General features: G+C 59.4%; 97 protein-coding genes, 2 tRNA genes, 2 rRNA genes and 2 pseudogenes (2 of these 103 only partly in view). 47 read left to right on the top strand and 56 right to left on the bottom strand.

All coding sequences use genetic code 11. The features are described 5' to 3' along the window. The 8 genes from ACJJVH_RS27510 to ACJJVH_RS27475 form a co-directional block, all read left to right on the top strand. On the top strand, positions 1 to 596 hold the 3' portion of the coding sequence (locus ACJJVH_RS27510; protein WP_112795041.1) for a substrate-binding domain-containing protein. It extends 514 nt beyond the left edge of the window; only the last 596 of its 1,110 coding nucleotides appear in the window; its start codon lies off the left edge, out of view; its stop codon occupies positions 594 to 596. Between the two features lie 114 nt (positions 597 to 710). Next, positions 711 to 1,625 (top strand): YncE family protein, encoded by a 915-nt coding sequence (locus tag ACJJVH_RS27505; RefSeq protein WP_412066685.1) that lies wholly within the window; start codon positions 711 to 713, stop codon positions 1,623 to 1,625. A 275-nt stretch (positions 1,626 to 1,900) separates the two neighbouring features. After that, a complete protein-coding gene (locus tag ACJJVH_RS27500) occupies positions 1,901 to 2,407 on the top strand; it encodes a sigma-70 family RNA polymerase sigma factor (protein ID WP_112795296.1) in 507 nt (168 codons plus the stop codon). A 98-nt stretch (positions 2,408 to 2,505) separates the two neighbouring features. After that, a complete protein-coding gene (locus ACJJVH_RS27495) occupies positions 2,506 to 3,441 on the top strand; it encodes a FecR family protein (RefSeq protein WP_412066684.1) in 936 nt (311 codons plus the stop codon). A 139-nt stretch (positions 3,442 to 3,580) separates the two neighbouring features. Then, positions 3,581 to 6,034, top strand: a complete 2,454-nt coding sequence (locus tag ACJJVH_RS27490) for a TonB-dependent siderophore receptor (protein ID WP_412066683.1) — start codon at positions 3,581 to 3,583, stop codon at positions 6,032 to 6,034. Continuing rightward, a complete protein-coding gene (locus ACJJVH_RS27485) occupies positions 6,028 to 6,960 on the top strand; it encodes an ABC transporter substrate-binding protein (protein WP_412066682.1) in 933 nt (310 codons plus the stop codon). The genes ACJJVH_RS27490 and ACJJVH_RS27485 overlap by 7 nt, the downstream gene beginning before the upstream one ends. Further along, on the top strand, positions 6,957 to 8,945 hold the full coding sequence (gene fhuB, locus ACJJVH_RS27480; RefSeq protein ID WP_412066681.1) for a Fe(3+)-hydroxamate ABC transporter permease FhuB: 1,989 nt from the start codon (positions 6,957 to 6,959) through the stop codon (positions 8,943 to 8,945). Before ACJJVH_RS27485 ends, fhuB begins: the two co-directional genes overlap by 4 nt. 165 nt (positions 8,946 to 9,110) lie before the next feature. Continuing rightward, positions 9,111 to 9,893, top strand: a complete 783-nt coding sequence (locus tag ACJJVH_RS27475; protein WP_112795295.1) for an ATP-binding cassette domain-containing protein — start codon at positions 9,111 to 9,113, stop codon at positions 9,891 to 9,893. Positions 9,894 to 10,083: 190 nt separating this feature from the next. Here ACJJVH_RS27475 and ACJJVH_RS27470 read toward each other — a convergent pair whose 3' ends face one another. Next, on the bottom strand, positions 10,084 to 10,788 hold the full coding sequence (locus ACJJVH_RS27470; protein ID WP_412066680.1) for a L,D-transpeptidase: 705 nt from the start codon (positions 10,786 to 10,788) through the stop codon (positions 10,084 to 10,086). Between the two features lie 250 nt (positions 10,789 to 11,038). On the opposite strand from ACJJVH_RS27470, the gene ACJJVH_RS27465 reads away from it, so the two are divergent. From ACJJVH_RS27465 to ACJJVH_RS27455, 3 genes are all read left to right on the top strand, one after another. Beyond that, the gene (locus ACJJVH_RS27465) at positions 11,039 to 11,938 is read left to right on the top strand and encodes a DMT family transporter (RefSeq protein WP_113358686.1); all 900 of its coding nucleotides are present in this window, start codon (positions 11,039 to 11,041) and stop codon (positions 11,936 to 11,938) included. 101 nt (positions 11,939 to 12,039) lie between these two features. Then, the gene (locus ACJJVH_RS27460) at positions 12,040 to 12,387 is read left to right on the top strand and encodes a DUF488 domain-containing protein (RefSeq protein WP_412066679.1); all 348 of its coding nucleotides are present in this window, start codon (positions 12,040 to 12,042) and stop codon (positions 12,385 to 12,387) included. A 185-nt stretch (positions 12,388 to 12,572) separates the two neighbouring features. Then, complete coding sequence (locus ACJJVH_RS27455; protein ID WP_112795034.1) at positions 12,573 to 12,875, top strand: hypothetical protein; 303 nt, start codon at positions 12,573 to 12,575, stop codon at positions 12,873 to 12,875. A gap of 66 nt (positions 12,876 to 12,941) precedes the next feature. Here ACJJVH_RS27455 and ACJJVH_RS27450 read toward each other — a convergent pair whose 3' ends face one another. Continuing rightward, complete coding sequence (locus ACJJVH_RS27450) at positions 12,942 to 13,799, bottom strand: LysR family transcriptional regulator (protein WP_113422323.1); 858 nt, start codon at positions 13,797 to 13,799, stop codon at positions 12,942 to 12,944. A 149-nt stretch (positions 13,800 to 13,948) separates the two neighbouring features. Between ACJJVH_RS27450 and ACJJVH_RS27445 the strand changes: the two genes are divergently transcribed. Genes ACJJVH_RS27445 through ACJJVH_RS27430 form a run of 4 tightly spaced genes read left to right on the top strand, consistent with a single transcriptional unit; the run spans position 13,949 to position 16,518 of the window. Then, entirely contained in the window at positions 13,949 to 14,077 is a 129-nt protein-coding gene (locus tag ACJJVH_RS27445; RefSeq protein WP_412066678.1) for a hypothetical protein, read from the top strand. A gap of 53 nt (positions 14,078 to 14,130) precedes the next feature. Beyond that, complete coding sequence (locus ACJJVH_RS27440; protein ID WP_412066677.1) at positions 14,131 to 14,802, top strand: ankyrin repeat domain-containing protein; 672 nt, start codon at positions 14,131 to 14,133, stop codon at positions 14,800 to 14,802. 15 nt (positions 14,803 to 14,817) lie between these two features. After that, positions 14,818 to 15,291 carry a nucleoside deaminase gene (locus tag ACJJVH_RS27435; protein WP_412066676.1) on the top strand — a complete coding sequence of 158 codons (474 nt, stop codon included), beginning with the start codon at positions 14,818 to 14,820 and terminating at the stop codon, positions 15,289 to 15,291. A 3-nt stretch (positions 15,292 to 15,294) separates the two neighbouring features. Continuing rightward, positions 15,295 to 16,518, top strand: a complete 1,224-nt coding sequence (locus ACJJVH_RS27430; protein WP_412066675.1) for a cyanate transporter — start codon at positions 15,295 to 15,297, stop codon at positions 16,516 to 16,518. A 109-nt stretch (positions 16,519 to 16,627) separates the two neighbouring features. On the opposite strand, the gene ACJJVH_RS27425 is transcribed toward ACJJVH_RS27430, so the two are convergent. The 3 genes from ACJJVH_RS27425 to ACJJVH_RS27415 all read right to left on the bottom strand — a co-directional run bounded on the left by ACJJVH_RS27425 (position 16,628) and on the right by ACJJVH_RS27415 (position 19,193). Further along, the gene (locus ACJJVH_RS27425; RefSeq protein ID WP_412066674.1) at positions 16,628 to 17,326 is read right to left on the bottom strand and encodes a GGDEF domain-containing protein; all 699 of its coding nucleotides are present in this window, start codon (positions 17,324 to 17,326) and stop codon (positions 16,628 to 16,630) included. A gap of 611 nt (positions 17,327 to 17,937) precedes the next feature. Next, positions 17,938 to 18,084, bottom strand: a complete 147-nt coding sequence (locus tag ACJJVH_RS27420; RefSeq protein WP_112795029.1) for a DUF1127 domain-containing protein — start codon at positions 18,082 to 18,084, stop codon at positions 17,938 to 17,940. A 164-nt stretch (positions 18,085 to 18,248) separates the two neighbouring features. Next, on the bottom strand, positions 18,249 to 19,193 hold the full coding sequence (locus ACJJVH_RS27415) for a LysR substrate-binding domain-containing protein (protein WP_113405427.1): 945 nt from the start codon (positions 19,191 to 19,193) through the stop codon (positions 18,249 to 18,251). Positions 19,194 to 19,299: 106 nt separating this feature from the next. Here ACJJVH_RS27415 and ACJJVH_RS27410 point away from each other — a divergent pair, with 106 nt between their 5' ends. The 5 genes from ACJJVH_RS27410 (at position 19,300) to ACJJVH_RS27390 (ending at position 23,916) form a co-directional block, all read left to right on the top strand. Then, positions 19,300 to 20,046: an SDR family oxidoreductase gene (locus tag ACJJVH_RS27410; RefSeq protein WP_412066673.1), complete on the top strand. Its 747-nt coding sequence runs from the start codon at positions 19,300 to 19,302 to the stop codon at positions 20,044 to 20,046. Between the two features lies 1 nt (position 20,047). Then, a complete protein-coding gene (locus ACJJVH_RS27405) occupies positions 20,048 to 20,743 on the top strand; it encodes a cupin domain-containing protein (RefSeq protein ID WP_113435725.1) in 696 nt (231 codons plus the stop codon). 2 nt (positions 20,744 to 20,745) lie between these two features. Continuing rightward, positions 20,746 to 21,849, top strand: coding sequence for a flavin monoamine oxidase family protein (locus ACJJVH_RS27400; protein ID WP_412066672.1), 1,104 nt, complete (start codon positions 20,746 to 20,748; stop codon positions 21,847 to 21,849). Further along, a complete protein-coding gene (locus ACJJVH_RS27395; RefSeq protein WP_412066671.1) occupies positions 21,846 to 23,057 on the top strand; it encodes an MFS transporter in 1,212 nt (403 codons plus the stop codon). The genes ACJJVH_RS27400 and ACJJVH_RS27395 overlap by 4 nt, the downstream gene beginning before the upstream one ends. 274 nt (positions 23,058 to 23,331) lie before the next feature. After that, entirely contained in the window at positions 23,332 to 23,916 is a 585-nt protein-coding gene (locus ACJJVH_RS27390) for an IMPACT family protein (RefSeq protein WP_412066670.1), read from the top strand. Positions 23,917 to 24,005: 89 nt separating this feature from the next. Here ACJJVH_RS27390 and cydX read toward each other — a convergent pair whose 3' ends face one another. The 3 genes from cydX to ACJJVH_RS27375 are packed head-to-tail and all read right to left on the bottom strand — an operon-like array spanning position 24,006 to position 26,919. Continuing rightward, the gene (gene cydX / locus ACJJVH_RS27385) at positions 24,006 to 24,137 is read right to left on the bottom strand and encodes a cytochrome bd-I oxidase subunit CydX (RefSeq protein WP_112795022.1); all 132 of its coding nucleotides are present in this window, start codon (positions 24,135 to 24,137) and stop codon (positions 24,006 to 24,008) included. A 20-nt stretch (positions 24,138 to 24,157) separates the two neighbouring features. Further along, positions 24,158 to 25,312, bottom strand: coding sequence for a cytochrome d ubiquinol oxidase subunit II (gene cydB / locus ACJJVH_RS27380; protein ID WP_112795021.1), 1,155 nt, complete (start codon positions 25,310 to 25,312; stop codon positions 24,158 to 24,160). 23 nt (positions 25,313 to 25,335) lie between these two features. After that, on the bottom strand, positions 25,336 to 26,919 hold the full coding sequence (locus ACJJVH_RS27375) for a cytochrome ubiquinol oxidase subunit I (protein ID WP_112795020.1): 1,584 nt from the start codon (positions 26,917 to 26,919) through the stop codon (positions 25,336 to 25,338). A 101-nt stretch (positions 26,920 to 27,020) separates the two neighbouring features. On the opposite strand from ACJJVH_RS27375, the gene ACJJVH_RS27370 reads away from it, so the two are divergent. The 3 genes from ACJJVH_RS27370 to hemN are packed head-to-tail and all read left to right on the top strand — an operon-like array spanning position 27,021 to position 31,560. Continuing rightward, on the top strand, positions 27,021 to 28,622 hold the full coding sequence (locus ACJJVH_RS27370; RefSeq protein WP_412066669.1) for an ABC transporter transmembrane domain-containing protein: 1,602 nt from the start codon (positions 27,021 to 27,023) through the stop codon (positions 28,620 to 28,622). Continuing rightward, the gene (locus tag ACJJVH_RS27365; protein ID WP_412066668.1) at positions 28,619 to 30,217 is read left to right on the top strand and encodes an ATP-binding cassette domain-containing protein; all 1,599 of its coding nucleotides are present in this window, start codon (positions 28,619 to 28,621) and stop codon (positions 30,215 to 30,217) included. The genes ACJJVH_RS27370 and ACJJVH_RS27365 overlap by 4 nt, the downstream gene beginning before the upstream one ends. Then, positions 30,214 to 31,560, top strand: a complete 1,347-nt coding sequence (gene hemN, locus ACJJVH_RS27360) for an oxygen-independent coproporphyrinogen III oxidase (RefSeq protein ID WP_412066667.1) — start codon at positions 30,214 to 30,216, stop codon at positions 31,558 to 31,560. Before ACJJVH_RS27365 ends, hemN begins: the two co-directional genes overlap by 4 nt. Positions 31,561 to 31,695: 135 nt before the next feature. Here the strand turns inward: hemN and ACJJVH_RS27355 are convergent, their stop codons facing one another. Further along, complete coding sequence (locus ACJJVH_RS27355; protein ID WP_113422282.1) at positions 31,696 to 33,618, bottom strand: PAS domain-containing sensor histidine kinase; 1,923 nt, start codon at positions 33,616 to 33,618, stop codon at positions 31,696 to 31,698. Between the two features lie 18 nt (positions 33,619 to 33,636). Continuing rightward, entirely contained in the window at positions 33,637 to 34,386 is a 750-nt protein-coding gene (locus ACJJVH_RS27350; RefSeq protein WP_412066666.1) for a Crp/Fnr family transcriptional regulator, read from the bottom strand. Between the two features lie 134 nt (positions 34,387 to 34,520). Here ACJJVH_RS27350 and ACJJVH_RS27345 point away from each other — a divergent pair, with 134 nt between their 5' ends. Both ACJJVH_RS27345 and ACJJVH_RS27340 read left to right on the top strand, forming a co-directional pair. Further along, on the top strand, positions 34,521 to 35,246 hold the full coding sequence (locus ACJJVH_RS27345; RefSeq protein WP_113358724.1) for a response regulator: 726 nt from the start codon (positions 34,521 to 34,523) through the stop codon (positions 35,244 to 35,246). 322 nt (positions 35,247 to 35,568) lie between these two features. Further along, positions 35,569 to 36,258, top strand: a complete 690-nt coding sequence (locus tag ACJJVH_RS27340) for a CBS domain-containing protein (RefSeq protein ID WP_113358728.1) — start codon at positions 35,569 to 35,571, stop codon at positions 36,256 to 36,258. A 192-nt stretch (positions 36,259 to 36,450) separates the two neighbouring features. Here ACJJVH_RS27340 and ACJJVH_RS27335 read toward each other — a convergent pair whose 3' ends face one another. After that, the gene (locus ACJJVH_RS27335) at positions 36,451 to 37,104 is read right to left on the bottom strand and encodes a CoA transferase subunit B (protein WP_112795011.1); all 654 of its coding nucleotides are present in this window, start codon (positions 37,102 to 37,104) and stop codon (positions 36,451 to 36,453) included. After that, on the bottom strand, positions 37,104 to 37,817 hold the full coding sequence (locus ACJJVH_RS27330; protein WP_112795010.1) for a CoA transferase subunit A: 714 nt from the start codon (positions 37,815 to 37,817) through the stop codon (positions 37,104 to 37,106). Before ACJJVH_RS27330 ends, ACJJVH_RS27335 begins: the two co-directional genes overlap by 1 nt. Before the next feature lie 76 nt (positions 37,818 to 37,893). Here ACJJVH_RS27330 and ACJJVH_RS27325 point away from each other — a divergent pair, with 76 nt between their 5' ends. Continuing rightward, entirely contained in the window at positions 37,894 to 38,487 is a 594-nt protein-coding gene (locus ACJJVH_RS27325; protein ID WP_412066665.1) for a LuxR C-terminal-related transcriptional regulator, read from the top strand. A gap of 282 nt (positions 38,488 to 38,769) precedes the next feature. Here ACJJVH_RS27325 and ACJJVH_RS27320 read toward each other — a convergent pair whose 3' ends face one another. The 5 genes from ACJJVH_RS27320 to ACJJVH_RS27300 form a co-directional block, all read right to left on the bottom strand. Continuing rightward, positions 38,770 to 39,798 (bottom strand): trans-3-hydroxy-L-proline dehydratase, encoded by a 1,029-nt coding sequence (locus tag ACJJVH_RS27320; RefSeq protein WP_412066664.1) that lies wholly within the window; start codon positions 39,796 to 39,798, stop codon positions 38,770 to 38,772. Positions 39,799 to 40,115: 317 nt separating this feature from the next. Beyond that, complete coding sequence (locus ACJJVH_RS27315; protein ID WP_113358732.1) at positions 40,116 to 40,835, bottom strand: ROK family protein; 720 nt, start codon at positions 40,833 to 40,835, stop codon at positions 40,116 to 40,118. Positions 40,836 to 40,866: 31 nt separating this feature from the next. Beyond that, on the bottom strand, positions 40,867 to 43,290 hold the full coding sequence (locus ACJJVH_RS27310) for a glucan 1,4-alpha-glucosidase (RefSeq protein ID WP_412066663.1): 2,424 nt from the start codon (positions 43,288 to 43,290) through the stop codon (positions 40,867 to 40,869). Positions 43,291 to 43,400: 110 nt separating this feature from the next. Continuing rightward, positions 43,401 to 44,126, bottom strand: a complete 726-nt coding sequence (locus tag ACJJVH_RS27305) for a GntR family transcriptional regulator (protein ID WP_112795005.1) — start codon at positions 44,124 to 44,126, stop codon at positions 43,401 to 43,403. Between the two features lie 61 nt (positions 44,127 to 44,187). Continuing rightward, positions 44,188 to 45,495 carry an MFS transporter gene (locus tag ACJJVH_RS27300; protein WP_112795004.1) on the bottom strand — a complete coding sequence of 436 codons (1,308 nt, stop codon included), beginning with the start codon at positions 45,493 to 45,495 and terminating at the stop codon, positions 44,188 to 44,190. 180 nt (positions 45,496 to 45,675) lie between these two features. Between ACJJVH_RS27300 and ACJJVH_RS27295 the strand changes: the two genes are divergently transcribed. The 3 genes from ACJJVH_RS27295 to ACJJVH_RS27285 are packed head-to-tail and all read left to right on the top strand — an operon-like array spanning position 45,676 to position 49,254. Beyond that, on the top strand, positions 45,676 to 46,443 hold the full coding sequence (locus tag ACJJVH_RS27295) for an SDR family NAD(P)-dependent oxidoreductase (protein ID WP_412066662.1): 768 nt from the start codon (positions 45,676 to 45,678) through the stop codon (positions 46,441 to 46,443). Between the two features lie 13 nt (positions 46,444 to 46,456). Further along, entirely contained in the window at positions 46,457 to 47,335 is an 879-nt protein-coding gene (locus tag ACJJVH_RS27290) for an isocitrate lyase/PEP mutase family protein (RefSeq protein ID WP_412066932.1), read from the top strand. A gap of 23 nt (positions 47,336 to 47,358) precedes the next feature. Then, entirely contained in the window at positions 47,359 to 49,254 is a 1,896-nt protein-coding gene (locus tag ACJJVH_RS27285; RefSeq protein ID WP_412066661.1) for a bifunctional sugar phosphate isomerase/epimerase/4-hydroxyphenylpyruvate dioxygenase family protein, read from the top strand. A gap of 103 nt (positions 49,255 to 49,357) precedes the next feature. Here the strand turns inward: ACJJVH_RS27285 and ACJJVH_RS27280 are convergent, their stop codons facing one another. Together ACJJVH_RS27280 and ACJJVH_RS27275 are read right to left on the bottom strand one after the other, a co-directional pair. Beyond that, the gene (locus ACJJVH_RS27280) at positions 49,358 to 49,609 is read right to left on the bottom strand and encodes a hypothetical protein (protein ID WP_412066660.1); all 252 of its coding nucleotides are present in this window, start codon (positions 49,607 to 49,609) and stop codon (positions 49,358 to 49,360) included. Next, positions 49,606 to 50,280: an HAD family hydrolase gene (locus ACJJVH_RS27275; RefSeq protein WP_112795288.1), complete on the bottom strand. Its 675-nt coding sequence runs from the start codon at positions 50,278 to 50,280 to the stop codon at positions 49,606 to 49,608. The genes ACJJVH_RS27280 and ACJJVH_RS27275 overlap by 4 nt, the downstream gene beginning before the upstream one ends. 281 nt (positions 50,281 to 50,561) lie before the next feature. Between ACJJVH_RS27275 and cls the strand changes: the two genes are divergently transcribed. Further along, complete coding sequence (gene cls, locus ACJJVH_RS27270) at positions 50,562 to 51,962, top strand: cardiolipin synthase (protein ID WP_412066659.1); 1,401 nt, start codon at positions 50,562 to 50,564, stop codon at positions 51,960 to 51,962. 166 nt (positions 51,963 to 52,128) lie between these two features. On the opposite strand, the gene ACJJVH_RS27265 is transcribed toward cls, so the two are convergent. The 4 genes and pseudogenes from ACJJVH_RS27265 to ACJJVH_RS27250 form a co-directional block, all read right to left on the bottom strand. After that, on the bottom strand, positions 52,129 to 52,332 hold the full coding sequence (locus ACJJVH_RS27265) for a hypothetical protein (RefSeq protein ID WP_412066658.1): 204 nt from the start codon (positions 52,330 to 52,332) through the stop codon (positions 52,129 to 52,131). A gap of 448 nt (positions 52,333 to 52,780) precedes the next feature. Next, positions 52,781 to 53,329 carry a mechanosensitive ion channel domain-containing protein gene (locus ACJJVH_RS27260; protein ID WP_113358743.1) on the bottom strand — a complete coding sequence of 183 codons (549 nt, stop codon included), beginning with the start codon at positions 53,327 to 53,329 and terminating at the stop codon, positions 52,781 to 52,783. 70 nt (positions 53,330 to 53,399) lie between these two features. Further along, positions 53,400 to 53,743, bottom strand: a pseudogene (locus ACJJVH_RS27255) (cytochrome ubiquinol oxidase subunit I); the annotation flags it as partial. A 12-nt stretch (positions 53,744 to 53,755) separates the two neighbouring features. Continuing rightward, positions 53,756 to 56,023, bottom strand: coding sequence for an FdhF/YdeP family oxidoreductase (locus tag ACJJVH_RS27250; protein ID WP_412066657.1), 2,268 nt, complete (start codon positions 56,021 to 56,023; stop codon positions 53,756 to 53,758). Between the two features lie 274 nt (positions 56,024 to 56,297). Here ACJJVH_RS27250 and ACJJVH_RS27245 point away from each other — a divergent pair, with 274 nt between their 5' ends. Next, positions 56,298 to 57,224 carry a bestrophin family protein gene (locus ACJJVH_RS27245; protein WP_412066656.1) on the top strand — a complete coding sequence of 309 codons (927 nt, stop codon included), beginning with the start codon at positions 56,298 to 56,300 and terminating at the stop codon, positions 57,222 to 57,224. A gap of 83 nt (positions 57,225 to 57,307) precedes the next feature. Here ACJJVH_RS27245 and ACJJVH_RS27240 read toward each other — a convergent pair whose 3' ends face one another. The 11 genes from ACJJVH_RS27240 to dnaK form a co-directional block, all read right to left on the bottom strand. Beyond that, positions 57,308 to 57,853, bottom strand: coding sequence for a DUF488 family protein (locus ACJJVH_RS27240; protein WP_412066655.1), 546 nt, complete (start codon positions 57,851 to 57,853; stop codon positions 57,308 to 57,310). Next, the gene (locus ACJJVH_RS27235; protein ID WP_113358826.1) at positions 57,850 to 58,068 is read right to left on the bottom strand and encodes a DUF2945 domain-containing protein; all 219 of its coding nucleotides are present in this window, start codon (positions 58,066 to 58,068) and stop codon (positions 57,850 to 57,852) included. Before ACJJVH_RS27235 ends, ACJJVH_RS27240 begins: the two co-directional genes overlap by 4 nt. Before the next feature lie 271 nt (positions 58,069 to 58,339). Beyond that, the gene (locus ACJJVH_RS27230; protein ID WP_113358828.1) at positions 58,340 to 58,582 is read right to left on the bottom strand and encodes a DUF2171 domain-containing protein; all 243 of its coding nucleotides are present in this window, start codon (positions 58,580 to 58,582) and stop codon (positions 58,340 to 58,342) included. A gap of 125 nt (positions 58,583 to 58,707) precedes the next feature. Further along, a complete protein-coding gene (gene clpB / locus ACJJVH_RS27225) occupies positions 58,708 to 61,311 on the bottom strand; it encodes an ATP-dependent chaperone ClpB (protein ID WP_412066654.1) in 2,604 nt (867 codons plus the stop codon). A 58-nt stretch (positions 61,312 to 61,369) separates the two neighbouring features. Continuing rightward, positions 61,370 to 61,900, bottom strand: a complete 531-nt coding sequence (locus tag ACJJVH_RS27220) for a DUF1269 domain-containing protein (RefSeq protein WP_113383398.1) — start codon at positions 61,898 to 61,900, stop codon at positions 61,370 to 61,372. A gap of 166 nt (positions 61,901 to 62,066) precedes the next feature. Continuing rightward, positions 62,067 to 62,465: a hypothetical protein gene (locus tag ACJJVH_RS27215; RefSeq protein WP_412066653.1), complete on the bottom strand. Its 399-nt coding sequence runs from the start codon at positions 62,463 to 62,465 to the stop codon at positions 62,067 to 62,069. Positions 62,466 to 62,676: 211 nt separating this feature from the next. After that, entirely contained in the window at positions 62,677 to 64,701 is a 2,025-nt protein-coding gene (locus tag ACJJVH_RS27210) for a cache domain-containing protein (protein WP_412066652.1), read from the bottom strand. Beyond that, complete coding sequence (locus tag ACJJVH_RS27205) at positions 64,694 to 66,085, bottom strand: sigma-54-dependent transcriptional regulator (RefSeq protein ID WP_112794992.1); 1,392 nt, start codon at positions 66,083 to 66,085, stop codon at positions 64,694 to 64,696. The genes ACJJVH_RS27210 and ACJJVH_RS27205 overlap by 8 nt, the downstream gene beginning before the upstream one ends. A 99-nt stretch (positions 66,086 to 66,184) precedes the next feature. Beyond that, positions 66,185 to 66,466, bottom strand: a complete 282-nt coding sequence (locus tag ACJJVH_RS27200) for a chaperone modulator CbpM (RefSeq protein ID WP_412066651.1) — start codon at positions 66,464 to 66,466, stop codon at positions 66,185 to 66,187. Further along, the gene (locus ACJJVH_RS27195; RefSeq protein WP_113405256.1) at positions 66,463 to 67,365 is read right to left on the bottom strand and encodes a J domain-containing protein; all 903 of its coding nucleotides are present in this window, start codon (positions 67,363 to 67,365) and stop codon (positions 66,463 to 66,465) included. Before ACJJVH_RS27195 ends, ACJJVH_RS27200 begins: the two co-directional genes overlap by 4 nt. Positions 67,366 to 67,588: 223 nt before the next feature. Continuing rightward, positions 67,589 to 69,487 (bottom strand): molecular chaperone DnaK, encoded by a 1,899-nt coding sequence (dnaK, locus tag ACJJVH_RS27190; RefSeq protein WP_412066650.1) that lies wholly within the window; start codon positions 69,485 to 69,487, stop codon positions 67,589 to 67,591. A 659-nt stretch (positions 69,488 to 70,146) separates the two neighbouring features. On the opposite strand from dnaK, the gene ACJJVH_RS27185 reads away from it, so the two are divergent. From ACJJVH_RS27185 to ACJJVH_RS27170, 4 genes are all read left to right on the top strand, one after another. Then, positions 70,147 to 70,380 carry a hypothetical protein gene (locus ACJJVH_RS27185; protein WP_112794988.1) on the top strand — a complete coding sequence of 78 codons (234 nt, stop codon included), beginning with the start codon at positions 70,147 to 70,149 and terminating at the stop codon, positions 70,378 to 70,380. 85 nt (positions 70,381 to 70,465) lie between these two features. Further along, positions 70,466 to 71,437: a cation diffusion facilitator family transporter gene (locus tag ACJJVH_RS27180; protein ID WP_412066931.1), complete on the top strand. Its 972-nt coding sequence runs from the start codon at positions 70,466 to 70,468 to the stop codon at positions 71,435 to 71,437. A gap of 102 nt (positions 71,438 to 71,539) precedes the next feature. Then, positions 71,540 to 71,815, top strand: a complete 276-nt coding sequence (locus tag ACJJVH_RS27175; RefSeq protein ID WP_412066649.1) for a hypothetical protein — start codon at positions 71,540 to 71,542, stop codon at positions 71,813 to 71,815. Positions 71,816 to 72,174: 359 nt separating this feature from the next. Further along, a complete protein-coding gene (locus ACJJVH_RS27170) occupies positions 72,175 to 74,244 on the top strand; it encodes a hypothetical protein (protein ID WP_412066648.1) in 2,070 nt (689 codons plus the stop codon). Between the two features lie 409 nt (positions 74,245 to 74,653). On the opposite strand, the gene ACJJVH_RS27165 is transcribed toward ACJJVH_RS27170, so the two are convergent. Genes ACJJVH_RS27165 through ACJJVH_RS27155 form a run of 3 tightly spaced genes read right to left on the bottom strand, consistent with a single transcriptional unit; the run spans position 74,654 to position 77,421 of the window. Continuing rightward, entirely contained in the window at positions 74,654 to 75,364 is a 711-nt protein-coding gene (locus tag ACJJVH_RS27165) for an aldolase/citrate lyase family protein (protein ID WP_112795282.1), read from the bottom strand. A gap of 13 nt (positions 75,365 to 75,377) precedes the next feature. Beyond that, positions 75,378 to 76,145 (bottom strand): fumarylacetoacetate hydrolase family protein, encoded by a 768-nt coding sequence (locus ACJJVH_RS27160; protein WP_112794985.1) that lies wholly within the window; start codon positions 76,143 to 76,145, stop codon positions 75,378 to 75,380. Between the two features lie 25 nt (positions 76,146 to 76,170). Continuing rightward, the gene (locus tag ACJJVH_RS27155; protein WP_113383404.1) at positions 76,171 to 77,421 is read right to left on the bottom strand and encodes an MFS transporter; all 1,251 of its coding nucleotides are present in this window, start codon (positions 77,419 to 77,421) and stop codon (positions 76,171 to 76,173) included. A 293-nt stretch (positions 77,422 to 77,714) separates the two neighbouring features. Between ACJJVH_RS27155 and ACJJVH_RS27150 the strand changes: the two genes are divergently transcribed. Beyond that, entirely contained in the window at positions 77,715 to 78,389 is a 675-nt protein-coding gene (locus tag ACJJVH_RS27150; RefSeq protein WP_113358773.1) for a GntR family transcriptional regulator, read from the top strand. A 298-nt stretch (positions 78,390 to 78,687) separates the two neighbouring features. On the opposite strand, the gene ACJJVH_RS27145 is transcribed toward ACJJVH_RS27150, so the two are convergent. From ACJJVH_RS27145 to ACJJVH_RS27125, 5 genes are all read right to left on the bottom strand, one after another. Then, positions 78,688 to 79,608, bottom strand: a complete 921-nt coding sequence (locus tag ACJJVH_RS27145; protein WP_412066647.1) for an SMP-30/gluconolactonase/LRE family protein — start codon at positions 79,606 to 79,608, stop codon at positions 78,688 to 78,690. Between the two features lie 34 nt (positions 79,609 to 79,642). Further along, positions 79,643 to 80,593 (bottom strand): ABC transporter permease, encoded by a 951-nt coding sequence (locus ACJJVH_RS27140; protein ID WP_412066646.1) that lies wholly within the window; start codon positions 80,591 to 80,593, stop codon positions 79,643 to 79,645. Then, positions 80,590 to 81,531 (bottom strand): ABC transporter permease, encoded by a 942-nt coding sequence (locus tag ACJJVH_RS27135; protein WP_112794980.1) that lies wholly within the window; start codon positions 81,529 to 81,531, stop codon positions 80,590 to 80,592. The genes ACJJVH_RS27140 and ACJJVH_RS27135 overlap by 4 nt, the downstream gene beginning before the upstream one ends. Beyond that, positions 81,531 to 83,018, bottom strand: coding sequence for an ATP-binding cassette domain-containing protein (locus ACJJVH_RS27130; protein ID WP_412066645.1), 1,488 nt, complete (start codon positions 83,016 to 83,018; stop codon positions 81,531 to 81,533). Before ACJJVH_RS27130 ends, ACJJVH_RS27135 begins: the two co-directional genes overlap by 1 nt. A 78-nt stretch (positions 83,019 to 83,096) precedes the next feature. Further along, entirely contained in the window at positions 83,097 to 84,113 is a 1,017-nt protein-coding gene (locus tag ACJJVH_RS27125) for an ABC transporter substrate-binding protein (protein ID WP_412066644.1), read from the bottom strand. A 298-nt stretch (positions 84,114 to 84,411) separates the two neighbouring features. Between ACJJVH_RS27125 and ACJJVH_RS27120 the strand changes: the two genes are divergently transcribed. Both ACJJVH_RS27120 and ACJJVH_RS27115 read left to right on the top strand, forming a co-directional pair. Continuing rightward, a complete protein-coding gene (locus ACJJVH_RS27120; protein ID WP_112794978.1) occupies positions 84,412 to 85,650 on the top strand; it encodes a sensor histidine kinase in 1,239 nt (412 codons plus the stop codon). Next, on the top strand, positions 85,647 to 86,390 hold the full coding sequence (locus tag ACJJVH_RS27115) for a response regulator transcription factor (RefSeq protein WP_112794977.1): 744 nt from the start codon (positions 85,647 to 85,649) through the stop codon (positions 86,388 to 86,390). Before ACJJVH_RS27120 ends, ACJJVH_RS27115 begins: the two co-directional genes overlap by 4 nt. Before the next feature lie 480 nt (positions 86,391 to 86,870). On the opposite strand, the gene ACJJVH_RS27110 is transcribed toward ACJJVH_RS27115, so the two are convergent. After that, on the bottom strand, positions 86,871 to 87,749 hold the full coding sequence (locus tag ACJJVH_RS27110; protein WP_412066643.1) for a MurR/RpiR family transcriptional regulator: 879 nt from the start codon (positions 87,747 to 87,749) through the stop codon (positions 86,871 to 86,873). A gap of 136 nt (positions 87,750 to 87,885) precedes the next feature. Here ACJJVH_RS27110 and ACJJVH_RS27105 point away from each other — a divergent pair, with 136 nt between their 5' ends. From ACJJVH_RS27105 to ACJJVH_RS27085, 5 genes are all read left to right on the top strand, one after another. Then, complete coding sequence (locus tag ACJJVH_RS27105; protein ID WP_113435759.1) at positions 87,886 to 88,824, top strand: substrate-binding domain-containing protein; 939 nt, start codon at positions 87,886 to 87,888, stop codon at positions 88,822 to 88,824. 110 nt (positions 88,825 to 88,934) lie between these two features. Further along, positions 88,935 to 89,822: a class II fructose-bisphosphate aldolase gene (locus ACJJVH_RS27100; RefSeq protein ID WP_162703917.1), complete on the top strand. Its 888-nt coding sequence runs from the start codon at positions 88,935 to 88,937 to the stop codon at positions 89,820 to 89,822. Beyond that, on the top strand, positions 89,822 to 91,327 hold the full coding sequence (locus tag ACJJVH_RS27095; RefSeq protein ID WP_412066642.1) for an FGGY-family carbohydrate kinase: 1,506 nt from the start codon (positions 89,822 to 89,824) through the stop codon (positions 91,325 to 91,327). Before ACJJVH_RS27100 ends, ACJJVH_RS27095 begins: the two co-directional genes overlap by 1 nt. After that, entirely contained in the window at positions 91,324 to 92,862 is a 1,539-nt protein-coding gene (locus ACJJVH_RS27090; protein WP_412066641.1) for a sugar ABC transporter ATP-binding protein, read from the top strand. The genes ACJJVH_RS27095 and ACJJVH_RS27090 overlap by 4 nt, the downstream gene beginning before the upstream one ends. 31 nt (positions 92,863 to 92,893) lie before the next feature. Continuing rightward, a complete protein-coding gene (locus ACJJVH_RS27085) occupies positions 92,894 to 93,892 on the top strand; it encodes an ABC transporter permease subunit (protein ID WP_412066640.1) in 999 nt (332 codons plus the stop codon). Between the two features lie 460 nt (positions 93,893 to 94,352). Here the strand turns inward: ACJJVH_RS27085 and ACJJVH_RS27080 are convergent, their stop codons facing one another. The 3 genes from ACJJVH_RS27080 to ACJJVH_RS27070 all read right to left on the bottom strand — a co-directional run bounded on the left by ACJJVH_RS27080 (position 94,353) and on the right by ACJJVH_RS27070 (position 97,587). Then, entirely contained in the window at positions 94,353 to 94,583 is a 231-nt protein-coding gene (locus tag ACJJVH_RS27080; RefSeq protein WP_412066639.1) for a hypothetical protein, read from the bottom strand. 209 nt (positions 94,584 to 94,792) lie between these two features. Continuing rightward, a complete protein-coding gene (locus ACJJVH_RS27075) occupies positions 94,793 to 95,923 on the bottom strand; it encodes a DUF6551 family protein (protein WP_412066638.1) in 1,131 nt (376 codons plus the stop codon). 113 nt (positions 95,924 to 96,036) lie between these two features. After that, positions 96,037 to 97,587: a recombinase family protein gene (locus ACJJVH_RS27070; RefSeq protein ID WP_412066637.1), complete on the bottom strand. Its 1,551-nt coding sequence runs from the start codon at positions 97,585 to 97,587 to the stop codon at positions 96,037 to 96,039. A 294-nt stretch (positions 97,588 to 97,881) separates the two neighbouring features. Between ACJJVH_RS27070 and ACJJVH_RS27065 the strand changes: the two genes are divergently transcribed. Further along, a complete protein-coding gene (locus tag ACJJVH_RS27065) occupies positions 97,882 to 98,469 on the top strand; it encodes a hypothetical protein (protein WP_412066636.1) in 588 nt (195 codons plus the stop codon). Between the two features lie 176 nt (positions 98,470 to 98,645). Here ACJJVH_RS27065 and ACJJVH_RS27060 read toward each other — a convergent pair whose 3' ends face one another. Then, a complete protein-coding gene (locus ACJJVH_RS27060) occupies positions 98,646 to 100,421 on the bottom strand; it encodes a UvrD-helicase domain-containing protein (protein WP_412066635.1) in 1,776 nt (591 codons plus the stop codon). After that, on the bottom strand, positions 100,406 to 102,211 hold the full coding sequence (locus ACJJVH_RS27055) for an ATP-dependent nuclease (RefSeq protein ID WP_412066930.1): 1,806 nt from the start codon (positions 102,209 to 102,211) through the stop codon (positions 100,406 to 100,408). Before ACJJVH_RS27055 ends, ACJJVH_RS27060 begins: the two co-directional genes overlap by 16 nt. Before the next feature lie 446 nt (positions 102,212 to 102,657). Here ACJJVH_RS27055 and ACJJVH_RS27050 point away from each other — a divergent pair, with 446 nt between their 5' ends. Further along, positions 102,658 to 104,034: a DNA-directed RNA polymerase subunit alpha C-terminal domain-containing protein gene (locus ACJJVH_RS27050; protein ID WP_412066634.1), complete on the top strand. Its 1,377-nt coding sequence runs from the start codon at positions 102,658 to 102,660 to the stop codon at positions 104,032 to 104,034. A 135-nt stretch (positions 104,035 to 104,169) separates the two neighbouring features. On the opposite strand, the gene ACJJVH_RS27045 is transcribed toward ACJJVH_RS27050, so the two are convergent. The 3 genes from ACJJVH_RS27045 to ACJJVH_RS27035 are packed head-to-tail and all read right to left on the bottom strand — an operon-like array spanning position 104,170 to position 107,007. Further along, entirely contained in the window at positions 104,170 to 104,706 is a 537-nt protein-coding gene (locus ACJJVH_RS27045; RefSeq protein ID WP_412066633.1) for an ATP-binding protein, read from the bottom strand. Beyond that, positions 104,703 to 106,241: a GNAT family N-acetyltransferase gene (locus ACJJVH_RS27040; protein WP_412066632.1), complete on the bottom strand. Its 1,539-nt coding sequence runs from the start codon at positions 106,239 to 106,241 to the stop codon at positions 104,703 to 104,705. Before ACJJVH_RS27040 ends, ACJJVH_RS27045 begins: the two co-directional genes overlap by 4 nt. After that, on the bottom strand, positions 106,216 to 107,007 hold the full coding sequence (locus ACJJVH_RS27035; RefSeq protein ID WP_412066631.1) for a helix-turn-helix domain-containing protein: 792 nt from the start codon (positions 107,005 to 107,007) through the stop codon (positions 106,216 to 106,218). Before ACJJVH_RS27035 ends, ACJJVH_RS27040 begins: the two co-directional genes overlap by 26 nt. Positions 107,008 to 107,363: 356 nt before the next feature. Between ACJJVH_RS27035 and ACJJVH_RS27030 the strand changes: the two genes are divergently transcribed. Further along, positions 107,364 to 108,419 (top strand): N-acetyltransferase, encoded by a 1,056-nt coding sequence (locus ACJJVH_RS27030; protein ID WP_412066630.1) that lies wholly within the window; start codon positions 107,364 to 107,366, stop codon positions 108,417 to 108,419. Positions 108,420 to 108,446: 27 nt separating this feature from the next. Beyond that, positions 108,447 to 109,601: a hypothetical protein gene (locus ACJJVH_RS27025; RefSeq protein WP_412066629.1), complete on the top strand. Its 1,155-nt coding sequence runs from the start codon at positions 108,447 to 108,449 to the stop codon at positions 109,599 to 109,601. Between the two features lie 79 nt (positions 109,602 to 109,680). Here ACJJVH_RS27025 and ACJJVH_RS27020 read toward each other — a convergent pair. From ACJJVH_RS27020 to ACJJVH_RS27000, 5 genes and pseudogenes are all read right to left on the bottom strand, one after another. Then, positions 109,681 to 110,716: pseudogene (locus ACJJVH_RS27020) on the bottom strand (DUF1612 domain-containing protein). A 530-nt stretch (positions 110,717 to 111,246) separates the two neighbouring features. Then, positions 111,247 to 111,323 (bottom strand) — tRNA-Met (locus tag ACJJVH_RS27015). Positions 111,324 to 111,623: 300 nt separating this feature from the next. Next, positions 111,624 to 111,738 (bottom strand): 5S ribosomal RNA (gene rrf, locus ACJJVH_RS27010). Positions 111,739 to 111,897: 159 nt separating this feature from the next. Beyond that, positions 111,898 to 114,786: ribosomal RNA gene (locus tag ACJJVH_RS27005) — 23S ribosomal RNA — on the bottom strand. A 531-nt stretch (positions 114,787 to 115,317) separates the two neighbouring features. Next, positions 115,318 to 115,343 (bottom strand) — tRNA-Ala (locus ACJJVH_RS27000); it runs 50 nt beyond the window's last position.

Genomic DNA, 115,343 nt, shown 5'->3' with positions numbered 1-115,343 from the left:
CCGAGGTCGCCGCCATGAAAGCCATCGCCGATTCCGACGGCAAGGCCGGCGTGGTGATCTTCGCGGACTCCGCCTATGCGATTGCGATCGCCAAAGGGCGCGCCATGGAAGCCGTCATCAAGAAATGCGGCGGCTGCAAGGTACTGGAATTCGAAGATACGCCTCTTGCCGACACGTCGACGCGCATGCCGCAATTGACGACCACCCTCTTGCAGAAGTTTGGGGCGAAGTGGACCTATTCGCTGGCAATCAACGACCTCTACTTCGATTTCATGGGCCCCTCGCTGACCTCGGCCGGCCTGAAAGGCGATGGTGCCCCCTTCAACATCTCCGGCGGCGACGGGTCGGAATCGGCCTACCAGCGTATTCGCAGCGGCCAGTTCCAGACGGCGACCGTCCCCGAACCGCTGAACATGCAGGGCTGGCAGGTCGTCGACGAGCTCAACCGCGCCTTTTCAAAGCAAGCCTGGTCCGGCTATATTCCCGGTATCCATCTCGTGACGAAGGACAATATTGCGTTTGACGGCGGAGACAAAAACGTCTTCGATCCTGGCAACGGATATCGTGACGAATATCGGAAGATCTGGGGCAAATAGCCCGCATCGTCCACGCCGCTTGAGCGAGGCGGGACCGTGCCGCCTCCTCTTCTGTCGTGAACCATGTATCGGAAGAATGTATTGCCGGAAGATCGTGCAGCAGATCGGCTTTTGATGCTGATCGAAAAAAGCAGCCATTGCCTCAGCTTTTACGACTGTGAAAGCGGCGCCCTGGTCGATTCCATCCCGCTGCCGGAATTTCCGCACGAGTTCGTCGTCGATTCGGCGCAACGATATGCCTACGTCGCCCATTACGGCGTGCGGACCTCATCGAGCACCGAGCCGGGAGGAGCTTCGATCCTGGTCATCGACCTTGTCGGTCGCAAGCTGCAAAGGCGGATCGACTGCAGGCCGTTTTACCGATTGCATGGCATCGGCATGGACCGGCTCGACCGCCTTTACGCCCTTAGCGAGACGGCGGGCGTATTGTTGCGATTCGACGATCCGCCGACGGCCGAGCTTCCATCGCGTGCCGTGGTCAGCGGTGGGCTCAAGAGCCACCTTTTCGCGCTCAGCCGCGATGGCCGGTGGGCCTATTGCATAAATCTCCTAAGCCATACCGTGACGAAAATCTCGCCTCAGGACGCGACCATAGCGCCGGTGGCGATCATACCCGGCGAAAAGCCGGAGGGCACCCTGCTCAGCGGAGACGAGAAGACGCTTTACGTCAGCAACCGGCTGTCAGGGACGATCGTTTCGATAGACACGGAGACGATGGAGATCACAAGGCGGGCATCATGTCGCACCGATCCGGCGCGAATCTATGCGCTGCCGGGCGACCGATTGCTCATCGCGAACTACGAAGGCAGAAGCGCTTCGCTGCTTGCATCCGACACGCTCGAAGAGATCGGCCTGGTGCAATTCCCGGGCCGCCCAGCCGCCGCCTGCGTCGACGATCTGTCCAATACGGCGTTTCTCTCGCTCGATACGAACCAGTCCGTCAGGCTTGAACTGGAAACGATGCGGATTGTCGGCTCATTCGATACGAAGGCAGAGCCCGATTGTTGTTTTCTTCTCGCAAAGCGATGATGCGATCCGTGACCGAGGTGTCGCGTCATGATGGCTCCGCGTTGCCGAACGGCAACAGGACCATAAAAACATGATTTTTATATTCAAGATAATATCCAGATGGAGAACGACGAAAGGCGAATGGAAACAGGCACTTGCCCTGTCCGTTCGGAGATGATCCGATATCGGTCGCCTCAACTTTAGAAGCGATCCAGAATATTGAGATTGCAAGGGATTTGTCGTTCACCTACTGCCGAAGGATGGGCCTTGCCCAGCGCGCAGTCCGGATAAGGTCGATGAACGCCAAGACGTTTGACATTGCTGGTTTGTATACGTCGGAGCAGGGGCGCCTGCGCCAGCTCGTCAGGCGCCTCGTCGGAAACAAGACGACCACGGAAGATCTTGTTCACCAGACCTTCGTGAAGTTGCTGGCAGCCGCGGACGGCGGCAATATCGACAATTGCCCGGCCTATCTGAGGACAACGGCCCGCAACCTCGCGCTCAACCATTTGCGTGATCTCAAACGGCACGCCGAGGTCGGCGTCACGGATGCCGAGCTTCACGCCATACCCGACCTGCAGCCCTCCCCCGAGATGACGGCGGTCTATCGATGCGAGCTGCGGCGCGTTCTCCAGGCAGTCGCCTCGCTTCCGCCGAAACGGCGCGAGGCCTTCGTCCTCAACAAATTCGAGGACATGAGCTACGACGAGATAGCCGCTCGCCTCGGTGTTTCGCGAAACACCGTAATTTCGCACATCGTGATCGCCCTTGCCGATCTCGATCGGAAAATCGGCGGCAAATAATCCGGCGCTCTCTTCATTGGATTGCCCTGCAGCGGTGTCATGAAGGTTAAGGGTATTGGTATGCCGGGACCTGGAAGACACCCGGATTTTGGAGCGACATGAGCGAAGACGCGACCGATCCGATCGTCATGGAAGCCTTGGAGTGGTTCGTGCGCATGCGCGACGACAAGGTGACGGCGGTCGAGCGGCAGGCTTTCGAGGCCTGGCTCGCCGCCGACGATGCCCATGCCGCCGCCTGGAAACATGCGCAGGCCCTTTGGGCTCGTTTCGATATCATGCAACCGGAATTCGACCGGCTGCGCCGTGGGCGATCATTGCTTTCACGGCGTAACTTCACGCTCGGCGCAATCGCGCTCGCCGGTGGAGCGGGCGGCCTTTACGCGGCTGGTCAGCCGGGCCTTTTCGCCGAGTATACGACCGATATCGGTGAACGCCGCACGATCGGCCTGCAGGACGGCAGCTCGGTCGAACTCGGCAGTTATTCGGCGTTTTCCACCCGCTTCACAGAGACCGAACGACACATCGAATTTTATCGCGGCGAAGGTTTCTTCGATATTTCGCCCGATCCCTCCCGCGCATTCCTCGTGCATGCCGGCGGCGGGACGACGCGAGCGCTGGGGACGAAGTTCGATCTGAAATTCGTCGACGATCTCGTCACCGTCGCCGTCAGCGAACATGCCGTGCAGGTGCAGACGGAGGGCCTTTCCAATCTGAGGCTCGAGGAAGGATGGCAGGTCAGCTACGCAGGCGGCAGGCTCGGCCAGCCGACCCAGGCGAGCCTCGACACGGTGGAAGCCTGGCGCAGCGATCGCATCGTCTTCCAGGACGTGCCGCTGCGGCGCGTGCTGGCGGAACTGGAACGCTACCGGCATGGGCGCATCATCCTCATGAGCAGCGGTATCGGCGACATTCCCGTCACGGCGATCTTTGAAACGAAGCACACCGGGAATGCCCTCCGGACGATCGCCGACACGCTCGGCATCCGCCTTATCGATGCCGCCAACTACGTCACGCTCGTCTATCGCGCCGGCTGACATCGGAAAACATGAATTTTTTTCTCAACTCATTCATTAGCTCCGTCCTCGTGGGTGTCTAACGTTTCGGGGATCTCGATCAGAGGCCCTTTCGAACGGAAATCCCGCGATTGGCGGGCGACAGGATGCAGGTGGGGCGATGCAGTACCGCGGAAACGGAAATCGGGAATCACGACGGGTCGAAACGGGTGGCAATCTACGGCGCCACCGCTCGCCGGCAATCGCGCTTCTGGTCGCGACCGCGCTCGGCACCGTCGCCCTCGCACCCGCACCGGTATTTGCGCAGGCTGCCGAAAAGACCGGCCGCGTTTCCTATGACATCGCGCCGCAGCCCTTGTCCCAAGCTCTCGTCCAGTTCTCGAAAGTGACCGGAGTTCAGTTGTTCTTCAACGCCGATCTGGCCCGGGGACTAAGCTCGAAAGGCGCCAGGGGAGCTCTCACCAGAGCCGAAGCCCTGGAGCGAATTCTCGCGGGATCCGGCCTCGTCTATCATTTCACCAATCCGACCACGGTGACGATTTCCAATCCCGCAGGCCCATCCGGCGGTTCGGCCGCCGCCGATGGGGCGACCGCACTCGCCCCCATCGTCGTGCAGGCCGGCAAGCAAAACGGCTTCGTGTCGACCGACGGCAGCGTCGCCTCGAAATCGAACATCCCGCTTCTGGAAACGCCGCAGTCCGTGCAGGTCGTCACGGCCGCACAGCTTGAGGTTCAGAAGCCGCAGACCGTGCGCCAGGCCATTGCCTATTCGAGCGGCGTCACCACGCCGGACAGCCCCGACAATCGCCTGGACAATTTCATCGTCCGCGGCTTCGAGGTCGATCAGTACTATAACGGCCTCAAGCTGCAGCAGGGGACCTGGAGCACGCCGAAGGTCGATCCGTTCTTCCTCGACAGTATCGAAGTTCTGCAAGGCCCCGCATCCGTTCTCTACGGGCAGGGCTCGCCCGGCGGTATCCTCAATCTGGTGGGCAAGAAACCGACCGACGAACCGCTCCATGAAATCCAGCTGCAGACCGGCAGCTACAATCGCGCCCAGGCTGCCTTCGATTTCAGCGGGCCGGTCAACGATGACGGCACACTGCTGTATCGCCTGACCGGATTGGGCCGAACGACGGGAACGCAGGTCGAAAATCAGCGGGAACAACGCGTCGAAATCGCTCCGGCCGTCACGATCAAGCCGGACGAGGATACCAAGCTCACGATTCTCGGCGATTACCTCAACGACCCGAAAGGCGGCTTCTGGAGCCGCTTGCCGGCAACGGGAACGCTCGTTCCAACCAGCCGCGGCACTTATTTTCCGACGGGCCTGTTTACCGGCGACAAGGATTTCGACCATATGCGCCGCCAGCAGCAGAGCATCGGCTACGAGCTCGAGCATCGCTTCGACGATGTCTGGACCGTGCGGCAGAACCTGCGCTTCCAGCATATGAGCGTCGACTATGCCGAATTGCAGGCCGCTTCGCTCGCAGCCGATGGCCACACGCTGAGCCGGTCGGCCTATACGGCGCAGGAGCAGATCAACACGCTCGCGATCGACAACCAGGCCGAGGCGGATTTCGATACCGGCGCGGTCTCGCACAAGGCCCTATTCGGCCTGGATTATCAATATAAGAACTGGAACAATTTCACCCGCTACGGCCTTGGACCGTCGCTCGATCTCGACAATCCCGATTATACCCAGGCCGTGACGACGCCGCCCGTTTTCCAGAGTGCGCGGCAACGGCAGAGCCAGGTCGGCCTCTATGCCCAGGATCAGTTCAAGCTCGACAATTGGGCGCTGTTGCTTTCGGCCCGACAGGATTGGGCGACGACCGACAGCACCAACTATCTGACCGGCGTCGATACCGACCAGAACGACCATGCCTTCACCTGGCGCGCCGGCCTCACCTATCTCTTCGACAACGGCTTTGCGCCCTATGTAAGCTATGCCACCTCCTTCAGCCCGACGGTCGGCGTCAGCTCTTCCGGCGACCCCTTCAAGCCGACGACCGGCAAGCAGTATGAAATCGGCTTCAAGTACCAGCCGACCGGCTTCGACAGCTTCATAACCGCATCTCTCTACGATCTGCGGCAGCAGAACTATCTGACCAGCACATTGACGACCCCGGTCGTCCAGACGCAGGTCGGCGAGATCAGAAGCCGGGGCGCCCAGATTTCCGCCGTCGCCAGCCTTACCGATGAGCTCAACGTCACCGCCTCCTACGCCTATCTCGACAACGAGATCCTGAAGGCGAGCGACGGCACGGCGGGCAATCGCATCGCGAATCTGCCGGCCAATACCGCATCGCTATGGGCGGATTACAAGTTTCAGGATGGGGTGGCCGACGGACTTGGTCTCGGCCTCGGCGTCCGATACATCGGCAGCCGCTATGTGACCAACGCCAATACGGCGAAGATTCCCGACCATGTGGTATTCGACGCAGCCTTGAACTACGATCTCGGAAAGATTTCCAACGAGATGCGCGGAGCCACATTTGCCTTGAACGTCTCCAACCTGTTCGACAAGCACTTCATCAGCGATTGCACGGCGGCCGGTTGCGTCTACGGCATGCGCCGTACGGTTTTCGCGACGCTCGGATACAAATGGTGACGCGATACCGATATGGCCCGGCAGCCGGTATCGGCCGTCGGGCGCTACTGGCCGGCCTTGCAACCTCATGGATCGGCGGCATCGCCGCGAAAGCCGCCGGCGTTCCGGAGACGCCTTCCGGCGCGGTTTCCCGGATCGCTGCCCTGGATTGGGGAATTGCCGCAACGCTCCTGAGCCTCGGCGTCGTGCCGGTCGGCGTGCCGGCTCCTGCCTGGTATGCCCGCTACGTCGTCGATCCGGTCCTGCCCGGATCGGTCATCGACGTCGGCCTGCTGTTTACGCCGAATTTCGAACTGCTGCAGGCCCTTTCCCCGCAACTCATCGTCGCAACGCCTCTCCTGCAACAGGCCGCTCCGATGCTGCAACGCATCGCGCCCGTATATGGCGACCTGCTGTTCCAGCCAGCGCCGGACGTTCTGGAAATAGCCGAGAGGGGAACGCTCGGGCTGGCCGACAGGATAGGCGTAACGGCAGCGGGCAAAAGCCTGGTTGAATCGACGCGCAACGAACTGGCCGCAACGGCCCGGCGCCTTGCCGGCCATGCGAGCCGGCCGCTGCTGCTGGCAAGCCCGCTGGATGCGAGGCACGTCAGCCTCTTCGGCCCCGACAGTCTTTATGGCGGCGTGCTGCGGCAATGCGGCCTGACGAATGCCGGAACGGCGATCCAGGGAGAATTCAACATTGTCGGCCTGGAAAAGCTCGGCGCCTACGGCGACGCCACGATGATCCTTCTCGATAGTCCCGCCGCGCCCGGAATGGCAGTTCGGCTGACAGAAAACCGCCTGTGGCGAACTTTTCCCTTCGTTCGCGCGGGACAGCTGCATGTGCTGCCTGCCGTGCTCGGCTCCGGCGGTCTGCCGTCCGCCTCCCGCTTCGCGCGCCTGCTGAGCACCGCCCTGACCGACAACGCCGGGGGATCGCAATGATATCGGCGCAAGACAGGCACCGTCCGGGCGCGGCCGCGATTGTCGTCGCCTTCCTGTTGGCGGCCGCTCTCGTTTCGACCGCGACACGGCTTTCCGAATTGCTGCCCGTCCACGATTGGTGGCAGGTACTGGTCAGCCCGGATCTCGATTCCTACGCACAGGTTCTCGTTCACGACAGCGTTCTGCCGCGGTTCATCATAGCGCTGCTTGCCGGCGGCGCGCTCGGCCTGTCGGGCACGATCTTCCAGCAGGTGCTGCGCACGCCGCTTGCCGACCCATCGACGCTCGGCGTCTCGGCAGGGGCCTACCTTGCCTTGGCGGCAGCCGGCCTGTGGGCACCGGCGCTGGCGGCATCGATGCGGGAAGCGATTGCTCTTGCCGGCGGCCTGACGGCTTTCGCGCTCGTCTTCCTGATCGCCTGGCCGCATCGCCTCTCGCCGATCTCGCTGATCCTGGCCGGCCTCGTCATCACCTTCGTTTGCGGCGCCGTCTCGGCAGCGATCAGCCTGTCCTACAATCTGGGAATGAGCGGACTTTTCGTCTGGGCGAGCGGCTCGCTGACCCAGAACGACTGGTCCGCGGTCTCGCGGCTTTTCCCTTACGCTGCCTTGGGCTGCCTTGGCGCCGCGTTTCTCGCCCGGCCGCTGGGCGTGCTGTCGCTAAGCGACGAGGGCGCAAGATCGCTCGGCCTTTCGCTTTCGGCCGTGCGGCTGCTGTCGATCCTGCTTGCCGTCATGCTGGCAGCCTTCACCGTCAGCGCCGTCGGGGTCATCGGCTTCGTCGGATTCGCCGCGCCGTTTATCGCCCGGGCGAGCGGTGCACGCAGGCTGCCGCAGCGCATGATCGCAAGCGTCGTCATCGGCGCCGTCCTGCTGCTCGCCGCCGATGAAGCATTACAGCAGGCCGCGCGCTTCATGCGGGAAATCCCTGCGGGTGCTGCGACCGGACTTCTCGGCGCGCCGCTCATCGCCATCTTCCTGGCGCGGCTGCCTATCGTGGAAACACCGACGCTGCCGGCCGCCGAGCGACGCAACCGGCGCCCTCTCCTCTATCTCGCGATGACCGGGGTGGTGCTGCTGGCGCTCATCTGGATCTCGCTGTCGCTCGGTCCCTCGCTTGCCGGATGGAGCTTCGCCTCGCCTTCGCAAGTCCAATCGCTGCTGATCTGGCGATTGCCCCGCCTGGCGGCGGCGGCCGCGGCCGGTATCCTCTTCGCGCTCTCGGGAACCATCATCCAGCGTATGACCGGCAATCCGATGGCGAGCCCCGAAATCATCGGCGTCAGCACCGGCGCCGCGCTCGGCATCCTCCTGCTTGTCCTCATGGCTCCGGCCTTCACGCCCCTGACGCAGCTGGGCGCGGCGGCCGCCGGCGCGATCGTCAGCCTCGTCGCCGTTCTGCTGATGGGACGGCGAAGCCGCTACAATCCGGATCATGTGCTTCTCTTCGGCATTGCGATCAATACCGCCTTTGCCGCATTGATTGCCGTCCTGCTCGGTACAGGGTTGCCGAAAATCTACGGCGTCCTGCAGTGGATGGCGGGCTCGACATACAGCACGACCCCGACGCAGGCGACGATCGCCGTCGTCGTGGCGGCGATCTTGCTGTCGATCGCGCCGTTCTTTACCCGCTGGCTGGATCTGCTGCCGCTCGGCGCTGCCTCGGCGAAAGGCCTCGGCCTCAACATATCGGCCAGCCGGGCCGTACTTCTGCTTCTGTCGGCCCTCTCGGCGGCGGCGGCAACCTTGCTGATCGGCCCATTAAGCTTCGTCGGCCTCATGGCCCCGCATATCGCCCGCACGCTCGGCTTCCAGCGCGCGCTTCCCCACATGATCGCAGCGGCCTTGGCCGGAGCGGCGCTGACGACGATTGCCGACTTCGTCGGGCGTGTTTCGCTGTTTCCCAATCAGCTGCCCGTCGGCATCGTCTCGACCCTGATCGGCGGCCCCTACTTTCTCTGGCTGATGCGAAAACAAGGGCGATAAACTCAAGATTTACTATAGCAATCGAGGCCGATCTCTTGCTAGGACGGACATGCAGCCATTGACGATCCGTCAGCGGATCGAACGCCACCAAAAGACGAAGGAATGTGAAAGATGATGACGACTGCTTCCGAAGCACGGCCCGTGCCGCCGGTTGGCATTTCGGCAATGAGTGAAGAGGCTCTCTTCCAGCTCGACGCGGTCTCCTTCGCCATATCCGGTCGCACGCTCCTTCAACCCATGACGCTGACGCTCGCGCCGCGGCGCACCGTCGGTCTCATCGGCCACAACGGCTCGGGAAAATCGACGCTGCTGAAACTGCTCGCGCGGCAACAACCTCCGGCGAGCGGCACCATCCGCTTCGAAGGCAAGCCGCTGGCGGATTGGGGCGACCGGGCCTTCGCCCGCAAGGTCGCCTATCTGCCGCAGGCGACGCCGGCGGCCGCCGGCATGCTGGTGCGCGAGCTCGTGGCGCTCGGCCGCTATCCCTGGCACGGTGCCCTCGGTCGTTTCGGCCAAACAGACCGCGACAAGGTCGAGGAAGCAATGCGGCTCACGGATGTGGTCGGCATGGCCGACCGCCTGGTAGACACGCTTTCGGGCGGCGAGCGTCAGCGAGTCTGGCTTGCCATGCTGGTCGCGCAGGATGCCGAATGCCTCTTGCTCGACGAACCCATCTCGGCCCTTGACGTGGCCCATCAGATCGAAGTGCTCTCGCTGGTGCAGAGCCTCAGCCATGCCAAGGGGCTTGGCGTCGTCGTCGTGCTGCATGACGTCAACATGGCCGCGCGCTTCTGCGACCACATCATTGCCCTCCACTCGGGCAGGATCATTGCCGACGGCCCGCCGGAGGATATCCTTACCTCCGAAGCGCTCCGCGCGATCTACGGCCTCGACATGCATATCGTCCAGCATCCCGCCTCGGGCCATCCCGTGGCGATCCCGCTTTGAAACGCCCCGAACCAGAAAATGAGCGAGGGGCATAGCCCGAGTAATTCCGGGGAAGCTGCATCCATTCGCAACAACGGGAGGAAGCGAAGGAGATTCCGTCCAGGCCGGCTGATTTGGAGACGACGGTTGCGCTAAGGGCCTTCGAATGCCGAGCCTCGCGCCGACCGCCGTCACGCCAGATATGCCTGCCTTATTGGACGACGATACGCGAGCCGGTGCTCACACGGTCGTAGAGATCGATGATATCCTGGGCGAGGAGCCGGATACAACCGGCGGAAACCGCCTTGCCGATGGACGACGGCGCATTGGTTCCGTGCACGCGATAGTAAGTATCCTGCCCATCCTTGTATATGTAGAGAGCCCGCGCGCCCAGAGGATTGCCGGGGCCGCCGTCCACTCCGTCCCTGAATCGACCATAATGCTCCGGGCTGCGCCGGATCATGTTCGCCGTTGGAACCCAGCGCGGCCATTTGCGCTTCAGGGCGATTGTCGCTGTTCCGTGAAAGCTCCGGCTCATGGGGCCGACGCCCACCGCATAGCGAATGGCCTTGCCGCCCGGCCTGACATAATACAGGAAGCGTGCCCGCTGATCGACGACGATGGTGCCCGGCGGTTCGGTCGTCTCGAAATCGACCTCACGGCGAATATGGTCGGGGTTCATCTTCGCAACGTCGACGGCTGGAATGTTGAATCCTGCGTCATTCATTTCGCGGTATGAATATGCCGGGTCTTCGCTGCTGTCCGCGGTCGCTGCCGGGCTCGGCGTATCGTATGCAGCCGAAGATATGTCCACGTCATTGCTGGCGATCTCGATATCTTCGGCCTGGGTCGAGCAGGCTCCCAGCATGAACAATGCAACAGCCAGAAACGCCCACGTCATCTTCCAGTTCTTCAATTCTATTTTCCAACCTCGTTCGATAGCATTCACATGCGAAGAGGTCCGACTGCGAGAAAGAGGCGAAAGGATGAAGCAGGTTGAGTTTATTCATGGATAAAAGCTCTAAGCTGTAGCCTGTTGCAAGAGTGGCACAGATTCGGAAGCCGGCATCCGACCGTTCCGGGCCGCGCCTGCGACCGGTTGCGCCGGCCGCGGCTTCCTGCAATGGAGTTGTGGATATCGATTCGAAGCATCATTGCGAGGTTCCATGATTTCCGGAACAACCGAAAAGGGCCCGATTGCCGGCATCGCGCTCGCTTGCGCCGGCTATGCCTGCTTTGCGCTGCAGGACGCGATGGTGAAATGGCTGGTTGCCAGTTACGAGGTTCCGGAAATCCTGTTCATGCGCAGCCTCGTCATCGTCGTCGTGGCGGGCGTGCTCGTGCGTTATCGACGCCATCCGTCGATCTTTCAGAGCCCCTATCGCGGCACCGTCGTCCTGCGCGCCGCGCTGATGCTGATCGCCTGGCTTCTGTTCTACAACGCAGCCCGCCATTTGGGACTGGCCGAACTCACCACGCTTTACTTTTCGGCTCCTATCATCGTCATGGTCCTCTCGATCTTCATTCTGAAGGAGAAGATTGGCGCAGGCCGCTGGATCGCCTGCATAGTCGGCTTCATCGGCGTCATGATCGCGGCGAACCCCAGCCACTCGCCCAACCTTCTGCCCGCGCTCATGTGTGTCGTCGCGGGATTCTGCTGGGCCTGGAGCACGATCCTGATCCGCCTCGTCAGCCGAAGCGAAACCACGCTCACGCAAATGTATGCCACGAGCCTGCTGTTCGGGTTGGCCTGCGCACTGTCTTTCCCGTGGATATGGAAAACGCCGGACGCCAGCGGCTGGGCGCTCATGCTCGGGCTCGGCGTCATCGCGACCATCGGACAATTCCTGCTCTACGAGGGCTTCCGGCATGCCCCGGCGTCCACGCTTGCGCCGATCGAATACAGCGGCCTCGTCTGGGCCTTCGTCTACGGATACCTGATCTGGGCCGAGATTCCGGCCGCAAACGTCTTTATCGGCGCACTTCTCATCATCGCGTCGAGCCTGCTGCTGGTCCTGTGGGAACGCCGCTTGGAAGGCGCGCGCAAGAAGAGTGCGCAATACTAGCAAGGACATGCGGCAGCGGGCATCTTGAAAGTCTTCGGGCGAGAAATATCTGACTTTAAAAGTCGATGGTTTCGATATGCGTCGATGACGAAAGCTTGAACATGACTTTGCGGATCAAACGAATCTACGAACCGCCGGCCGCGCAGGACGGAACGCGCATTCTTGTCGATCGGCTATGGCCCCGCGGCGTCAGCAGGGAGGAGGCTCACGTTCACGCCTGGCTGAAGGAGATTGCGCCCAGCGCCGAACTGCGGCGCTGGTTCGGCCACGATCCCGACAAATGGGATGCATTTCGCCGGCGCTATCTGGAGGAACTTGAGAGCAATCCGGCAGCTGTCGAGGAGCTTAAACGGCAGATCGGCCAATCGACGGCAACGCTTCTCTATGGCGCCAGGGACACGGAGCACAACAACGCCCTGGTGCTCAGGGACTTCATCGACGGTCAGTAGCCCCACGCCGGGTCGCCACACCCGGATTGAAAGGTCGTTTCGGTTCTTGTTGAAGGGCTCCTCGCCGATATTTGCAACGGCGTCGCGATCTTCAGCTTCGCGGGCACAACATTTCGGAGAGAAATTTTACTCCTCGTTCACCTTATGATTAATAAGATTCCCTTGCCAATAATAAGGAATCACCGATGAAGAAGATTTTCATTGCCGTCGTTGCCGCTGCAACGCTTTCCGCGCCTTTTGCCAATGCGCAGGAATGGCCTCGGCGCCACCACGATCGCCACGGCGAAGTTCACCGCAACGTTCCCCAGCGCGGACCGGGACGTGGCAACTGGGGACCTCATCGCGGCAAGGACGGCCCGGGTTACTACCACGGCTATCGGGGTTATCACGATCGGCGGCCTGGCTACCGCCGCCACAAGGACGGCCTTTGGTATCCCGCAGCCGCCTTCGCGCTCGGCGCGATCATCGGTGGCGCTCTGAACAATTAAGCCTCGACACCAAGGCACAGCATAAACGAGCCGGAGCCATGCTCCGGCTTTTTCATATGCCCGCGGTCAGGATCGGCCGGAGAGCCGGTAACGCTCGGTCAGCACTGCGGACATAAGGTCGACGAGCTCGGCAATCCGGCCTGTCTTCTCCCAGGAATAGATCGAAACGACCATGGCGGTTTCCATGCCCAGAAATTCGGCCGGCCTGACATCATAGTTTTCGACCGTGCTGATCGGGATCAGCGAAATGCCGAGACCGGCTTCCACAGCGACAAGGACGCTGTTGAGGCTTGTGCTGGTGAAGGCGACGTAGAAGCGGCGACGTTCACGCTCCAGGCGCTCGAACATGGTTTCCCGATAGAGGCCGCCCACGGAAAAGGCGACCAGCGGAATGGGGTCGCCCCAGATGCGGGGCGATTTTGCGCTTTCAAACCAGCCCATGCCCTCGGGAAAACTCGCTCGACGGTCGGCGCTGGCCGTCGGTTCCTTGACGACGACGATGTCGAATTCTCCGGTTCGAAAGCGCCTGGTCAGATCGCGGCTGAGGCCGGTCGTCACATCGAGACGGATCTCCCGATGCGCCTCCGAGAACGACGCAAAGGTCTTGCTCATCGGCAAGGTGACGATGTCGTCGGGAAGCCCGATGCGGATCGCGGCCGTGCCGGCGGGATCCGCAAGCAGCGTTTCGGCTTCCTGCTGCAGAGAAAGAATGCGCCGCGCGTACCCCAGCAGCCGCTCGCCGGCTTCGGTCGCCCTGACAGGGCGATCCGCTCGATCGATAAGGATGCGATCGACCGCCTGTTCGAGACGGCCCAGTTGCTGGCTGATCGTCGATTGTGTCATGTGCAGCCGCTCGGCAGCCGCGGTAAAGCTGCCGGTATCCGCGATGGTCACGAAGGCGCGTAGCAAGCGTTGGTCCAGCATATCCATCAAGCTTTCGAATGATCGACCCTGCATATGCACGACGCGCGACGGCCCGAGCCGCGACACGGCACTCGGAATTTCCCGCATGCGTGTCGATTCGACACATGCACGATCTGAATAGTTTACATGAAAACATTTAATTTCCGAATATGAATTGCTTCCCCTACATTCCCGTCGACGACCTCCTCATTCTGGGAAACGGCGCTCCGATCAAGATCGACCATGAGGTGATCGGCGTGCTCGCCGGGATCGATCAGGTCAAGGACGAGCTGAAATAGAGTATCGACAACGGTACGGCATAGACACTATCGAAAACAGGAGGAGGTGATGCATGCACGGAAGACTGCTTATCTGCCTGGCGTTCTTCATGTCGCTGATCGCCTCTCCGCTTTTCGCATCGGAACGGACAATGAATGAAGCAAAACTGTTTGCGGCGGCCTCCAGCGGCGATGTCGGCGAAATCCGGAAACTGCTTGCCGGCGGCATCAATGTCGATGTGCGCAACAAGGCGGGAGAAACGCCGCTGCTGGTCGCGACACACAGGAACAACATCGACGCGGCACGGGTACTGATCGAAGCCGGCGCGGACGTGAACGCCAAGGACATGATCCTGGACAGCCCCTATCTTTACGCCGGAGCGCGGGGCCACTTTGAAATCCTCAAATTGACCCTTCTTCACGGCGCCGACCTCAAGAGCACGAACAGGTTCGGCGGCACGGCGCTCATCCCAGCTTCGGAGCGTGGGCATGTCGCAACGGTTCGCACGCTGATCGATGCGGGCGTCGACGTCGACCACATCAACAATCTCGGCTGGACGGCGCTGATCGAAGCCATCATCCTGAGCGACGGCGGAAAGCGGCATCAGGAGATCGTTCAAGCCCTGATCGATGCGAAGGCCGACGTGAATCTGGCCGACGGACAGGGGGCGACGCCCCTGCAGCTCGCACGGAGCCGCGGCTATGCGGAAATCGCCGAAATCCTCCTCCGATCCGGCGCCAAATAAGCAAGAGAGACTATCATGAACAAGGAATCGCTATTCCTGTGCGACGCGATCGAGCTCGCATACTCGAATTCCGTAAAGGGCGGCCGCCCGTTCGGGGCCCTCGTGGTCAAAGACGGCGAAGTCATCGCAACGGGCGTCAACGAAATCCTCAGCACCAACGATCCGACCGCTCACGCGGAAATGACCGCGATCCGCCATGCCAGCCGGAAGCTCCAATCGGCCAGCCTCCAGGGATGCACCGTCTATGCCAGCGGCCATCCCTGTCCGATGTGCATGGCGGCGATGCGGCTGGCCGGCATCGCGGAAGTCTTCTACGCCTATTCCAACGACGACGGTGCGCCGTTCGGCCTGTCTACGGCGGCGATCTACGAGGATCTGGCCAAACCCTTCTCCGAACAGTCGATGAAGATCCGCTATGTTCCGGTGCGTCCGGAAGCGTGGCCGGATCTCTATGCCGACTGGAAGCGCCGGCAGGAAAGCCGGGCTTAAATTATGAGCAAGACCATTTCGCCATCCTCCATGGCCCCGCTTCTGCTGGTCGTTGCGGTCATCGGGCTCAATTTGAGGCCCTTTATCACCGGCGTCGGTCCTCTCGCGGCGGATATCCGGGCGGGGACCGGCCTTGGACTTCAGGGCATGTCCCTTCTGACGCTGGTGCCGATGATCCTGATGGGGCTCGTCGCTTTCGTCGGGCCGTCCCTTCAAAGTACCATAGGCGCGCGCCGGTCGATAATCGCAGCTCTGGCCGTGCTGGGAACCGGATCGGTTCTGCGTCTCTTTTCCGACTCGGGCTGGGCGCTGGTGGCCACGGCGGCCGTGATCGGCTTCGGCGTTGCGATCGTGCAGGCGGTTTTCCCGGGCGTGATCAAGCGCATGTTCCCCGCGCATGCCGCGCGCGTCATGGGCCTCTACTCCTCGATGCTGATGGGCGGGGGCGCTTTCGGGGCAAAGATTTCGCCGATAATCGCCGACGCGACCGGCGATTGGCGGATGGGCCTCGCCTGGCTCGCCATCCCCGCGGTGGTCGCCGTGCTGCTCGCATGGATCTATCTGCCCTCGGACGGTCAATCCCGGCCGGCCGGCAATGTCGCATTGCGCCTGCTCAAGCGGCCGCGCGCATGGCTCCTCATGGCCTGCTTCGGGCTCGTCAATGGCGGCTACTCCTCCGCCGTCGCATGGCTGGCGCCGTCCTATCAGGCACAGGGATGGAGCGGCCCCGCAAGTGGAAATCTGCTGGCGGTCATGGCGACCTGCCAGGCCGCGTCGGCATTGCTCTTTCCCATGCTGATCGGCCGGGAGGGCGATCGCAGGAAATGGGTATGGCTGACGCTCGCATTTCAGGCGGCGGGCTTTGCAGGCCTTGGGTTCTGGCCACAGCTTGCACCTTCGCTCTGGGCCGCGCTGGTCGGCGCCGGGCTCGGCGGCTGCTTCGCGCTGTCGATGGTGGTGGCACTCGACCATCTGGCGGAGCCTGCCCTTGCCGGAGCCCTGTCGGCCCTGATGCAGGGCGGCGGGTTCCTGATCGCCGCCATTCCGCCGTGGATCGTCGCAGTTCTGCATGATCTGACGGACGGTTATCAGGCCGGCTGGATGCTCCATCTGACGAACGTGATCATCGTCATGATACTCACATATCGCCTGGCCCCGCATACCTACGAAAAAGCGCTGCCAATGGTGAAGGAGGGTCCCATGCACGACCCGAAATTTGCCGCGTAACATGCGCCAACCGGATGCCGGCATCTCCCTGCCCGGCGTCCGCGTCATTCACGGGCCGCGTCTTGTCGTCGACGCTGCATATTCCGGCCGGAAACCGGAACAACCGGCCTTAAACGGCGCCGCGCGGCGCTCGATCCTCGAACATCCGCGCTGGAGGCCGGCTCGCTTTTTGTGCTTCCGCCTGCGCGGCAAGCGCGACGGTATTTCTGCCGCCGGCCTTCGCCGCATAAAGGTTCATATCCGCGGCATCGAGGCAGTCTTCCGCATCGAAGCCTGCTTCGCAATAGACCGCGCCGATGCTCGCGGAAACGTGCACGATCGCTCCCGAGGCGGCGCGTACTTCCAGATGCGCTATGGCAAGCCTGATCCTTTCGCAGCATTCGAACATGCCTTCGGCAGCCAGTTCGCCGAAGAAGAGCACGAACTCCTCGCCTCCCAGGCGGCCCGCAATGTCGTAGCGGCCGCAGTGAGCATTCAGCACCTCGCCGACCTTCCGCAAGACCTCGTCGCCGGCCGCATGCCCGTATCGGTCGTTGATCGACTTGAAATGATCGAGATCGAGAAACAGCAACCCTCCGGACATGGATGCTCTGCTGAAGCCGGCCAGATCCTCCTGAAAGGCCTGACGGCTGAGAACGTTCGTCAGCCCGTCGAGCCGCGATTGCAGCCTTAACTCCTCATAGGCCCGGGCAAGTCGCAAAAGCGCGTCTGCCGCCGCCGCTTCGGCCCTGCGCAACTTTTCGGATTGATGAAAATGGAAAGCGGAAACCGGGATGGCTATGGCCAGCGGACACAGGACTGCCATCATCAAACCAAGGCCGTCGACCTGACCACCGAGAAGAGGAACGATGCTGAAGCAAATCGCCAGGGAAGCCGCGAGAGACAGAAAACCCAAAAAAATGGCTTTGATCAAAACAATACGCATAGCAAAACCGGAGGATCAATGGCATCACCGGTCCAATTAGCTATGATTCCCTTAATATCTTCTACGTGAATGAGTAAAAACCCATCTATCTGCGAAGGTTATACACGCGCCGGCAACCGCGGACTTGATCACGGGAACCGGGACGCACCTCGAAGCAGTCTCAATCGCTGGCTTCTCCCGCAGCTTTGCTCGATCTCGCATCACAGCCTCACGTTGGGGCCGGAGCGGCAGAATGCGGTCTCATGATTGCGGGCAATGATAAAGGGAACGGCGTGAAGTCCCCACGCGCGCGAAGCGGGCCGATGACGGCAAGCCCATGAACGCGGCGAGGAGAATGCGAGACCTCGCCCGTCAAACGACATAGATGAAGATGAATTGCTGGATTTCGTCAGCCGCAGGGTTGAGCGGTCGACATTGGGTGCGGAAAACATGATTTCGCACCCATGAAACTTTACATGCCTAGGCGCATCCCGATGGATATGCGCCTCGAAGGCTCAGTTACCGCGGCTTCCGCTGACAGCGTAGGGAATATGCGCGCGGGAAATGCCGAGATCGCGAAGGACATGATCATCCAGTGCGGAAAGCTCGCGGATTGCTCTGCGCTTTTCAGAAAAACGTTTAATCGTCTCAAGAACTCTCATCGTATTGTCTCCTTTGTTTCTGCCCGCTAGATATGCATTTATCCGCCTAAATAAAATGCACATGCCTGCACGATAGCCATGCCGCTTTTGCAAGGCTCACGGGACAGCGGCCGATTGCAGGTGACTCGGCGAATAATTCGCAAGCGCGGAGCCGGAGACGAGCACTACACTTCTTCGAAATCCGCCGCGTGACGCTCTCCGGTTCGCGTCGTTAAGGAGCTCGCCCACTGATAGAACGCGGCGACTTCGGATCGGCGCAGCGCTTTCGCCGATGCAACAACGTAGTAGGCCCACTTCACAGGCCAACGGACGTCCGGCAGCAGGTGAACGAGACGGCCACCGTCGATTTCCTGGGCGACCAGCGCCTTCCGCACCAGTGCCACGCCCCTAGCAGTCACCGCCGCCTGGATGACGGCTGCCGTTGAATTGATTTTGAGTCCGCCATCGAGCGGGGTCTGGTTCGCGCCGGATCGGGCGAGCCATTCCTCCCATGTCGGGAAGTCACCTCCCGGATGGGGCGTGCCGTCATGGATAAGCGTCTGCCCGGCAATCCATCCCGCTGTGACGTCCTGATCCGATGGCAGAAGCTTGCTATGACAGACGGCTATGATCTCCTCTCCCATGAGAAAGGTGGATTTCACACCCTTCCAGGACCCGAGCCCACACCGGATTCCGATGTCGGCTTCGCCCTGGGACAGGTCGATCACCCGGTCCGACACGTCGAGCCGGACGTCAATGTTCGGATAGTTGGCCGAGAAATCCTCAAGCCGCGACAGGAGCCAGTTGGCGACCAGTGCCTGCGATGCCGTCACGACCACGACCGAACGCGCCTTGCGACCGCGGAGCTTGCGGAGACCGGATTCGAGAAGGTCCAATCCTTGCGCGATGTCGTCGAGCGCGTCCCGCGCCTCTTCCACTGGCGTCAGTCGTTCCGCGCCGGATCGGCTTCTCTTGAACAGAGGATACCCGACCCAATCCTCCAGCGAGCGCACGAGCTGGCCGACGGCCGGCGGCGTCACATCGAGTTCCGAAGACGCTCCCACGAAGCTTCCATGACGCGCGGATGCTTCGAGGGCTTGCAGGGACTTCAGTCTGGTGAGATTTCTCATATCGACCACGACAAAGATTTTCTTTCTTATCGATATGGTCCATTTTCCTCGCGAATGCAAACCCGGGACGATAGGTGTGGATGATTGAACATGCGAGGAACGACGAATGGTTCTTGAAGGAAAGACCGCGCTGGTAACGGGAGGGTCGAGCGGCATCGGGCTGGCGGCTGCGCGGCTGCTGCAGGACAATGGTGCGCGTATCGCAATCGCGGGGCGCTCTCGGGAAAAGCTGGAAATGGCTGCCGGCGAACTCGGCGGAGATGTCGTGACGATCCGGGCGGACGTTACCTCGCCCGCCGACCTCGGCCGGATGAAGGCGGAAGTCGAGAAAGCCTTCGGATCATTGGATATCCTGTTCGCCAATGCTGGCGTCGCGCTCGGCACTCCGCTGGCAACCGCAGACGAAGCAACCTACGACAGGATCATGGATGCCAACGTGAAGGGTGTCTTCTTCACCGTTCAGGCAGTCCTGCCTCTTCTTCGCGAGGGCGGTTCGATCATCCTGAACACATCCTGGCTGAACCGGGTCGGAACGCCGGGCCGCTCGATCCTGTCCGCGTCGAAAGCGGCTGTGCGCTCGTTCGCGCGAACGATGTCCGCCGAGCTGCTGGATCGCAGGATCAGGGTCAACGCCGTCAGCCCCGGCTCGATCGAGACACCGATCCATCGCGGAAACAACCAGACCGAGGAAGAGTTCCGTGCCTATGCCGACCGTGTCGGCGCGCAAGTTCCGATCGGTCGAATGGGAAAACCGGAGGAGATCGCGGCAGCCGTGCTTTTCCTCGCCAGTGACGCGTCCAGCTACATGCTCGGCGCGGAAATGGTGATCGACGGCGGCAGATCGGAGCTCTGACATGCTATTGAATGAAGACCTCACCAAGCGCACGCTCGTCCACGCTGCCAGTCTTGATTGGGTTCCCAGCCCCGCCAAGGGGGTCGACCGCCGCATGCTGTTCCGGATCGGCGATGAGAAGGCCCGGGCAACATCCATCGTTCGTTACGCTCCCGAGAGCAGCTTCTCGCACCACCAGCATCCCGGGGGTGAGGAGTTTCTCGTGCTCGATGGCGTGTTTCAGGATGAGAGCGGCGATTTCCCGGCCGGCACCTACGTCCGTAATCCGCCTGGAACCGGACACGCTCCGAGGAGCGAGGGGGGATGTACCATTCTCGTCAAGCTATGGCAGTTCAAGCAGGCAGACCGCGATCGCATTGTCCGGCGTCCAGGCCAGGGGCAGCCAGGGCCGGTCCGTTCCGGCGTGGCGTCCTCCATGATCCTGTACGACGGATCGGACGAGCTGGTCGCTCTCGAGGACTGGCAGCCGGAGAGCGAAATCGGGCTGGCGAACCCGAAAGGACTTGAGCTGCTGGTGATCGAGGGCGAATTCATCGAATCCGGAGACACCCTCACCCGCTGGAGCTGGTTGCGACTTCCGCCCGGCCGGCACCTCACGGCGAAGACGGCATCGAGCGGCGCGCGCGTCTGGTTCAAGTCCGCGCCTCTGCTCCATGATGATGTCTGCGCCTTCGGCGCTCCACAGGAAGGTAAATAGCGATGGATGGTTACAAGGTCGCCGTCGTCGGCGGAGGGCTTGCGGGCCTCTGCGCGGCTCAAGCCCTCCACGCTTCAGGCATCGACGTGGTCGTGATCGAGGCCCGCGATCGTCTGGGCGGACGGATTCTGACAACGGACGAAGAGGGAGCGCCATCCGACGACGGTTTCGATCTGGGTCCCTCGTGGTTCTGGCCGAACATGCAGCCGGCGATGGCGTCGCTCGCGGAGGACCTTTCGCTTCAGTCCTTCGCGCAAAACAGCACGGGGGACATCGTCTTTGAACGAATGTCCCGGGAGCAGCCGCAGCGTTACTCTCCAACAATGGAAAACCAGCAGTCCATGCGGATCGCAGGCGGCACCGGAGCCGCGGTTCGGGCATTGGCAGGCAAGCTTCCGGGGGACCGCATCCTTCTTCGAACGAAGGTGACTGCCATCACGCTGTCGGAAACCGGAGTCGAGCTGACGATACAGACTGACGGCGGCGGTAGCGCCACCCTGCCCGCATCATATGTAGTCGCGGCTCTGCCGCCAAGACTTCTGGAAGCGACCGTGAGCTTTGCACCCCCACAGGATCCGGCGATAGCGGCGCGGTGGCGCAACACGCCCACATGGATGGCGCCGCACGCGAAGTTCTTCGCCGTCTACGACAGGCCATTCTGGAGAGCGGACGGACTGGCCGGAACCGCCCAGAGCATGGTCGGCCCGATGGTCGAAATCCATGATGCGACGACGTCTTCCGGAAAAGCAGCCTTATTCGGCTTCCTTGGATTTGGCGCCGAGCAGCGCGCCTCTCTCGGCGAAGACCTTCTGAAGCAGGCATGCGTAAAGCAGTTGGGCAGGTTTTTCGGTCCCGAGGCGCTCAGCCCGCGGGCAACGCTGCTGAAGGATTGGGCGGCAGACCCTCTGACGGCGACCGCAGCCGACGCGACCGGCGGAGATCACCCAGCTCCCGGAAGTCCCGACTGGGTTTCCGCACAGTGGGACGACCGTCTCATTCTCGCCGGAAGCGAGACCAGCGACACGGAACCCGGATATCTGGCCGGCGCCGTCGAAGCCGCCAACCGCGCAGCGGCTCGAATCCTCTCGCATCTGAAAAAGCCATGAACGTCGCAGTCCAGCCCACAGCAGATCCGAGCGTCGCCAGGCGCAACGCCTGGATTCTGACCATTGCCCAGGCCTTCGGCGGCGCCAACGCTCCGATCGTGATCTCGCTTGGCGGTCTTGTCGGGCAGCATCTGTCTCCCGACCCCGATCTCATCACGCTGCCCGTCAGCCTGCTGAATCTCGGCCTCGCGCTCGGAACCCTGCCGGCGGCCTACATCATGAGACGGTTCGGACGCCGAAGCGGATATTTGTTCGGGGCAACGATCGGCATGATCTCCGGCCTGATCGCCGCGTCGGGCATTCTGCTATCGAGCTTCATTGTGTTCTGCCTCGGCACATGCATGGCGGGCTTTTATTCGTCATACGTCCAGAGCTACCGTTTCGCGGCAGCGGACAATGCGAGCGGTGCGCAGGGACAGAAGGCGATCGCCCGCGTCATGGTAGGAGGGCTTGTCGCCGCTATTATCGGACCGCAACTTGTCATCTGGACCAGGGACGCGGTTCCCGGAACGGCGTTTGCGGGCAGTTTCATCAGTCAAGCCATGCTTGCCGCCCTCGCGTTTCCCGTGCTGTGGTTCCTCCGCCCGCCATCGACTCGGAAATCGAACGGCGGTGTGGATACGGGCGAACGCCCCCTTATCGAGATCCTGACATCTGCGCGGTATCTGTTGGCAATCGCCACGGGCGTGGTGTCGTACGGTCTGATGACCTTCGTCATGACGGCCTCGCCGGTGGCGATGGTCGGCCACGGCCATTCAATCGATCAGGCCGCATTGGGAATTCAGTGGCACATTCTGGCCATGTACGGACCGTCCTTCGTCACGGGACGCCTCATGATCCGCTTTGGCAAGGAGCGCGTTGCGGCGACCGGGCTGCTCCTGATCGGCTGCTCGGCAGCGGTCGCGCTTTCGGGCGTCGACTTAAAGCATTTCTGGATCTCGTTGATCCTCCTCGGTGTCGGCTGGAACTTCGGGTTCATTGGGGCGACCGCAATGGTGGGTGATTGCCACACGCCTGCTGAACGCAGCAAGGTTCAGGGTGCCAACGACTTCCTGGTGTTCGGAACTGTCGCTTGCGCATCCTTCTTCTCAGGCTCCCTGCTGCATAGTTCCGGATGGGAAACGATCAACTGGATCGTTCTCCCCGCAGTGGCATTGGTGTTGGTACCCTTGGTCTGGCGAGCGGCGCGGCCGCTGCCGGCAGCCTGAACCGCTCTCGAATACAGACCAGTGGTCGAGAGTTTCCTCCTCTTCAGCGCCCGCTCGATCGCTACGATAAGCAGGAGACACGAAGACGCGGCACTGGCACGATCGCCACCGGAACGGTCATTGCCGCAACAGATGTCATGACGATCCGTACCAGCGCTGGAACGGGCGGCATGCATGCGGTCGGGTTCGAGCGTCTTGCAGCCATTGAAGTCGACCCCAAGGCTGCGGTAAGAGACATCGCAGGCGCCTCAGCGCAACCAGCCAAGAGACTGCCATGTTCGCACTCGTATCGATGACGACCGCCAGCCAGGACATCAAGCGAAGCCGGTTCCTGGCAACGGCCGGTCCGGTCGCGGACATCGAAGCCGCAAAGGAATTTGTCGCGCGGCACTCGGACATCGAAGCCAATCACAATTGCTGGGCCTGGCGCATCGGCCAGAGCTACCGGTTCAGCGACGACGGCGAGCCGAGCGGAACTGCCGGCAAGCCGATCCTCCAGGCCATCGACGGTTGCGAGCTGGACATGGTGGCGGTGGTGGTGACGCGCTGGTTCGGCGGCACGCTGCTGGGAAGCGGCGGCTTGATCCGCGCATATGGCGGCACCGCCGCAATCTGCCTTCAGACCGCGGAAAAACGAAAAGTCTTTCCGACCATAGCGGCGGCAATCGATGTGCAGTTTTCCGACCTTGCAAAGCTGAAGGCGCGTCTCTCGGCACAGGAGGGCGTCGAGATCCGCGGCGAGCGTTTCACGGGCTCCGGAGCCATCCTCGACGTCACGATCGTCTCATCGATCGCCGACGATGTCGTCGGCAGCATTCTGGACCTGACAAGTGGCCGGTCAACCGTGACGCTGGAATAGGCGCGTTCTGATACTTGCGCAGGCTGGATGCGGATGCATGGCCGAAACCCGCAGGTTCCGGCCATGCCGTGTGGGTGAAGCCACGCAATTCACGGCGTCGGCAGGGACACGCCTTCGTCGGCCGGCTCATCGCGCAGAACGCGAAGCTCGTACCAAAGGGCATTGAGAACGCCGACGGAAGCCGCCAGACCAAGCCCGAGAACCCAGGCAAAATACCACATGTAATCTCTCCTTTCCTTGTTCAGTAAGCCGAATGCCCGGCCTTCTCGATGCTCTTCTCGCTCACCTTGCCCCACAGAACCCGGTAGACCCAGGCGGTGTAGAGAAGAATGATCGGCATGAAGAAGACGGTCGCCAGCAGCATGTTGCGCAGCGTCGCGCGGCTGGAGGAGGCGTCGAACACGGTCAGCGAATGCGATGGATTGGTGATCGACGGCAGGATGACCGGGAACATCGCAAGACCGACCGTCGCGATGATCATGGCGACCGAGAGCTTCGACGCGATGAAGGTCAGGCCCTCGCGGCGCGTGCGGAAGCCCAATGCCACGAAGAACGGGCCGGCGATACCGAGGGCGGGGACCAGCCAGAGAACCGGATGGGCCTGGAAATTGGCAAGCCACGCGCCGCCGTCCCTGGCGACACTCTTCAGCAGCGGATTGGATGGGCCGTCCCATTTGATGGCCGAGGTGATCCGATAGCCGCCGAGCAGCCCGAGCCAGACCAGCCCGCCGCCACCGGCAAACAGCAGGCCGGTGAGGATGGCTGCCTTCGACCCGACCGCCTTCGCGCGTTCGGCGACAATACCTTCGGCCTTGAAGGCGAGCCACGCCGCACCGTGCATGACGAGCATCGAGAGGGAGACCAGGCCGCAGTAGAGCGCCAATGGATTGAGCAAGCCGAACAGCGTGCCCTCGTAGATCGGCCGCAGGTCCGAGGTCAGATGGAACGGCACGCCCTGAAGCGCGTTGCCGACGGCAACGCCGAAGATCAGCGAGGGAACCGCGCCACCGATGAAAAGTGCCCAGTCCCAGCGCGTACGCCAGGCTTTCTCCGGCTTTTTCGAGCGGTACTTGAAGGCGACCGGCCGCAGGATGAGGGCAAGCAGCACCAGGAACATCGCAAGGTAGAAGCCTGAAAAGCTGAGCGCGTAGAGCGCCGGCCAGGCTGCGAAAATGGCGCCGCCGCCCAGAATGAACCAGACCTGGTTGCCCTCCCAGACCGGCCCCACCGTGTTGATGGCGACGCGGCGCTCGAGGTCCGTCTTCGCGACGAAGGGCAACAGGGTTCCGACGCCCATGTCGAAGCCGTCCATGACGGCAAATCCGATGAGCAGCACGCCGAGCAGGAGCCACCAGGTAATGCGCAGCGTTTCATAGCTGAATAGAAATTCGATCATTGAATTGGTCCTTCAATTACTGGCTATTCGCCTGGCTGCAGTGCCGGTTCCGCCTCGCTGCCCGGAACGGGCCGCCGGCCGGTGATCATGTCGGCGATGTCCGGCCCCTTGCGGATCGCGGCGAGCATCAGCCGCACCTCGATGACGGCAAGCACGCCATAGACCAGCGTGAAGCCCGCAATGCTCAGGAGAAGGTTGTAGACGCCGAGTTCCGAAGTCGCGAGGAAGGTCGGCAAGACGCCGTCGATGATCCAGGGCTGGCGACCGAACTCGGCGACGAACCATCCGAGCTCGATGGCAATCCACGGCAACGGCATGGCAAGCACTGCCAGGCTGAACAGCCAGCGCGGAGCACCTTTTTCCCGCATCGTGTACCAGAGCGACGTGACAAATAGGACGAGCAGGGCAAAGCCGCAGGCCACCATGATACGGAACGAGAAGAACAGCCACGGAACCTGCGGCACGGACGACCAGGCGGCATCCTTGATCTGCTGATCGCTTGCCGTACGGGGGTCCGCGACGAATTGCTTCAGAAGCAGGGCATAGCCGAGATCCTGCGACTTTGCCTCGAATACGGAGCGCGCGGCGGCGTCGGCCTGGTTCACCTTCAGCTTTTCCAGCGCATCGTAGGCACCCAGGCCATTGCGTATGCGCTCCTCGGCTCTTGCCACCAGCTGGTCGATGCCGGGAATTTCCTTGTCGATCGAACGGGTGCCGATCAGGCCCATGATCCAGGGGATATGGACGGCATAATGCGTCTTGCGGTCTGCAAGGCTCGGTATTCCGAAAGCCGTGAAGGATGCCGGTGCGGGTTCCGTTTCCCACATGGCCTCGATGGCGGCGAGCTTCATCTTCTGGTTATCGGTCAGGGCGTAGCCGCTCTCGTCCCCCAGCACGATGACCGAGAGCGCCGAGGCGACGCCGAACGCCGCAGCGATTACGAAAGAACGCTTCGCAAGCGCGACATGACGGTTTCGCAGCAGATACCACGCCGAGACGCCGAGAACGAAAACCGCGCCGCATACATAACCGGCGGAAACGGTATGCACGAATTTCGCCTGGGCGACGGGATTGAACAGAACGGCCATGAAGTCGGTGACTTCCATGCGCATGGTGTCGGGATTGAAGGCCGAGCCGACCGGATTCTGCATCCAGCCATTGGCGATCAGGATCCAAAGGGCCGAGAAGTTCGTGCCGAGCGCCATCAGCCAGGTCACGATCATGTGGGCGCGCGCAGAAAGGCGATCCCAGCCGAAGAAGAACAGGCCGACGAAGGTCGCCTCCAGAAAGAAGGCCATCAGGCCCTCGATCGCCAGCGGAGCGCCGAAGACGTCGCCGACATAGTGGGAGTAGTAGGCCCAGTTCATGCCGAACTGGAACTCCATCGTTATGCCGGTGGCGACGCCGAGCGCGAAATTGATGCCGAAGAGCACGCCCCAGAACTTGGTCATGTCGCGCCAGATGGTTCGCCGCGTCATGACATAGACTGTCTCCATCATGGCGATCATGATGGAAAGGCCGAGCGTCAGGGGTACGAAAAGGAAGTGGTAAAGCGCCGTCAAGGCAAATTGAAGCCGGGATAAGTCGACAAGGAGGGGGTCGAACATGGAAACATCCTTTCTTGATCGACCTCTGTTAACGCCGCAAATCCCTTCGCGAGTTGATTTAGATCAACGGGAGCGACAAGGAACGATGCCAAAAGAGCGGCATGACAGACGACAAGGCATCGACAGCAAATCCTGAATGCAATCACGCGGGCGCCGCCAAGTTTCGCGCGCTCGCCTTCGCACAAGGGCTGGCCAAAGGCAGCTTGCGCCATGTGCTCGCAATCCAGATGATCCGCATGGTCCTGCGGCTCGGCTTCATGGCGGCGGCGGCCGTGGCCGCCGGCAAGCTCGTAATGAACGATCCCGTCGATCCGCGTTTGATATCGCTCGGGCTCGTTCTGCTTGCCGGCGCGGCGATCGCCGGCTTCCTTGCCGACAGGGCCCAGGCCGCCGCGGAGGCGGATGTCGCGATCCGCTTGCGCGAGGCCGCCTCCGCGCGACTGAACGCCATGCCGCCACGGCAGCTGAAGCAATTGCCCGTGGGGACCCTGGTCGTGGCCATGCAACGGCACCCGGAAGCCATGGCATCGCTGGTTATCGGGCACCGCGCGGCCTCGACGATGATGGCAGCCGGCCCGCTGGCCGCCGCAGCCGCGCTTTTTCTCGTTTCATGGCAGGCGGCAATTCTGGTCATCTGTCTGACGCCTGTCATGATCCTGTTCTTCGCGTTGGTGGGCGACATTATCCGCAGTCGGGCAACCGCGCAGGAGCGCGCCTTTGGCCGTCTCGCCGGCCAGTTCGCCGACCGTATTCGCGCATTGCCGACCATCCTTGCCAACCACGCGCTTTCCAGCGAGGAGGCCAAGCTTTCCGGCCGGCTGGAAGCCTATGCGCGCGAAACGATGGGGGTTCTCGGCATTGCGTTCATAAATGCCGGCATCATCGATTTCTTCGCCTCGCTGTCGATCGCCCTGCTCGCCGTGTTTCTCGGCCTCGGGCATCTCAAATTGATGATGATTCCCGGTTTCTCCAACCTGGAACTCTGGCAGAGCCTTTTCATCCTCATGATCGCACCGGATTATTTTGCCCCCTTCCGCCGCTTTTCGGAGCAGTACCACGCCAAAGCCGAAGGCCTTGCCGCGGCGGCGGCCCTCGACCGCCTGCTCGATGTCGACGCGCCGGAAAGATTGGCTATCGCGGCGCTCGACCGGCCACTCCCGCCATTGCCCGAGCACGGTCTCGTCGCCGTCGTCGGACCGAGCGGCTGCGGCAAGTCGACCCTGTTGCGCCAGCTTGCAGGCATCGAGCAGGCCGCATCGGCTCAGCCCGAACTCACAGATGTCGTCTGGGTTTCGACCGATAGCCATATCCCCGAGGGAACCCTTGCCGAGGCGATCGCCTGGAAGCTCCCGCCGCAGCCTCGCGAGAAACTGCGCGAGGCGGCGAATGCGGTGGGCCTGCTGGATGATGCGCTCCTTCCCGGCGGCCTCGATGCCCTGCTCACCCGCGGCGGCGGCAATCTTTCGGGCGGGCAGAAGCTTCGCATATCGGTCGCCCGCGCGCTTCTCGCCGGACGGACGGTGATCGCGGACGAACCGACAGCGAAGCTCGACGCCGGCACCGCCGGCCTTGTCCGGAAAGCGCTCGTCGGGATGGCACATTCGCATCTCGTCGTCGTGGCAACCCATGACAGGGAACTTGCCGCCGCTAGCCGAGTGACGATCGACCTGAGCAATGACGGAACCTTCGAGGTGGCGGCATGATGAGCAAGCCCGTTTCCGAAAGCCGAAAGACCTGGCGGTTGACTGCCCTGCTTGGCTGCTGTGCGCTTTTCTGCGGCATCCTGCTTGGCGGCGTGTCCGCCTGGTTTCTGGGCGCCGTGGCGACGGCGGGCCTGACCGCCGCGGCTGCGACGTTCAATTTCCACGTTCCGGCCGCGTTCATCCGGTTGTTCGCCATCGGCCGCACGGCGGCACGCTACGGCGAGCGGCTTCTGGGTCACAAGGCAGCCCTTGCCGATCAGGTATCGCATCGGGTCGGCCTTTTCGCTGCCATGGCCGCCGCACCTTCCATTCGCAAGGCCGGTTGGCAGCTGGGCGACGAGGCGCGGCTTGCCGACTATCTGGATGATGTCGAGGATATCGAATATGCGCATCTGCGCGCTCGCCTGCCCTCGCTGACGATCGCCATCGGCCTTGCCGGGCTGCTTTCGTGCTCCGCCATCGTCGCCCCCCTGTCTTTGCTGCCGATCCTATCCATGCTGGCGTTCGGCGCCTTTGCCGGTCGCCGACTGGCACGAGACGGCGCGGCGGCCTGGTCGCAGGGCAGAACGTACCGGCGGGAGGGGGCCGGGCGGATGGGGAGCGCCATGGCATCGGCCGTTGCCCTGAAAGCGGAGCGCGTCTGGTCCGAAGAATGTGAGGCGGCCATGAATGCGCTTTCCCATGCGGATATCGAGACCCGCGCCTTGCGCCGTCTGCAATCCGGGTTCGATGGGCTTGCTTCTCTCTTCGGGCCGCTGGCGGGAGCATGCGTCGTTGCGGCGGCATGGTGGGCCGGCGACCGTGGCGAGGTGCTGCTTATTCCGCTCGCTCTCGCATTCGCGTGGCTGGCGCTGGGCGAGACCATGAACGGCGCATCGCGAATTCTGGTTGCCATGCTGCGCAAGAATGCCGCCGCCGCGGATGTCGGCCGCTGGACCGGGGATCAGGAAGCACCGACGCCACGCGCGGCATCGTCCGGAATGCCGCGCGAGCTGCAATGTCGGCATATCAGGCGGCTTTCGCCCTCCGGCACGCCGATCGGCGACGATCCGGTCGATCTTCGCCTGCGGGCCGGTGCGCCGACAGTCCTTGTCGGGACGAGCGGCACCGGCAAGACGAGCCTGCTGAAACAGGTTGCCGGCTGGATCGGCGAAGACCGGTTCGATACTGGGAACGCAAGCCTCACGGCACAGGAGCGGCATAGCTTGTCGACCCTGGTCCTGCACGACGCGGCAATTCTGGACGACACCGTGCGGGCCAATCTGTTCGAGCCTGAAGGCAACGACGCGGCGATGTGGCATGCGCTGGAGGCAGTCGAGCTCGGTGAACGAATACGGGCCGCCGGCGGTCTCGATGCGTGGATCAGGCAGGATATGCTCTCGCTCGGCGAGGCACAGCGGCTCAACCTGGCTCGCGCGTTCCTTGCTCATACGCCGATCGTGCTGCTCGACGAGCCGACGGAACATCTCGACGCGGCGCAGGGCCAGCGAATCCTGACGCGCCTTGCCGCGCACCTCAGCGACCGTATCGTCGTCATGTCCACCCACCGCCCGCTTCTGGTCCGCAACAGCACGATCCTGGAACTCTCCGCATGACAGCCGTCCCCACTCACCGCCTGATCGACGCCAATGTCCCGCGCTACACCAGCTATCCGACGGCGCCGCATTTCCACGACGGCGTGACGCCTGAAACGGTCTCCGGCTGGATCGACGCGGTTCCGGCAGACGAGGCCATATCGCTTTATCTGCACATCCCTTACTGCGACCGGCTATGCTGGTTCTGCGCATGCCATACGAAGCAGACTCTTCGCTATGCGCCCGTCGCCGACTATCTTGCGATGCTTTACCGCGAGATCGCGATGGTCGGACGGCGGCTGGCGGGACGGGGCATCGTACGCGCGATCCACCTCGGCGGAGGTTCCCCGACCATGCTCAGGCCCAAGGACATGCAAAGCCTGTTCAGACGGCTGCGCGAGAGCTTCACGATTGCGGCCGACGCGAGCGTGAGCATTGAAATCGATCCCAACGACATGGATGAGGCGCGGCTGGATGCCCTGGCCGAAGTCGGAACCACGCGCGCAAGTCTCGGCATCCAGGATTTCGACCGCCGCGTTCAAAATGCCATCAACCGCAAGCAGAGTTTCGAGACGACGCGCGAGGTCGTGGAAGGCTTGAGAGGGCGAGGCGTCGGCTCCGTCAATTTGGACCTTCTGTATGGCCTGCCCTTCCAGACGCTCGCGACCTTGGACAGGACCATCGAGCTGTCGCTGTCGTTGCGGCCGGATCGCGTGGCGATCTTCGGCTACGCGCATGTGCCGTGGTTCAAGAAACACCAGACCATGATCGATGAAGCCGCGCTGCCTGGCCCCGACGCGCGGCTGGAGCAGGCGCAGGGCGCGGCCAGGCTCATCTGCGAAGCCGGCTATCTGCCGATAGGCATCGATCATTTCGCCCTTCCGGCCGATAGTCTTGCCGCAGCCGCGCGCGAGGGGCGGCTGACGAGGAATTTTCAAGGCTATACCGACGAGCGCTGCGAAACCCTGATCGGCCTCGGACCGTCCTCGATCAGCCGCTTTCGTCAGGGCTACGCCCAGAACATGCCTTCGACCGCCGCCTACGGGCGTCTGATCGAAGCCGGTGGCCTTGCCGTCGTGCGTGGCCTTTCGCTTTCCGATGAGGACCGCATGCGCGGTTGGGTGATCGAACGCCTCATGTGCGATTTCGGCTTTTCCGTTACCGCATTGCACGGCCGGTTCGGCGCCGGGGCGGAAGCGATTCTGCACGAAGCGGCTCTGCTGGCGCAGACGTCGCCCCACTTCGCCTCTAACGGGGATCGCTTTGCCATCGGCGCCGACAGTCACCTGTTCGCAAGGTCGATCGCGGCGCACTTCGACAGCTATTTGAGTTCGCGCAAGGCGCGTCACTCGGCCGCCATATGACATCTTCAATACCGGCACCTGCGCGTACGGCATCGGCAGCGATGCCGTACGCTGGCAAATGCGTAAAAACAAAGAGATAGAGCGGTTCAGCGATTCCGCGAAAGGGGGAACCGCTCCGGAAAAAGCGGGAAGGCCCTAATCGAGAAGTTCGCGCAGCCGCTGTGCCAGTTCGCGCGCCGTGTAAGGCTTCTTCAGCCAGGTTCCCGAAAGAGCAAGTTCCCGACCGGCAATCGTGGGCTCCGCGTAGCCGGACGTGAAGAGGATTTTGACCTTCGGCCGCAATGCCCGGACGGTGTTTGCAAGCTCGTCACCCGTCATGCCGCCGGGCATGACGATATCGGTAAACAACAGCGCGACATCGGGATTTTCATCCAGCCGGTCGAGTGCGTCCCTGCCATTGGCCGCCTCGACGACCTGATATCCTGCATCGAGCAGCCGCGAAACGGCAACGCGCCGCACGCGTGGATCGTCCTCGACGACGAGAATTTTCTCCGAGCCGCCAGGAATGCCGGGCTGAGCGTGCTCCTCCGGCTGCCGGTCGGCGGCCCCGGCATTCTCTTTCTGCGCGGCAGGCAGGAAGATGCGCACGCTCGTTCCCTGTCCTATCTCGCTGTAGAGCTGAACGTGACCGCCCGACTGCTTGGCGAAACCATAGACCATCGACAGGCCGAGCCCCGTACCGGAACCGACGCCCTTGGTCGTGAAGAAAGGCTCGAAGGCACGCTGCTTGATGTCCGCCGACATGCCCTGGCCCGTATCCGTCACCGCGATCAGGACGAAATCGCCGGTGCGAACCTGCGGATACATCTGCGCATAATCGACGTCGAGCTGGACGCGCGAAATCTCGATCGAAAGCCTACCGCCGCGCGGCATGGCATCGCGCGCATTGAGAACGAGATTGAGCAGCGCATTCTGCAATTGGGAGGCGTCGACCAAGGCCCTGTTCGCCGCACCGGAAACGATCGTGCGGAACTCGATCGCCTCGCCGAGCGTGCGCCGGAGGAGATCGGAAAAGCCGGAGACGAGCTGGCCGATATCGGCGAGCTTCGCATTGAGCGGCTGGCGGCGGCCGAAGGCGAGCAACTGTCCGGTCAGCTTGGCGCCATCCTCGGCGGCATCCTGCGCCTCGCGCAGCAATGGCCGGAGCTTTTCATCCTGCAATTTGCCCTCGATCATTTCGAGATTGCCGCTGATCACCGTCAGCAGATTGTTGAAATCATGGGCCAATCCGCCGGTAAGTTGCCCGATGGCTTCCATCTTCTGGGCCTGGCGCAGCTCTTCCTCGATCTTGTGACGGCTCGTCAGATCCCGGATGAAGCCGGTAAAGATCCGCTTGCCCTTCGTCACCGCCTCCCCGACGGAAAGCTCCATGGGGAATACCGAACCGTCCTTGCGCCGTCCCGTCACGACGCGACCGTAACCGATGATGCGCCGCTCGCCCGTCGTCAAATAGCGCGAGATATAGCCATCATGCGCATCGCGATCGGGCTGCGGCATCAGCATCTTCACGTTCTTTCCGCAAACTTCCGCAGTCGTATAGCCGAACAGCTTTTGCGCCGCGGCGCTGAAGGAGGAAATCGTGCCGGCCTCGTCGATGACGATCATCGACTCCGGCACGGTGTCGAGGATCGAGCGCAGATGCGCCTCCCGCTCTGCAAGATCATCTTGAGCTCTCTTCATATCGCTCACATCGTTATTCGTCTGTATGATCAACGTCGTGCCGCCGGCAGCCGGGGTGACGAGAGCCCAGCGCGTGGCGACGAAAAGCGTCCGCCCGTCCTTGGCCCGGTGCACCACCTCTCCTTCCCACGCTCCATCCCGCCGGACCGCCTCCCGGATATTTTCGAGCGGCGCCGGAAATTGCGTCGACAAAAGCTCCTGAACAACCTTTCCCACGGCCTCCGTCCGCGACCAGCCATAGAGGGCTTCGCAGCCATCGGTCCATCGGACGATCACCCCATCGAAGTCATGTACGATAAGGTTGACCCCCTCGAGCAGATGCACGATGTCATCCAATTTGCTTTCGGTTGACACATCTGCGGCATTTTTGCTGTTCATAGGCCTTCTTCATTGCGATCAGTGGCGATTGGCTCCAGCGTAAGCGATCTGGCCACGCTCGTCGCCATAATATTCGCCATCACCGGAAAGCTGGACAAGCAGCCCGTATTTCATGATCCGGACGGCATGGCGACCCGCCGGACAGATAATCCCCTTCTGCGCAAGCTTCGTCATCGTCCGCGAGACGGTTTCGATGGTGAGGCCGAGATAATCGGCAATGTCGAGCCGTGTCATCGGCAGGTCGACAACGGCATTGTATGCGCGAGCGCCCGGCTCACGCGGTATCCGCTTCAGAAGAAACGTGCAGACCCGCTCCTCGGCGCTCTTGCACGACAGAAGCACCATCTGGTCCTGAGCCGCCGCCATCTCGTCGCAAACACGCGCGAAGACCTCTTGCCGCAGTTCGGGAGAGCAGGCGACCTCGGCATCGAAGGCCTTGCGCGAGAAGCGGCGTATCCGGGTATCGACGATCGCTTCGGCGCCATACAAATAGCGGCTTTTCAAAGAGATGCCGACGATATCGCCGCCATGCTGGAAACCGGTGATCACACGCCGGCCGTCCGAGGTGATCTTGAAGATACGCAGGCTGCCTTCGACGACCTCGAAGAGATGTTTTGCCATATCGCCTTCGAAGAACAGCGTCTGGCCGGCGGCGAAGTGTTCGACAGGCTGCTTTCGGAAAAGCGCTTGCACACAATTCGGCTCGGCGCCGAGGAGCGCTGCGCTGGTGACTTCCCTGAGATGATGAACGTTGTTCGCCTGCAGCATGACCAATCCCCTGTGTCGTCGATGACGACAGATGACCCGTCGCTGGTGACACCAGCATGCCGTGCGTGTTAAAGACGGTGCTGTTTGGTAACAGTCTGTAACAATGGCGGCTTGATACATTGACCGGATCGACGATGGCGGCACTCCAGCACGAAGCGCGCATCCTCGTCGTCGACGACGATCCTCGCATTCGCCAGATGTTGACCCGCTATTTCGAGGACGAAGGCTACACGGTCTCCTCGGCAGCGGACGGAAACGAAATGCGCTCGCGCCTGCGCCAGCAGAGCTTCGACGCCATTCTTCTCGACCTTGTCCTGCCGGGCGGCACGGACGGGCTTGATCTCGCCCGCGAGATTCGCGCCACCTCGGACGTGCCGATCATGATGCTGACCGGCCGCGACGACGTGGTCGATCGCATCGTCGGGCTGGAAATCGGCGCGGACGACTATATCGCCAAGCCTTTCCACCTTCGCGAAGTCCATGCCCGCCTCAAGTCGATCCTGCGTCGACGCCAGGCCCCTGTCCGGAATTCGGAACCCGGCGCGGAGGAGATCATCCGCTTCGAGGGATGGCAGCTGAACATCAGCCGGCGTCAGGTGCTCGATCCCCGGGGACAGGACATCGGACTGACGACCGGGGAGTTCGAGATGCTGACGGCTCTCGTGCGCAATGCCGGAAGAGTGCTGACGCGCGAAGTGTTGATGGATCTCACGAGAGGACGCGACCTGGAAGCGTTCGACCGCACGATCGACGCCCAGATCGTGCGGCTGCGCCGCAAGATCGAGACGGATCCGAAAAAGCCGCAATTCATCAAGGCGGTGCGCGGCGTCGGCTATGTCTTCACCGGAAAGCTGGATTGATCAACCTCTGCCGCGGCCTGCCGATCGGTCCGCGATCGCGGCGGCTGCGCAAGGATGAGCCTGCACGCAACCGCTCGTCTTTCCGGCGAAGGCCGAAAAGGCCATCTCTCCGCCACGGCCGCCGGATGGGTCGTATCGATGACGATATGCATCAGGCGACGGCAGATCGAGCCCGGATTGGCACGAGCAGGATCCGGCAAAATTGAGAGCACGCCGCCCGCATCCTTGATCGTGATCAAAGTGAAAAGCTGCCGGGCCTCTATCCTGTCGCCAACATGCTGAACCAAGTGGCATGGATTTATCCAAGAGGAGTGCGCTCTACATGCTTGTTCATGCGATCATGACATCACCCGCAATAGCCGTCCGCCCCGAAACGCCCATCGCGGATGCCGCAAAGACCATGCTCGACAATCATATCAGCGGCCTTCCCGTCGTGGATGCCGCCGGCAGACTCGTCGGCATCGTCAGCGAAGGCGATCTGATCAGACGGACCGAACTCAATACCGAACGCAAGCGCTCCTGGCTGCTCGAGCTTCTCACCAGCCCCGGCAAGCTCGCGAATGAGTATGTTTCGACCCACGGCCGCACGGTCGAAGACGTCATGTCTTCCACTGTCGTCTCGGTAACGTCTGCGACGACCTTGCAGGATGTGGTCGAACTGATGGAAAAACACCACATCAAACGCCTTCCCGTCGTCTCCCGCGACAAGCTGGTCGGCATCGTCTCCCGATCCGATCTTCTGAAAGCGCTCACCAAACTTCTTCCGACCCGGACGGCCGACAGCAAGGATCAGGAGATCGAAGCCGCGATCATAAACGAGCTTTCGGGGCAAAGCTGGAGCCGAAGCGGCTCCATCCGCGTGAAAGTCACCGACGGCGTTGCCGAACTTTCCGGCAGCATATTGGATGAGCGGGAGCGCCTGGCCGCAAAGGTCGCCGCAGAAAACGTCCCCGGCGTGCGCGCCGTATTCGACAATCTCGTCTACATCGATCCCTATATCGGCATGATCTGAACGCAACCGTTCCCAGCGACAGGGTGACGCCTAACCCCACGGCGGCGCCTGTCCGGCCTCGCCCGATACCAGCCATGGCATCGATGCTGCGATATCGTGTGTTCTCCTCGATATCGCCGCTGCATATCGGGCGAGGCAGGATCGCTTCTCCGGAAGGCGGTTCGGTTTACCGTCCGTGCATGCCCCGATCCATCATGGGCACAATTCTCGCGCAACGCGGAACTGCGCTTCCGTGCGGGCGCGCACCTCGTCGACGGTCACGCCGGGTGCGAGTTCCACGAGGGTCATGATTTCCTCGCCTCGCGTCGCCAGCGTGAAAACCGCGAGATCGGTGATCAGCAGTTCGACGACGCGGCTGCCGGTCAATGGCAGGCTGCAGCGCTTCAGCACCTTGGATTCACCCCGCGCCTCATGCTCCATGACGACCACGACCCGCTTGACGCCGGCAACGAGATCCATGGCGCCACCCATGCCCTTGACCATCTTGCCGGGGATCATCCAGTTGGCGAGGTCGCCGTTTTGAGCCACCTGCATCGCGCCGAGGACGGAAAGATCGATATGTCCGCCGCGGATCATGGCAAAGCTGTCCGCGCTCGAGAAGAAGCTGGTGCCCGGCAGGGCGCTGATCGTCTGCTTGCCGGCATTGATGAGATCGGCATCCTCCTCTCCTTCGAAGGGGAAGGGTCCCATGCCGAGCATGCCGTTCTCGCTTTGGAGGGTAACGTGGACCCCGGCCGGAATATAGTTCGCCACCAGGGTCGGGATGCCGATCCCGAGATTGACGTAGAACCCGTCCCGCAATTCCCGCGCGGCCCTTGCCGCCATTTCGTCCCGTGTCCAGGCCATCAGACTGCCTCCTCCCGCCGCGGCAGAACGGTTCGTTTTTCGATCCGCTTCCGCATGTCCTTGACCTCGATGAGGCGCGAAACGTAGATGCCCGGCGTGTGGACATTGTCGGGATCGATATCGCCCGGTTCGACCAGCCGCTCGACTTCAGCGACGGTCGCGCGCGCGGCAGTGGCCATGACCGGATTGAAATTGCGCGCCGTCTTGCGATAGGCGAGATTTCCGTCGGTATCGCCGAGGTAGGCATGCACAAGGGCAAGATCGGCGACGAGCGCCATCTCCATGATGTAGCTTTCACCGCCGAACTCCCGCACGTCCTTGCCTTCGGCGATCTGCGTTCCAACGCCGGTGCGCGTGTAAAAGGCGGGGATGCCGGCGCCGCCGGCCCGGATCCGCTCGGCGAGCGTGCCTTGCGGATTGAATTCGATCTCCAGTTCCTTCGCCAGATACTGCTGCGCGAAAAGCGCATTTTCGCCGACATAGGACGAGATCATCTTGTCGACCTGGCGTGTCTCCAGCAGGCGTCCCAGACCCACGCCATCGATACCGGCATTGTTGGAAATCACCGTCAAGCCCCGGGCACCCGACAGGCGCACCGCCTCGATCAGGGCTTCGGGAATGCCGCACAGCCCGAAACCGCCCGCCATAATGGTCATTCCGTCCCTGAGCAGCCCCGCCAGGGCCGTCGTCGCATCACTGTAGACTTTTCGCATGCTTCCTCCCGCGCATTCGTTTCGAGAGGAAAGGTACGGCTTGAACGGCAAGGCCTGTTAGCCGTATTTATACGGCATGACACGACATGCTGGTTCGATCGAAATCCCCGATATGGCAGCGGGCCTGCGTTTTTCGCTGAATGAAATTCCCGTGCCGATGGTCTATGCGACGCACCGGATCATTCGCGATTGCAACGATGCCTTTGCCGAGCTTTTCGGCTATGAGCGTGCCGATCTGGCCGACAAGAGCTTCGCCGTTCTCTATCCCAAAATTTCGGATTTCATCCGCACGGGCAAAATGTGGCTCGAACACCTGCCGGGAAGCCGCAGCTACTATGACGAACGTATCATGATGTCGGTGACGGGCCAGCGATTCTGGTGTCAGGTCACGGGCAAGAGCTTTCAGCACAGCGATCCGTTCGCCCACGCGCTATATTGCTTCCAGAGGCTCAACCGCCCGACCACCAGCCCGCAACACGCTTTGACGGAACGCCAGCATCAGATCCTGACGCTGGTCTCGCAGGGAAAAACCAACATGCGCATCGCCGAGGAACTGAAGCTTTCGGTCAGAACCGTGGAATCCCACCGCGCCCGCCTCATGAAGATCACCGGCTGCATCAATTCCGCACAGCTGACGTCATGGTTCGTCCATTCGCCAACATCCGAGTGAACAGGAAACACCCTGGCCACCTGTCGCCCATATAGCCTGATCTTCGACCCCGTGAACGGCAAGGATGCGCTTGCTCGGCCCTCCAGCCGCTTCAGCTCTCCGACTGGACCGGTATGGGCGAGAAGGTAGGGAATGGTTTCCGGATCGACATGGTCGCACGGCGCGCGGCGCGTGAATGCATCCAGCTGATGGCCCAGCGTCCCCAGCGGGAACCGGACCGTCATCAACGAAATGAACCCCTGCAGAATCGTACGCCTTCGGTTGCGATGGGCCGCTTCCGTGTCAGAGGTCCATCGGCCAGGTGTCCGACAGCCTGTATCCGGCAGGGAAAGGATCGTCAGGGTCGACCATCAGCTGATGCGTGCCGACGATCCAGGCACGGCCTGATATGATCGGGCTGATCGCGGATTTGCCGTTAAGATCGACGGCGCCGTCGATGCTGCAGTGGAATTCGGTGTCGATGAGCGAAGTTCCGACGAACCGGTCGCCGACCTTCATCTGCCGCCTTGCATGAAGAACCGCCATGCGCGCCGAGCATCCGGTGCCGGTCGGCGAGCGGTCGATCTTGCCGGGGCGAATGGCGACGGCGTTCTTTCCCCAGAGGATGCCGTCCTTCATCTGGACCGGATCCGTGATCTGGCAGAAGGAAATGTGGTTCCAGTCGTTGACGGGATGGCGGAAGCCGAGCTGTTCGTTGGCGGCCTCGGTGATTTTCACGCCGAGGCGGGCTATGTCGCGCGCCTGATCCGGTGTGAGGCTGAGGCCGAGCGACGCGGCATCCACCAGCACGAAACTGTCTCCGCCATAGGCGGTATCGACCGTGATCGTGCCGACACCCTCGACCTCCAGCTTCGCATCGAGCCTGTCGGCGAAGGACGGTACGTTGCGCACATGAATGCGCTCGGCCTTGCCGTTGCGGCATTCGGCTTCCACTTCGATGAGGCCGCCCGGCGCTTCCAGGACCATGCGGGTGATCGGTTCCTGCATGGGAATGATGCCGGTGTCGAGCAGAACGGTCGATACGCAGATCGAGTTCGATCCGGACATGGGCGGCGTATCGGCTGGCTCCATGATGATCCAGGCCATCTGCGCTTTTGGATTCTTGGGCGGGACAAGCAGGTTCACATGGCGGAAGACACCGCCGCGCGGCTCGTTGAGAACGAAGTTCCTCAAGGATTCGTCCTTGGCGATCCAGCGCGACTGCTCCCAGATCGTCGCTCCCGGCGGGGGCGCCACCCCGCCGACAATCACGTCGCCGACCTCTCCTTCGGCGTGACAGCTCACGACATGGACGACTTTCGATGTGCGCATAATTGACCTGCGTATTGAAGACCGGAAGTGACTGAGGATTGCAAAGGAAGTCAGACGGCGCGACCAAGATTATTTGTATATCGTATACGATAATGCGCTTTGTCAAGCCGCCTTCGACATCGACGGCACAACCTCGCACCGTCGCGCCGGAAAGGAAATCCGGATATGGCCGCGAACTATCTGACAACGCACATCAGATCGCTTGCAAAGCCTTGCTCCACCATCTTCCGCGACATGGAGGGTGGCTGGCATTATCGTGTTCCTTCGCGTCTCCGCCGATGCGTCCGGAGGACGGCAGCCGTCGGATGGAGGCGGCACTAGAAGATCAGGCTTTCGTCCTTCCACAGGCGAAAGCCTCCCAGAAAGGCATTTTCGTTGTCACCGGCGCGGCATCCCTCGGGCAGCGTCTCCAGCTTTTCGACGTTGCCGCCGCCAATGACGATTTCATGCGGCATCAGCGCGGCTTGCAGTTTGCCCACGACCTTCCCCACCGATTTGCGCCATTTCTTCTTGCCGTATTTTTCGAGGCCCCGTTCGCCGACGAAGTCCTCGAACGTCTCTTTCTTCTTGTAGGGCAGATGGGCAAGCTCCATGGGCAGACATACGTGATTGACGATCATCGCCGAGCCCAGCCCGGTGCCCAGTCCGAGAAACAGCATGTTGCCGCCGTTATAGCCGCCGATGGCCTGCATGACCGCATCGTTGACGAGCCGGACAGGCTTGCCGAAAGCGGCCGAAAAATCGAAATCCTTCCAGCCGGGGCCAAGATTGTGCGGCTCCAGCGCCGGCTTATTGTCGGCGACCGGCCCGGGATATCCCATGCCGATGACATCGTATTGCCAGTCGCCCGCAAGCTTCTGGACTGTCTCCACCATCTTTTGGGCCGACATCGCCGTGCCCGAGACGGCGGCTCTCCGGTCGCTGCCCGAACTCAGCCGGACCTTGACGTGCGAACCGCCAAGATCGATCGCCAACACGACGAGATCCTGCGGCGCGACGGTCGTTGTATGGTTGAGAGATTTGGATTTCGTGGTCATGATGCATCTCCGTCCGTTGCCAAATCGGCCTTTATTCGTCGCCGCCATCCACAGTGACGGCGAAATCCACCCCCTCCCAGTGATCGCTATCGGGCCAGTAGAAGGTGAAGGCGATCACTGTGCCTTTTGGCAGCCGATCGGTGGGGAGCTCCACGACGTCGATGCCAAAGCCGTTCCGGCGGCTTTCGGTATCGCTCGCATTGTCCCAGCCGTCCGCGCTCCAGCGAACGACCGCCCGCGCCATCACCTCTAACCTGAGGCGTTTGCCGACGGAAACCTGCGATATCTTGTTGTTGAAGCGCCAGAGCATGAAGGGCGCGGTGGTCTTGTTCCTGACATAGCGGTCGACCCCTTGGGGCGGCATATCGAAAACCGCATTGTCTCTCAGCGAGCGCAGCAGCTTGATATGTTCGGCATGAGCCCAGACAAGCGGCATCGCGCTGCCGGAGGGTTCGCCGAAAACGAGGCCCCGCTCGGGGAGATCCGGCTGGTCCCATACCTGTTCGGGCAGCAGGCCGCCCGGTCCGGCGGAGCCTTCAAGAGCGCCGAGCAATGCAATGGCGGCTTTCGGCCGGCCGGCGGCAAGCTCGTAATGGGCTCGCTCGCCGGCGAGCAGCGGCCACGGCCGGCCGATGCCGGTGCCGTCGAACGGCCCGCCATCGGCATGTTCGCCATAACCGTCCCCCGTATAGCGATACCACAGCGGGCCTTGCGGCAGCTCGCATTTGAGCTGCGCGTCGATCACCTTTATCGTGTCGACGATGCGTGGATCGTTGGCGGCCCGCAATCCGAACCGTACCAGCGCCAGGGCATCCGGGCTGACGACGCGGGCCGTCGGCAGATAAGAATCCGCAGGCGGGCGGTTCTTGATCGGCACGAATCCATCGGCGGGCGATGCGCCATCGGCGATGTCGGGCGGAGCGATACGCACGTAATAGCCCCGGACTCCAAGATCTGCAGTGGCCGCATCGGCGGCGACATAGGTCCAGCGCTCGACCTGGTCGTTCCAGGCATCCGCCGTCTGCCGGAGGTAATCGGCATTGTGATCCTGGCCGGCAATTTCCAGAATGTCGGCGGCGGCAAGCAATGCCGCGATCTCGACTGCGAGGGTAAAGGGAGAAAAGCCGCCATCTTCCTCCCATCGGTCCTCGCCCGTCACCGGACCGTTGACGACCACATAGCGCGCGGCCCTCTCGACCATCGAAACGTAGGACAAGAGCGCCTCGCCGGTAAGGGCCCCCTCACGGCGCAGCGCATCGGCAAGCAGGATGGGAAAGGCGCATTCGTCCATCTGAATTCCGGTCCAGTAGGGCTCGCCGTCGAGCCAGGCGTTCTGCGGCCAATGCCCGTCCGCCTCCTGGATCGCACGCAGATAGGCGAGAATTCGGATCGCATCCTGCGGGGCACCCGCCGCGAGGAAACCGCCGGCCGTCTCGACGAGATCGCGCGGCCAGACAAGGTGATAGCCTCCGAGATCCTCATCGCCCTTGGCAAAGCCCCAGGGAATGGACAGCGAGGCGACCGCCGGCCCCTCGAAGGATAGCGGCCGGTGCGTTGCCAGAACGGCCGTCGATATCCGATACCGATTGAGTTCGGGCGGCGGCGCCCTCGGCTCATCCAGCGGCAGGAGCGTGCTCTGCCATCTCCGCCAGTCGGCGACATAGCTGCGCTCCGCATCCTTGTAGCCGGCCTGCAGGCTGGCAAGCGCATTGTAGGCCGCCTCCTCCGGTCGGCTTCCGAAACCGAGCGAGAGAAGCACGGTGTCGCTGCCGGCTTCAAGGTCGATTTCACCCGTCAGCGCGACGTTGCCGTCGGCGGCGTGGGTGACGCGCGGGTCCAGGTCTCCGGTATCCTGCAGCTGGCGCCAGCCGTCGGAAATGCCGACATAGCCGGCAGACGCCGCCTTCCAGCCGCCGCTGACGGCCAGCGCCAGCGAAACGCCGTGGCTGCCGGTCGCAAAAAGCATCGGCGTGCCTTTGTAATCTCCCGCCCAGCCGGTATTGCCGGCACCCGCATTGACCAGATGCGGAGCAGCAAGCACGAAAAGGCGATAATCGTGAACCGAACCATGCAGGGCTTCGAACGATATTTGCTGAAGCAGGCTGCTGCGTACCGGATCGACGATGACGCGCTTGATGATGCGGTAGCGTCCGTCGAATGCCGTATTGACGAGCCGATAGGCCGGCACGCCATCCTCCACCGTCGTCACGACACTTTCGGTATCGCGCTTTTCCTCGGAGAAATAGCCATCCGGGCCGGTAACGATCAGGCCGAGGTCGCGCGTGCAGGCGCAATCGACGCGCGGAAAATAAACTTCGTTGAGGATGCCGTGGCTGAGGGTGAACCAGATGCGACATGCCGGCGAAAGCGCCGTGCCCACCCCGCTCTTCGCGCTGGATGTCCAGCGAGGAGCGATACCCCCCGCACCAGAGCCCGAAGTATCGTCCTGAATCATGCGTCCATCTCCATTGTCGCAGCAATCTGCTCTGACAAGCCGGCTTCGGCAAGGGCTGCTGTCATGACATTGGAGTGATGCGGCGGCCGGCGCCAAATTGCGAGGCAGATCTAGGCCGAAAGTGCCAGGCGCCGGCGAAGCCGCGCAGTCCGCGCGCTGCCGGTCGTCGTCGAGAGCTTCTGGAAGGCATCGAGGTAGTTGTCTTTCGTGCGCAGAATATGCGCCGTCAGCATTTCGGCCAGTTCGCCGCGCCTGCTTTCGGCAAGCAGCGAGATCATGTCCCTATGATCGCGGTATGACCGATCCGGCTCGCCTTCCGCACGAATGGCGAGATGGGTTCTGAGCGAGGCGACGCGACCAAGGATGAGGTCGTATGCGCTTTGCAGATAGCGATTGCCGCAATAGCGGAAGAAGGCCAGATGGAATGCCGTGTCGGCGCGGCCATAGGCCTGCATGTCCCCGGTTTCGACGGCCTTGTCCATGACGGCGAGCTGCCGCCTCAACTCCGCAACCGCCTGCTTGAGCGCTTTTTCAGGGGTAAGTGCGACGGCCTGCTGCTCCAGACCGATCCGATAATCGCAAAGCTCGGCGATGTCTTCCAGCGTCGGCGTGAAGACGTAGGTGCCGGATTTCGGGATGATCGTGACCAGTCCCTCCATCTGCAACAGGTTGAGCGCTTCGCGCACGGGCGTACGGCTCACCTCGAAAGCGGAAGCCAGGGTATCCTCGGAAAGGTTTTCGCCGAACTCGAATTCGGCGTCCACGATCGCTGCGCGAATCTTGTCGGCGATGGTTGCGACGAGGCTCTTGTTGGCTTTCACCGTGGGACTGGGCATACGCGCTTATTCCTTGAAACGAATCCGGCAGCGCTTTTTCGAACGCTGCCGGAAGTTTGGTCTAGTCGCGGTTGGCTTTCAAGCTCATGCAGAGGAAGAAGGCGATGATCGGAAAGACCGCAAGCGTCAGAAGCGCAAGCGAGAAACTGTTCGTCGCGGTTTTCACCCACCCCACGATATAGGGGCCGGCAAAGCCGCCGATCTGGGCAAAACCGTTGATCGCCGCAAGGCCGCCGGCCGCTGCGGCACCCGTCAGGAACTGGGTCGGCAACGTCCAGAACACGCCGAGATAGGACCACAGGAAGAATGCGCAGAAGCAGAGAAGCACAAGCCCCACATACGGGTTCGGAACGAGCGCGCTGGCTGCCAGAAACAGGCCGCCGAAGAGTCCCGAAATCGCGGTGTGGACCTTGCGTTCGCCAGTCCGGTCGGAGCTGCGCGATATGACGACAAGGCCGGCGGTCGCGAAAACGAACGGTATCGCCGAAACGAAGCCCGCCTGGACAGTCGACAGCCCGACGGACTTGACGATCTGCGGCAGCCACATGATGACGCCGTAAACCGCGATGCCGTTGAACATATAGACGAGCGTAAGCAGCCAGACGCGGACATCGCTGAAGATCTCGCGCAGGCTGTGGCGGGCATCGGCCTTGATGTTCTTCTGATCCTGCGCGAGCTGCCCGAGCAGCCAGGCGCGCTCGTCGGGCGCCAGCCACCTGGTATCCTTGGCCGGCGAATCGACGAGGTAAAAGAAAGTGATGATACCGAGGAGAGCCGCCGGCAGACCTTCGAGAATGAACATCGCCTGCCAGCCGTGCAGGCCGAACAGACCTTCGCCGGCATCGATCAGCCAGCCGGAAATCGGCGCGCCGACGACGATCGAAAGAACGGTCGCCGTCATGAAGAGGGCCGTGGCGCGGCCGCGCTCCTTAGCCGGGAACCAGTAGGTCAGATAGAGCAGCACGCCCGGCGCGAATCCGGCCTCGGCGACACCCAGCAGGAAGCGCAGGATGTAGAACGAGGTCGGACCCTGTACGAAGGCCATGGCACAGGAGACCAGGCCCCATGTGACCATGATGCGGGCAATCCAGATGCGCGGCCCGACCTTGTGAAGGATCATGTTGCTGGGAATTTCAAAGGCAAGGTAGCCGATGAAGAAAATGCCTGCACCCAGGCCGAACATATAGGGCGTGAGCCCAATGTCGTCATTCATGTGAAGCGCCGCGAAGCCGATGTTCACGCGGTCGAGATAGTTCACGATAAAGCAGATGAAACAGAACAGCACAATTCGCAGATTGAGCTTGCGGATCGTTCGGTCACGGAGACTGGTATTCAAATAAGTGCCTTCAGCGCTGCTCGCGTCCGCCATGGCATCCTCCCTGCAAATGGATGCCGCCCTCCGCAGCATCTTCGCAAGCGCTATAGAACAGGAAACTGGAATGCACAAGTGGGGCACATAAACTAGAACCCTAGTTGACATTTTTCCGCCGAGGGTCTTTCTTCCTCCGCACCGAACTCAAAACGACGCCGACAGCGGCGGGAGGATTACGTGCAGCAGTCTCAATCAGCCGAAGCATGCGCCGGTTACTTTCATGATCGCGTTGCCCTGGTGACCGGCGGCGCCTCCGGTATCGGCCGAGCCGTGACCGACAAGCTCGTCGGGCTCGGGGCAAGGGTCGCCGTCTGGGATATTAACGCCGAACGATTGGCGGAATGCCGGGCACAGCACGGCGATCGTGTCCTGACCGCAGTTGTCAACGTTGCCGAACGCAAGGCCGTGGACGAGGCAATGGAGGCGCTCGTCGCGTCGTTCGGCGGGATCGATCATCTTCTCAACAATGCCGGCATCATTGGCGGCCGCATGACCGTGGAAGACATGAACGAGCTCGAACTCGACCGCGTTCTTGCGGTCAATCTCAAGAGCGCGTTCTATGTCTCCAGCGCCTTCATCCGCGCCCCGTCTGCCCGCGAGGATCGCTCCGTCGTCAACCTGTCGTCAATCGCTGCTCGTACCGGCGGCATGGTGGGCAACATCGCCTATGCGACGACCAAGGGCGCCATCGCATCCTTCACCGTGGCCCTGGCCAAGGAGCTTGCGCCCAAGGCGCGCGTGAATGCCCTCGCACCCGGCGTCATCAACACGGAAATCCAGAAGGATGTCTTTGCCGATCCCGCCAATATCGGAGCGATGGCAAGTGTCATTCCACTGAAGCGCCTGGGAACGGCGGCTGAGGTGGCGGACGCCGCCGTCTGGCTCCTGTCCGGCGAGGCCTCCTACATAACCGGGATCGTCGTCGACGTATCCGGCGGCCGTTGATCGGGAGACAATGATGAAGAACGCAGCCGAAAGACTTCGCGCCGATATCCTGTCGGGCCGCCTGCTTCAGGCACCCGGCGCTCCGGATGCGCTGACAGCCCGCCTTGTCGAGATGGCCGGTTTTCCAGCGATCTACATGACCGGGTTCGGTGCAACGGCATCCCGCCTCGGCCTTCCCGACATCGGTCTCTTGACCCAGACGGAAATGACGACCCACGCGCGGGACATGGTTCGTGCCGTCAGCACTCCCGTCATCGCCGATGCAGATACCGGCTACGGCGGACCGGCCAATATTGTCCGCACCGTCGAGGAATATATCCAGGCAGGCGTGGCCGCGATCCATCTGGAAGATCAGCAACTGCCCAAGCGCTGCGGCCAGCGCGCCGGCGTGCGCGTCATCCCCGCGAACGAGAACGTCCGCCGCCTGTGCTGCGCTGTCGAAGCGCGCGGCGACAATCCGATGCTGCTGATTGCCAGAACCGATGCGATCCAGAGCGAGGGCATCGACGAGGCCATCCGCCGGGCCAGGCTATACCAGGATGCCGGCGCCGATTTGGTTTTCGTGGACGGCATCAAGAAGATTGCCGATGTCGAGGCCGTGTCGAAGGGTGTGCCCGGCGCAAAAGTGGTGAGCATCGTGGACGGCAACGAGACGACGGCGCTCACGGCGAAAGACCTCGAGGAGATGGGCTTCAACATTGCCTTCTATGCACTTTCGGCGCTGTTCTCCGCGGTCAAGGCCGTGCGCGATACGCTGGACGCGCTCAAATCGGAGGGGACACCGAAGAGCCGGCAGGATGCCATGGTCAGCTATGCGGAGTTCAGTGCCGTGACCCGCCTTGCGGACTACGATGCGCTCGACGACCGCTTCGGCTGGCCGGAACACAAATAGGATTCGGCTTGGGGAGGTGCGCCATGAAGACGTCGATCGCGACCGTATCGATCAGCGGAGAACTGCCTGAGAAGCTTGAAGCGATCGCGCATGCCGGCTTTGATGGCGTCGAAATCTTCGAAAACGACTTTCTGGCCTTCGATGGCAGTCCGGCGGATGTGGGCCGGATGGTGCGCGACTTCGGGCTTGAGATCACGCTGTTCCAGCCGTTCCGCGATTTCGAGGGCATGCCGGCCTCGCACCGGAGCCGCACGTTCGACAGGGCCGAGCGCAAGTTCGATGTGATGCAGGAACTCGGCACCGACCTCGTACTGGTCTGCTCGAACGTTTCGCCGGTCTCGCTCGGCGGGATCGATCGGGCTGCGGACGATTTCCGGGAACTCGGCGAACGGGCGGCGAAGCGCGGCCTCCGGGTCGGGTATGAAGCGCTCGCCTGGGGCCGGCATATCAGCGATCATCGCGATGCGTGGGAGATCGTCCGGCGCGCCGACCATCCCAATATCGGCCTTATCCTCGATAGTTTTCACACACTGTCGCGCAGGATCGACGTCAATTCGATCCGCTCTATTCCAAAGGATCGGATCTTCATCGTACAACTGGCCGATGCGCCGCTGATCGACATGGACCTGCTCTACTGGTCCCGTCATTTCCGCAACATGCCGGGCGAAGGCGATCTGCCGGTCGACGCATTCACCGCGGCGGTCGCCGAAACCGGCTATGACGGTTATTTCTCGCTGGAGATCTTCAACGACCAGTTCCGTGGCGGCTCGACCCGCTCGATCGCAGCCGACGGACATCGCTCGCTGATCTATCTCGGCGATCAGGTGCGCCGCTCCCCGAACGTGACGGCGCTGACCGTGCCCCCGATGCCGGAGCGCGCCAAGGTCCAGGGAGTAGGCTTCGTGGAATTCTCCGCCGACGAGAAGGGTGCCGCCGACCTCATCGGCATCCTCAGAACGCTCGGCTTCCGCAAGCTGGCAAGGCACCGGACGAAGAAGGTCGAGCTGTTCGGCCAGGGCGGGATTCGGCTCATCGTCAATACCGAAGACAAGGGGTTCGCCAACGCCTCCTTCGTCGTGCATGGCACGACCGCCTATGCCATGGCGCTTGAGGTGGACGACGCCAGGGCGGCACTGGCCCGGGCCGTGGCGCTTGGCGCCGAACCGTTCGAGCAGCCGGTGGCCGACGGTGAAGCGCAGATCCCGGCAATCCATGGCGTTGGTGGCAGCCTGATCTATCTGATCGACCGGGGAAGCGATCTCGGCCGCTATTCGGAGGTCGATTTTTCAGCAGTCCGGGACGAGAACGAGGATGCGGTTGCGCCTGCATATCTGGAGCGTGTGGATCACGTCGCGCAGACCGTAGCCTACGACGAGATGCTGACCTGGCTGCTGTTCTACACATCGATTTTCGAAACCGGCAAGACTCCCATGGTGGATATCATCGACCCGGCCGGCGTGGTGCGCAGCCAGGTGATCGAGAATCACAGCGGCGCTCTCAGGATCACGCTGAACGGAGCAGAAAACCGCCGGACGCTTGCCGGCCATTTCATCGCGGAGAAATTTGGCTCCGGTATCCAGCATCTGGCGTTCTCCACCGAGGATATTTTCGCCACGGCCGAAGCGCTGAAGAAGAATGGCTTCAAGCCGCTTCCGATCTCACAGAACTATTATGGCGACGTGGAAGCCCGTTTCGGGCTGGAGCCGGAGCTGACCGAACGGCTGAAGGCGCACAACATCCTCTACGATCGCGACGAGCATGGAGAGTATTTCCAGCTCTACAGCGGCACCTACGGCGAGGGCTTCTTCTTCGAGATCGTCGAACGCCGCCGCTACCGCGGCTACGGCGCCCCCAACGCAATCTTCCGCATCGCCGCCCTCAAGAAAGCGCTCAGACCGGAAGGCATGCCGAAGAAATAAACACGCTAGCCACATCGCCAATAGGGGACGTTCCAAAGTAAGACGGATTGTTATTGCCGAGGAAGATGCTGGCTCACAACAACTTGCCGCCGAGCATAAACCTTTAAGGCACCGCACCCATCTGCCGTGCCTTTCGGACGGCCACGGCCATCCAATCGTATAATAGACCTTGATCCTCTTTGGAGAAACGCGCCCTATGTTTCAGCCATTCCAATGTATCCCCGGGATGGCAACGGGCGTAGTCCTCACGGATCAATGCCTCGTATTCGTCACGAAGCTCCGGATCGCCCGGCTCGATCGGCAGCATAAGTCCATCTGCTGCGAGATAAAGTGTTGGGTCTTCGGCTGCACTCATCGCCGACCCCCGACTTCGTCAACATGGAGCAGCAGATCTGCTGGGTCGTCATAGACACGGATCGCACCCGCATCCCGTAGTTCTTCCCGCCCGTAACCACCGCTCAAGAGACCAACGCCCAGCGCCCGTGCGCGCACCGCCGCAAGCATGTCCCAGATGCTGTCCCCGACGACGACTGCTTTTCCAATATCGACGCCGAGTGCATCTGCCGCCGCAAGGAACAGGTCCGGATCAGGCTTGGCATACTTGACCATATCCCGGGTGATGACGGGGAACGACGACGTGTCCACTCCGAGCGCAGCAATGTTTACCGCGGCCGTCTCCATCCGACCGCTGGTCGCTATCGCAAATGGGATGCCAGCATCAGCCAACCAGCGCAGAAGCTCGCTGGCGCCCGGCAAGGGACGGATTTTGTATCCCAGTCGCCGATATGCCTCTGCGTGGAGATTTCGCAGCCGCTCGTTCAGCTCGTCGGTAATCTCTATGCCAGTCTCTCGAAGGAGCTGATTGGTGAACAATCCCCCGCTCATTCCGATTTTCCGATGGATCCGCCAGATCGAAAGGTCGATGCCCTCTTCATCAAGCGCCTGCTTCCATGCGAGAACATGTTGGTAGACGCTGTCGACCAACGTACCGTCGAGGTCAAAAAGAAAAGCGTGGTCTATCCGCATAGCAATCTCCCACTGTATTTCCGTATCGCATCGCCTTTCACAATAGAGCAACGCTCGTGCCATTTCGGCGAGTTCAGAAAATCAAACAGTTACCTGATCAACGTTAGTCCTCACAGACAAAATGTCTCGAGTTTCAGGTCAAAATGTCCAATTGAAACAATGCTGTACGTCGACGAATTGTTTGATTTTACTATTTATTTGTGCAGAAATTCATTCGGGGAGCTTTTGCCACCGCACTGCACCGTTAGCCTGCTACATAATACCACATAAACGGGGCTCGCATGAAGCTGACTTACGAATTGCTACTCTTGAGTACCGAGTGGGTGGTGCGTCTGGGTGCGCTTGTCGTCATCCCGCAACGCCGCTCTCCTTCGTCTGCCCGGGCGTGGCTGCTGTTGATTTTCTTCCTGCCGATTCCAGGGCTTATCCTGTTTCTCGCTATCGGAAACGATCGCTTTCCGGGATGGCGGAAGGCTCGGTTTCAATCTCTTCGGCCGTTCTTTGATGCCACGGTCGATACCGTGCGGCCTTTTCAGGCATTTCTGGATGCGAGGCAGCCAGTCGCCGAACTTGCAACCGCTCTCGGCCGATTCCCCGCCACGGACGGAAACAGGATTGAGCTGATAGACGACTACGATGCGGTGATCGACAAGCTCGTCGAGGATATCAATGCCTCGACGACTTCTGTCCATCTGCTGGTCTACATATTTGCAGACGATGCCGTCGGCCAGAGGATTGCCGATGCGCTTGGACGCGCGAAGGTCCGGGGTGTCGACGTGAGGGTCATGTTCGATCCGGTCGGGTCGCATCGTTGGCGGCGCGGCACATTGCGCATGCTTCACGCGCAGGGAGTACAGGTTCGTGAAGCCCTTCCCTTGCGCTTCATCAAGTTTCGTTCTCGGGGCGACATGCGCAATCACCGCAAGCTTTTCGTCATCGACGGCAAGATCGGGTATGCCGGTTCGCAGAACCTCGTCGCGAAAAACTTCCGCAAGGGGATTACCAACCATGAACTGGTCGTCCGGTCGCAAGGGCCGGTCGTGGCGGTCATGGACGCCGTCGTCAGAGGCGATTGGAGCATGGAGACGGGCGAGGTGCCTGTGAAAGGACAAGTTCACCCTCGACAGGCCGGGTCCGCCCAGGCCCAGCTCCTGCCGAGCGGGGAGGATTACCGGCTCGAAGGGTTTGAATCCTTGCTGGTGTGGCAGATTCATCAGGCATGGGAACGCGTCGTCCTCGTGACGCCATACTTCATCCCCGATGAAGATATTCTCGGAGCGCTGCGAACGGCCGTCGTTCGCGGTGTAACGGTCGATATCATCCTGTCGAAGGTGGTCGACCAGCGGCTCGTCAGACTATCCCAAAGCTCCTATTACGAGGATCTGCTTGCCGCCGGCGTCAAGATCCATCTCTATCGTGACTATCTGCTGCATGCGAAGAATGTCAGCATCGACGGCACGCTCGCTATCGTGGGATCGAGCAATGTCGATCTGCGCTCTTTTCAGTTGAACGAGGAAGTCAGTCTGCTTCTTTACGACGCGGATTCCATTGAACGTGTCGACGCCATCCAGCGCGGTTACATGGAAAAGGCGGACGTTCTGGAGCTGGCAGTCTGGAAAACGCGGTCGCCGTTTCGCAAGATCGGGGAAAATGCCGCCCGGATGGTCAACTCGCTGTTTTGATGGCATCGCTGGCCTTTCGCCACAGCTTCACGCCTGTCGTTCGGCATTGCCTGGACGTCGCGCGCGGCGAAGATTGTCTCGCAGCGATCGCGGGGTGAAAATGAACCGCGCGGTTTACGCTTCTTGGCACTTCTGTGAGCGTGCCATATGATGACGGCCGATATCTCTATCGATTCCGATATTCAGCAATAACCTTGTCGATCAGACCTTCATTGCGTCGGATAAATTCATCTCTCGACAGTCTGGAGGCAAGCCATGCGGCTTGAAGGCTGGAATCTCGATCGAGCCATTGATCGCGCGTTTGATGATCGATCTTATGACGCCGGGCGTCCTGTGATCCATGCGATGCTCTGTCATGATCCTTGGACATTGTATGATCCTCTCTATAGCGAGTTTGTTTTCACCCCGAACACGCGGTCGTGGTGGAGAAACAGACGGGCAGGTTCCATGGCCGGAAATACCGCTGTGACCGTTGCGCACCGACAATGCCGGCCGGAAATCGACAAGCGATAACGCGTGGTGTCATCCCGTCGGCTGTGTCGATCAACATCGATCCCGTTTGGCTTCTTAGGTATCGAAAGCTTTGCAGTACTTAGATAAGCAAATGGCGTGCCATTATATTAGCTGATAAGAATCAATAGTTTATATTGCGCGGACTGCCTGCGCCGGACAATTTAGCGAGACCGCGCAGCCAAAATGTCCCGTGGGTATGAACTCGGACGGCCAATCATCTTCGGGCGCGACCTTTCTTTCTGAAGCACAGCGGCTATGCCCCAGAACCGAAGCTCATCGCCGGCTTCGTTCCCGTTCTCTCATGCTCAGGTCTTGGACGAGTTTTCCGGAGACGCTTGTGACAGCTTGATCATCGTTTGTTGCGCCATGGTCGAATTGGCGATGATGATCTGCCGCTGATCGTCGGTTCGAAGGATGGTATAGCCGAGCGAAATATCCTCCACCTCACCCACTTCGAGGCCTGTCGGTGCCTGGATTTGCAGACGATCACCGCGCCGGAACGGCTTGTAGAGAACAAGACTGATCCCGGAAACAAGATTTCCCAAGGTAGCCTGCGCGGCGAAGCCGACGATCACCGACGCCAAGCTTACGCCGGCGAGCAGCGCAGTGCCCAGCTTGTTCAAGGCGGGGATCAGGTGGGCGTAAGACGTTGCCAGCAACACCCAGATCAGCAGGACCGCAAGATGGCTCAGGAACGAGAGGGTGATCTGATCGACACGGGCCGTTTGGTCATGACGCAGCACCGCCTGGAGAACTCTTCGCACGAGCCAGGACAGGATCAGGCCCTGAGCGATGAAGAACGCCGCCAGCAGAAGAGCGCCCGAAATTCGATCCGGACTTAAGAATTGCATCATCGACAGAAAATATCCCTTTGTTGAACCAACCAACGGTATCGAAACCATCATTAAACTGCATGGCTCTGGTCTCGATCGTCACGCCCATGCGTGCTTCCTCATTGTTCGGCAGACCGAAGAGGATCAGAGAGGCGTCATCGGCATGTGTTGATAGTGACGTTCCATTGCGAGGATTTTGATCGACTTGTGTTCCAGCGTGTTGAGACCCTGTGCGTCGCCGGCGAAAATCTGGATCGGCGTGACGATCGCCGCCATCCACATCGCCCTTGAGAACATCTTCCGCGCTCCGCGATTGGAACGGTCCCTGAGCAGATGCCGTGCTCCGGCACGGCCAACGACAAATGTCGTCGTCAGGTGGACTGCGAAGACCATATGCACGAGGCGATAAGGGAAAATCGGTTCGAAAGTGACCGCTCCCGGTGCTTTCTACGCCGCGAGTACCCTGACCGGGATGGACTTCGCCGCCGGAGTGCCGCTGATCCTGTCGTAATATTCGAGCGGAAGCAGCGGGTTGAGTTCCGGGTAATATCCGGCAACCGAGCCGCGCGGCATCGGGTAATCCAGCACCGTAAGACCCTCGACCCGACGCTGAACGCCGTCCTCGGTGATCGTCTCCAGGCAGATGCGTGCGCCCACGCCGAGATTGCGCTGCTTTCGATCGTCCTCGTTCATGAACAGGACCATGCGGTCATTGTAGACGCCGCGATAGCGATCATTGTAGCTGTAGATGGTCGTGTTGAACTGATCGTGCGAGCGCACTGTCGCGAGCCTCAGCATGGCAGGGTCCGCGACCGGTGCGTTCACTTCCAAGCCGGGCAGCAGAAGAAAATTCGCCTTGCCGTTCGGCGTGGGCCAGACAAGCCGGCGCGGCGGAACGTCCAGGTGGAAGCCCCTGGGGTTTTTGATCTTTTCGTTGAAGTCCGTGTAAATTTCCGGATAGACGGCTGCGATCTTGTCACGGATCAGATTGTAGTCGTGGATATAGGCTTCCCATGGGATCTTGCTGTCGGGAAGCGTCGCCATTGCCATTCGGCATACGATCTCCACTTCCGGCTTCAGATGCTCACCGGCCGGCGTCAGCACGCCACGCGAGGCCGTGACGTTCGACATGGAGTCCTCGATCGTTACGAACTGTTCGCCGGCCGACGTACGTATCCATTCCGACCTGGCGATCACCGGAAGGATCAGCGCCTCCCTGCCGTGAACGAGGTGGCCGCGGTTGAGCTTGGTGGCAATCCCGACGGTAAGCGCGAGCTTGCTCATTGCCGCATAGGATCGTTCGGTATCGGGGATGGCGCGAACGAAGTTTCCACCCATGCCGATGAAGACCTTGGCGGTCCCCTTCTCCATCGCCTCCACGGATTCGACCGTATGATGGCCATGCTCGCGGGGCGGCTCGAAGCCGAAGACGTCCCGGACGCGGTCGAGATATTCCTGCGTCGGCTTCTCATCGATCCCGACGGTGCGGTCGCCCTGAACGTTCGAATGTCCACGGATCGGAGAAATCCCGGCTCCCGGCTTTCCGAAATTGCCCTTCAGCAGCAACAGATTTGCAACCTGTTGCAACAGGCGCGACCCATCCTGATGCTGGGTCAGGCCCATGCCATAGCAGATCATCGTTGCTTGCGAGCGGATATAGATTTCGGCGCAACGGCGGATCTGGTCTTCCTCCAGACCGGATGCTTTGACGAGTTCGGGCCAATCATGGGTCATGATCTCGTCGCGGATAGCATCGAGACCAACGGTGTGCTTGGCGATGAAGTCGTGATCGAGGATCGCTTCGCCCCTGGCCTCGCGCTCGAACATCACCCGCATGATACCTTTCAGGAAAGCGAGATCGCCGCCGATCTTCATATGGACGAATTCGCTGGCGATCGGAGTGGAACCGAATGTCGCCATCTGGACCATATCCTGAGGTTCGGTGAAGCGGATCAGCGCACGTTCCGGCATGGGATTGACGGCGACGATCGGAACGCCGCGCTTTCGTGCTTCGACCAGATTCGTCATCATGCGCGGCGAGTTCGTGCCGGTATTCTGGCCGATGACGAAGATCGCCTCGGCATGTTCGAAATCCTCCAGAATCACCGTGCCCTTCCCGACGCCGATCGCCGGCGGCAGGCCACGGCTTGTCGGCTCGTGGCACATGTTGGAACAATCGGGGAAATTGTTGGTGCCGAAGGCTCGGATAAAGATGGCGTAGAGGAAAGCTGCCTCGTTCGGTGTGCGCCCGGAGGTGTAAAATTCGGCCTGATGCGGGCTCTCAAGCGATCTCAGATGTTTGCCAATCGTTGCGAAGGCGGTGTCCCAGTCGCAGGGCACATATTTGTCCGTCGCCGCGTCGTAGCGCATCGGCTCCGTCAAACGGCCCTGCATCTCCAGCCAATAGTCCGACTGCTCCATGAGCTCGGAGACGGTGTGCTTGGCGAAGAATTCCCGTGTGACCCGGAATTTGGTCGCCTCATGCGCCAGCGCCTTGGCACCGTTCTCGCAGAATTCGAGCGTCTTCTTGCAATCGGCATCGGGAAAGGCGCAGCTTGGACATTTGAAACCACCGGGCTGGTTCATGGCAAGGAGCGCTCGCGACCCTTTGGTCACGACACTTTGCTCCAGCAGCACCTTTGCTGTCGCGGCCGCGGCTCCCCATCCGCCAGCCGGATGATGATAGGTCTTATACTGCGCTTTCCTGTCATCCATAAACCGCACTCCGCACGCATGTTACTATCGTCAGTAGAGCACGTTATCCCATTGTTTTCCATGGACAATCTGTCCTATGTCGACGGACAGTTTGTCCATCTGGCGACAGCCTCGCCCTGCTAACCCTTTGACAATGCTGTCCGCGCGAAATGGTACGGTTCTTGCGGAGCAAACCTGGCGTGCGAGATCGGACGAAGCAGTTTCATGCACCCTTGCTGCCGTGAAGCCGCTCCTCTTCGCCGCGAGACGCAATTCCACAGCAATCAGGTGAAACATGATCGTCCGGGAAACTCCGAACCTGCTCCGTCTCTTCCTTGAGGTTCGCGGATCGGTGATCAGACGCATCTATCCTCGCGTCCTGATCGTTATGTTCATGTCGGCCATCGTCGTATGGGCGCACACGCGACATCCGACGCTCGTTCCGCTGGTCGACGGCGCGCCGTTTTATCTGATCGGCCTGACGCTCTCCATTTTTCTCGGGTTTCGAAACAACGCCTGCTACGATCGCTGGTGGGAGGGACGTAGGCTCTGGGGCCATCTTCTCGCATACAGCCGCGATCTTGCCCGCCAGACAATCATTTTGCTGCCGAGCGGCGATCAGGCGGCCAAACAGCGTGAAAGACTGATCCGGCTGAATATCGTCCTTGTCGAGGATCTCGTGCGCCATCTGCGCTGCGGAGATCGGTTGGGCGACAACGCCGAAACCCTGCTCTCGAATGAAGAAAGGGCTAGGCTTCTCAAAGCATCCAATTCACCCAACTATATCCTGCAATTGATGGGAGAATGTCTCGCCGTGCTTTCAGCCAAGGGCTACGTCACCGACATTGAGTTCAGCATCCTCGACCACACGATCTCGGGAATGAATGAAGTCATCGCTGGCTGCGAGCGCCTTCGCAACACGCCCGTTCCATTCGGTTACACGCTTCTGCTTCACAGAACCGCCTACCTCTTCTGTTTCCTCCTGCCGTTCGGTCTCGCCAATATGCTTGGACCGATTACGCCGCTGGCCGCCGGCATCATCGCCTACACGTTTTTCGGGCTGGATGCTCTCGGCGATGAGCTGGAAATGCCATTTGGAACCATGCCCAACGACCTGCCGATTGCAGCGATCGCCAAATCCATCGAAATGACCTTGAGAGAGGCTCTGGGAGAGGAAAACCTCCCCGAAATGCCCGTGCCGATCAATTCGATATTGCTCTGACCGCCAGCAGCACAGGAATTCGACAATCGGCGCCGACACTTTTTCGCCCGATGATGGTTTTCAACCACAACGACGCTCACCGCTCATACGCCGCTGCCTACGGGAGGGTAGACAATCGTTGCATCGGGCTGGACGACAGCACCCGGTGTCAGTTGGGCGAGCTCTAACCTACCCTGCCCCATGATATGGAAAACAGTTTCATCATTCGCGATCAGGTAATCCGAAACAATGCGCCGATGGCATCGCCACCAGACGGCTTCCGAACACATGATCACGCAGCGATGTTCTCTTCCTCGCGCCAGCAGATGAGCAAGACCGGCGCGAAACTGTTCCGATAGCGCATAATCGGCATAGCGATGGAAGCTCCTGTTCACCCAGAAGCCGTTTACATCCGCCGACAGATGATATGCGTTTCCGCGCAAACCGCCGAGCGCGATCATGTGCTCGTAGAAAATGCCCTTGGTTGCCAAATCCCGAGCGAGAACCTCCTTGTTGAATTGAGGATTGGCCCTCGACGTCGGGAATCGCCTGATGTCTGCGACAAGGCCGATCTCGGAACTCATCAAAAGCAGGAGAAACGCGTCCAAACTACGATCGGAATGACCAATGGTGAAAAAGGGTGCCTTCATATTTCTCCAATGAGGTGAAGGGCCCCAGCCTTGTGAGCCGCGATATGATCGGTCTTATCGCTCTTGATCTCGTACTGAGGATCATCCTCCGACGCGTGGTGGATGTGCCCTTTGTAAACAAAGTCGCTCGTATGGATGGAAATAATGAACCCCGATACCCGACCAGCTTCCGAGTTCCAACTGACATGATCACCGATCTGGAAGCGCTTGATCATTATCTTGCCTACCTCGATATCTCCTCGCGGCTCGCCATAGTGGCTGGCCAAAAAGGTGGGGATATGACGATCTCCGCTGTTCGGCATAAACTTCTCGAATTCGCAATCGGGGCCGTCCTTGTCCGCCGTTACGATCGGACAGTGGCCGATGCGCCTGCGGACTGGTACGCACGCCGAGAGCGTCCGACACCGATTCCAAAAGCTCTCCAGGCTCGAGGCGGTCGATCATGATCGCCCCGAGCGAGGTTAGATTTGCCGAACTAACCTTGGCTCACTCACGCTCCGGGACGGGGCGGCCGGATCGTTCCTCTTCGAGCGTCACCGCGATATCGGCGTTGGCGGAAAGACGAACCCTATCGCCCTCGACACCGGCGACGAAACCGAGTTCGATATAATGATGATGCCTGCCCGTGTGAAACGCGTCGCCGCTATCGCTCTTGATGAGCTTGATGCGATTGCCCTCCAGTTCATCAACGGTCCCGACGTGGACACCATCGGCGCCGATCACTTCCATTCCCTTTTTGATCTTATGGTCCGTCACGTCTCTTCTCCTTTGCTGGTAGACTGGGAATCCAGGGCGGCTGCGCTGGAATCGGGGGCTTGGGCGGCAAGTCGGGCTACGCGGTCGATCTGCGGCGCCTATTCGTCTTCATCCTCCATGATCTTGACGGCCTTGCCGTTGAAGGTGAGTCCATCTTTTCCGACCGAGAGCTTCACGGTCGAATCATCGTGAACCTCTCCGCCCAGAAGCAGCTCGGCGAGTGGGTCCTGTACGTAGCGCTGGATGGCCCGCTTCAGCGGGCGCGCACCAAAAGCCGGATCCCACCCCTTCTCGGCAAGCCAGTTCTGCGCCTTCGTGTCGAGTGACAGGCTGATTTTTCGATCGCTGAGAAGCTTCTTGAGGCGTGCGAACTGAATGTCGACGATGCGGCCCATCTCGGCCTTCTGGAGACGGTGAAACAAGATGATCGCGTCGATGCGATTGAGGAATTCCGGACGGAAATGGACGCGAACCATTGCCATGACCTCTTCGCGCACCACGCTCGTCTTTTCACCCTCCGGCTGGTTGACCAGATATTCGGCGCCGATATTCGAAGTCATGATGATGAGCGTGTTGCGAAAATCGACCGTCCGGCCCTGCCCGTCGGTCAGGCGTCCATCGTCAAGCACCTGAAGCAGGACGTTGAAGACATCCGGATGCGCTTTCTCGATTTCGTCGAAGAGAACGACCTGGTAAGGCCGTCGCCGGACGGCTTCGGTCAATACGCCGCCCTCGTCATAGCCCACATAGCCGGGGGGCGCGCCGATCAGCCGCGAGACCGAGTGTTTCTCCATGAATTCGGACATATCGATGCGAACCATCGCGGTTTCGTCATCGAAGAGAAATTCCGCAAGAGCCTTGGCGAGTTCTGTCTTGCCGACACCGGTCGGCCCCAGGAACATGAAGGAGCCGATCGGACGATTGGGATCTTGCAAGCCGGCACGGGCACGGCGAACGGCGGTCGATACCGCGCGCACTGCCTGCGCCTGGCCGACGACCCGCTCGCCGAGCTTTTCCTCCATGTGGAGCAGCTTGTCCTTTTCACCCTCAAGCATCTTGGTGACGGGCACGCCGGTCCACCGCGATACGACCTGGGCAACGTCGTCGGCGGTCACCGTCTCGCTGATCGAGGAGGTTTCGCTCGCCTCGATGGCGGCAAGCTTCTTTTCCAGTTCCGGAATCGTGCTGTAGGAAAGCTCGCCCGCCCGCTGGAACTCGCCTTTGCGCTGCGCATTCGCAAGCTCGGTGCGATATTGCTCAAGCTCGCTTTTGATCTTCTGCGCATCGGAAAGCTTGCCCTTTTCCGCCTGCCACTTGGATGTCAGGTCGGCCGATCTCTTTTCCAGGGCGGCCAGTTCCTTTTCCAAAGCCTGAAGCCGGGTCTTCGATCCTTTGTCATTCTCCTTTTTCAGCGCTTCCTGCTCGATCTTCAGACGGATGACATCGCGGTCGATCGTGTCCAGCTCTTCCGGTTTCGAATCGACCTGCATCTTCAGGCGCGCGGAGGCTTCGTCGACGAGATCGATGGCTTTATCGGGCAGGAAGCGATCCGTGATGTATCGATTGGACAAGGTGGCGGCCGCCACCAGGGCTGCATCCGAAATCCGGACGCCATGATGCAGCTCGTATTTCTCCTTCAGGCCGCGCAGGATCGAGATGGTATCCTCAACGCTCGGCTCCGGCACGAAGACCGGCTGGAAGCGCCGCGCCAGCGCCGGGTCTTTCTCGACGTGCTTGCGGTATTCATCGAGCGTGGTCGCACCGACACAATGCAATTCGCCACGCGCCAGCGCCGGCTTCAGCAGATTGGACGCGTCCATGGCGCCATCGGTCTTACCCGCACCGATCAGGGTGTGCATTTCATCGATGAACAGGATGATGCCGCCTTCCGCGGACGTCACCTCCTGCAGTACGGCCTTCAGCCGCTCCTCGAACTCGCCCCTGTATTTCGCTCCGGCGATCAGAGCGCCGAGGTCGAGCGCCAGAAGCTTCTTGTCATGCAGGCTTTCGGGCACGTCGCCATTGACGATGCGAAGCGCCAGCCCCTCGACGATCGCGGTCTTGCCGACGCCCGGTTCACCGATCAGAACGGGATTGTTCTTGGTCCGGCGCGACAGGACCTGGACCGTCCGCCGGATCTCCTCGTCGCGGCCGATCACAGGGTCCAGCTTTCCGTCCCGTGCGGCCTTGGTGAGGTCGCGAGCGTATTTTTTCAACGCGTCATATGCATTCTCGGCCGAGGCATTGTCGGCGGTTCGCCCCTTGCGCAGCGCACTGATCGCCGCCGTGATTGCCTGAAGGTTCACCCCGGTATCGGACAGAATCTTGCCCGCATCGCTGTTGCGATCCTCGACCAATGACTGGAACAGCCGCTCTACGGTCACGAAGCTGTCGCCGGCTTTTTCCGCGATCTTTTCCGCAGCGTCGAATATGCGGGCGAGTTCGGAGGCCATATAGACCTGACCCGCCCCGGAACCCGAGACCTTCGGCAATTTCGCAAGCGCATCCTCGGTCGCGCCGAGAACGGTGCGGGAGTTGCCGCCGGAACGATCGATAAGGCCGGAAACGAGACCTTCATTATCGTCCAGCAGGACTTTGAGCAGATGCAGGCTGTTAAATTGCGGGTTTCCATCCCGCATGGCGAGCGATTGGGCGGACTGTATGAAGCCCTTCGCGCGATCCGTGAATTTCTCGATGTTCATCTTGGCCACCTTCTACAACGGCGTTTGGACGACTGAGGCAAGCTGGAACAAGTCAGCGTCAGCTGTGCGAGGAGGTCCCGGTGGGCGGCGTGCTTCCAAAGCCGGGCGACGCCGCCAGCGCATCACGCAACGCCTGCTCCTTGGTGTGATCCAGCGATGTTCTAAGGACGGTTCCACCTGTGCCCTTGAGTTCATCGAGCACCTTGTCGGCGGTCATCTTGCGGATCAGCAGGAACAATGCGGCGTTCTCCGGCTTCAGATTTGTTGCAAGCTCCCTCATGAAACCGTCGTTGATACCGTAATCGGTCAACGCGCCGCCGAGCGCGCCGGAAGCGGCGCCGATCGACGCGCCAAGAAGCGGCATGAGAAAGATAGAGCCGATCAGCAGACCCCAGAAACCGCCGGAAATGGCGCCGACTGCCGTCGTATTCATCAATTGAATGAGCTTGATCCTGCCGTTGTCCTGCTTGACCGCGATTACGGCGTCGGAAAGCTCGATCAAATATTCCTTCTGAAGGTTCACGAGCTTCTGCCTTATGGCTTCGGCTTTGTCTTCGGTCGGATAAACGATAACGATCAGATCGGACACAGCTATCTCCCTCGTTCCAAACCATTCGGCTTCAGGTATGGAATACTGGAGCAACCATCGTGCCAGATGATAAAACCTTTTGGAATCAGACGCTTGTCCGCCTGACCCAGCGCGGGTAAAGACAATGTGTCGGCCCATGCAGGACAAATTGTCTTTTCATCGAGGCCTATTGCGTAGCCCTGTTCGGACCATACAGGATTTCAAGTGCCGTGAGCGCCGTCAGGATATAGGTGCCGTTGGAATCTATATCCTCGTCTGTCGAGAGATCGAGCTGTTTCCAGACGCCGTCCAGGTAGCCGGCCTGCCGCTCCGCGATCACCTTGTTGGCGATCTGGCCGATAGCGTCGAATTGCGCGAGATCGTAATTCAGCCCGCGATCATCCAGAAAGAGACCATGCTGCTGCAGAAGATCGGCCATGGGCATGGATGTCCCCGTCACGTAGAAGAGCAGGTCGTTTGCGTTTAGCGGCTGGTCCTGCGATTGCGGGATCAACCCGGCCTGTTCGAGCTCTTGTGCAGAGGCTTGCATGTCTTTCGAAAGTTGTTCTGTCGATACGGCGGTCATTGAGGACCTCCAGGGTTCCGTCCGCGTTGAATATTACGCCGCCTGATCGCTGTTCGTCACCCAGCTTGATTGGCGGGTCGCGAAACGACGCCGCAACAATCGTGCCATTTGCTGTTTTCAAGCCTTTTCAACGGTTCACGGCGGCAGATGGCACCGGTTGCGGACAAACTGTCGTCCCTTGGCAGGACTATTTGTCCCCGGCAGCGCCATCTCAGGCGGCTTCCGGAAGCCAGACCGTAAAGGTCGTTCCTTCACCCGGCTTGCTGGCGACCGCGATGGTGCCACCCTGCCGCGTCACGAGCATCTGGCAGATGGAAAGGCCCAGACCTGTGCCCTCGCGGCGCTTGGTCGTAAAAAACGCGTCGAAAATCCTCCTGACGACGTCCGGTTCCATGCCGTTACCGGTGTCCGCGACCTCAATCGTTATCCCCGGTGTTCGATCCGCCTCTGAATCGAATGTGCGCAGAGTCAGCTTGCCGCCTTGAGGCATGGCATGGAACGCATTGACAATCAGATTGATCAGCACTTGCTGAAGTTCGGTGCGGGGCATGGCGATGAGCCGGGATGCATCGTTTTCCCGCTCGATCGTAATGGTGGTTTTCTTCAGAAGGTGCCGCACGAGCGGTAGAGTGTCGCCGATGACATCGGCGGGATCGTATCGCTCCAGAACCCCGGCATATTCCTGAGGCTTCGAAAATTTGAGGAGATTGGTGACCATCTCGCTGATGCGCATCAGTTGCTGGTCGATCAGCTTGAATTCGCTCCGGGCTTTCTCGGCCTCGTCTCCGACGATGCTCTGAATGACTTCGAGATTGCCTTGGATGACGGCGATGGGATTGTTGATCTCATGAGCGACGCCGGCCGTGATTTCACCGATCGCAGCGAGCTTTTCCGACATGATCAATTGCTTGGTTGTGGTCTCGAGCTGCTCGTTCGCCGTCTGCAGCGCGCGAGCCCTCTCCTCGACGCGCTGGTTGAGTTCCGTGTTCCATAGCCGCAGTTCCGCATCGCGCTCCTGAACCTGGTCGAGCAGCCGGTCCAGTTCCGATGCGACCTGACCGATTTCGTCTCTCATTTTCGGAAGGCCGGTGCGCGCTGCGAGGTCGCCGGTTTCGACCGCGCTGATCGTCCGGGTCATGCGCTCCAGCGGTCGGAAGATGTTGCTCGCCCAGACAAGAAACAAGGGTACGGTCGCGGCAACCGCGACGCCGAAGGCGATGACGATAGCGATCAGCGTTTCTCTTTTCGCGTCGGTAAATGGCTTCTGCAGGAAACCGACATAGAGCATCCCGACGCGGCGATTGTAAGTATCCAGCAACGGTTGATAGGCGGAAATGTACCAGTCGTTGACGACGAAGGCCTGCTCTCTCCAGGTTTTCCCGTACTTGAGCACCGCTTCGCCGACCTCCGGCGAAACGCGCGTGCCGATCGCGCGCCGTCCTTCGAAAAGATCCACATTGGTGCTGATCCGGACATCCGACAGGAAGACGGTGGCAGTCCCGCGGCTGTCCGCGGGCAGGCTGGCTTCGTTGTAAATCAATCTGTTGATGGTATCGATGAACGAGGTGTTCTTGTTCAGAAGCACGCCGGCAACCAATGCACCGCGCTCCCCATTCCCCCAGGTCGCCACGGTGGCGGAGTGAAGAACAAGACCCCTGCTTTCCTGTTGAGTACCGGAATTCGGATCTGCAGTCGATGATACAAGCGCAATCCGCGCTCGCTCTGCAAGCTCCGGGCTCAGCGCGGAAAGTTCGTTCCGGTCGAGGACATCGAAACCGGCAGATGACTTGCCGTCCAGAGCCGCCTTGACGACGGGCCAGTCCCAGCGGGGCGAAGCGCTGGCAAGCGGACTGCTGCTGGCGACGACCTTGCCCGAGTCGTCGATGAGATAAAGGAAATCCAGGCCGCGGTCATCGGCCGTCTTGTTCAGGAAGGCATCGAGATCGCTGCTGGCGACACGTCCGCCGGCAGTAAGATCCCGAAAGCGGGCGGATTGGCTGACCGCAGCGAGACGCTCTTCCGTCACCGCGAGCATTCTGTCGATATAAAAATGGGCGATCGTCAGGTCATCGTTGACCTTGGATATCGCGAGCGCGTCGAAGCGCTCGTTCCAGCGATAGATCGTGATACCCAGCAATATGGGCAGGATGACAAGCATCGGCACGAGTGCGATTGCCAGAAGGCGATAACGAACCGAGGCCTTGCGGTTTGAAATCTCGCTCGTTCCCTCACCCATTCCAGCTTACACATTTCCGGTCGATCGTTTTGCGAGAAATGCCAAGCCGTCGCGCGGCTTCCTCACGATCGCCGTCAACCTCTCTCAGCACAGACAGAATATGACGCTTTTCGACTTCCGCCAAGCTCTGCCCATCGGCGCGTGCAGGGGCCAAAGGCGTGTTTTCTGCATCCTCGGGAAAGCTTCCGAGGATGACAGCTCTTTCGATGAAATTTCGCAACTCTCTTATGTTGCCTGGCCAATCATATCGCAAGAGATAGGATCGGACGTGTTCATCGATCTCGACTGCCGGCATACCGACCTGCTGTGCGACTTCGCGCATGAAGAGCGCCGCCAGCTCCAAAACGTCGCTGCCGCGGTCTTTCAGCGGCGGCAGTCGAATCTGGACGACATTGATCCGAAAGTAGAGGTCCGCGCGAAAGGTTCCGGCTGCGACGCGGCTTTCCAGATCGGCATTTGTTGCGAAGATGAACCTGGCGTCGAACGGAAGCTCACGCTCCGAGCCAATCGGCCGAACGCGCCGATCTTCCAACACCCGCAGCAGCTTGCTCTGGAGCAAGTAGGGCATCTCGGCGATTTCATCGAGGAAGATCGTGCCGCCTTGCGCATGCAGGAACAACCCCTCGCGCGTGCGGTTGGCGCCCGTAAACGCCCCCTTCAGGTGGCCGAACAGTTCGCTCTCGATCATGTCGGCCGGGATCGCCCCGCAATTGATCGGTACGAACAGCTTGTCGGCACGATCTGAAAGAGAGTGAATGGAACGGGCAGCCACTTCCTTGCCGGTCCCGGACGGTCCGGTCAGCAGGACCGACGTCGATATTGGAGCAACACGGGCAATCATCGCCCGCACTTTCTCGATGGCGGGCGATTGCCCGATAATATTGTTTCGAAGATAGACCTGATGGGCCGAAAAGTTCAATTGATGCCGCAAAACGTCATTCTCGCGCTGCAACCGGCTGCGATCGAGGCAACGGGCAATCGAATTTAACAACTGGTTCGACCTGAAAGGTTTCAGAACGAAATCGACGACGCCGACGCGAACCGCATTTATGGCCGTGTCGAGATCGGCATAGGCGGTCATGAGGATCACATCCGCGAAGAAACCGGCGGCGCGTTGTTCCGCCAGCCAGTCGAGACCGTTCATATTCGGCATGATGTTGTCGAGGATCACGACATCGAAATGCTGCTGGTCGAGCTTGCGCGACGCCTCGGCCGCGTTCTCAGCCTCTTCAATAATCTTGCAGCGGGGACCAAGGGTCTTGAGCAGGAAGTTCCGCATACCCGGTTCGTCATCCACGACGAGGATCGACGCTTGAGCGAGCCATGGTCCGAATTCGGGGTTCCTGACGCGTTCCGATATATCGCTGGACTCTTCCTCAGACATCACCACCACTCCTGGATGCTATCATACCGACGATTGCGCATTGCCGTGCCCCCAAAGCATCCCGCTTGAGGGATGCTGTCAACAGTTTCAACTCAAGCCTTAGAGCTGCTTATCCTTCAGATGAGATTGCAACTGCTCGAAGGCACGCCGCATGCCGTGTAGCTGGTCGAGCAGATGCAGGATGAGGTCGACCCCGGCATCGTTCGCGCCGACTTTTTCCGTCAGGTCGCGAATGAGATGGACCCGGGCGACATCGGTATCCGAAAAGCCCGGTCCCGACGGCGTGTCCTGCGGGATGACCCATTCCTGCTCGATCCATAGTTCCAGCGTCTTCACCTTGAGACCCGACCGAGCGAGAAACTCCTTCTTCGTGATGATCATGACCTGTCCTCGCGTGGGTTGAAGTCTCGTCCAGCCGCCCAGTTCGACACGAAGGTCTCAAGCTCCGTGTCCGGGTGCTTTGGCAAGACGATCTTGAGCTTGACGAATTCGTCGCCATGCCCTCCTCTCCGCTGCGGGGCTCCCTTGCCGCGAAGGCGCAGCGTTGTCCCCGTGTTCGATCCTTTTGGGATCGACATGGACACATCGCCGGTGGGTGTCGGCACGCGTATCTTTCCACCGAGCACGGCCTCGTTGAGCGAAATCGGCAATTCTATCGATATGTTGTCACCGTCGCGCTGGAAGCGCGGATCAGGGAGAACCTCCACCTGAATGAGGGCGTCGCCAGGCCCGCCCTTTCCCGCACCGGGAGCCCCCTTGCCCTTGAGACGAAGGATCTTGCCGTCGACGAGGCCAGCCGGGATGGTGACGTCAAGGGTGCCTCCGCCCGGCAGCGTCAGGCGCTTATTGGCACCGGTGATCGATTCAACGAAAGATATGGGGAGCGTGTAATGCAAATCCTCACCGCGGCGATTTGCCCGGCTGCGCTGACCGCGCCTGAGCAGTTCCGCGAAGGCATCGTCGGAATCCATGAAGTCCGCAAAGCCGGACGTGTCCATATAGGGGTGACCGCCATCGGAATGCGCGAAATCCCTGTAGTAGTGATGCTGCGGTCGCTCCGCACCGGTCTCATCGATCTCGCCGGCATCGAAGCGCTTCCGCTTGTCTGCATCACCGACAAGATCATAGGCGGCGGCAACCTCCTTGAACTTGTCTTCGGCGGATTTATCGCCGGGATTCAGGTCGGGATGCAGCTTTTTCGCAAGCTTGCGATATGCGGACTGAATATCCGATGCGGAGGCGGTCGGGCTGACCCCAAGAACCTCATAGGGATTTTTCACGTCTTACTCCGGATATGATTGAGTTACCAATTTTCGACTGAAAGTTCCGTCGGAAATCCAGGCTTCATCACGCGGCGGGACAAGCATAAAGAAGAGAGGGCCATCATTTCCCCTCGGGAAAATCGCTGCAAGTCCAGCCAGACGCAGCACCTGTGGCTGGATCTCGCCGCGATTATGCGAGGGACGATCGAGGGGCGGATTGCCAGGCTCCGCCCCATCCATCTCAATTCGCTTTCTTCTGGTCGTCGTCGAGTTCGGTGAATTCCGCATCGACGACATCGTCATTCCCGGAAGCCGGTGAGGCCGGTTCAGACTGTTGAGATTGCGAGTAGACGGCTTCGGCCAGTTTCATGCTGGCCTGCTGGAGCGCATTGACCTTGGCTGCGATCGCCTCGCCATCATTGCCTTTCAATGCCTCGCGGAGGTTCGACACGGCATCTTCAATCGCCCGGCGATCGGCATCTGCGAGTTTTGCACCGTGCTCGGCCAGAGTTTTCTCCGTTTCGTGGATAAGGGCATCGCCGGCGTTTTTGGCCTCGATGGTTTCCCTTCGCTTCTTGTCCTCGCCGGCATGGATTTCGGCATCCTTGACCATTCTTTCGATATCGGCCTCGGAGAGACCGCCGGAAGCCTGGATCTGGATGCGCTGTTCCTTGCCGGTGCCCTTATCCTTGGCCGAGACGTTGACGATACCGTTGGCATCGATGTCGAACGTGACCTCGATCTGCGGAGTGCCCCGCGGTGCCGCAGGAATTCCCATCAGATCGAACTGGCCGAGCAGCTTGTTGTCTGCCGCCAGTTCACGCTCGCCCTGGAAGACGCGAATCGTGACTGCATTCTGGTTGTCCTCGGCGGTGGAGAAGATCTGGCTCTTGCGTGCGGGTACAGTCGTGTTTCGCTCGATGAGGCGTGTAAAGACGCCGCCCAAGGTTTCCAGTCCGAGCGACAGCGGCGTGACGTCGAGAAGCAGCACGTCCTTGACGTCGCCCTGCAACACGCCCGCCTGGATCGCAGCGCCTACGGCAACAACTTCATCGGGGTTCACGCCCTTGTGAGGCTCCTTGCCGAAGATCTTTTCGACGACCTCCTGGATTTTCGGCATTCTGGTCATGCCGCCGACCAGCACGACCTCGCTGACCTCCTTGGCCGTCAGGCCGGCATCCTTCAAGGCGCTGAGGCAGGGTTCGATCGTCCGCTGCACCAGATCCTCGACCAGGGATTCGAACTTGGCGCGCGTAATCTTGACCTGCAGATGCTTCGGTCCCGTCGCGTCGGCGGTGATGAAAGGAAGGTTGATTTCGGTCTGCGTCGTTGTCGAAAGCTCGATCTTCGCCTTCTCGGCCGCCTCCTTCAGGCGTTGCAGTGCGAGCTTGTCGGTTTTCAGATCGATACCCTGCTCCTTCTTGAACTCCGAGCAGAGATATTCGACGAGACGCATGTCGAAGTCCTCGCCGCCGAGGAACGTATCGCCATTCGTCGACTTCACCTCGAAGACGCCGTCCCCGATATCGAGGATGGAAATGTCGAACGTGCCGCCGCCGAGGTCGTAGACGGCGATCTTCGCTTGCTTCTTCTTCTCAAGCCCATATGCCAGCGCGGCAGCCGTCGGCTCGTTGATGATACGCAGGACCTCAAGCCCCGCGATCTTGCCGGCGTCCTTGGTTGCCTGGCGCTGGGCGTCGTTGAAATAGGCGGGAACCGTAATGACGGCCTGCGTCACCTTCTCCCCGAGGTTCGCTTCGGCGGTTTCCTTCATTTTCTGCAGGATGAAGGCGGAAATCTGGGACGGTGAGTAGGTCTTGCCTTCCGCCTCGACCCATGCGTCACCATTGCCCGCCCTGACGATTTTATAGGGAACGAGGCCCTTGTCTTTTTCGACCGTGGGGTCGTCGTAACGGCGGCCTATGAGACGCTTCACGGCGAAGATCGTGTTGGTGGGGTTGGTGACGGCTTGTCTGCGCGCAGGCTGGCCAACCAGCCGTTCGCCGTCGCTGGTGAAGGCGACGATCGAGGGCGTGGTTCGCGCACCTTCCGAGTTCTCGATAATTCGCGTGTTCTTGCCGTCTATCACAGCAACGCAGGAGTTGGTCGTACCCAGATCGATTCCGATAACTTTACTCACCGTATTACTCCTCTGCTTTCTTCTCGGATTTGATGTCGCGCCCCGCACAGCCATCCGTCCGGGATCACCCCTTTGCCAGCTCGCACAGGCAGCGATCCTTCAAGACCCAACGGGCGCTCGTCCGGATCGGCCTCCGCCGCCGTCAGGATTTCAGGCGAGGAACTGGTATTGCCGAAGCGAGGAGCAACAGTCGTGCCAGTTTCTGATAGTCATGAATATCAATAGTTTAGAGGCGATTTGTCGAATTTCTCAGACAGGATGTCCCGCGCCCGTCGGACAAAATGTCCGGCGCCACTCCTGACTTTTCAGGAGTGGCGCTGTCAAAACTGGCAGATATGCGGTTGCTTCCATTGGGCCTGTAGCAACGTCCAGCAATCGCGGCGAATATACCATGCATATCTTGAATTGGAAAAGGAATCCGTTTCCGATCCGATACTCCGGACAGGCACGAATGGATCCGACAAGCATGCTCCCAAGCTTGGACATCTTGTCCGGAACCCATCGACATAATGTCGCGAGTCAAATGCCTCATAACAGCAGCCAATTGATTACGCTGGTCTTTTAGAACTGGCACGGCCGTTGCTTCAATGTCGTTGCAACGATCAAGCTGGACGACGCCAGCCTTTAGCAATGGCGATCCGTGTCGGCAGCGGATCTGCATGAGTTTTGAATTGGGTTGCAAAGGAGGAGGAGATCCCGTGCAAGAATATGATCTTTACGTCAACGAAAAAAAGCCCGCCATCGGTCTCTACGTGCGTGCCGGAGCAAGTCTTCCAGATTTTGCCGATCCAAAGGAGTGGATTTTTGACGGCACCGACGCAGCGGACCTCCTGCCACCGAGTGTTATCGAGGGAGTGGCCACGGCCGGACATGCATTCCGTGACATGGACTAATGCCATTCGATCAGTTGATGTGATTTTGCCGGCGTCGACTTTTTTATAGGAGGCGGCGGTGTCCACAGCAGTTTCCGATCCGCGCATCCAGGGACGGCATTCCGCTCGAACGGCCGTCTATGCAGCATTGGCCGGCAACGTCGCCGTCGCAGTAACGAAGCTCGCTGCAGCTGTCATCACCGGCAGCGCCGCAATGTTCAGTGAGGCTGTGCACTCCGTCGTCGACTGCGGCAACGAAGCACTTATTCTTTATGGGTATCATCGTGCCGTTCGAAAGCCGGATGTCATCCATCCCTTTGGTTTCGGCCGTGAATTATACTTCTGGAGTTTCATTGTCGCCTTGCTGCTGTTTGCGCTTGGCGCCAGCGTTTCGGTCTACCAAGGCATACGGCATGTGCTGGCTCCGCAACCAGTCGAATATGCGCGGATCAGCTATATCGTTCTGATTCTTTCATTCATGTTCGAGAGCGCGTCCTGGGTTGTCGGCTGGCGGGCTTTCGCAAAGGCGCGTGGCAGCCTGAATTTCTGGAAAGCATTCCGCCAAAGCAAGGATCCGCCCGCATTCATGGTGTTGTTCGAAGACAGTGCCGCCTTGATGGGCATTGCGATTGCCATGATCGGAATTGCCACAGCCAAGAAGCTTCAGATGCCAGTGCTGGACGGAGTAGCCTCGATCCTGATCGGCATTGTTCTGGCGATAACGGCAATCCTTTTGGCGGCCGAGAGCAAAAGCCTGCTCATAGGGGAACGCGCAACCCCCGCTCTGGTCGAGGCTATTTGCAACATTGCTCAGGAACAACATGGCGTGGTGCATGCAAACAGCGCACTGACGGCACAGCTCGCTCCCGATCAGGCGATGGTCGCGCTTAGTATTGAATTCGATCCTACCCTATTGACGGAGCAGATCGAAGAATGCGTAGCCACGATCGAGGAGAAGGTCCGCGCCGCGCATCCGGAGGTTGTCGCTTTGTTTGTCAAACCGCAAACGCTCGAGCAGTTCGAAAGTGCTCGCAGGAAGCGGTTCGGCAACTATCTGTTTCCAGCTACGCCACCATAAGAATGGGCACCTCGATTGGCCTTATTCCCTCGATCATCACCGGGAATCTGATCTTCTTTCCACTTGTTCATCCGACATCTTGTCCCGAAAGGTTCGAACAAGGTGTCCATTTCCCGCTTTATCACCAAACTCAACATGCTGTTTTTACATGCATTGCAACTGGCACGTTCATTGCTTCCAACAACTGCATGGCTTGCAGCGGCGAAACTCCCGATCGCCGATTTCAAGGCGGATTTGAAATCCTTGCGGTCAATTCGCGCGAAAGATTCGAACGTCTCGATTTCACTTGCCGGCGAGCTGCGCCAGCTCGAATATTCGCAACGTCTTCACCCCGCCGAATTCCTGACGGTTGCTTCCAATCATGACGTGAGTGGCTAACCTACCCCAGCCATGCGGCAGCCACAAAACGCCCGAGCGCTGCCAATGCTTGACCGATAGGGGCGAATTAGAGAAATCAGCTCCGCTGGAGTAGCAGGTTTTGGTCAGACTGTCGGAAAACTCGAAAGGCGTAAAACGTGTTTGAATTCTATTCCGCATGCAACTCCCGGCAATCGTATTCAATGCCTTTTGGGGGTAAGCTCAGCCCGCAGATGACTTGTAAGGGCTGAAAGCGGATCGGTATAGGAGCTTTCTACGTGCAATAGCATGACCAGGGTCTTTAGACCGTCTGCGGGAATTTCACCACGAACAGCGATGATGAGTTCGAACACATTTGGCAAATGCCATCGCAAGGAACCATGCAGGAATCGGATTTTCAGATCGATACATGTGCCGCCTGGGTGATGGCGTGCCTGACTTCATCGGACCCTGACGAAGCTCTTGTGGCGTTGAGCGGCGACCCGCAGCCACTTGCGGGTGTGGTCGGCGAGGAAAAAAGGCCGCATCCTCTCGTCGGCCTCGTCACCGCCATGATGGCCGGTGCTCTGATCCGATCCGGCAGGCCCGCTGAGGTCGAGGCAATCTATGAGCGTATCGCCGATCTCTTCGCGCCGCAGCGCCGAGTTTATGTCCGCGGCAGCAATTTCAGCGATCTCGTTGGTGCGTTTCCTTACCTCCATCTTTCGGCTATTCGCGCCTTTCTCACCCTCGGCGACCAAGCATCGGCATTTTCGGTCGTCCTGTGGATCGACAAGGTGCTTCGCCGCAGTCCGCGCTGGGACATTCCAGAGGATCCTGTCCTGAAACCCCTCCTTTCCCACCCGGCGATGGAAGCCTATGGCCCGTTTTCGATCGAGCGCAACTGGCTGCTGGACCGCCAGGATGAGATTCTGGCCAATTTCAAACCCGACCGATATTTGGGAAGCACTTACGACTTCGACGAGTGCCTCGTTCTCAACGCGCTTCTCACCGAGCAGCCCGGACGAGCACTGCCAGTCCTCGAACGCCGCGGATTGCTCGGCCCACAAGAGAGTATCGAGCTTGCAAACAGCGGTCATCTCGAATTCAACGCCGTGTGCGTCCTCGCAACGCTCGGCCGCTTCGATGAAGCTCTTGCGCTTGCCCGCGCTATGGTACAGCAGGGCTACTATACGACTTGGCGTTTCGACCTGGAAAGCGCCAGGCAAATGGCCTGGACGCAGGATACCCGTCAGAACGAATGGCTGGCCCCCTTAGCGGAGACACCCGCCTACCAGACCTTCCTCGACGTTTACGTTCGTCGGCAACCGTTTCCGGTGGACAACGCCGAGGTCAATCCGCTGTGCGCGCTTCGCGAGGAGACGCTGGAATCCAGAAAGCGAAAGCGGTGCTGGCTATCCCAACGTCTAATCCAGCCGGGAGATCCAGTGGTGTGCGCACGCCGCCTGTTCGGCCACGCCTCGGACGGCGACTTCGATATTGCAGCAAAGGAAGCCTTTGACGCATCTGTCTGGCCTCGCTCACGCGCGCAGTTTCTGGCCGACGCCATTCCGCTCAGCTTGCTCTTTCCGGCTCCCAGCCTCGATCATCGCAGCACATGGGCCGCACCGGCCATCGCGCGGTTCTGCTGGGAGGTCGGGCACAATCCCGCAACGTTCGATCTCGACCGTGCCGTTTTCATCATCGCGGATCATCATCCCAATCCGATCCGCCGTGAATGGATCGAGGGCAAGTTCGTTTATAAGCAGGCCTTCGAGCCGATGGTGTATGATCAAGGCCATGGCGACGCCGTGAACTTTGCCTGGCGGCTGTTGAAGGCCGGCTATGCGGAAGAGCTATTCGCGCGCGTATCCGGCCTGCCGCAAACCAAGGCCGACAAGGTTTTCGCCATGCTCGCCATGTTTGACCGGCAGGATTGCCGGCAGGCCGCCGCGCGGCATTTCGAGTTGCCCGATTTGCCGGCCACCATCGGCCTGGTCTTCTCGGAGCGCCCGTCGATCGAGACGCATCTGGCCCTGGCCGACTATGGCGATCGCCATGCGCGATGGCGAAAAGGTCTCGTCAGCGCGATGCGAGCCTATGCGATTCATCTCTATTCCAACGTTCACCCCGGAGCCGACTGGTTTCTGGAAGGACTCGAGCATTTTTCACGCGCGCGCTGCAGTCAGCTCCTGTTCTTTCTGATCCATCATCCGGAGGACGATGACGTGCTTGCCACCATGATCGAACAGGAATGGCTCCCAAGCGGTGTCGGCACCGGCGGTTATGACGCCTATGAAAATGCACGCGCGTTCTATTATCGCGCAGCCATACTCAACCGCATGCTTCACGCTCCGGATCGGCTCGATTTCTGGTTATCCATGCCCTGGGTCCTCTATTATTCGAAGATGGCCAAGGACAGGGAAACCCGACAGCTCGTCGAGCGATGGCGAAAACGGAAGGCGCGCTGAACGTTTCTCGCCGCCGCAAATCTCGGGAACTGCATGAGGATATCGATCGGCTCGATCTGGCTCCGGATTGTATCGATGTTCTCCTTCAAGGTATCGCTATAGGTGACGTCGAAGTCGGAGGTTGAAACAACGGCCAGCAGCAGCTTCTGACTGCTGGAGAAGGTCGTCCAGCTTGGTCAGTCGCGGCCGGTCAGCACCACTTGGCGCCGTGTCCCGCCACATCCCTGGCAAGAGCCAGGCCGATGTCTTGTGCTAGAGCAATTCCAGGAAAAGTGCGCAGCGGTTTTCCGTCCGGAATCGCGTAAAAACAAAGGGATAGAGCGGTTCATCGATTCCGTGAAACGAGGAACTGCTCTAGGAGCCGGTCACGAACGCGCCGGACGGTGGGAATAAACAGCGGGGAAGCCATTCAGACCACCTCCTTCGATAGCGTCTTCTTGACGCTTGCAATCCCGCGGCGCAGGAACGGGTCCGTGTGGACATAGAAATACTGGACGCCCTTTTCCAGCCAATGCGGCAGTTCCTCGGCTGTCACCAGCGTGCCAGCCACCTTGCCGGCCGCCCGGATCTTCTCGACCGCGATTGCAACCTTTTCCATGACGACGGCAGGGCGGGGTTCGCCGAAGGGCGGAGCTGGCGGATAACCCATGTCCTGCGAAAGATCGCCGGGCCCGATAAAGAAAACGTCGATACCCTCGACCTTCAGCATCTCGTCGAGGTTTGCGATCGCCTCCTGTGTCTCGATCATCGCAACCACGAGGCGTTTCCCATAATCGGAAGGCAGCGCATAGCGCACCGCATCGACAATGGCGCGCGCCTGGTCGGCGTTGTCGACCATCGGCACCATGATACCGTCGGCGCCGGCGTTGAGATAGCGGATGATGATCGGACGCTCATGCGAATGCGGCCGTATGATCGCCGCGCCGCCGACCGACCGGACGATCTGCCCGGTCATGCGTACATCCTCGAAGCTCCAGGTTCCGTGTTCGCAGTCGACGAAGACAGAATCGGCACCCAGTTCCACCAGCCGGGCGGCGAGGCCGGTGGAGGCATGGTGGGTATTGTACATCGTGATCGCTTCGCCGGCCTGCAGCCTCGCGCGCAACTTCGCTCCGTTCATGGTCATGCTCCAATCAGAATGGTTGATCCGCTGTCAAAGTCAGTTCGAGGGTCGGATAGCCGTTGGCGACCGCCTTCATCAGCCCCTTGGCCGGCAGGGGAAGAGGACCGATCCTGGCGCCGGTGATAATGACGTCGCCTTCTTTCAGCGGCCGGTGCCGCGCCGCAGCATGGTTGGCAAGCCATGCAAGCTGCTCCAGCAGGTCGGCCTTCGACGGACCGCCTTTGCAGGCGGCAATCTCGTCGCCGTCGACCATGAGGCCAATCGCGAGCCTTGAGATATCGATAGCCTGCCATTGCTTTACCGGCGCACCGAGCACGGTCGCAGCATTGCTCTGGCAGTCGGCGATGGCCGTCAGGGGCGTGATCGACATACGGTCGACAAAACGCGATCCCACGAGTTCGTATGCCAACCGAAGCGATCCGATGCTGGCTTCGACGGTGGACGACGTATAGGGCTTGGCGCGCGGAGGAAGATCGGCCCCGAGGACGACGGCTATTTCCACCTCGACGCTGTCTGCGCCAAGCGCGGCGGCGGACAAGACGCAGGGTGCGGTGTAGAGCCCTTGGCCGACCAAGGGGGCGCATCGACGTTCGTCCCCATTCCTGGGGAAGCCCACTTTCCAGCCGTAGCTTGTTTCCCGCTCGGCGACCGCATCCTGGACGGCATAGGCCTTCTCGATGCTGTCGGGAACGAGGTCATGCGGTAGTTGGCTGATCGGCGCGCGGTCGTGGCGCGCGTCGGTCAGCAGATTCAGCAGTTCGGATGTTTTCGAAGACACTGTTTTTCCGTTTGTTTATGCCACGTCATTTCCCGGACGGAGACGAGACGCCGGTGATTTCGCTTGCATCGATCGTTCGTCGGACGCCGAAGAAATAGATGAATGCCGAACTCACACCGATGACCGCAGCCGTGATAAGCGCCGGTTCGAACGAACCAGTCGATTGGACGATGAAGCCGGTGACCGTCGGCGCCATGGCGCCTCCGAGATATCCGACGAAATTCTTCATGCCAGCAAGCGAACCGACATAGGCTCTCGGAGCCACGACACCGATCATGGTCCAGGCATTCGTCAAGGATATGCCACCCAGAAACATTGCGATCGACAGGCATGTTATTGCAACGGGAGTGCTGCTGACCTCAGCTGCAAAGATCGTGAATATCGACATTCCCAGAGTACCGCCGGCCGCAGTCACCTTGACGCTCATGAGCGGGGAAATCTTTCGCAGGATCAGCCACTGAGTGAACAGGCCGCCGGAAACCGTACCACCCATCGAACAAAGGAAGGGAATGGCTACCAGAATGCCGGTCTTGGGAAGGCTGAGATGGCGGTCGATCGAAAGGTAGGATGGGAGCCAGGCGGTGTAAAGCCAGCTGAGGTAAGTGGTTCCTACGAAACCCAGCACAACGCCCCAGGTCGGTGATAGCCGCATGAGACGAAGCCACTCGGCAAGCGATGGTTTGTGGGGCGACTCCCTGCTCTCCCCAGCGGAGAGATACTCGACTTCGTCCTCAGTCAGTGCCGCCGTGTCGACATCGCGGTAGAACATATACCAGACGATCGCGAGAAAGATGCCAAGTAGCCCCATGATGGCGAACATCCATCGCCATCCGAATTGCAGCATCAGGAAAGTCAGGATCGGCCCAGCAATCGCCGTACCCAATGCGGACGATCCGGCGAAAAGACCGGTCGGCAACCCGCGTTCGCGGACATTATACCAATCGCGGACCACGCGAATGCACGACGAGAATTGTGGTGATTCGCCAATGCCTAGTACTGCGCGCGTGGCAGCGAACGACATGAATCCGGTTGTCAGCGCGCTGGCTGCCTGCGCAACCGACCATACAAACAGACCGAGGCCCAGCATCTTGCGTGGACCGAAGCGATCGACCAGGCCACCGACCGGCAATTGAGTGAAGGAATAAGCCCAGAGGAAGACCGACAGAAGCAGACCCATGTCGGCGATGGATAGACCGAACTCGTCGCGGATCAGCGGGCTTCCGATCGATAGTGCGGCCCTGTCGATATAGTTGATCATGCCGGCGGCCACGAGCATTGCAAGCGCGCTCCGCTGCCGGAACCGGATGCGCTTCGAGGCCCTTCCACTAAAGCCCTTGCTTGCGTGGCCCGCAGAAGATCGGCATCGCGACTCGGGCGAGGCATGGCGGGTTGTGTCGTCGACATCGTAATTTGGTTGCATGAACTTCGTTCCTCCCAACGTATTGTCGACAATACGTCGAAATATCCCTTGGTCAAGCGCGTATTATCGCAAAAATGTCGACAAAATTGCAATTGGACTTTCGCTGGGCAGAGATTAGGGTGTCGTAGAAACATCAAATTGAGGGCCGCATGCGAGATCCCACCGCAGATCAGCAATCCGAGACTACGCGCGTGGCGCGTTGCATCGAGGAGGACATTATTTTCGGGCGCATAGAACCTGGGGCGGCGCTCAGGGAAGAAAGACTGCTCGCCCGCTTCGGAGTATCCAGGCATATCGTTCGCGCGGCTCTGGCTTTGCTCGAGCATGATGGCATCGTCATCCGCGAGCTCAACCGCGGCGCACGCGTGCGCACCTTCAGCGCCGCCGAGGTGAAGGAGCTACATGAGGTCCGCGAAGTTCTGCAGCGACATGCGGCCTTGCGCATCAGGCTGCCCGTCGCGCAGAGTGAGATCGAAAAGCTCGAAGAAATCGAATCTCGCTACGAGACGGCTGTCGAGACAGGAGATTTGCGCGGCATGCAGGACATCAACAGCGAATTTCACAGAGGCGTCTTCGCGCTCTGCGGCAATGCGCATCTTTGCAACATGATTGCCGACCTTTTGCATGTCACCTTCCCGGTTCGCGCCAACAGCCTTGGCGACAAGGCGGACAGGCAAAGGGCGATCGCGGATCATCGCCTCATTCTGAGCCTCCTGAGTGGGAACGACTCCTGGGCGCTCGCGGAAGTATGCGTCAATCACATCAAGGCGAGGCGCGATGCCTACCTCGAATTTCTCGAAAAGGACCACAAGGGCAGCCGCTGACCGCATCGGTGGTCGGAGCGGCTCAAGCCAACGCCGCTCCAAAAGGCGATAGCCGCAGCTCGATACCGGTCACCGCTTCGGCATATCCGTATCATTCCCGGCGTGATGGTAGCCTTGCTTCTGTATGGCTACAGTCGGGGCCTTTATTCGTCGCGCCAGCTTTTCCGCCTTTTTTAATACGGCAGGTGCGCGTTTTCGTGTCCCGGCGACTTTCGCGGGCCTTCGCTGAGCCGACTCCAGCCGCGGCGCGGTGTAGCGCCATCGGCTGGGCCTACCAAGTCCTGCTAGAACGGACTATTCACGGCACCTGAGCGCCTGTTGCCGTCGTGTAAACCCGATAGAGTGATCGCGTGGCGGTGATGAACAGCTGATTGCGGCGGGGGCCACCGAAGGTAAGATTGGCCACGGTCTGCGGTATCTTGACCTTGCCGATCAAAGTACCATCGGCGGCGAAGCAATGGACGCCGTCGCCGGCGCTCGTCCAGATATTGCCGTCCACATCGGCGCGAAAGCCGTCGGGAATGCCGGTATCGATGTCGCAGAAGACGCGACCGTTTGCGAGCTTCTTTCCATCCACGACATCGAAGACGCGAATATGCCTCGGGGCTTCGATGTCATGGCTGGCAGCGGAATCGGCAACGTAAAGCCTTGTCTCGTCGGGAGAGAAGGCCAGCCCGTTCGGCTGGCGGAAATCCTCGATCACGACGTCCAGTTCACCCGTCGAAGGATCGAGCCGGTAGACATTGCGGCTCGCCTGCTCCGGTTCGGCCCTGTATCCCTCGTAATTGGATAGGATGCCGTAGGTCGGGTCGGTAAACCAGATGGTTCCGTCTGAACGAACGACGACATCATTGGGCGAGTTCAGGCGCTTACCCTTATAGCTGTCCGCAAGAACCGTGATCGAGCCGTCGATTTCCGTGCGCGTCACCCGGCGGGTACCATGTTCGCATGATACCAAGCGCCCCTGGCAGTCGCGCGTGTTGCCGTTGGAAAAATTGGACGGCGCCCGAAAAATCGACACGCCGCCGCCTGGCACCCAGCGCAACATGCGCTCATTGGGAATATCGCTCCATATCAGGCTTCCACTATCGGCAAACCAGACGGGACCTTCCGCCCAACGGCAATCGGAATAAAGCTCCTCCAGCCCAGCGCTCGGAACGACAAGGTTGCGGAAGCGTATATCATAGATTTCATAGAGAGGGGATGCGTCGTTCGGCATTACGGATGTCCTAAAAACTGCTGGGGGAACAGTGTCAGCGTCCGCCGGCTGGGCGGCCACCTGCGATCAGAATAACGGCGATGATGATGAGGCCGGTGAGAACCAGCCGCGGGCCGGCGCCGAAGCCATATGTGTTGAGCATCGAGACAACGAGGAACATGAAGAGCGAAGCGCCCCATATGCCGGGCACATTCGAATCGCCGCCGGCCACCGCCGTTCCACCGATGATGACGACCGCAATCGACATCAGCAGATATTCGGCGCCCATGTTCAAGGCAGCGCCACCGGAAAAGCTGGCAAGAAGATAACCGCAGATCGAGGCCAGGATCGCGCAAAGCACATAGGTCGCAAGTCGCGTTCCATCGACGGGAATGCCTGCCATTTTCGCGGCAAACATGCTTTGCCCGATGGCTGAAATCCACCTGCCATAGATCGTCCGCTCCAACAGCAGCCAGCCTAGTGCGGAGAGTACCAGCGCGACGATCGCCACATTCGGCACCCCGAGGAAACTTGAGGTCGTGAAATCAGCCAGCTGTTCGGGCGGTTTGATGCGCAGGCCGCGATTACTCCAAATTGCCGTCGACTGGATGATGAAGCTCATCGACAACGTCGCGATGATCGGCGGGATGCGCAAGAGCTTGATGAGTGCGTAATTGCCGATCCCGATGCCAAGGCCGATGAGGATCGACACGAGCAGACCGGGCATGATCAGGCCGTCCTCGACGTTCATCAGTTTCAGCGCCAAGGTCCCCGCAAGCGTCATGGTGGCCGGCACGGAAAGATCGATGTTGCCCGGACCGAGCGTGATGACGAACATCTGCCCGATGCCGACGATCACAGAGAAGGCCGCAAAGGTCAGGGCGGCCTGCGAAAGGCCAATCAAGCTTGCTCCACCGGTAAAGAATACGGTCACGAGCCAGACGATGATGGTGGCCAAGAATGACCATATCCAGGGCTTGCGGCCAAGCGCGCGAAGAACCGTCATGAGTGTTTCTCCCGCTTCTCGACACGGTTGAGCAAGAGCCGCAGGGCAAGCACGACGATGAGAATGGCGCCTTGCGCACCGATCTGCCAATCCGGCGAGATCCGCAGGAATGACAGAAACGAGCCTGCCAGCGTCAACGTCAAGGCGCCGATGACGGCTCCGACCGGAGATACGCGACCGCCGATGAATTCGCCGCCGCCGAGAATGACGCCGGCGATCGACAGCAGCGTGTAACGCAGCGCGATATTCGCGTCCGCCGAGGTAGTAAGTCCGACCAGCGCGATGCCCGAGAGGACCGCGAAGAGCCCGGCGAGCGCGTAGGCCGCCGCACGCAGAGTGACGACGGACCAGCCGGCGCGTTGAAGCGAGCGTTGGTTGCCGCCGACCCCGCGGATCAGCACGCCGAAGGACGAACGCATGACGAGCAAGTGGGAAATCAGCGCAATGACGACACTGGCAACGATCGCCATCGGTACGAGCGGCGGTTTGGATGTCATCAGCCAGCGAGCCCAGTCGGGCGCCGCGCCGCCCGGCGCGGGCAGCAGCAGCACGGCAAGGCCGCCCCAGACGAAACTCATGCCGAGGGTGACGACGATAGAGGGCAGATCCCTGATGTAGATGATGACGCCCATGGCCGCGTAGACGGCGATCGCCGCAACGAGAATGAGGACGCCCAAAAGCGGGGTCGACTGAAGATAGGTCGCAGCTACGCAAGCGGTGAAACTGACGAACGTGCCCATCGACAGATCGAGATCGTTGACCGACATGATCATCATCTGTGCGATCGTCGCGAGCGCAATCGGCACAGCGAGATTAAAAAGCAGGTTGAGGCCGAGATAGCTCATGGCGCGAGGCTGAAGATAGAAGACCGCAATGAGCAGGACGGCCAGCGACAGGGCCGGGATCAGCAGGCGCAGGGTGGCGGATGATGGACGCATCAGGCGCCCTCCCCGGCAAAAGAGGCTGCCAGCACATTTTCCTCCGTGATCTCATCGCCAACGAGTTCCGCGACGATGGCCCCGTCACGAAAGACGTAGGCGCGGTCGCAAAGGCGGATCTCGTCCATTTCGGTGGAGTACCACATGAATGTCCGGCCGCCAGAAGCCTCGTCGTTGAGGATGCGATAAACTTCCTGCTTGGTGCCGATATCGACACCGCGCATGGGATCATCCATCAGCACGATCGGCGAGGTCGTCGCGAGCGCGCGGGCGAACAGAACCTTTTGCTGATTACCGCCGGACAACGACAAGATGCCGTTCCCCATCGCTGGCGTACGGATTTCGATCCGTCCTTTCCAATCCGCGCCCAGACGCTCCTCCCGTTGTCTGTTGACCAGCGACATCTTCGACAGGTCACCGAGCGATGCGATGCTGAGATTCTTGAGGATGCTCCATAAAGGGAAAGTCCCGTTCAGGCTGCGATCGCCGGCAACGAACGTAATCCTGTCACGCCTGCCGGGCAGCCAGTTGCTTGACAAGGCTCGATGCAATTCAAGCAGCATCTCGGTCTGGCCGTGACCGGCAAGACCGGCAAGACCAATCACTTCTCCCTTGCGGATTTCGAAGGCAAGACCGTTGCCGCCGCGCGCCGGCAAGGCGAGAATGGGAGCGATTGCGGCGCGCTCTTCCGGCCTGCGCTTGCGGTCTTGCTCCTTGACGACACTTCCCATTGCCTGAACAAGACTATGGACGGCAAAATCCCGAGCTGCCCGATCAGCCACTACACGACCGTCCTTCATGACCAGAATGCGGCTTGCCGTCGAAAGGATCTCGCCAAGAATGTGCGAGATCAGCATCACGGCGCCGCCATCCTCCACAAAGCGGCGCACGTATGCCATCAGCTGTGCGGCCAGCCCTGCATCGAGCGAGGACGTCGGCTCATCCAGAATGACCAGCCTCGGCGCCTGGCCGACACTACAGAAGGTTATCGCAATCTCCACCATCTGCCGTTCGGCGATCGAAAGTTCGCCGACGGTGCGCATGACATCGATCTTGTGGCCGGGAAAAACCTCATCAAGTTTAGAGCGCACGATCGTGGCCGCCTGTCTGCGCCAGCTCCAGCCGGAAAGACCGTGATGGACGACCCGCATATTTTCGACCACGGTCAGATTGGGAGCAAGCGAGAGCTCCTGGAAAACGCAGCGAATGCCGTGCGCGCGCGCCGCGTTAATGCCGTGCGCCTTGTCATCGCCTTCATACGAAATCGTTCCTTCATGCGGGCTGAGGCCCCCATTGATGACGTTGACGATCGTCGACTTGCCGGCACCATTGTGACCGACAAGACCGATACATTCGCCGGCATGAATGATCAGATCGGCGCCATCCAGCGCCTTGACGGCACCGAAATGCACCTTGACGCCCTTGACCGAAACGATCGCGTGCCGCTCGGCATTGTGTCTCGCGCTATTGTCTTTGACTGCAATCATGGATCGTCCGGCCGGGCGTTGCGTCAACCGGTGCCGCCACGTTGAGCGGCACCGGCCATTCTTGCTGGCTGATATCGACTATTTGGCCGAAGCAATGACCTTCTTGGCATCGTCGAGCGTGTATTCGACGTTCGCGACGCCGCCCGCCTGCGTGGTGGCGAGATTGGTTTCGAGGTTATCCTGATCAATGCGCAGGAACGGAACCACCAGATCCTTTTTCACGTCTTGACCGTCGAGGATCTGCTGAGCGACCCAGAAGGCAAGCGTCGAGACGCCTGGAGCGATGGAGACCGACATGGTCTCGTAGCCGCTCGCGTCCTTTTCCTTCTTCCACCAAGCAAGTTCGTCTTGCCGGTTGCCCATGACGATCGTCGGCATCGGGCGCTTTGCGGCGGCAAATGCCTGGGCGGCGCCATAGCCATCTCCGCCCTGGGTTACGACTGCAGCGATATCGGGAAGGCTCGGGAGAATACCGGCAACCGCGCGCTGCGCAACGTCCTGCGCCCAGTCGCCATGAACCGAACCCACGATCTTGAACTGCGGATACTTGGCGACGGCGTCATGGATCCCGGCCGAAATCTCGTCATCGACGGAAACGCCGGCGAGCCCGCGGATTTCAAGCACGTTGCCGCCCTTGGGCATCTTCTTGGCAAGATATTCGATCTGGCTCGCGCCCATGCCCTTGAAGTCGACGGCAATGCGCCAGGCGCAGGGTTCCGTGACGATCCCGTCGAATGATACGACGACGATCTTCGCATCACAGGCTTCCTTGATGGCTCCATTCAGCGCGGTCGGAGAGGCGGCATCGATGACGATCGCATCATAGCCCTGCAGGATCATGTTCTGAATTTGGGCGGCCTGTTCGGTCGCCTGGTTTTCCGCGGTGGTAAACGGATCGGCGGCGGCGACCACGCCGGCCTTTACGGCTTCGCCCGTGACCTTCTGCCAGCTTGTGAGCATGGCCTGACGCCAGGAATTGCCGGCGTAGTTGTTCGACAATGCAATTTTCTTGGATGACGTATCAGCAAAAGCGGAACCCGGCACGACAACGCACGCGATGACGGCGGATGCCAGAAGCATCTTGGCAATGTTCATATTTTCCTCCCAATAAGCCCGTTCTTCAATCACCGGGCCAAGATTTTCGAACGCGCTCCTCAACGAACGATCGAAAATAATATTTGCACTGAAGGTTCCCCTCTCAGTACAAACAGGATGTCTGAGATCGTCAGGCTTGTACAGGCGCTTACGACGAGCGGCCTTGCGGGATCCCGCAGAAAAAATGCGCAAGTCCGCAAGACGAACGGATCAGATCGGCGCTTAATGGCGTCGTGAATTCGCATGCTGCGATCGGCCGGAGGAAAAGAGGCCGGCGCATTGCCTGGGAGGGCGTGTTTTGCGCGATCTGGCGCCGCAATCGGTCTTCGACCATTATCTCAACATCTCAAGGCTACTTGCCGGACAGCTCGATTTTCACTCCGTTATCCAGGCGGTGGCGGCCGAAATCAGCCATGTCATCCCGCACGACCATCTCGACGTCTGCATCATCATGGTGGACGAGCAATTCCACACCGCCTACGAAAGCGGAATGGAAACGGACTGGGGCCGCCGTTTTCCCGCCCCGGTCAGCAACAGCCCCATCCGTACGCTGCTTTGGGGCGAAAGCGACTATCTTCTGACCGACGATGCCTGGAGCGATCCGCAATTTCACTTCCAGGGCGCTTTCTCGCATCCGATCTTTCATCAGTCCCTGCATAGCCGTCTCCATGTTCCCCTCAAGGTGCAGGGCCACGTCATCGGCGCGCTCTCCTGTTCAAGCCATAAGATCGGCTTCTATGACATGAAGGATATCGAGAGCGCCCGCGTCATCGCCGATCTTTTGTCGCCGCATTTCTTCGCGATTCGCGCCGCCGATCAGGCCAAGCGGTCGGCAATCGTGGAAGCCGAAGCGCGCGCCCGCGAGGAAGGTTTGCGGCTTGGCGCCCTGAAACTGACGGAGGCTCTGGAGGCTGAACGCCAGCGCATCGGCATGGACCTGCATGACCAGATTCTCGCCGATCTGACCCGCCTTTCCCGCCGGCTGGAGCGGCTTGCGCGCCAGCCCGACGTCACGGGCGAAGCGCTCGAGCCGCTGTTTCGCGGCTTGCAGCACAGCATGCATGACCTCCGTCAGATCATCGAGGAGGCCAAACCCTCCGTCCTGCAATTGTTCGGCTTCGCCCAGGCGGTGGAGAACCATCTCGAGCGATCGATCCAGGAGAGCGCGGCCAGTCTGACCTGGTCGCTGAACGACGAGACCGCCGGAGCGATCGACTGCCTGGAACAACCCGTTTCCATCGCTCTCTTTCGTATCGCGCAAGAAGCCATCAACAATGCCATCCGCCACGCACAGGCTAGCAATGTTCAAGTTCAGCTCAAAGCAACCGAGAGTACGGTGACCATAGAGATCATGGATGATGGCCTCGGGCTTGGAAATGCCCGCAGATCGTCGGGCGGCGGCATCGAAAACATGCGCACCCGGGCGCGGCTGATCTCCGCGCGCTTCGCAATCAAACCCGCCGGCGCATCGGGAGGAACCTTGGTCAGCGTCGCCCTGCCCGCCAAAGCGCCGCCGGCGACAGGAGTCGTTTCATGAAGGTTCTGGTCATCGAGGACGACCCTCTGCATCGCTCTTACCTCAACGAGGCGATCCGCGCGGCGCTGCCTGAATGTGACGGTGTGCTCGAGGCTGAGAACGGTCACGCGGGTGAACGATTGGCGCGTGATCTAAGATCCGCCCATATCGTCATGGATCTGCAGATGAGCCAGCGCAACGGCATCGAAGCCGCGCGCACCATATGGAAGGAACGGCCGGAAACGCGCATTCTCTTCTGGTCGAACTATTCGGACGAAGCCTATGTTCGCGGCGTCTCGCGCATCGTCCCCGTCGGCGCCGTCTACGGCTACGTCCTGAAGTCGGCTTCCGACGACCGACTGAAATTGGCGCTCCGCAGCATCTTCATCGAGAGCCAGTGCGTGATAGATCGCGAAGTACGCGGGACGCAGCAAAAGAGCCTCGGCAACGTCAACGGCTTCACCGAAGCCGAATATGAGATCCTGATCGATATCGCACTTGGCCTGACGGACCGCGCAATCGCTCAAAGACGCAATCTTTCGGTACGGAGCGTACAGAACCGACTGCAACAACTCTATATCAAGCTCGGCGTCTATCAACCGCTCGGCAACCACGACGACGATGGCAGGTTAAATCTCAGAGCACGGGCGGTCGCCGTGGCATTCTTGAGAAAGCTGCTCAATCACAGCTCGCTCGAGCGCGCGGAAGCCGACCTCACATCCTGGCTTGCACGTCAACCACACGACTGCCCGCCCCTATGAAGGCTGCGAATCTTCAGAGCGTGCCCATCCCGCCACGGGTCGGCTTCGAGGCAACGGGTGGCCAGGAATGTGCACTGTGGAAGAAACTTGCGGGGGGCCTGGGTGGATGCCGTGCGACTGCCTCCGGCACAGATCGCGGCCTTCGCGCTTTCCCGCGGCACCCGCGCAAAAACAGACCGGATCGGATGATGACCTTAAAGCGGTGCTCGATGCGCCATCGTAAATGCGATCCTCAAATCCGCCTCTTCCTGGAGGCACCAGAACTCTGCATAAACACAGTTGCTAGGCGCCAGAATATTCTCGTGCCCTGTCAAAATCGGCATGCGATCCCGTTCGAGTGACAAGCTTTTCGCGAAAAAATCGTATCACCGCAAGCGCAGGATAAGTTTCCCTGGAAAGGTTAGGACCCACAATCCATTAGACGCGTGGACATCCCGAAATCGTTGTCGAAGATCATCGCGACTGTGGCGGCAGCTTCGCTTATGAACGCCTTTCAGCAAACACATCGTCGATGCGAACGGAGGCAGCAGACAAATCCGGCCGTGCCGCGGCGACGCATTGGAATAGCACTTCCGCAAGCCCGACGGCAATGATGCGTCCGAGCACCTCCGCGCTTCCCGGCAGGCCCATGCCGGTTGGCAACGAAATCCGGATGTCAGCCATGTTGTGAAGCGCGGATGACACACTGCCACAGATGGCGGCAACGGTTGCCCCGGCATTCTTGGCTGCGCCTGTTGCCCATAGAAGCGACTGTGTATTTCCGGAATGAGAAACGGCAATAGCCAAGTCCCCGGGCCGCATCAGCGAGGCCAATGTCACTTGCGTATGATGCTCCTCGCTGAATTGCATCGGCAAACCCAGGCGGACCAGACGAAGGTGAATGGCGCTGCAAACCGCGGCGGACTCACCAGCGCCAAAGAGACAGATCTGCCGGGCATTGAGTATCTGTTCTACGAGCGTGTCGAGATCACTACTGGTTTGCAGCGATCGAGAAAAAGCCTGTGCGCGCATCGCAATCGCCTGCATCACCCGATCGGCGATCTGGCCCGTGTTCTGCCCTTCGCCCGATGCGGCCTTTGCTTCCCGTGAGGCGCCTTCCAACAAGAGTGCCTTGCGCATCTCCTTCAGGCCCGGATAGCCGAGCTTGCGCGACAGACGATCGATGCTCGAGCGGCTGGCGCCGGAGACTTGCGAGAGGTCCGAGGACGTCATGATGGCAAGCTCGTAAGGCGGGACCGCCATCAATCCTCTGACGATGCGTTCCTCCGCCGGAAACAGACTGACTGCGCCGACGCGCTCAGCGAAGGCAACCGCGTCTTCGAAAACGGCTGCTGTCTCCCTGTCGTCGTTGATTTCCATCACGCCCTCCATGACACAAATTGTCCCTCAAAAAATCACATGACACCTATTGCGGGACATTTTGTGTCTCATTATAGTGACTTTTATAAGCGGACGCCCGAATATAGCCCGTTTATTTACCGGAGGAGGAAACAATATGAAACATTTTGTATCGCGGCTGCTCGCAAGTTGCGTCATCGTATCCGCCATCGCCGCCAGCCCGGCGAGCGCCAAGGATCTGAAGGCGGTCGGCGTGACCGTTGTCGACCTGGGCAATCCGTTCTTTGGAGCGATCGCGAAGAACATCGAAACCAAGATTGAGGCCGTGGCGCCCGGAGCCAAGACGACCATCGTGTCCGGCGACTACGATCTCGGCAAACAGTCGACACAGTTCGACAACTTCATCCAGGCTGGCGTTGACCTCATTATTGTTTCCGCGGTCGATTCCAAGGCGATCGGCGCGGCCGTCAAGCGTGCCGAAGCCGCCGGCATCTCCGTCGTGGCGATCGACAACACGGCCGATGGCGCGCAGGCAACCGTCACGACCGACAACGTGACAGCCGGCAAGCAGGCCTGCGGCTACCTCGCGGACAAAATCGGTGGCAAGGGTAACGTGATCATCGTCAATGGACCCCAAGTCTCGGGCGTAATGGATCGCGTCGCCGGTTGCAAGGACGTGCTCAAGGACAAGTCGGGCATCAAGATTGTCTCCGACAACCAGAACGGTGTCGGCACGCGCGAGGGCGGACTGAACATCACGACCGGCCTGCTGACGGCGAACGACGACGTCCAGGGCATCTTCACCATCAACGATCCGTCCGCCATCGGCGCCGATCTCGCGACAAAGCAGCTCAACCGCACCGGCATCGCCATCGCGACGGTCGATGGCTCGCCCGATATCGAGGACGCGCTCAAAGGGCACACCCAGATCGTCGCCTCCTCGGCGCAGCTTCCGTCTAAGCTGGCGGAAGCCGCGGTAGAGGCCGGCATCAAGTTGATCAATGGCGATAAGCTCGCCGACCCCAACATGCTGGTCGCACCGCAGCTCGTCACGCGCGACACCGTCGCCGACTACAAGGGATGGGCCTCCAAATAGCCACCTTCTTTTGGGCCGGCTCCTCTCGCCGGCCCAACCTTCGCCCGCGAAGGCAGCCGGTCACGCCGGGTGTCGACGCGGATCGCCGGCATCAACCAAGGAACCACTTCATGCCACTCGTTTCCCTGCAACATCTCCTCACGCACGCATCCGACAACAAATATGCCGTCGGCGCCTTTGTCTCCATGAACACGGAGATTATTCAGGCCGCGATCGTGGCCGCCGAGCGGAAGAATTCGCCGGTGGTGATCCGCATCCACCCCGATGTGCGTGAGATTACCCGGTTCGATACGCTGACGGCGGTCGCCAAGCAACTGGCCGCCGAAGCAAGCGTCCCGGTCGGCATCAGTCTCGATCACGGCGAGACCTTGGGCGATACGATCGACGCGATCCGCGCTGGCTGCACCAGTGTCATGCTCGATGCGGCAGAAAAGCCGCTGGAAGAAAACATCCGCCTGGTCAAGGAAGTCGTTGATGCGGCACGTCCGCTCGGCATCCTCGTCGAAGCTTCGATCGGCCACATGGAACATGGCGCCATCCAAACCGACGATGATCTCGCCGATGTGGCAGAGGCAGTGAAGCTGGTGAAGGAAAGCGGCGCGACGATTCTGGCACCGGCGATCGGCAACGTCCACGGCTCCGCTCATGGCGAGCAGAAGGCAACGCCAAAACTCAACATCGAGCGCATCGTTGAACTGCGGAAAGCCACCGGCGTTCCGATCTGCATGCATGGTGGGTCGGGCAATCCGCGCGATCAGATGCGCGCCGCCACCGCCGCGGGCGTGTCGCTGGTCATCCTGTTTTCCGATATCATCACCGCCTATAACCGTGAATTAAAGCGTGTGCTGACGGAAAACTCCATCGGCATCGCCATCATCGATGCGCTGGTTCCCGCGCAGCGGGCCGCCGAAGTCGTCATAGAGGAAAAGATGGAAGATCTCGGATCAGCCGGCCAAGGCGAAGCGTTCATGACCTGGATGAGAAAAACGGCGGCCTGATGCAACTCTCCGATCCCATTCTCGTCGGCATCGACATCGGCACGACCAATCTCAAATTCGTTGCCGCCAGGCCAAGCGGACAGCTTGAGGCGGTGGTGCGGCGGACGATGAGTGTGGATCGGCCCTCGGCCGGCGCCGCGCAGTTCAATCTGCCGGCACTGCGCCGCAATCTGATGGAAGGGCTGGCCGAACTTGGTCAGCGCCTGGGCGAGAACGATGTTGAGCGGATCGCGGCAATCTCCATTGCGAGCATCGGCGAGAGCTTCATCGGCCTTTCGTCCGAGGGCGAACCCCTCACCCCTTGCCCGACCTGGTATGATCGTCGTACCGTAAACAGCCGGCTCTCGCTCGATCTCGATGCTGGAGACTGGTTCGATACCACCGGCATGGTGGACGACGATATCTATACGGTGCATCGCCTCGCTTGGTGGCGACAGCATGAGCCCGAACGGGTTGCCGCGGTCAGACGTTGGCTGATGGTGTCCGACTACGCCACCTATCTTCTGAGCGGGGCCTTCGCATCAAGCCCGTCGCTGGCCGCCCGTAGCGGTTTGGCCGATCGAAACACCGGGCAATGGTCGGAGACAATCCTGTCGGCCGCCGGACTGTCACCGGATGCGCTACCAAGACTTCTCCCTTCGGCCGTCGTCGCGGGGCGGCTATCGGATCGCGCGGCACGAGCGACCGGGTTTAAAGCAGGGACGCCGATCGTCAACGCCGGTCATGATCATCCCTGCGCGGGGCTTGGCTGCGGGTTGGCCGAACCGGGAGATATCATCGATTCCACCGGGACATCCGAAGCGATCAAAACCGTGGTCGAACGACCGCTGACCTATCATGAGGCCGGCGACGGCGCCTATGACTGCTACCCGCATGTGGTACCGGGCCGTTTTCTTCTCTCCGGACACACGCCGGCGTCCGGCGGCTTCCTGGACTGGCTCGTCGCTCGTCTTTCCGGACCGGAACCATCGATGGAAACAGCGGCGATGCTTTGGAATATGGCCCGGCAGTCGCCCGCCGGAGCGCGGGGCATACGGCTGACGCCCTTTCTCGAAGGAACCGGCGCCCCCTGGAACGATCGCGGCCGGCGAGCCACCTTTGCCGGCATCGGCACCGAAGTCCAGTCGGGCGACCTCCTGCGCGCCGGCGTGGAGGCGCTCGGCGCATGGCTCGTCATCAACCTCGATCTCTTCACCGGGCTTGCCGGTCTTTCGCCGCGACGGCTGGTGGTCACCGGCGGCGGTGCGCGCAACAGTCTCGCCAACGAGATCAAGGCCGCAATGACCGGATTGCCGCTCGGGCTTCCCGACGTCGGCGAAGCGGCCGGGCTCGGTGCAGCGCTCGTTGGCGGCCTCGCCATAGGCCTCTTCGCGGACGCGCGCGACGCAGCCCGTCTCCCCGATATCGCATGGCGGGACGTTGCACCGGATCCAGACCTAACGAGGGCCTACGACGCGCTGCTGCCGGACCTGAAGGCCGTGCTCGAAACGGAGGGAGAGGAATGACCGATACCAGCGTGCCGATCCTTGAAATGCGCCACGTCAGCAAGTGCTTCGGCCGGATAGAAGCCCTGAAGAATGTCGAGTTGAAGCTCTTCGCAGGCGAAATCCATGCGCTGATGGGCGAAAACGGGGCCGGAAAGTCGACCCTCGTGAAAATCCTGTCAGGCGCCTACATGCCCGACCCCGGCGCCGAATTCCTGATCGACGGCTATCCGATTACGCTGTCCGACCCGCAGGATGCCCGAAAACTCGGCATCTCGATCATTTACCAGGAATTGTCGCTCGCCCCCAACCTGACCGTTGCCGAGAATATCGCGCTTGGTCGCGAGCCGCGTCACGGCCTCTTAGCTGATCGGCGTTCGATGCGGGACGCTTGCGCGGACATGCTGCGGCGGCTCGGTGTGGATTTCGAGCCCGACACCTTGGTGGCGACGCTCTCGATCGCCGAAATGCAAATGGTGGAAATTGCAAGGGCACTATCGGCTAAGGCCCGTATCCTCATCATGGATGAACCGACGACAGCGCTCTCGTCACGCGAAACCGAACGTCTGTTCACGCTTGTCGAGCAACTGCGAAAGGAGGGGCTTGCGGTTGTCTATATTTCGCATCGCATGGCCGAGGTCTACCAGCTTGCCGATCGTTGCTCGGTGCTCCGGGACGGAAGCTATATCGGCACGCTACCGCGCGCAGAGCTGTCGGCTGAGACGCTGGTGCGGATGATGGTCGGCCGCGATATCAGCGAGCTTTTCAAGACAGCCCGCGCCGACGCCGCGAACGCTTCGGCGAAACCGGTGCTGACCATCGAGAACCTGACGGACGGTGACAAGGTCGCGCCGGCCTCCTTCGTCCTTCGCTCCGGCGAGGTCGTCGGACTCGCGGGGTTGGTCGGCTCCGGCCGCACCGAACTTGCCCGCCTTATCTTCGGGGCCGATCGCACCTCGTCCGGCAGCATTTCGATCAACGGCGTGCAACACATAATCCGCTCTCCCGCGGACGCGATGAAAGCAGGGATCGCCTATCTGACGGAAGACCGCAAGGAGCAGGGTCTCTTCCTGGACATGACGATCGATGACAACATCAATATTGCCGTCGCAGCGCGAGATGCCCGGCCATTCGGCCTGCGGCGTTTTGCGACCGCGCGCCGACGCACGGACGCGGCGATGGAGGCACTCGCCGTCCGCGCATCCTCGGGTCAGGCCACGGTGGGTGCTCTGTCGGGCGGAAACCAGCAGAAAGTGCTGCTGGCCCGCCTCTTGGAGACCGCACCGAAGGTCTTGATCCTCGACGAGCCGACACGCGGCGTCGACATCGGCGCGAAGGCCGAAATCTACAAGCTGATAGACAGGCTGGCGATGTCGGGCGTGGCCATTCTGCTGATATCGAGCGAGTTGCCCGAGATCGTTGGCCTGTCGGATCGTGTCCTGGTTATCCGCGAGGGAAGCATCGTGGCCGAAATCGGCGAACGCTCACAGATCAGTCCACAAGCCATCATCTCCATCGCCATGGGCGAGGCAGACGCACCGAAGCCCGCAGCCTGAAAACGCCGCGACGTCCATAGGGAGGAATCGCATGCAATCGTCCAGCCTCGAAACGGCGACCAAATCCAATCCGACGTGCACGGGCGCAGCCGCAATCTCGCTCATCCGCACGCTCGGCATGTTGCCAGTGCTCATCGTGCTGGCGATCGCTTTCACATTGATGAGCGGCCGCTTCCTGTCGCTTGGAAATTTGCTGATCGTCATGCAACAAGCATCGATCAATCTCGTGCTCGCATGTGGCATGACGCTGGTGATCCTGACAGCAGGGATCGATCTCTCCGTCGGTTCGGTGCTGGCGGTCTCAGCCATGGCAGCACTTATCGTTTCCCTCGACCCGACGTTCGCAATGCTCGCCATTCCCGCCGCGCTTGCTTGTGGCCTCGGCTTCGGCCTGATCAACGGCCTGCTTATTGCCGGATTGAGACTTCCCCCCTTCATCGTCACGCTCGGTGGACTGACCGCCATTCGCGGTATCGCACGGCTGATGGGTCACGACACGACCGTCTTCAATTCCGATCTGCCATTTGCGGTGATCGGCAACGGCAGTGTCTTCGGTGTGCCGATTCTGGTTCTGATCGCTCTTACCGCTGTCATTATCTCCTGGTTCATACTGAGGCGAACCGTTCTCGGAATGCATATCTATGCGCTCGGCGGCAACGTGCACGCTGCGCGACTAACCGGGATCAACGTCGGTCGAGTTCTTCTGTTCGTCTACGGCACCTCAGGTCTGCTTGCCGGCCTCGGCGGCGTCATGGCCTCAGCTCGTCTCTATGCAGCAAACGGCCTGCAGCTTGGTCAATCCTATGAACTGGACGCGATCGCCGCCGTCATCCTCGGCGGCACGTCCTTCGTCGGTGGCATCGGGTCGATCTGGGGTACGCTGATCGGCGCATTGATCATCGCTGTGTTGTCCAACGGTCTCATCCTGACAGGCGTTCCTGATGTTTGGCAGTATATCGTCAAGGGCCTGATCATCATTTGTGCGGTCGCACTAGATCGCTTCCGCCTGCAGCATGGCGCTCGAACCTGAAGCAATTATCCTAAGGTAAAAATTGTGTGATACGACGACGTCCGGGCTCGACCAAACGCTGTCGGACCAGCGCCGGCATGACGGATCGAAGGCATTGTTGCGGATAAATTTCGACGTTAGGCGAAGACACCGGCATGCGATGAACAGGCCCACGGGTGGTATAGCTCGCCCTACAAACGCTTGTGCCAGAAAGGCCAGCCTTTCGCCGGCGCTCATGCGATTTAGTTTCACGATGTGAGGGACTTGGTTGCGGGGGCCTGCTTTCATCTTTACTTGCGATCATCGCAACGGCGCCATTCTTTACTAAAATCTCTTACGAACGGCGGTAAAAGCGGCCTATTTCGTACAGTCGCGTAGTAACCTAGCGATAATTACACACGGATAGAAACCAGTCTAAGCGTTCACTCATAGCCACCGCCTAGCACTTACAACGGCGACCGGGGGTAACATCAGGGGCAGATTATTTATCGGCAGCGCGTCTTCGCTCCCAAGGCGCTGACCAATTCATCAGTTCGACCATTTCCGGAACCGGTGCAGCCGGCCCTGATAAAGCCATGCAGAAATCCGAAAGCCCTTCGGGGGTCATGACAATCAAACGCCCATTTATCACGTCGTCTGCTAATCGTAGAATGGAGGTATGCGCACACTCCACCGGCGACTGACCACATTGGTCGGCTGCACGCTTAACCACTGCGGTGTCCGCTTCCGAGAGCCGTATCGTTATAACGCCTTTTGACTCTTCCACACGATGTACCCGATTGCGATTGTGACGTTCGCCCTTCTACAGCACGGCAGAAAGGCCTCACTACCATTGTAATTTCAAGAAAGCACAATCGCCCGAATATCTGAAGTGCAGTCTGCCGCGCTCCCCATTGAGCGCGGCAGATAATTATCAAACGGTCACGCATCTGCCCTGTTCAACGCTTTGATGACGGCTTTCGACAGTGCGAACGCGCGGGCATCACCTCCCTTTTGATCCCGAACCATCTCGCTCAATTCCGCCATGGGGAATCGCCTTAGTGTTGGTACGAGTTCGTCGGGATCAAAGCCCTCGGGGGGATTGGCATAGATACGCACGAGCGCACCGAAGATCGAAGCACCGTGTATAAGTGGTTCACCCTTATATGCTTCAGCCATGCAGGTCAGAGCAGCCGAAACGACTGCGTCACCATGTCTGCGAAGCGCGGTGGCAATCGAAGACGTAAAAGTGACATCTCCTGGCTTCCATGCAGTTGACGAAGTGCTTCGGGCGATAGCCAATCCTGCCTCAGACACCAGCCGTCGAATATCCAGGGCATCCTCATCGCCGGCAGCAAGGGCCGCGTGGAAGTCATCCATACGGTTCATCGCCTTACGCGCCCTGTTCGCAACAATGAACATGCGTGCCTCATCTTCTGGACTGCCATAGGTGAAAAGGCAGCAAGGCAACTGCAGCAAATCTCCCCGGCGCACGGCTGCAGCCCAACGATGCTGTCCGTCGATGATTACCCTTGAACCGTCAGGTCGCCGCGATACCACCAGAGGCGCACAAAGCCGCCAATCGAAGTTTGCGGCGATGCTAGCGATAAGGCGGCGCGATCCGTCGTTGTCGATAGATCGCTGATAAGAACTGTCCACCGTCAGTGCGGCAACATGCACCCACTCAATACTTGGCATGGTGCCACGCGGCGCGCCAAAGGCAATCTTCCGTTCGCTTCCGCGCTTTCCCCCAGAACCGGTTTTACTTTTCGTGCCAAACTGAGCGGATTTCCCTGGGCCGATAGCCGTGATTTCCGGAGCGATTTCGGCAGTGAAACCCGCCAGAAGTTCAGGAACTTCCTCCGGTTCGCGGCACCACAACTTGCCACCATGTTCGATGACAACATGGCCAGCGTGAACGCGAGTTGTGCCGAGAGGTGTCGGAATCAGGAAAGATCCGTTGGGTGACTTGTCTTCCGTTATTCGATCGCAAACCCAGGACGGCATCGCAGAACCGTCGTTAAGCCATGTACGAATGCTTCCGGCCAGCGGTAGTGATTGCTGTTGCGTCATTATCGTTCTCCTGAAACGTCGCGGCCCTATGCGCACGACGCCACAGGCTATGGGCGGTATGTTTCACTAACGAGAACGAACGAGCAGCTGGGAAAATTGGCAGGCAGCTATTATTATTTCATGGTTTTATTCAATAGCTGCCACGCCGGCGAGAACCTGGAAGTGCTGCGAGCTGTTCCGGGAATGACGTTGATCGTTCCGACCATTTGCTTGAACTGCAGGACATCATACTCGGTGTCACTCGCTTGCAATCTGGCAATCAGAGTTCGCAATTCGCTCCACTTGTGTCCTGCTTCCCGTTTTGCAGGCGCCAGTATCCGCCCACTGACCTGCAATCTCACTCGCAGGCTTTCAGCTTGATCCTCGAGCTGCTGGAAGCGCGTCTTCAAGGCTGGCGTATATAGCCCATCCTCGATGGCGGACATCAGTCCCTGAAGTCGTCGGTCAATCTTCTCAAGCTGCAATCGATCCTTTTGTATCTGGCGGCTCTGTTCATCGGCGTTCACCTGCTCGTCGTTGGTCAACGCGTCCGCGTGGTGGGTGATCAACATGGCAGCCTCGGCAAGAATATCTCTGACCGCTGCTTCCATCACTCTTCGCTGGACCGTCTTGCCACTGCCACAGGTCTTTCGCCGGTAATGCTCCGCACAGCCGTAACGATCCCTCCCGACGTTACAGAACTCGCCACCGCATTGCGCACAGGTCAGGAGACGATAGAGGTTCGAGGGAGCCATCTTGAGGCCAAGATCCCGAGCTTCTCTGGATTTCCGGACACCGTCACGAACACCTCCATGACGCCGTTCTGCCCCCTGTTGCCGGTCCTTGACTGCCTGCCATAAGACTTCGTCGATAATCCGCAGATGGGGAACATCCTTTATGACCCATTCCGTCTCCGGATTTAGGCGTACCTGACGCTTTCCGGTGATTGGATCCTTGATGAAGCGCTGGCGGTTCCAGACAAGCTCTCCGCGATAAAGGGCGTTGTTGAGAATACCGGTCCCCCTCGCCCGATGCCCACGAATGGTGGTGGCACCCCAAGAATGCCCGCCCGGCCCCTGAACGGTTTCCCGATTCAGCGCAGCAGCAATAGCATTGGGAGTCTCTCCCTTAGCAAAGGCTACAAAGATTTGGCGAATGACAATCGCCTGCTGCTCGTTAATGCAGCGGCCTCCGGCACCGCCTTCACCATCACTGGATACGTCATAGCCGTAGGCGAGACCTCCGCCTGAACGGCCTTTCTCGATCCGTCCGCGTTGGCCTCGTCTGGTCTTCTCGGCCAGATCCCTGAGGAACAGTGCATTCATCGTGCCCTTAAGGCCGATATGCATCTCGTCGATTAGTCCTTCGGCCACCGTATGCAGGACAACTCCCCGAAATCGAAGCGCCTTGTAAATATGAGCCATGTCCTCCTGATCACGAGAAATTCGGTCGAGTGCCTCGGCACACAAGGTGTCGAACCGCCCTGCCCGCGCATCATCCAGCAATCGGATAATTCCCTCCCGACCGCGGATACTGGCGCCCGAGATGGCATCGTCGCGATAGTATCCGGCGACCTTCCACCCCTGACGTTCTGCGAACTGGCGGCAAAGGTTGAATTGATCGTCAATCGACTGCGAGCTCTGGAGATCGGAGGAGTATCGGGCATAGAGGGCAACGTCCGGCATTGGCATTCCTGGCATTTCAAAAGGGGGAACGCCCTTTGCCAGCAACCAGGGCCAGAGAGAAGTTGTACGTCACATTATCCAGAGGAAAGCAGGAGGAAGATGTACTACCTGCACCACGCGAAAGGCGCCGATGCCTCAACGTCCACGCTCTGACACCGCCAATCGACCATCCGCAGCCTATGAAATAAATACTGCTATTGATGGTATTTGAACCCTCGACCCGCCAAATCAATTGACACCAAGGCTCTGATTACATGTCATAATGTCATTTATTAACATATAGGAATGTACTCTATGGCCCGCCGACCGACTCGAAATGAAGGCGCTCCGGTGGAGCGCAATGCTACAGTCCAACGAGCTTGGATCGGTCGACACAATTACGTCATTAACGCCGATACCGTCCTGAAAGATGTCTATCGGTTGCTCAGCCTCGTCATGGGTGACCGCGCCCTCGCTTTGTTGCCGGATGATGGTTATCATCTTCTCGTCGGCTTGCGTGATCAGTTCGTTGAAGATGAGCTTGTCCATCTCTTAATTGGAACAGCGGTAATGAACCGGTCGCATGACGATCACATGAGTGGTCCGCGCCGCGATGAAGATGAGCTGAGCTTTGTACCGGTTACGTTGATTTGTGGGACGCTGACCACGGAAGGTCGGACAGAGACGGTCACCGAAGACCTGTTGCTGCGGGAGGCCTGCAATAAGATCATTCATGCTGATGAGATCAGGGTCGATGCTGAGACTGTTGAAAATGCGGCATTCCCATTTCTCCCGCAAAACGTCATATTGATCGGCCGTGCCTACGGCCGGCCTTGGCAGGGAGTCTTGAATGTTCCGAACTACGTGCGTGCAACGATCATGAATTTCCGGGATATTCGATGAGCGACCTTGTCCTGTTTTCGGCAAGACTGCCGACAGCTCTGGCCAATGTTCCCGCCAATGTTTAGATGAAGTTTCTGGAATTCTTCACCGCCCAGATCCGCAACGGGAAAAAGCTTGCCGATTTCTAAGAAATCGCCGACCGCAAACGGCAATCGAAAGATGCGTGACGGATAGCATCACCCAAGACCAGCCTCCGCGATGAAGGGGGTCGGCTTGTTTCTCCAGTGGGACTGATCTGACGCGACGAGCAAGATGCGCTTAGCACGGGTCAGGCCGACGTAGAACAATCGCCGAGATTCGTCGTACGCCTCCTGCGTCGATGTCGAAAAATGCGGGATACTGCCCTGATTCATACAGATCAGAGCAACGCCCTCAAATTCGCGTCCCTTGGAATTGTGCAGCGTAATCAGCTTGAGCGCCTGCTCAGGATTGGCAAACAGGCCCATATCGGAGATTAGCAGATTTGCCAGGTCAACCTCACTGGCTTTCATGTCGGATAGCATTTCCTCGGCGGAATCGATCAGCGGCTGTTTGGCGCTGCCAGGCAACCATTCCTCTTGTTTTAGATAGTCACCAGCTTCGCGGGCGATGGCGCGCAGCCAAGCGACGCCGCCCGGATACTTTTCAGCAAGCGAACGAGCGAGATAAATCAGGCCAAGCGCCAACCGACGCCCTTCATAACTGAACATGTCATATCGCGAATTACCGGTGAGGTCGCCGATGAGCCGAAACAGCGCCCGCTCCACCCCCGGGAGTCCGAGGTAATTGCCTGCCTCGGCGCAAGCTCCGAGTTGCTCGGCAAGCCCGGCAAGCAGTCGCCGACGTCGATAGGGCCGTGCACCCGGGCCAAAGACTGGCACGTCCAATTCTCTGAGGGCACGGGCAACGGGAATGAGATGTGTCCACCACGGTGCAAGAATTGCGGCCTTGCCGAGCGGGATGCCGGCATTCTGTAAGGCGGGCAGAAAATAGTCGGTGATGGCGTCAATCGGCCTTTCGACATTAACGTAGTTCACTTGTGCCGCGATTTGCGCGGCATCGCCCGCCGCCTGCATCCGCGGCACGGTCGGGATCAGTGTTGATGCAGTGCCGACAATCTCCGGTCCGCATCGGAAGTTGCCGGTCAAAGTCGTATCTCGGTGCGCGCCGATCTGATTTCCAAACTGTTCGGCGAGTTCGGGACGCGCACCTGCGAAGCTCATAATCGACTGGTTCTGGTCACCGACGAGAAAGAAGCGCGTGTGGAGGAACTCCCGGAGTGCTCCGAAGATGGCGATCTGGATGTCCGTTGTGTCCTGGAATTCGTCGATTAGCAGCCAAGCAAAGCGGCTCGCGATGCCGCGTCCGACGAACGGATGTTGCTCAAGAACCTTCCATGAATAATAGAGGATCATCGCGAAATCGAGGTATCCGTGGGCGCGGACGCGCTCCCAATAGAGCGCGGCGGATTCCGCAGTGACAATACCTGTCTCGATCCCTTGTCCGCAGGGGTCGCCGTTTACGTCGATGCGAAGCGATTCATAGTCCTCGAACACCTGGCCGGCGGGCATGCGACCGAATGCGTCTTCGACCGCCGTCACGATCTGCTCAAACTGACTGTTTTCTCGGGAGAGCACCTGAAACGACGCCGGCACCTCGGGTAACAGCCAGCTGTAGGGGCGAAGAATGAATTGCAGGCAGAAGGCGTGGATCGTGGAGATTTCACAGCGTTCTGCTATCGCCTGAGTGCCGTAGGTGCGTAATCTGGTCTCGATCTCATCGACTGCAGCATTGGTGTAGGTAATGCAGCCGATGAACTGCGGCGTGCCGACAACCTTATCGGCCAGCGTCAGCAGCTTTGCGAGAATAACCCGCGTCTTGCCGCTTCCTGGGCACGCTGTCAGCAGCAGGTTGCCATCATACTCAACCGCCTCGCGCTGTTCCGATGTAAGCCGGATCATTCCGTGAGCCACTCATACGCCTCCTCGATATAGGCCGGCAAATCAGTCGCGAAGTGGGCATAGCGCGCGGCTATCTGCGCGAAGCGCGCCTTGCCAAAGCGCTTGGCGGTATTGAGTGTGATACGGCCAAGTTCGATACGGAGTGCGGTCTCATCGGCGGGGCTCAGTCCTCCGAGCGCAAGCGTTGCAAACCCCTGCTCCATCTGTGCGAGGATCTGCGGCGCGCCAAGAGCACGGACGGTCTCGACAAGCATAGGCAGGCGCCCAAGCGATACTAGTTCTCGTTCGAAAGTGGTGGCGCCCTCGAACGTGGACACAAACTCATTTTCCAGGGCCACGAGATCTGGAGTGCCAATGTCTGGATCGAAGTCCTCGGCGTCGGAGGGCTTCATGTCAGCATCGGCCACGATGGCACATTTTTTCTCAAGTGATCCGGCGCGGAACAGCTTGGCATAGACGTCAAAATGGACGCCATGGATCGCAATAACTGAGATACCGAGCCGCTCGAGCTTCACGCCATACACCTGCTCAATCAGTGCCGGGATCAGGAACATCTCGGCAGGCCCTTCGACCAGCATGACTTTACGGGCGTAAAGCAATGCACTCTTGGTTGCGTCAAGATAGCGTTCGAGATCGGCAATTTCTGGCGCGGTCAGCGCGGCATTGAGCGCGAGATTGCCGGCAGCGATGGTCGCGTCCTCGCGCTTGGTGAGAGATACAATGCTGCTCAATGGAACCTGAGAGGTCACCTGGGTGCTGTGACTGGTCAGGATGGTCTGCACGTTGATCGCCCGCAGTGCCGCGATCAACGAGAACTGCAATTGAGGATGAAGATGTGCTTCTGGCTCCTCGATCAGTATCAATTGGCCGGCCGAGCGGTTAAGCGCGATCCGCCGCTGCAGGTATTCCATCAGGATCGCAATGTAGAGAATGTTGTTCATCCCAAGACCGTTGCGGCCAGGTTCGAACGAGGTAAGTGAAAGGTCTGATAGAATGATTTTCAGGTTGCGTATGATCGCGCGGAAGGTCGCAGCGGAGAGGCCGAGAGTGGCGTCCATCTCAAACGCGGGGCCAGAGACATCCTTGAACCGTGCGTCAATTGCCCCTGCTATTTCGGCAATAGTCGCCGAGTTCGCGATCGCCTGGTTGGCCTCGTCGAGGATGGCGATTAGGGCATCCTGCTCGGCCGCATCAATCTCGAACGCCTCGATCAGACGGATGAGTGGCGACTGGCGGGGATTACGCAGGTCGCTCTCGACATCGCGGAGCGCAGGCAGATGAACAAGAAGGTAAGATTGCAGATCTGCAAAGCGCACCGACTCGCCGATCCCGTCGTCATCCCAGGCAATCTCCGTGAGGTCGATGGCAGGGTCACCGCCACCCCGGATTTCCCACTGATAATCTTCGAGGGTCAGCGCCCCGGGTAGGATGTCGCCACTTGCAAGCTGCTCCCGGACAGCTGGCCCCGGACGGAAGCGGTAGAATATACGCGCGCGGTCCGCAGCCGTCTTCCAGGTACTAACTAGCGCTTCTTCATTCACACGTCCCTCGAACCCAGCCAGTTCAATTCCTATCAGAACCTGGCTGGGCTGGGCGATATCGATCGCGGAGTGGATGTCCTCGCGCATAAGTGCCCGGAAACTCGACGGCAGCATGTTGTCTAGACAAATTTGGATTGCACGGAGGATCGCGGTCTTTCCAGTATTGTTTTCTCCGATGATACAGCACAGATCATCCGCGACATTCACGTCGAGTGACGCGAATGTGCGAAAATTCTGGATCACTATTCGAGCTACTCGCATCATCCCCCCGGCTGTCGCGCGACCAAAGACTGCGATTCATGGTTGCATTAAGTGGATGGCCAAAACAAGTGTGTGATCAATCTCGTGCTGCCACAGAATGGTGCAGAAATCTTCCGACTAACCACTCAAAAGCGTCTTTCGACCACAGTTCGAAGAGCGAAGCCATAGACGCAGGGTCGATAAACGGAGGTAAAACCAAGTGCTTACTCCGACCTTTAGAGCCCCGCCGTTCTCGCACTGTCCAACAACCGTCGAATAAATCGGAGGCAATCAAAGTAATCGCATCGTGACCAAACCCTAACTGCAAATATTCTCGACGGTTTTGCCCTGTTTCACTATACATGCCGATTAGGGGACTCGTTTTCGCAGAACGGACAGAGGTGGGACATTCATTGCGGAGTAGCAGCTTCAAGGGACTGAGCAAAAGGCAGACCGAGGTCTTGAGGTTGGCCCATCAGGGCCTAAGGGCGCGAGAGATTGGCCAGAAACTGCAGATCAACACCATCACCGTTAACTACCATCTCAGCCAGGCTCGCAAAAAACTGGACGTGAAATCAAGTCGTGTGGCAGCCAAGCTATTGTTTGACTTCGAGGAGAGCCAAGAGCGGGCATCCGAGGGTCGTGCCGAGCCGCTGAATAAATACCTGTTCCTACGAATCGATGAGCTTGAGTTATCAGTGAGCACGGCAACTGCTATCCTTTCGACAGATCGGGTCTTTGTAGGCGATCTGGTGCAGATGACCGAGTACCAGGTGTTACGCTTGCCGAATTTCGGTCGTAAGTCGCTCGTTGAGCTTAAGGAAGTGTTGGCCCATTTCGCGCTTCGCTTGGGAATGGATTTACCCGACTGGCCTCCCTCCAACATAGAGCAATTGGCGGAAAAGGTATCGATTGCCGAAAAGGTACGCGGCATTCCTCAAGTTAAGCTGGGGACCACCTTCAGGCCAGGCCGAGAGACGCTAGAGATCGACTTCGAGGGCGACGAAAGCGACGAGACAGCCGCATCACATCCAATAACGCAGCAGCTGCATCAAGAATCTCGGCGCAAGTTAGAAGCATTTGCCGAATCGGCAAGATCACTTGATAATCAATACGGTTGGTCGGCTATTACCGCTGCAAATAGACGGTTCATTGCTCTTCTGGATCGCCCCACCGAGGGTATTCCATCGGTTATTGGGCAAGTCTACAGCGCGGCCCTTGAGCTTGGCTCCTTTTTGGAATTGGACAATCAGATACGTTCAGGTGAACTCAGCTTCGCTGAAAGTTTGAGGCCTGAGGTTCGCCGACCCCTAGAGGATTTGGTTAAAACAGTCGCGCCCTGGGTAAGGAGATTTCCCAGCGCTCGTGAAATTGATAACGAAACCGGCGAATTTCTATCACAGATCACCCTTGTAACTCATGCACAGGACGCCACCGATTTTGCAGTGCGCAATGAGCTGATCGCGCAAGACATCGCCGAAGCTGTTAGGGGGTTGTTAGAATCTAGCAGCCGGAAAGGGCCCGTGAGTTACAAGGCATCCACTCGCGGTGTGCTGTCCGTCCGCAATATGGTCATCGCCGCAGCGACCGCTGCGACCACGGTGTGGTTAGGTGCCGTAGGATCCGAACTGGCACCACGATCTGTTGTTGCGCAACGGGCAGCCGAGTTTCTTTCGTCCGCAGAGGCGCCGATTATCCAGCTTTTCAAGGATCTACCTTCTGATATTCAACTAGCGATCAGCATGCTTATCAATCAAATGAACCAAGAACCTTTCACACTACCATCGACTCCACCCGATGGCCGACGTTCAAACATCAGCAGAAAGAGCAAGCCATCTAGCTGAACTCAGCATTAGCGGGCGTGGCAATCTAAACAAATGGAAGTGAGGGGCTGACCCGCTTTGCCACGTCAAGCACTTTCCTCGACCGCTTCGATGCATAGGCACGAACCTGTGACAAGGAAATATCAACTAGGCGATCTATAAACTGGTAGCAAATGAGCAAAACTCATCAATCTGCTCATAAGTGAGCAATTTGAATGGAATAGACAGAGATAATGCGATGGTGGAAGCTGCATCTATAGAACGGGACTGATGGTCGGCAAGCTGACTGAGTGTCAATCTCGGGCGATCACGAGATTTTTCCCCTTCGCGGTTTGTCAGGATCTGCACTGGCTCGGCCTTAAGATGGACGATAGCATCGGCACCTAGAGCTGCAAAAACGTTACTGCTGATTGCCTGCAAACCATCAGCACCGTCAACGATTACATGGCCATCCATCACGACCAGTTGGCTTGTGGAAGCTTTTGCCATCTGAAAGCCTGCAACCAAGACCCGCTGGTTCTCGTCCAAGTTTTGCAAGCGAAGTAGATCGCGGACACGCACTGACTTGCGCGCTCTACAGATGAGCGATCCGGCAGTCAGGTGCTGAAATGCTATTTTCTTGGCGGCTGATCTAAGAAAGGTGGATTTTCCGACTCCAGAGATGCCAACGAATGCAATCGTGCGCTGGTTCATATATCGAACTCCAAGTTAGCCCGATTGAGAAGCCGTGCAAGAACATCTGACCGAATTTCGTAAATCGTTTGTTGTGGGCTTCCGTTCACAACGCCCAGATCTCGCAATTCATTCAACCCGACTGCGGGATCTATATAGGCTGCCAGGAGATAGTTGATAACCTTGACCGGTTTAGCTGCCGTCGCCTTCCACCGATCAAGTTGTTGCTCACTGTAGACGGATCGCCCGCCGGTTAACTGCATCAACTCTCTGGTGGAGCTTGCGTATGTAACGCTTTCCAAAATTCCTAGTGTCGTCATCGCCTGTGAGGGGCTCTCCTTGGATACCCCTTTATAAAAAAACAGTAGGGAGCCCGCCTCTCCAAGCTTAGACGGCGCCCGGCATAGATAGACCTTGCGGATAGTGTTCCCTGGCCGCTTCGGGCGGTCCGCCCGAGAGGCGCCGACAAAGAAATCCGGCTGTTTCGGTTTCCAAAGATCTGGATATAAGGTGTCGTGATAGTCTTCTTGGATCGGGATCCCGAAACCTCGAACCTTCTCGGTAACGAGGAAGCGGGGGTAGTGCTTCCTCGCCGCATCGAAAGCGTTGACAGCGGGATCATCGAGTAGTTTCGCAGAGGAGAATGTGCGTTCGTAGATGAACTCGCCATTATCTTTTGTGCCAGCGCGGATGAAACCATAGAATTCCAAGAGGTTCATTAGTGCCGCTTGATCTTCATAAGTGGTCAGATACGCGAGGTCGTAGCGGTTGCGCTGTGCATACCAAAGGACTTGCTTCAAGAGCAGTTCACCAAGCTTTACGCCACGTTTGTCCGGAGCAACCTTGAAGGTACAAACCTTCAGAATTTTGCTGGCTTTCGTCACCGCATCCGTGTCGGTGGCCGTCTCACCTTTCCGAACGATTAACCCCGCCAGTTCATCGTCATCATATACGACCCAGCATGGGCGGCGCTCGCGAACACACTTCTCACGCCACCAATCATCGAATTCCGGATATCCTTCGCGGAGGCTGTCGAAGAAGCTGTCTTTGTGATTGATGGTGTGGGCTTCAACCTCGGCAACATGCCGGATAGGGACCTGTTTAGGCTCGTATGTCTGTGTTAGCAGATCGACTGCGTCGCCAACGAATAGGATACGTCGGCCGAGCTCAGCTGAATGTTTGAATGCACGCTCGTGAAGCCCCTTATCCTGCGTCACGAGAAAGTCGACTACGTCGCTCTTCAGGGCATGGAGAAGCGTGGCATCCACTACGTCATTTGGACGTTTCAGAGCGCCGAATTCGGCCTCGAGATCAGCTTGGCCAAGGCCTCGCTGCTTGCCGAGGACTTGGTACTTTGAGATCTTGCTAAGAGATATCCGACGGCGTTCCGCGTTTTTGTCGCGGGCTATGTCGTCGCGAGCAGCCTCGTGTACGAAGATCGTGATCTTATGGGCTGCGGCGAGGCTCGAGAATTTGGCGTAGGCTGCTTCTACAGCGCGGTAGTCCTCTAGACCGATAAGAATGTTCGTATCAATGAGATACGACTGTTGCCTCATCTCTCAGGGCCTTTCGCAGATCGCGGCTTGCATAAAGGAACGACTGTGGTGGTTCAAAACCAAACTTTTCGCGAAGTTCGGTAAGCGGGACGGGTCTGGAGAATGGCTTTACTTCTTCAAATAGAAGAGCGAACCCAAACTCAAGACCGTGAAAATAGCTATCGAAATCGTGTCGTTGGATAAATGCCGTGTCCTCAAACTCGGACCATATTTGCTGCACTGGCAGTTTCAGCACATCTTTGATCTCAGCAATTCCCACCATCGCCCTGACGGGCGAGGTTGAGTAAATATAGGCCATAGTTCCACTGGGAGCCGAAACAGGAAACCGCCGACGAAGCTCGACGGTCTTCCGGCCTTCCATGATCTTCGCTGAATATTGCGGGCGAATGGAAAGCACGACATCTCGTTGCGGGCGAAACGGCTCATCTGCCATGAGTGGGAAAACGAGCTGATCATCGCTCCCATACTCAAGATCGAATGCTTCCTGTACCCGAAGAACTAGGCGAGCGTCGGCAGGAAAGACAGCATCCACGCGCAGCGAGGCTCCAAGAGCTTCCACGTAGCGTTTCACAGTCGATAGGTGAACCTCGCCCCCTTTTTCAAGCTTTGAGATAGCAGCCTGTTGAACATTCATTCGGGTCGCCATTTCAGCTTGGGTCAGGCCGGAGAGCAGTCGAAGTCGCCGCAGGTCGACACCTGCTGCGTGCTCATCGCGAGGCTCAGTCGCCGCTGAAGCCTCGATAACTTTTCCTGCTAGTCTGCCCATGCCATGCTACTCCGTGTTGTGGAGTTGCTACCGTGAAGAAACATTCCTCGCAAGGAATATTGTGGCTGCTCACAATGCTCCGGACATTTATTCTACAATTACGCGAGATTGACGCAATTTTCAGCGGCCCGTGCCTCACCCAATGCGTTTTTTGTCGTGCCGACAGTACCAACTTTCGCGCCGCCAGGCATGCCATCTCCGAATCACTGGGTAATAGTCAGCTATGGCATTGACGCGAATATTATTTAGCATAGCGACTTACGATAGGCGCTCATCCCCACTTCAAATTGTGCAGTGATGGTGGTCTATTCGAGTTATTGTTAGCCTATATTTACATACGATTCGGGGGAAGGCGCATGGGGCAGACGTTACGCCCGACAAAATTCAAGGACGTGGATTTGAACGACAAGTTCTTCGATAGTCTGAAAGCCCAGTATAAGGAGTTTTCGGACTGGTTCGCTAGGAAAGCAACTGAACCTGTCTATGTTATTGATGGAAATCCAGGACGAGGTATTCGCGGCTTCCTTTATATGAAGGTGGAAACGGGAAAGATTTCGGACGTTCACCCTCCCCTTCCAGCCAAGCGCCGGCTCAAAGTCGGCACACTTAAAGTCAATGCGAGAGGAACCAAGCTTGGCGAAAGGATCATCAAGCGAATTTTTGATCATGCAATCTTTGAAAAGGCGTCGGAAGTATATGTCACAGTTTTCGACACCCACGTATCCCTTGTAAATTTATTCAAACGCTATGGTTTTGAACAGAAAGGCGTGAAATCCACCCCAAATGGAGAAGAGCTTGTCCTACTTCGCTCATTTGAAAGTCTCGCGCATGACATAGTAAAAGACTACCCGCTGATGCAAACCGCTGGCAAATCGAAATGGCTTTTGGCTATCAAACCTGAATTTCACACTGACCTTCTACCGGACTCAATCCTCAAGACAGAGGACCCGGCTTCCGAAGATGATGTTCCACACACCAACACGATCCACAAAGTGTACATCGCCGGTCTGTCGCTCAATCGTATGAAGCGAGGCGATTTGGTCGTCATCTACCGCACGACTGACATCCAAGGAAAGGCATACTTCCGTTCGGTGGCGACATCGGTATGTGTGGTCGAAGAAACCTATTCACGAAAGCACTTCAAGGACGCTGATACATTTGTGTCCTTTGCGAAGGATCACAGCGTATTCAGTGAGCAGCAACTGAGGGACCGCTACAACGACGGCAGGCCTCTCTATGTCGCCAAACTCACTTACAACGCCGCGTTCTCGAAGCGCCCAAATCGAGCCGCCTTGCTTGATGTTGTAGGCATAAGTGCACAGCCCAAATGGGATCTGCGTGCGCTGAGCGACGCTCAATTCACTAGCATTCTGGATCTCGGCGAAGTCGATGAGAATCTGATCGTGAACTAATAGCTGCGCTGAAAGGTCTGATGCAAAATGAATGGGACTTTGGCGATATGGTACGAGCCGGAGGGCGGTGGCAATTCCAGTCAGGCGGTCAATGTAAACCTTGAGCAGCCTAGCGTTGAGATCCACTTCAACCTCTGGCGGGACAATCCCTCAAAGACGAATTTTCTAGACATCGGCCTTCGGCTGACCGACATTAAGTCAGTCAACCGCATCTATATTTACTTCCCAGTGCTCTTGCGGCTCGACCAGTTTCAGGATTTGAGTACCGTTATGGCCTATGGCCAAACGCTGGACGCGGTTTTTAACATGGTGGTCGAGGTCGGTAGCAAAACCGATCTGCGATACGAGACGACAAAAAACGGCGAGCCTTTCGTCACGGTACACAAAGTCAACATCGGCGATGATCTAACGCTGGAGCCAGTTGAAGATGCTCTTAAGGGGACGGGTTCAACCATAACATTTACCGAGGCCATGTGCACGCGCCTCCGGGCGGGCGGGTCTGGACCACAGTATCTTCGCCTACGCCTCCATCTGACGGGTAACTCTCAATCGCTTTTCACCCAGGAAATAATCGGGCAGGAGAAAATTTTCGTCAGCTCGTCGCAGCGGCTAGAGTTGACCGAGCTAAGGCTCAACGAACAGCGCAGCTTCCCATATTCTATCGCGAAGCGGGCTTCCGCCAACGCGTTCAATATCGTTCGAGTGCATTATTTCCTAATACGCGAGCTCGGTCATGCGCTCGTTACCCAGCATGCTCCCATACGCAAGGTACGAAGGCTCGAAGCAAAACTTTGGGCATCTTACCTTCGTGGTCGCGAGATTCCTGCCCAAGATGCTGCGGAAGAGGAGCGGCTCCTTTCTCGCCTGATAATTTATCACTGGCGAGAAGGCTCTAAAGAAGAACCAATTCAGGATTTCACGGCCTTCGCAAGTTTCCAGGCGAGCACTCCCGGCCTGCTTTTTTATATGATCGGTGTCATTTTGCTCGGTGCTATCGGGAGCGCAATGTATGATCTAGGCAAGAACTATTGGGGGACTACCCATACAACACTGCCGTACTGGTTGGGCGGACTTGCCATTTTGTGGGCGGTAGCTCGGACTGGAGTTTGGGCCTGGCTTGAAACTAGAGCTGGTCAGCTTCGTCGAGCGTTTTTTAGGGCATTAAAACACGGGAGGAAGTAGGTGGGTCGACCTGCGCTGTTCGCAGACCAAATATCAAATGGGTTCCGTATGCATCGAAAGGCATGAGCCACACGAAGTTTCAGACTATTGCCCACGCCCGAAACATCCCCCTCCCCGTCATCTCCCTGAGGCCGAGCTCCAACACCATCCGCCGCGCCGCCTGTGGCGTGACCTAGAGTGTCTTTGCCACCATCCCGGCCCACACTAGGGGCTTTGCCATGACGAGCTCGACCAGTTCCGGCAGCTTTGATGACGCCCGCCGCCCCTCCAGTTTTCGCTCGAACATCGTTTTTGCCAGGGCCAGCCGGTCATGCTCCTTCATGCCGATCTCGGCAGCCGCAATCAGGCCGTGGGCGATGGCAAGCAGCCGGATTTCGCGATCGCGATGCCGACGCCGATCGACAGGAATGGTTTTCAGGCCTAGACTGATGGCCGCGAGATGGGCACCGGTGGAAATGCCGGTTTCCCGAAGGATCGAAGCGGCAAACAGCCGGCCGAGCCAAGGCGCATGCTGAAGCACGGAAAGCTCGTCCCAGTCGAGATCGTAGACGAGCGGATTCTTATCGGCCGCCCTGTTGCTGTCGGCTCGGCCGGGACGCTTTGCCTCTTCAATCGCCGCCTCGAATCAGCAGCGCATCGATGGCGGCATAGTCGACACCGGGCAGATTGTCCGCATCATCTCCTCCGTCCCCGTCCGCGCTGTTCAACGCTGGACTTATGGTGCCGCCGGGCGTCCCTGCCACATCGACGGAATTGATGTCCGCCATCTGTCGTAGATTTCGGATACCCTCTGGGGACAAAGGCCAATCCGGTAACTGCGCGGCGATCCGCCGACGAGTGCGCAACACGTCGCGGGCGATGGTGAGTTCGTGGGTAGGGGTGCGGATGTGGCGGGTCGCGTCGTGAAGGACGAGGTCTTCGAGGTGGACGAGTTCACCGTCGATCCACAGCGAGGCGCAGGCGTCAGCGAAGTGCACGCGTTCGAAAGCCCCGATCCCGACCGGCGAGCAAGCGATGCGCTCGTCTACACGCGCGAGTGCGATGCCGGCATTGAAAGCCGGCCGCATGAGGTCTGTCATGCTGATCTTCACGATATCGTAAGCCATTGAAATCATGGCAAATGATTTGCTAAAGGAACTCTATACAAATATTGGAGCTCACCACATGGTATGACTACGGGTTGATAAACTAACCATCGATAAGTATCAATTATTGATTGTATAAACGTGTATTCACATTTATAGAAAATCATAATTACACAAATTATAATACTTTATAATTATACATTAATCGTGACGAGATTTATTGGGATATAATTATTCGCTACGCGTCAGTCTAAAACTAAGCAATACTCGCATCTTAGCCATTTTCTCTCGTAAGGGCGTCTGAGGTGGCACGCGACCAACTGCGCGTTATATAGGGCAGCATTCTGCGTTAACGCTCCCGGCCTAGCGAGAGGCGGCGTGAGCATACGACGTTGTATGTACCTCGACCATATGGCGTGGCCGCGCCGGCGCCTGCCCGCTTTGCACCTGTCGGTTTTGTAATTTGTGTTTTATGTCAGGGATTTAGCGTCTGATCGCAGTGCTTGGCGTACTGTATCGTAGTTTTGGGCTACTGCCGGACAGCACGTCGTGCTGTAGAGTGGTTGCGGGGGCAGGATTTGAACCTGCGGCCTTCAGGTTATGAGCCTGACGAGCTACCGGGCTGCTCCACCCCGCGTCACCAGCGTAAACCCGAAGGGTTTATCGCGTCCAGCGCAAACCGCTTGAGCGGTTTGTCGCGCCAGAGCAAGCTTTTCGGCTTGCGCCACCAGCGTAAGCCGGGTTGCGGCTTATCGCGCTTGCGTGAACCGCTTCGCGGTTCATGCTTCATCCGGGCAAAACCGGAAGAGATATTTCAGAAGCGACAAAGGCCGCATGAGCGGCCTATTGCAACACGGCCGAGCCGTTATTCGATCAGAGAAGATTTATGCGAGGGCATAAACCGCTTACGCGATTTAGCCTGAGTTGCGATTAGCAGACCTGGCAGCGACCTACTCTCCCGCGTCTTAAGACGAAGTACCATGGGCGCAGGGGCGTTTCACGGCCGTGTTCGGAAAGGGAACGGGTGCAGCCACCCCGCCATAACCACCAGGTCGGCAAAGCGCAACTTCGGGCCAAACCTTGCGGATTTGGCCCGATTTGAGAAGCTGGTGAAGTTTTCACTTCGTTTTGTCTATTTGAACACGTCTTTGGATTGCTCATGCCGCATGAATGCTTTCGCATTCAGCCTGAGATGAGCACTGGCAATGGGAACGATCAAGCCAATCGAGCTATTAGTACCGGTAAGCTTCATGCGTTGCCGCACTTCCACACCCGGCCTATCAACGTGGTCGTCTTCCACGGCTCTGATAGGGAACACTCGTTTCCAGGTTGGTTTCCCGCTTAGATGCCTTCAGCGGTTATCCATTCCATATATAGCTACCCTGCTATGCCCTTGGCAGGACAACAGGTCCACCAGAGATATGTCCATCCCGGTCCTCTCGTACTAGGGACAGATCCTGTCAATATTCCTACACCCACGGCAGATAGGGACCGAACTGTCTCACGACGTTCTGAACCCAGCTCACGTACCGCTTTAATTGGCGAACAGCCAAACCCTTGGGACCTGCTCCAGCCCCAGGATGCGATGAGCCGACATCGAGGTGCCAAACAACCCCGTCGATATGGACTCTTGGGGGTCATCAGCCTGTTATCCCCGGCGTACCTTTTATCCGTTGAGCGATGGCCCTTCCACGCGGGACCACCGGATCACTATGACCGACTTTCGTCTCTGCTCGACTTGTCAGTCTCGCAGTCAGGCGGGCTTATGCCATTGCACTCGACGACCGATTTCCGACCGGTCTGAGCCCACCATCGCGCGCCTCCGTTACTCTTTCGGAGGCGACCGCCCCAGTCAAACTACCCACCATACACTGTCCCGGATCCGGATGACGGACCGCGGTTAGACATCCATGACGATAAGGGTGGTATTTCAAGGATGGCTCCACAAGAACTGGCGTCCCTGCTTCAAAGCCTACCACCTATCCTACACATGCCGACACGAATGCCAGTGTAAAGCTATAGTAAAGGTGCACGGGGTCTTTCCGTCTGACCGCAGGAACCCCGCATCTTCACGGGGAATTCAATTTCACTGAGTCTATGTTGGAGACAGCGGGGAAGTCGTTACGCCATTCGTGCAGGTCGGAACTTACCCGACAAGGAATTTCGCTACCTTAGGACCGTTATAGTTACGGCCGCCGTTTACTGGGGCTTCGATTCAGAGCTTGCACCCCTCCTCTTAACCTTCCAGCACCGGGCAGGCGTCAGACCCTATACGTCGTCTTGCGACTTCGCAGAGCCCTGTGTTTTTGGTAAACAGTCGCTACCCCCTGGTCTGTGCCACCCTCACATGCTTGCGCACATAAGGGTCACGCTTCTTCCGAAGTTACGCGTGCAATTTGCCGAGTTCCTTCAACATAGTTCTCTCAAGCGCCTTGGTATACTCTACCTGACCACCTGTGTCGGTTTCGGGTACGGTCTGTACGGTGGAGCTATTTCCTGGAACCGCGTCCCCGCCCACACAATCCAATAAGTGTGAACAAGTTAAGCAATCCGTCACTTCCACCAGGCCCACGAATATTAACGTGGTTCCCATCGACTACGCGTGTCCGCCTCGTCTTAGGGGCCGGCTAACCCTGCTCAGATTAACTTTAAGCAGGAACCCTTGGTCTTTCGGCGAGAGGGTCTCTCACCCTCTTTATCGTTACTCATGTCAACATTCGCACTTCCGATACCTCCAGGACCCCTCACGGGTATCCCTTCATCAGCTTACGGAACGCTCCGCTACCACGTGTATTGCTACACATCCTCAGCTTCGGTGCATGGCTTCAGCCCCGTTACATTTTCGGCGCAAAGACCCTTGACTAGACCAGTGAGCTGTTACGCTTTCTTTAAATGATGGCTGCTTCTAAGCCAACATCCTGGTTGTTTTGGGATCCTCACATCCTTTCCCACTTAGCCATGACTTGGGGACCTTAGCTGGAGGTTAGGGTTGTTGCCCTTTTCACGACGGACGTTAGCACCCGCCGTGTGTCTGCCGAGTAGTACTTCCCGGTATTCGGAGTTTGGTTAGGATCAGTAAGACGGTGAGTCCCCATAGCCCATCCAGTGCTCTACCCCCGGGAGTATTCGCTCGACGCTCTACCTAAATAGATTTCGCGGAGAACCAGCTATTTCCGAGTTTGATTGGCCTTTCACCCCTAGCCACAAGTCATCCCAATCTATTGCAACAGATGCGGGTTCGGTCCTCCAGTTGGTGTTACCCAACCTTCAACCTGCTCATGGCTAGATCACTCGGTTTCGGGTCTAATGCAACAAACTATATCGCCCTGTTCAGACTCGCTTTCGCTTCGCCTACACCTACCGGCTTAAGCTTGCTTGTTACACTAAGTCGTTGACCCATTATACAAAAGGTACGCCGTCACCCTTGCGGGCTCCGACTGTTTGTAGGCATCCAGTTTCAGGTTCTATTTCACTCCCCTTGTCGGGGTGCTTTTCACCTTTCCCTCACGGTACTGGTTCGCTATCGGTCATGCACGAGTACTTAGGCTTGGAGAGTGGTCTCCCCATGTTCAGACAGGATTTCACGTGTCCCGCCCTACTCTAGGACAATAAAGCTATCTACGCGTACGGGGCTGTCACCCTCTACGGCAAACCTTTCCAGGTTCTTCCACTTTAAACTTCATTGCCACTGGCCTGGTCCGCGTTCGCTCGCCACTACTTGCGGAGTCTCGGTTGATGTCCTTTCCTGCAGGTACTTAGATGTTTCAGTTCCCTGCGTTCGCTTCTTACACCCTATTTTATTCAGATGAAGATACCTCATAACAATGCTTAGAAACCAAGCGCGTCTTCGACGCGCTTCCAGGCAATAGCCAACAGGCAGCAGCCAATAGTGAATGAACCCTATTGCCTATTGCCCAATTCCTACCGCCTCGCGCCCCACGGCGCGCTTGATTTTCTAAGCATTTAAGGTGGGTTGCCCCATTCGGAGATCCATGGATCAAAGCTTATTCGCAGCTCCCCACGGCTTTTCGCAGCGTATCACGTCCTTCATCGCCTGTGCATGCCTAGGCATCCACTAAATGCCCTTACGACACTTGATCGTTCTCATTGCCAATGCTCATCGTCTCGTTGCCCGTTTCCGTCAGGAAACGGCAACAGACCGGGTTACCTTTTACAACCCAGCCTATCAACAATGCCATCGACGTGTTCGACAGGCTTGCTTTATTGGAGCTACGCCGAGCAGCTCGCTTGCAGCCTGTCTTAAGACCAGCTTCTCGAGATTAAATCCGGTACCGCGCGGTCAGGCAACGGTAATCCGATTGTCCGTCAGAGATACTCCAAAGAGTATCAACAACGACGCGATAAACCGCTTGCGCAATTTACGCTGACAATCCAGAGCGACAAGCTTCCTTCCTACCTCCGTCCCCTCCTTCGTTTCCAGCCGGCTAGGCCATCCACGATATCACAAGGTCCGGGCTCGGACGTCTCAGGCCTAAACCCAAAACACCTGGAAGCCTCCAGATCAATCTTCTCTTCACAATGTATGCAGAACACGCATCAGACCATAAGGGTCGATGCAAAACCTTTTTTTCTTCAGAAGACATTACCGTCAGTCTCGACACCAATCGATTTGGTGGAGCTGAGCGGGATCGAACCG

The sequence above is a fragment of the Rhizobium sp. SYY.PMSO genome, from assembly GCF_046840415.1.
GTDB lineage: Bacteria > Pseudomonadota > Alphaproteobacteria > Rhizobiales > Rhizobiaceae > Rhizobium.
Note: the sequence above shows the minus strand (reverse complement) of the source record. Positions and strands in the feature narration are given on the sequence as shown.

Excerpts from the sequence above, each read along its gene's own strand:
- ACJJVH_RS27205 (WP_112794992.1), bottom strand. The coding sequence starts at position 66,085 with ATGTCTGAGGAAGAGTCCAGCGATATATCGGAACGCGTCAGGAACCCC.
- ACJJVH_RS27465 (WP_113358686.1), top strand. The coding sequence starts at position 11,039 with ATGATTTCCGGAACAACCGAAAAGGGCCCGATTGCCGGCATCGCGCTC.
- ACJJVH_RS27095 (WP_412066642.1), top strand. The coding sequence starts at position 89,822 with ATGCAACTCTCCGATCCCATTCTCGTCGGCATCGACATCGGCACGACC.
- ACJJVH_RS27260 (WP_113358743.1), bottom strand. The coding sequence starts at position 53,329 with ATGATGCAATTCTTAAGTCCGGATCGAATTTCGGGCGCTCTTCTGCTG.
- ACJJVH_RS27030 (WP_412066630.1), top strand. The coding sequence starts at position 107,364 with ATGGGGCAGACGTTACGCCCGACAAAATTCAAGGACGTGGATTTGAAC.
- ACJJVH_RS27300 (WP_112795004.1), bottom strand. The coding sequence starts at position 45,495 with ATGGCGGACGCGAGCAGCGCTGAAGGCACTTATTTGAATACCAGTCTC.
- ACJJVH_RS27430 (WP_412066675.1), top strand. The coding sequence starts at position 15,295 with ATGAGCAAGACCATTTCGCCATCCTCCATGGCCCCGCTTCTGCTGGTC.
- cydB (WP_112795021.1), bottom strand. The coding sequence starts at position 25,312 with ATGATCGAATTTCTATTCAGCTATGAAACGCTGCGCATTACCTGGTGG.
- ACJJVH_RS27280 (WP_412066660.1), bottom strand. The coding sequence starts at position 49,609 with ATGAGTGCAGCCGAAGACCCAACACTTTATCTCGCAGCAGATGGACTT.
- ACJJVH_RS27310 (WP_412066663.1), bottom strand. The coding sequence starts at position 43,290 with ATGATTCAGGACGATACTTCGGGCTCTGGTGCGGGGGGTATCGCTCCT.
- ACJJVH_RS27400 (WP_412066672.1), top strand. The coding sequence starts at position 20,746 with ATGGATGGTTACAAGGTCGCCGTCGTCGGCGGAGGGCTTGCGGGCCTC.
- ACJJVH_RS27355 (WP_113422282.1), bottom strand. The coding sequence starts at position 33,618 with ATGAACAGCAAAAATGCCGCAGATGTGTCAACCGAAAGCAAATTGGAT.
- ACJJVH_RS27245 (WP_412066656.1), top strand. The coding sequence starts at position 56,298 with ATGATCGTCCGGGAAACTCCGAACCTGCTCCGTCTCTTCCTTGAGGTT.
- ACJJVH_RS27460 (WP_412066679.1), top strand. The coding sequence starts at position 12,040 with ATGACTTTGCGGATCAAACGAATCTACGAACCGCCGGCCGCGCAGGAC.
- ACJJVH_RS27110 (WP_412066643.1), bottom strand. The coding sequence starts at position 87,749 with ATGGAAATCAACGACGACAGGGAGACAGCAGCCGTTTTCGAAGACGCG.
- hemN (WP_412066667.1), top strand. The coding sequence starts at position 30,214 with ATGACAGCCGTCCCCACTCACCGCCTGATCGACGCCAATGTCCCGCGC.
- ACJJVH_RS27425 (WP_412066674.1), bottom strand. The coding sequence starts at position 17,326 with ATGATGGCAGTCCTGTGTCCGCTGGCCATAGCCATCCCGGTTTCCGCT.
- ACJJVH_RS27155 (WP_113383404.1), bottom strand. The coding sequence starts at position 77,421 with ATGCTCGTGGCCGCCGGCATGATCAACTATATCGACAGGGCCGCACTA.
- ACJJVH_RS27335 (WP_112795011.1), bottom strand. The coding sequence starts at position 37,104 with ATGGCCTGGACACGGGACGAAATGGCGGCAAGGGCCGCGCGGGAATTG.
- ACJJVH_RS27370 (WP_412066669.1), top strand. The coding sequence starts at position 27,021 with ATGACAGACGACAAGGCATCGACAGCAAATCCTGAATGCAATCACGCG.
- ACJJVH_RS27340 (WP_113358728.1), top strand. The coding sequence starts at position 35,569 with ATGCTTGTTCATGCGATCATGACATCACCCGCAATAGCCGTCCGCCCC.
- ACJJVH_RS27085 (WP_412066640.1), top strand. The coding sequence starts at position 92,894 with ATGCAATCGTCCAGCCTCGAAACGGCGACCAAATCCAATCCGACGTGC.
- ACJJVH_RS27040 (WP_412066632.1), bottom strand. The coding sequence starts at position 106,241 with ATGAGGCAACAGTCGTATCTCATTGATACGAACATTCTTATCGGTCTA.
- ACJJVH_RS27115 (WP_112794977.1), top strand. The coding sequence starts at position 85,647 with ATGAAGGTTCTGGTCATCGAGGACGACCCTCTGCATCGCTCTTACCTC.
- ACJJVH_RS27375 (WP_112795020.1), bottom strand. The coding sequence starts at position 26,919 with ATGTTCGACCCCCTCCTTGTCGACTTATCCCGGCTTCAATTTGCCTTG.
- ACJJVH_RS27285 (WP_412066661.1), top strand. The coding sequence starts at position 47,359 with ATGAAGACGTCGATCGCGACCGTATCGATCAGCGGAGAACTGCCTGAG.
- ACJJVH_RS27420 (WP_112795029.1), bottom strand. The coding sequence starts at position 18,084 with ATGAGAGTTCTTGAGACGATTAAACGTTTTTCTGAAAAGCGCAGAGCA.
- ACJJVH_RS27135 (WP_112794980.1), bottom strand. The coding sequence starts at position 81,531 with ATGCGTCCATCATCCGCCACCCTGCGCCTGCTGATCCCGGCCCTGTCG.
- ACJJVH_RS27290 (WP_412066932.1), top strand. The coding sequence starts at position 46,457 with ATGAAGAACGCAGCCGAAAGACTTCGCGCCGATATCCTGTCGGGCCGC.
- ACJJVH_RS27070 (WP_412066637.1), bottom strand. The coding sequence starts at position 97,587 with ATGCCGGACGTTGCCCTCTATGCCCGATACTCCTCCGATCTCCAGAGC.
- ACJJVH_RS27185 (WP_112794988.1), top strand. The coding sequence starts at position 70,147 with ATGAGTTTTGAATTGGGTTGCAAAGGAGGAGGAGATCCCGTGCAAGAA.
- ACJJVH_RS27165 (WP_112795282.1), bottom strand. The coding sequence starts at position 75,364 with ATGAACGGAGCGAAGTTGCGCGCGAGGCTGCAGGCCGGCGAAGCGATC.
- ACJJVH_RS27440 (WP_412066677.1), top strand. The coding sequence starts at position 14,131 with ATGCACGGAAGACTGCTTATCTGCCTGGCGTTCTTCATGTCGCTGATC.
- ACJJVH_RS27215 (WP_412066653.1), bottom strand. The coding sequence starts at position 62,465 with ATGACCGCCGTATCGACAGAACAACTTTCGAAAGACATGCAAGCCTCT.
- cydX (WP_112795022.1), bottom strand. The coding sequence starts at position 24,137 with ATGTGGTATTTTGCCTGGGTTCTCGGGCTTGGTCTGGCGGCTTCCGTC.
- ACJJVH_RS27105 (WP_113435759.1), top strand. The coding sequence starts at position 87,886 with ATGAAACATTTTGTATCGCGGCTGCTCGCAAGTTGCGTCATCGTATCC.
- ACJJVH_RS27170 (WP_412066648.1), top strand. The coding sequence starts at position 72,175 with ATGCAGGAATCGGATTTTCAGATCGATACATGTGCCGCCTGGGTGATG.
- ACJJVH_RS27415 (WP_113405427.1), bottom strand. The coding sequence starts at position 19,193 with ATGAGAAATCTCACCAGACTGAAGTCCCTGCAAGCCCTCGAAGCATCC.
- ACJJVH_RS27035 (WP_412066631.1), bottom strand. The coding sequence starts at position 107,007 with ATGGGCAGACTAGCAGGAAAAGTTATCGAGGCTTCAGCGGCGACTGAG.
- ACJJVH_RS27315 (WP_113358732.1), bottom strand. The coding sequence starts at position 40,835 with ATGACCACGAAATCCAAATCTCTCAACCATACAACGACCGTCGCGCCG.
- ACJJVH_RS27230 (WP_113358828.1), bottom strand. The coding sequence starts at position 58,582 with ATGGAAGTGATCGGCGCCGATGGTGTCCACGTCGGGACCGTTGATGAA.
- ACJJVH_RS27410 (WP_412066673.1), top strand. The coding sequence starts at position 19,300 with ATGGTTCTTGAAGGAAAGACCGCGCTGGTAACGGGAGGGTCGAGCGGC.
- ACJJVH_RS27130 (WP_412066645.1), bottom strand. The coding sequence starts at position 83,018 with ATGATTGCAGTCAAAGACAATAGCGCGAGACACAATGCCGAGCGGCAC.
- ACJJVH_RS27325 (WP_412066665.1), top strand. The coding sequence starts at position 37,894 with ATGACACGACATGCTGGTTCGATCGAAATCCCCGATATGGCAGCGGGC.
- ACJJVH_RS27200 (WP_412066651.1), bottom strand. The coding sequence starts at position 66,466 with ATGATCATCACGAAGAAGGAGTTTCTCGCTCGGTCGGGTCTCAAGGTG.
- ACJJVH_RS27485 (WP_412066682.1), top strand. The coding sequence starts at position 6,028 with ATGGTGACGCGATACCGATATGGCCCGGCAGCCGGTATCGGCCGTCGG.
- ACJJVH_RS27275 (WP_112795288.1), bottom strand. The coding sequence starts at position 50,280 with ATGCGGATAGACCACGCTTTTCTTTTTGACCTCGACGGTACGTTGGTC.
- ACJJVH_RS27455 (WP_112795034.1), top strand. The coding sequence starts at position 12,573 with ATGAAGAAGATTTTCATTGCCGTCGTTGCCGCTGCAACGCTTTCCGCG.
- ACJJVH_RS27345 (WP_113358724.1), top strand. The coding sequence starts at position 34,521 with ATGGCGGCACTCCAGCACGAAGCGCGCATCCTCGTCGTCGACGACGAT.
- ACJJVH_RS27450 (WP_113422323.1), bottom strand. The coding sequence starts at position 13,799 with ATGCTGGACCAACGCTTGCTACGCGCCTTCGTGACCATCGCGGATACC.
- ACJJVH_RS27365 (WP_412066668.1), top strand. The coding sequence starts at position 28,619 with ATGATGAGCAAGCCCGTTTCCGAAAGCCGAAAGACCTGGCGGTTGACT.
- ACJJVH_RS27235 (WP_113358826.1), bottom strand. The coding sequence starts at position 58,068 with ATGATCAAGCGCTTCCAGATCGGTGATCATGTCAGTTGGAACTCGGAA.
- ACJJVH_RS27025 (WP_412066629.1), top strand. The coding sequence starts at position 108,447 with ATGAATGGGACTTTGGCGATATGGTACGAGCCGGAGGGCGGTGGCAAT.
- ACJJVH_RS27475 (WP_112795295.1), top strand. The coding sequence starts at position 9,111 with ATGAGTGAAGAGGCTCTCTTCCAGCTCGACGCGGTCTCCTTCGCCATA.
- ACJJVH_RS27500 (WP_112795296.1), top strand. The coding sequence starts at position 1,901 with ATGAACGCCAAGACGTTTGACATTGCTGGTTTGTATACGTCGGAGCAG.
- ACJJVH_RS27045 (WP_412066633.1), bottom strand. The coding sequence starts at position 104,706 with ATGAACCAGCGCACGATTGCATTCGTTGGCATCTCTGGAGTCGGAAAA.
- ACJJVH_RS27330 (WP_112795010.1), bottom strand. The coding sequence starts at position 37,817 with ATGCGAAAAGTCTACAGTGATGCGACGACGGCCCTGGCGGGGCTGCTC.
- ACJJVH_RS27150 (WP_113358773.1), top strand. The coding sequence starts at position 77,715 with ATGCGAGATCCCACCGCAGATCAGCAATCCGAGACTACGCGCGTGGCG.
- ACJJVH_RS27445 (WP_412066678.1), top strand. The coding sequence starts at position 13,949 with ATGAATTGCTTCCCCTACATTCCCGTCGACGACCTCCTCATTCTGGGA.
- ACJJVH_RS27090 (WP_412066641.1), top strand. The coding sequence starts at position 91,324 with ATGACCGATACCAGCGTGCCGATCCTTGAAATGCGCCACGTCAGCAAG.
- cls (WP_412066659.1), top strand. The coding sequence starts at position 50,562 with ATGAAGCTGACTTACGAATTGCTACTCTTGAGTACCGAGTGGGTGGTG.
- ACJJVH_RS27145 (WP_412066647.1), bottom strand. The coding sequence starts at position 79,608 with ATGCCGAACGACGCATCCCCTCTCTATGAAATCTATGATATACGCTTC.
- ACJJVH_RS27435 (WP_412066676.1), top strand. The coding sequence starts at position 14,818 with ATGAACAAGGAATCGCTATTCCTGTGCGACGCGATCGAGCTCGCATAC.
- ACJJVH_RS27350 (WP_412066666.1), bottom strand. The coding sequence starts at position 34,386 with ATGCTGCAGGCGAACAACGTTCATCATCTCAGGGAAGTCACCAGCGCA.
- ACJJVH_RS27140 (WP_412066646.1), bottom strand. The coding sequence starts at position 80,593 with ATGACGGTTCTTCGCGCGCTTGGCCGCAAGCCCTGGATATGGTCATTC.
- ACJJVH_RS27320 (WP_412066664.1), bottom strand. The coding sequence starts at position 39,798 with ATGCGCACATCGAAAGTCGTCCATGTCGTGAGCTGTCACGCCGAAGGA.
- ACJJVH_RS27125 (WP_412066644.1), bottom strand. The coding sequence starts at position 84,113 with ATGAACATTGCCAAGATGCTTCTGGCATCCGCCGTCATCGCGTGCGTT.
- fhuB (WP_412066681.1), top strand. The coding sequence starts at position 6,957 with ATGATATCGGCGCAAGACAGGCACCGTCCGGGCGCGGCCGCGATTGTC.
- ACJJVH_RS27100 (WP_162703917.1), top strand. The coding sequence starts at position 88,935 with ATGCCACTCGTTTCCCTGCAACATCTCCTCACGCACGCATCCGACAAC.
- ACJJVH_RS27250 (WP_412066657.1), bottom strand. The coding sequence starts at position 56,023 with ATGGATGACAGGAAAGCGCAGTATAAGACCTATCATCATCCGGCTGGC.
- ACJJVH_RS27240 (WP_412066655.1), bottom strand. The coding sequence starts at position 57,853 with ATGAAGGCACCCTTTTTCACCATTGGTCATTCCGATCGTAGTTTGGAC.
- ACJJVH_RS27490 (WP_412066683.1), top strand. The coding sequence starts at position 3,581 with ATGCAGTACCGCGGAAACGGAAATCGGGAATCACGACGGGTCGAAACG.
- ACJJVH_RS27390 (WP_412066670.1), top strand. The coding sequence starts at position 23,332 with ATGTTCGCACTCGTATCGATGACGACCGCCAGCCAGGACATCAAGCGA.
- ACJJVH_RS27065 (WP_412066636.1), top strand. The coding sequence starts at position 97,882 with ATGGCCCGCCGACCGACTCGAAATGAAGGCGCTCCGGTGGAGCGCAAT.
- ACJJVH_RS27265 (WP_412066658.1), bottom strand. The coding sequence starts at position 52,332 with ATGTCCAAGGATCATGACAGAGCATCGCATGGATCACAGGACGCCCGG.
- ACJJVH_RS27405 (WP_113435725.1), top strand. The coding sequence starts at position 20,048 with ATGCTATTGAATGAAGACCTCACCAAGCGCACGCTCGTCCACGCTGCC.
- ACJJVH_RS27305 (WP_112795005.1), bottom strand. The coding sequence starts at position 44,126 with ATGCCCAGTCCCACGGTGAAAGCCAACAAGAGCCTCGTCGCAACCATC.
- ACJJVH_RS27505 (WP_412066685.1), top strand. The coding sequence starts at position 711 with ATGCTGATCGAAAAAAGCAGCCATTGCCTCAGCTTTTACGACTGTGAA.
- clpB (WP_412066654.1), bottom strand. The coding sequence starts at position 61,311 with ATGAACATCGAGAAATTCACGGATCGCGCGAAGGGCTTCATACAGTCC.
- ACJJVH_RS27075 (WP_412066638.1), bottom strand. The coding sequence starts at position 95,923 with ATGACGCAACAGCAATCACTACCGCTGGCCGGAAGCATTCGTACATGG.
- ACJJVH_RS27495 (WP_412066684.1), top strand. The coding sequence starts at position 2,506 with ATGAGCGAAGACGCGACCGATCCGATCGTCATGGAAGCCTTGGAGTGG.
- ACJJVH_RS27055 (WP_412066930.1), bottom strand. The coding sequence starts at position 102,211 with ATGCGAGTAGCTCGAATAGTGATCCAGAATTTTCGCACATTCGCGTCA.
- ACJJVH_RS27210 (WP_412066652.1), bottom strand. The coding sequence starts at position 64,701 with ATGGGTGAGGGAACGAGCGAGATTTCAAACCGCAAGGCCTCGGTTCGT.
- ACJJVH_RS27395 (WP_412066671.1), top strand. The coding sequence starts at position 21,846 with ATGAACGTCGCAGTCCAGCCCACAGCAGATCCGAGCGTCGCCAGGCGC.